The following is a 115,343-nucleotide window of genomic DNA, read 5'->3' as shown; positions in this document are numbered from 1 at the left end:
TGATGACACCTACGTGGCACCGCCGCCGATCCGTTCCGGGTCCCATGCACCGGCACCCGTCGTCGAGGGCACGACCATCACCGCGTCGAAGGTGGTCATTCCGCCGTCGCCCACCTGGCGGATCGCGCCCGTACCAGCACCGCGGCGCACCCTGCCCGCGCACTGGACCACCGAGGCCCGCGACGAGGATTCGACCGAGGGTGTCGACTCCGACTCCGAAACCACTACCCGCCGCCCCCGCCCGGCCCAGCGGACCACGACGACGGAACCGCCCGTCACCACCGAGGACTGGGAGCCGACCACGGCTCCCACCACTCGCCCGGCCCGAACCACGCGCCCGCTGCCGACCTACGAACCGGAAACGGCCGATCAGGAAACGGCCGATCCGGAGACGAGCACCTACACCCGGCCGACCACCCGGCCCGCCTACACCGAACTTCCGGAACCGACTCCGCGCGCACCGCAGCTGGTCCCGACGCCGTCTCCTGAAGGCGAATACTGACCCGGTCGATACGGGCTGCGCACGCGTGCCGCCGATCCACGAGACAACGCTCGAGAGCATCCGCGGACGACCGGGCGTCATAGCCGCACCTCCGAGCCGGCCCGTTGAACAGCGAACGGCCCCAGCGGTGACGCTGGGGCCGTTCTACAGCACCGCTACCTACAGCTCCGGCAGCTCATAGTTGCCCACCTGCGACGCGAGCACGTTCAGGTGCTCGAGCCCGCCGCCGAGCGTGCGCTCGATGGCAGTAAGACGGGCGACGTAGTGGCCCACCGGATATTCGGCCGTGACGCCGATACCGCCGTGCATCTGGATCGCCTCCTGGCCGACGTGGCGCGCCGAGCGGCCCACCTGTAGTCGGGCCCGCGACACCGTCACCGCGTCGTCCTTGCCGTCGGCCAGCGACGCCGTGGCATACAGGCTCATGCTGCGCGCCAGCTCCAGCGACACATACATGTTGGCGGCACGCTGGGTCAGCGTCTGGAACTTCGACAGGGTGACCCCGAACTGCTTGCGCGTCTTCAGGTATTCGGTGGTCAATCGCAGCGCTTCCTCCATGGCGCCGATGGATTCGGCACACAGGCCCGCGTGCGCCTGCGCGAGCACCGAGCGCACCGCCTCGGAGGAATCAGCGTTGTCGCCGAGCAGCTCGGCCGGCGCGGAATCGAGTTCGAGCTGAGCACCGCGCTGTCCGTCGACCGTCGCGTAGGAGGTGCGGTTCACGCCCTTCGCATCGGCCGCGACCAGGAACAACCCGACACCACCGTCCGGCAGCGTCGCGCTGACCACGAACTCGTCCGCGCAATCACCGTGTGCGACAGGGTTCTTCACACCCGCGAGCACATACGTCTCGCCCTGCGGCACCGCGCGCGTGGTGATCTCGGCCGACGGCCAGCGGATACCCGGTTCGGCGTGTGCGAAGGCGAGCAGCTTGTTGCCCGCGGCCAGCTCGGGCAGGATCCGCTGACGCTGATCGGCCGTGCCTGCTGCGGCTACCAGCCCGCCGGGCACGAGCACCGCGTCCAGAATCGGTTCCGGCGCCAGCCTGCGCCCGACCTCTTCGAGCACCAGCATGGTTTCCACCGGGCCTGCGCCCATGCCGCCGTCTTCCTCGGTGAAGCTCAGCCCGAGTACCCCGAGTTCGGCCAGCTGACGCCACACCTCGCGGCTCCAGCCGAGCTCGGTCTCGGTGACCTTCAGCCGGGTTTCGGCATCGTAGGTGCGGGCCAGCAGTTCGCGGACGGTGTCACGCAGCATGACCTGTTCATCGGTGAGATCGAAATCCATGGTGTCGCCTCACAATCCGAGGATCGTGGAGGCGATGATGGTGCGCTGCACCTCGCTCGAACCTCCATAGATGGTTGTCTTGCGATAGTTCAGGTAGCTGGGGCCACTGCGCTGCGCCCAGCCGGGCGAGGCGATATCGTCCGCACCGACGGGCAGAGCGTCGGGGCCTGCGATATCGAGCAACAGTTCGGTGGCCGCCTGCTGCAGTTCCGAACCACGCAGTTTCAGCACCGAGGATGCGGGGTTGGGCTTGCCGTCCGAGGAGTTGGAGATCACGCGCAGCTGCGTCAGCTCCAGCGCCAGCAGTTCGTTCTCCAGTTCGGCCACCCGCGCGGCGAACAGCGGATCGTCGAGCAGGGTTCCCGAACCGGACCGCGTGGCGGCCGCGTATTCCTTGGCCACACCGATCTTGACCTTGGTCCTACCCACGCCGGTGATGCCGGTGCGCTCGTTGCCGAGCAGGAACTTCGCGTAGGTCCAGCCCATGTTCTCCTCACCGACCAGCTGATCGGCGGGGACGCGGACGTTCTCGAAGAACACCTCGTTCACCTCGTAGCCGCCATCGATCAGCTTGATCGGGCGGATGGTGACACCGGGCGACTTCACATCGAAGAGCAGGAACGAGATACCGGCCTGCTTCTTCGGTGCGTTCGGGTCGGTACGGACCAGACAGAAGATCCAGTCGGCGTACTGGGCCAGCGTGGTCCAGATCTTCTGGCCGTTGACGATGTAGGAATCGCCGTCGCGCACCGCGGTGGTGCGCAGCGAGGCCAGGTCCGAGCCCGCGTCGGGTTCGGAGAAGCCCTGGCACCACCAGATGTCGAGCGCGGCGGTCGGCGGCAGGAAGCGCTGCTTGAGCTCTTCGGAACCGAAGTGGGCGATCACCGGTCCGACCATCTGGGCGTTGAACGTCAGCGGCTCCGGCACACAGGCCAGCTGCATCTCGTCCTGCCAGATGTGGCGCTGCATCGGCGTCCAGTCCTTGCCGCCCCAGGCCACCGGCCAGTTGGGTACGGCGAGGCCGTTGTCGTTGAGGGCCTTGTGCGCGGTGACGATGTCCTCGCGTGACAGCTCGTGGCCGTATTTGACCCGGTCACGGATGTCGGCGGGGATCTCGTTTCGATAGAACTTGCGCAGTTCGTCGCGGAAGGCGACGTCGTCGGGGGAAAGGGCTAGTTTCATACGCATCTCCCTGCGTGTCTCGTATCTCCCAGACCAAACTACCCCCCGGTAATCCTGCATTGTCGAGTGGATCACATCCGCGCGACACGCACCCCCACGTCCCGATGCCCTGATCTGCGCGAGCGGCGGAGCAACCCCGGCAGATCGGTCGGAGCCCTGGTACGTTGCTGCACGGGGCGCGGGTCGCCCCATGGTCGTGATCGAGGGAGTTGAGTCAGTGAACGGCAGAACCATCGCACGCGTGACCGCGGCCGCGGCTTCCCTGGGAGTCGGCGCCGTGTTGACGCTCACCGCGACGGCCACCGCCGATCCGGCGCCGACTCCGGTCGAGAAGGGCCTGACCGCACTCGCCGACCGCGCCGAAGGCGACAAGGCCGTCACGGCAGGCGTCGGTGCACTGCGTGAGTACAGCAACCTGGTCGACGTGGCGAAGCTGCGCGATATCAACGGCGCCTTCGCACCCTTCGCCTACCCGGCGCCCACCTTCGGCTGCGGCGTCAACGGCCTGGTCACCACGATCATCGGCGCAGGCACCGCGAACGGCCCCAGCGCCAATATCGGCGTCAACAGCGCGCCGGGCACCCTCATGTTCCACGCCACCCCCGCCCATTCCGGCGTCCCGTTGTCCTCGGGCCTGGTGGTGGCCTGGGTGAACATCAACAACGGCGCCAGCGGTATCGACATGCTCGACGAGCGCACCGAACTCGGCACGCCCGCGCTGGCCAAGACCGTGAACAGCGGGCCGGGCACGGTGTTGGCGTCGATGTGGGGCACCATCGACTACCCCGGTGCACGCTGTGTCATGATGCCGACCGTCGGCACGTTCTCTGTGGCCGAGCAGCCGGTCCAGTTGCCGCCGCCTGCGCAGAGCCCGGCTCCGGCACCTACCCCGGCTCCCGGACCCGCCGAGTCCGGTGATGGTGGCTCCGGCCAGGCGGTCGCGCCACCCGCGCCCGAGGCCGCACCGGCTCCGGCGCAGGCACCTGCCGCGACCACCGCTCCCGCGAAGCCACAGGTGCCTGCGGGTACCCAGGTTCAGGGCGGTCACTGAGCGGGTCTCGCCTCGGATCGCACTGCCGCGGGAATTCACCGACTCACGCGCGGCGCGACCTTGTCGAAGAACGCTCGGATATCGGCGACATGGGCGCCCGGCTGTTCCATGGCCACAAAATGATTGCCCGTGTTCCCCTCCGGCCAGTGCACGATGTCGTTGTCTTTGTCCGCCAGCCGCCGCATCAGCGCCGAACCGCCGCCGTAGGTCCCGGTGGGCACCAGTCGCTGACCCTTCGGCCAGGCGAAGCCTTCCTCACCGAGCCCGTTGTACATCGGCCACGACGAGGTTCCTGCGGTGTCGGTGAACCAGTACAGCGCGATATTGGTCAACAGGTGGTCGCGGTCGACGGAGTACTCGGGCAACGGCGCGAATTCGTGGAACTTGTGCACGAGCCAGGCCAGTAGGCCGACCGGCGAATCTGTCCAGGCGTGGGCGAAGGTCTGCGGGGCCGCATGCAGTAGCGCGTGGTGGTCGACTCCGGTCATCCACTGCTGCATCATGTCCCATTCGGCGCGTTCGTCCTCGGTCATCGTCGGGACATCCGCTGCGGTCGGCATGCCGATGCCGCCGTCGATGTGGACGCCGATCACCCGATCCGGCGCCGCGATCGCTATCTCCGGCGCGATGTAGGCACCGAGGTCACCGCCCTGGACGCCGTAACGCTCGTAGCCGAGGCGCTCCATCAGCGTCACCCACATGCCGGCCACCCGCGCTGTCGTCATCCCGGTCTCGGTGGGCGCGGCAGAGAAGGTGAAGCCTGGCACCGACGGCACCACGACATGGAAGGGTTGCGCGCCCTCGAATCCGTGCGCTCGCGGGTCGGTGAGCGGGCCGATCGTCTTGCTGAACTCGACGAAGGAGTTCGGCCAGCCGTGGGTCAGGATCAGCGGGATCGCATCCGGATCAGCCGAGCGGACATGTACGAAATGCATGTCCAGACCATCGATTTCGGTGAGAAACTGCGGGAAATCGTTCAACGCCGCTTCCTGGGCGCGCCAGTCGAATTCGGTGCGCCAGTACTCGGCCAGCTCCTTCAGATGGTCCAGCGGCACACCGCGCTCCCAACCCTGCCCCGGTAGCTGATGCGCGGTCCACCGAGTGCGGGCCAGCCGCTCGTGCAGGTCGTCGATATCGGCCTGCGGGATGTCGATCCGGAAGGGGCGAATCGGGAAAGTCATCAGTGTCTCCTGTCGGGTCGGTGTCGATCCGAGAATTACGCTAGAAGGCAAATAGGACCAATCAGGTCCTACTTCTCGGGAATCCTGAAGATATGAACGACACTCCGGAACGGCTGCTGCGGCTGCTGTCGCTGCTACAGACACCACGGGAATGGCCGGGCAGCGAACTGGCCGAACGGCTCGGCGTCACCGGCCGCACGGTGCGCCGCGATATCGAGCGGCTGCGCGAGCTCGGATATCCCGTCGAGGCGAGCATGGGCGCGGCCGGTGGTTATCGGCTGGTCGCCGGTGCCGCCATGCCGCCGCTACTGGTCGACGACGAGGAGGCGGTCGCGCTGGCGGTCGGACTGCGGGCTGCCGCCGGTTCGGCCATCACCGGGATCGAGGAGGCGTCGGTGCGCGCGCTGGCCAAACTCGAACAGGTGCTGCCGGCGAAACTGCGGCGCCGGGTTCGGGTGCTCGGAACTGCGCTGGTGCCGCCGTCGGGCGAGGATCCCGGCGTGGACGCCGAGATACTTACGGCGCTGGCCGTCGCGGTGACCAATACCGAGCGGGTGCGCTTCGGCTACCGCGACGGTTCCGGAGCGGTGACCACACGTCATGCCGAGCCGGCGGGGCTCGTCCCGTCCCGGCGACGCTGGTACCTCGTCGGCTACGACCTCGATCGCGAAGGCTGGCGGATGTTCCGGGTGGACCGAGTCGATGGCGCCCGGCCGACCGGCGCCCGCTTCGCCCCACGAGCCCTGCCCGCCGACGATCCGGCCGCCTACGTCGCGGGGCGCCGCACCGATTGGGGCACGCCGACACTGCGGGTCCGCGTCACCATCGACGCACCTTTATCGCGGGTCGCGGGCCGACTCGGCGACGCCCCCGGCGACATCACCGCCGTCGATACCACCAGCTGCGCCATGGACTGCGACCGCGACGACTCCCCCGAATGGCTGGCTCAGCGCCTGCTCGCCCTCGGCGCGGAGTTCCGGGTGCACGAACCGACGGAACTCAGGGACCATGTCCGAGGCATCGCGGAACGAGCGAAGCGAGCGCTGCGGTAACGCGGACGACGCATTCGCTGACGCGGACTCGGCCGCAGGTCAGGTGCACCGCGGCCCAGCCGCACTGTGATGAATTCCATATCCGAGAGGCCGAACTACGCACCAGTACCAGAACGTGAGTCCCCAACTGCCGCAAGATTTCTGCGACCATGCCGTGATGGGTTATTTCGACGGCGCGCGCGGCCGGATGCACTATCGGCGGTGGCCGGACGAGGATCGGGTGGCGGTGCTGGTGCTACTACCCGGTATCGGTCAGCACAGCGGGCATTACCACCGCTTCGCGCGGGTCCTGCGCGGTGCGCGCATCGAGATGTGGGCATTGGATACCGCCGGACACGGGCTCAGCGAGGGGGATCCCGATCAGCCGGGAACCCTGCGGGAACTGGTGGACGACGCGGTAGCGCTGCTCGAGCTGGTCCGGGCGCAAGTCCCCGAGACGCCGCTGATTCTGATGGGTCATTCGCTCGGCGCGGTCACCACGCTCGGCGCGCTCGGCGCCGCCGTGCCACCCGCGGCCGAGGACATCGACCCCGATACCGACCGCGGCACCGACACCGTCGCCGCCGACTACCCGCTGGTCCCGTCGATCCCACCGGACGCATTGGCAGCTCTGGTGCTGTCCGGAGTCCCGCGCCGCGCCCTCGGCGGTGGTTCGGCGGATGCCGCCGGAACGCCGCTGCCCGCACAGCTTCCGGTGCTCGCGGTGCACGGCGCCGACGATCGCCGGGCTCCGGTCGAAGCGATGCGGGTATGGACTGGGCGCCATAAATGGGTAGATTTGCGGGAGTACGCCGACGCCGGGCACGATCTGCTGCACGAGCCGGTGCACGCGCGGGTCGGTGCCGACATCGCGGAGTGGACGCTGGGAGTCGTCAAGGGGTTGGCACGGCGCTCGTGACCGACAGCTGCGCAGGCAGCCGATGGGAAGAAGGGGGACGAGGTGCAGCGCAACGCTATCGCCGCACTCGGTACCGCGGTCGACAACGGTGATCTGTGGATCGACGGAGTCCTGGTGGCCGAGGGTGCGCACGAACAGTGCGCCTCGAGGTACGAACAGCTCGCCGATCAGGTCGACATCCAGATCCAGCAGCTCACCGCGGCCGCCACGCTGCCGGGTTTCGGTGGGTTCGCCTCCGGCGAGGCGCTGCGCCGCGGTTTCGAAGGTAAGGCCACCGACGCGATCACGCAGCTGCGTGATTACTCGGCCGCCGCCCGAAGCCTGGCCCAGACCTTCCGCGCCGCCGCCGCGGCCTACCGCGACACCGACGACGCCGTCGCCGCCGCGACCCGCAAGGTGGCCGCCGATGCGTGATATGCCGCGCGCCGCCGAACGCGGTGCCCACCAGCGCGTCGACCCCGACTACGCGACGACGGTGGAGATCTTCGACAACCTGACCCATCACCAGATCCACACCGCCATACAGCAGCTGGCGCCCGCCACCCTGCTCGCCGGCCAACAGGCCTGGCAGAACACGGCCACCGGGCTCACCGACGCGGTCGACCAGGCGCACACCGAGATTCGCTCGGCCATCGCCGACGGCTGGCGTGGCGGCGCCGCCCAGCAAGCCGCCGCGGCCGTCAGCGACTTCGAACTATTGGGCAGGCAGCTCGCCGATGTGATGGCGGTGGTCGGAGAGCGGCTCGGCCAGGCAGGCGACGCCGCCGAGGCATTGCGTGGCGCGGTGCCCGGTCCGTCCGACGAAGAACCCGATCTGGCGGCCGCGCTGCTGGATCCGGCGCGTGCCAGCGACAATGTCGCCGCGGCCAAGAACATCGAGAACTCGCGCCAGGACGTGGTCCGGGTGATGGAGAGCATCTACACCACCGCATTCATCCCTACCGGCACCGCGGTGCCCGCGTTTCCGGAGGCACCAGCGGGCGCGGGGGTCGATGCTCCTGCGGCAGCCGCGGCACCCGGCCCGGTGTCGATCGTGGTTCCGGATACGGGTGAGGGCAGGCCGGTGTCACAGCCCTCGGCGGTGACCATCGTTGCGGCCGCAGACCAGGAGCCGGGCACACCGGATCAGCCGGTGGCCCCTGTGGAGGAGGAGTCCACGGAGCCGGGCGCTCAGGCTCCGGTGACGATCCCTGCGGCGGCCGCACCGGTCGTCATCGCTGGTACGGAGACGGCTCCGCAGACTCCCACCACGACCCCGGCATCGGCAACCACCGCACCGGCAAGTGCCGCACCGGTGATTGCGACCGACCGCCCGGCAGCAATGCCGACCACCGCACCGGCCGCCACCATGAACTCCACCGCGTCCGTCGCGGGAGTCTCTTCGGTTCCCTCGAACGCCAGCACTTCCGACGACCAGCGCAAACGTGATGAGAAGCGCCAGGATTCGGCCGGGTCCGGTGGCGACGCGATCGCCGGGATGAGCGCGGGCGCCATGGGTGGTCTCATGGGTGGCGCGCTGGCCGCTGCCGACACCACCCGCCCCGGACCTGCCCCCGTCGCCCCGAAACCCGCACCGGCGAACACCGACGAATTCGACGACGAGGACGACGACCTGCACTACGTCGACGACGAACTGACCTTCCTCGAACCAGCCGGTGCGGGTGGCGAGCTGATCGGCTCGCTCGACCCCACCACCCCGCCGGTCCTCGGTGAGTGGACCGAGCACGAGTGAACTGGAGCATGACCCCGGACCAGTTCGCCATGGCCTGGTCCCGGACCGACGGGGATCGCATCCCCTATCCGCTGGCCGTACGATTGTCGGCGCGCGATACCGCCGAACGCGCCGCGCAACTGCCCGCCCTCACCGAATGGTGTGACAGCACCCTCGACGCCGATCTGGAAGCCGCGTTGCGCGTGCTGGCCCGCCCTGACGTCTGCGTCGAGGTATTCGGTGAACGTACCGGCGACGACGGCGCGACCAAGCCCGTGCGCGTCCTCGGCGCCGCCAGCGGCAACGTCGCGGTGGTTGCGTCGCAGCGCCCCGGATCCGAATCCGATCGTGGCGCCGAACTGACCGTGATCGCCGGTGGCGCCAAATCGCTGCCGGGGCGAGTGGTGTCGATGCTGCCCGGCTGCCCCGCAGGCACCGGTCCACGACTCAATGCCCCACTGTCGCGGGTGGTCGAGGACAGCCGGAATCTGGTGACGATGCCGGTCGCCGGTCCGACCGAACCGACACGCATCCGCAAGCTGCTGCGGCAGCGCCGCGACGGTATCGGCCAGATCGTGGTGTCGGTGCGCCGCGACGACGAACTCGATCCGTTCGGTGTGCTGTGCTGGGTGGACCTCGCCGATGACGGACGCTATCTGGTGCGCACCGGCAACAGCGTCGACATCGTCGCGGTGGACGCCGAGCAGTTCACCGGCCACCTGCGCCCGATGGTCACCGCCGCCCAGCGTCGCACCGCCCTCGCCGACCAGTGGTGAGCCTCTCGCGAGCCAGTGGTGAGCGAGGCCTAGGCGTCGGCGCGCAGTAAGTCGGTCACTTCATGGTCGGCGAGCTGATGGAAATCGCGGTAGGCATTGCCGACGCCGCCGAGGCTGGGTGGGACCAGCGGGCACACCACCTCATCGGCTTCGAGCGCGATCCGGTCCATGGCCTCGGCCGAGGCCACCGGGACAGCGACGATGATCTGTTTCGGCATCCGCAGCCGCGCCACCCGGCAGGCCACCAGCACTGTCGCTCCGGTCGCCATGCCGTCGTCGACGATGACGACGGTGCGCCCACCCAGCGCGATCGGCTCGGTATCGCCACGCCACGCCACGCGACGGCGCTCGAGCTCGGCGCGTTCGACGGCCTCGATATCGGCGAGGCGCTCGCGCGGGAGCCCGGTGTGGGCCAGCACGTCGGCGTTGATCACCCGGCCGCCGTCTTCACCGATCGCGCCGACCGCGAGTTCCGGTTGCCACGGCACGCCGAGCTTGCGGACCAGCAGGATGTCGAGGTCGCCGCCGATCACCTCGCGCACAGCCGCCGCGACCGGAACCCCGCCGCGCGGCAGACCGAGCACCAGTGGATTCGACGCGTGCAGGTAGGACAATCTCTTACCCAGCGCGCGGCCGGCTGCTGCCCGATCGCTGTAGACCATTACCTCGAACGCTACTCCGCCACGCGCTCGACTACATCGAATCGTCGCAGGTCCAGGCTGGGATTGGCCAGGCGAACCTCGGCCACTCGCGCCAGATCCACCGTCGCGACGCGCACACCCGGTTCATCGCCGAGTTCGGCAAGCACGACGCCCGCCGGGTCGATGATCATCGATGCGCCCGCACCGCGGCGCGCGCTCTGATCGGCGGCGGCAACGTAGACGGTGTTCTCGATGGCGCGGGCGCGCAGCAGCGTCGTCCACTGCTCGACCTTGCCCTGCCCGGGAATCCACTGCGCCGGCAGCAGCAGCACCTGGGCTCCCGCGGCCGCGACTCGACGGCAGCCCTCGGGGAAGCGCAGATCGAAACAGGTCTGCATGCCGAAGGTGACCTCGCCCACGGTGAACACGGCCGGTTCGGCCACCACACCGGCCCGCACGACTTCGGATTCGCGATGGCCGAACGCGTCGTAGAGATGCACCTTGCGGTACCGGGTGAGCAGTGCGCCGTCGGGGCCGAGCGCGACGAGCGTGTTGTGGATCCGGTCCTCACCCGGCGCGGTCGCCTCCACCACTCCGGCCACCAGATGCACCCCGTAGTCGGCGGCGATCGCGGCGAGGCCGGTGACGAACGGGCCGGTCAGCGCCTCGGCGACGGCCACGACGCGGTGATCGAGCCTGCCGACCGCGAACATCGAATACTCCGGCGCGACCACCACCGCGGCGCCGGCGTCCGCGGCCGCGCGCACATGTTCACGCAGCGCGGCGAGGTTCTCCGACGGCTCGGTCGACGGCGCGAACTGGACCACCGCAAGATCGACTCGCCCGGGCCCGTGCACCGCCGTCGCGGGCGTGTTCTGCGGTTGCATAGGTCTCACCGTATTGGCCCGGTGGCCGGGACAGCCACCGCGAGGCAGTAAACTGCTGCTCAATGAGCACTAATCAGGTCGACAGCGTTCCCGGCGACGACGAAACCGCCGCTGTGGGTGGCGATACCAGCACTGTCGACCCCACCTTCGCCGATCTCGGCATCGATGACCGCATTCTGCGGGCCATCGCCGATGTCGGCTACGAATCGCCGTCGCCGATCCAGGCGGCGACGATCCCACCGCTGCTCTCCGGCGCCGATGTGGTCGGCCTCGCGCAGACCGGTACCGGTAAGACCGCCGCGTTCGCCATCCCGATCCTGATGGGGCTCGAGGCCACCGGTAAGGCGCCGCGTGCGCTGGTGCTCGCCCCGACCCGAGAGCTGGCGATCCAGGTGGCCGAGGCGTTCGGCCGCTACGCCACCCATATCCCCGGCCTGCATGTGCTGCCGATCTACGGTGGCCAGAGCTATGGAGTGCAGCTGTCCGGGCTGCGCCGCGGCGCGCATGTCGTGGTCGGCACGCCCGGGCGCGTGATCGATCATCTGGAAAAGGGCACGCTCGACCTGTCGCAGCTGCAGTACCTGGTACTCGACGAAGCCGACGAGATGCTCAAGATGGGGTTCCAGGAGGATGTCGAACGCATCCTCGCCGACACCCCGTCCGATAAGCAGGTCGCACTGTTCTCCGCGACCATGCCCCCGGCGATCCGCAAGATCTCCAAGCAGTACCTGAACAATCCGGTCGAGATCACCGTCAAGGCCAAGACCTCGACCAACGTCAACATCACCCAGCGCTGGGTGCAGGTGTCGCATCAGCGCAAGCTCGACGCGCTGACCCGCATCCTCGAGGTCGAATCGTTCGAAGCGATGATCATCTTCGTGCGCACCAAGCAGGCCACCGAGGAGCTGGCCGAGAAGCTGCGCGCCCGCGGTTTCTCCGCCGCCGCCATCAACGGCGATATCGCCCAGGCCCAGCGTGAGCGCACCATCGGTCAGCTCAAGGCGGGCACCCTCGACATCCTCGTCGCCACCGACGTCGCCGCCCGTGGTCTCGACGTCGAACGCATCTCGCACGTGGTCAACTACGACATCCCGCACGACACCGAGTCCTATGTGCATCGCATCGGCCGCACCGGCCGCGCGGGCCGTTCCGGTGAGGCGCTGCTGTTCGTCGCACCGCGCGAACGGCATCTGCTCAAGGCGATCGAACGCGCCACCCGGCATCCGCTGACCGAGATGCAGCTGCCCAGCGTCGACGATGTCAACGCCCAGCGCGTCTCGAAGTTCGGTGACGCCATCACCGAGAACCTCAATTCGGCGAACGTCGCGCTGTTCCGCAAGCTGATCGAGGAGTACGAGCGCGAGCACAACATCTCGCTGGTCGATATCGCGGCCGCGCTGGCCGTCGGCTCCCATGACGGCGACAACTTCTTCATGGAGCCCGAACCCGAGCCGGTCGAACGGCCACAGCGCGAGCGGGCGCCGCGCCGCTTCGACGACGAGCGCCCCGGTGGATCCGGCGGACGGCATCGGGCCACCGGCGACGAGCTGGCCACCTACCGGATCAGCGTCGGTAAACGGCATCGGGTGGTGCCGGGTGCGATCGTCGGTGCGATCGCCAATGAGGGCGGGCTGCGGCGCAGCGACTTCGGCCATATCAGCATCCGGCCCGACCACAGCCTGGTGGAGCTGCCCGCGAATCTGCCGCAGCAGACCATGGAAGCGTTGCGGAACACCAGAATCAGCGGTGTGCTCATCCAGCTGCAGCTCGATCAGGGTCCGCCCGGAGGGCGCTCCTTCACCCGCGGCCCGCGCCGCGATCGCGAACCCGGCAAACGCTACGAGCGGCGCAAGCCCCGTTCCTGACGCCACGCCGGGCCGGGCAGGCTTCATCGCAGCGGGATCCGCTGGCTAAGGTGTTGCCGTCCGGTGCGCAAGGAAGCGCTGACCGGTGTCCCGTCCGGGCACAGGAGGGCCGCGTTTGTTCGTGTTCGGTGATCGTGTCGTCAGCACCGCCGCAGACCTCGCCCGCGCCGCGCGGTGCGAATTCGCGATGCTGCACGCCCTCGATACCGAGATGGGCGCGGTGCCCGCCGAGGCCGTCGGCGGTGGCGATGTTCCGGCCGGACGGCGTGGACAGGCGGACCTGGATGCCGAACGGGCCGCACTACTGGCGCGGTTACGCGAACGCCACGGCGACGGCGTCGTCGAGATCGGCGCGTTCGGTGACTGTACCGACCTCGATGGCGTCAGCGGATCCCGCGGCGTCGTCATCTCACAGCTGAGCGCCGCGCACTCTGAAACCATTGCCGCACTGCATGATCGAGCGCCAGTGATAGCAGGGGCGGTGTTCTTCGACGGCGAATTCGCCTGCCGCGCCGACTTCCTGGTACGCGCCGAGCACCGGGTCCGCTACCGCGTGCACGCAATCGCCGCCGACGACTTCTCCATCACCGGCGCCCTGGAACTCGCGGGCTGTGCTGCGGCGATCGAGGCCACCGGCGTGCCCGCCGACCCGTTGATCGCGCAGTCACACGACGGCGCCATCCGGACGTTGCCGCTGGCCGAGCTGCTTCCGGTGTACCGCGCGCGGCGGGCCCGGGTGCGGCGCATCGTGGAGGAGAAACTCGGCGAGCTGCTGCCCGCACAATGGGGCGATCCGCGCTATCTGGCCTGCGGGCACTGCCCGGTCTGCGTAGCGGCGCTCACCGCATCCCGCGATCTGCTGCTGGTGGCGGGTATGCGTGCCACAGCCAGGGCTCGCCTGCGCGAGGCAGGCATCGGCACCATCGACCGGCTGGCCGCGACACAGGATGTGCCGCCGACGGTGCCCGAGGTACCGCCGCGCACCCTGCTCCGGCTACGCAGACAAGCCGAGATCCAGCTGCGCCGCGACGATTCCGGACGCCCCGCGCACACCCTCGTCGACCCCCTCGCGCTCGGTGCACTGCCACCCGCATCCCCCGGCGACCTCGGCCTCACCATCGACACGGTGGCGCCGGACCAGGTGCGGATCGAGATCGGCGGCTCCGGTGTCGTACAGCTGTCGTTGCTCGTGCCGTCGGCGTGTGAGGGCGCCTGCGGCCGGGTCCGCGCCGAACAGCGCGGCGCGCTCGACGAGGTGCTCGGCTTCATCTCCGAGCGCAGGCAGGCGCATCCAGGCCTGCACGTATTCCACTACACCGCTGCCGTGCGCTCGGCCCTGCTGTGTGCGGGCGGCCGCTTCGGAGCGGGCGAGGACCTGATCGACGAACTGCTGCGCGGCGGCGTGCTCGTCGACCTGTATCCGATCGTGCGCAGCGCGTTACTGATCGGCGCGGACTCCTACCGGCCGGCGCGGTTGCGGTCGCTGCTGTCCGGTGCGGAACTCGCCTCCGGTGCCGACCACGACTGTGTCACCGTGCTGGGGTTGCGGGACTGGCTGCTGGACCGGGCCGCGGAACAGCGCATCGACACGGCAGTTCCGCTCGAGCGCGACCGGCGCACCGTTGCCGGTCCGGTCGATCCGCACCTAGCACCGCCTGTTCGTCCGACTCCGATCGAAGCAGCACTTGCCGAATTCGCAGCGCCCGCCGATCAGCCCGGCGTCGAGGCGACTGCCCGGCACGTGGCGGCGCTCATGGCGGCGGCGCTTGGATACCGCCGGCGCGAACGACAGCCGCTGTGGTGGGCGCACTCCGATCGGCTCAGCCATCCGGTGGACGAGTGGCCGGAGGCGCCGGGAGTGCTGGTGGCGGACTGGGGCACCGTCGATACGAAATGGCATATCGGCCCACGCGGTGACACCGTGCGGCGATTCCTCACGCTGACCGGCCGGATGGGCGCCGGGAGCGCGCCGGCACCGGGTGCGGCCGTCTACACCTTCTACGACCGTCCGGTCCCCACGGGCATGGTGGGGGCACGGGCGACCGGGACCGCCACGGTGCTCGGCTGTTCGGTCGACGCGGAATTCGACGACACCGTCCGGCTCGAGGAACGGCTGCCCGCAGGCTGCGCACCGTTCGACGATCTGCCTGCCGCGATCGCCCCTGGCCTGCCCGGTCAGGACGACAACGTGGACGCCGCGGTCGAGCACAGCGCGCAACTGCTGCTGATGACGCTGCCGCAGATCCCCGCGGGCGCGGTCTTCGATATCCTCGCTCGCCGCCCCCCACGGCTGCGGCCCGCGGGTGGACCGCTGCCTCGGGTACACGGTGACCATGCCGCCGCGATCACCGCGGCCGTGCGCTCGCTGGACGACTCCTACGTCGCGGTGCAGGGGCCGCCGGGCACGGGGAAGACCGCGACGATCGCGCGGGTCGTCGAGCGCATGGTCACCCGGTACCGCTGGCGGGTCGGTGTGGTCGCGCCGACGCCTGCGATCGTGGAGAACCTGCTGGACGCGGTGGTCGAGGTCGGGGTGCTACCGGAGTTGGTGGCCAAGAAGGACGTCACGATCCCGGCGCCGGAGTGGGTCGTCATCGACGCCGAGCGCTATCGGCGGTTCCTGGACAACGCGATCAACGGCTGTGTGGTGGGTGGCGCCCCGGCCGATTTCGCCGATCCGGCGCTGGTCCCCTACCAGGGATTGGATCTGCTGGTGATCGCGGACGCCGGACGATTCCCGCTGGCCGATGCCGTCGCCGCGGCGGTGAGCGCCCGCAATCTGCTGCTGATCGGCGATCCGGCCCCGGCTCCCGCGGCGACCACAAGTGTGCCGTGCACGCCACAAGAACGCCTCGGCGCCGCACATCCCGAACCCGTCGGTGACTCGGCACTCGGCTGGCTGACCGACGGCGAGGACACCCTGCCCGCCGAGCGCGGGTACTTCCTCGACCGCACCTGGCGGATGCATCCGCAAGTGGCCGAACCGATTTCGCGGCTCTATTACGACGGCAGACTGCGCGCAAGCGACACGGTCACCCTGGCGCGCCGCCTCGCCGGTACCGAACCAGGAATCGGCACCGTCCTGGTGGATCATCACGGCAATTCGACCGAATCCGTCGCCGAGGCACGGGAAGTGGTGCGCCGGGTGCGTGCGCTGCTCGGCCTGCCGTGGACGATCGGCGCGACGACGCGGCGGCTGCATCCGCACGACATCTTCGTGGTGACGCCCTACCGCGCCCAGGTGGCCAGGATCTCGACGCTGTTGGCCCGCGCGAAGATCGACGACGTGCTGGTGGGCACGCCCGAGCTGTTCCGCGGCCGGGAGGCGGCGGTCGTCATCGTGTCCATGGCGACCTCCAGCCCGGCCGACGCACCGCACGGCCTGCCGTTGCTGATGTCGCGCACGCTCGTGCAGGGCGCGTTGTGCCGGGCGCTGTGGCAGGCGATCATCATCCGCTCGCCGCTGCTGACCGAGTATCTTCCCGGCTCGCCGGAGGAACTGACCGAGCTGTCCCGGTTCCTACGGTTGGGCTGACACGCCCGGTTTCGCGGCGGGCAATTCTCGGATCGATACCGGTTGGGAGTACCCGTATATTCAATGCGGCGGCCGCAGATTCCCGGTCAACTGCCGATTATGGAAATGGCGTAACGCGCCAATCAATATCCAAACCAGTCGGTTTTATATCCGAATCGTTCGAATTGCTTACTACTACAGCTGGTAATTTTCGCCGCGATTCCCCGGCATCAGCCGAAGCATTTTCCTTCGCCGCGATAGGTCGGCACAGTGGTGCGCACACCCTCACCGTCGACCACCTGGACCCGATCGAACCGCTCGCACAACTCGCCCGCTTTGGCGTGCCGGAACCACACCCGGTCGCCGATGCGAAGGTGGGCGGCACCGGTCAGCGGGGTCTGCACCTCGCCCGCACCCTCGGTGCCGATCATCCGTAAACCGAGTGGCCACACCGGCTTCGGCACCCGCGACGCCCCCGCAGGGCCGGAGGCGATATAGCCGCCACCGAACAGCGTCGCGATGCCCATGGCCGGTGTACGCACGACGGATAGCGCGAAGAACAGCGACGGCTGGATGCTGAATGCGCGATAGTCGTCGAACAGGGTCGGCGCGTACAGACCGGACCCGGCGGTCACCTCGGTGACGGCCGCGTCACCTGTACTGACCTCGATCGATCCCGTGCCACCGCTATTGACGATCTGCAACGGGCCGACCACTGACCGCACCGCCTCGACCACCGCGCCCCGGCGCCTGCCGATCTCTGCCGCCGACGCCTTCTTCACCAGCCGCACTGCGATATTACTGTCGGGCAGGCCGGCGATCTGCGCCTCGTAGGTCATCACTCCGACCACCTCGAAGCCGCGTCGCTGCGCCGTCTCGGCCAGCCGCGCCGCCTCTTCCGGCGTCCGCACCGGTGAACGACGCACACCCAGATGCAGCGGTCCGATCCGCAGCGAAGCATCGACATCCAGGCAGACCCGCGGCTGCACGGATTCCGTCCCGATCGCGGCACGGATGAAGTCCAGCTGGGCGATATCGTCGATCATCAGCGTGATCGAATCGCGAAGAACCGGGTCGGCGCCGAGCTCGGCCAGGGCAGATCGGTCGGTCACCGGATAACCGAGCAGCACATCGCGGGCGCCGAGCCGGACCAGCCAGATGGCTTCGGCCAGCGAATACGACATGATGCCCGCGAATCCGCCGTCAGCGGTCAGGCCGGTGCCGAGCACCTCTTCCAGCACGGCTCGGCACCGCACGGATTTACTGGCGACGCGAATGGGGACCCCACCGGCGCGGCGCACCAGATCCGCGGCATTGGCGCGTAGTGCGGTCAGGTCGAGGGCGGCGAGGGGCGGCTCGAGGTCGGCGGTGGCGGCGTGCAGCCCCGCGATCGGCGACGTTTCGGTCACCCCATCCACTCAACCATGCAACTGGTCAGGCGTCCAGTACTGCGCGGATACTGCTTCCGCGGACGCGACTACCCCTCAGGCGTCCGCAGCACGGGTGGCCAAGCTCGACACCACATCGTCGAGGACGACCAGGATCGTCTCGTCGTCCCGGTCGGCCAGCCAGCGCAGCACCGCGCCCTGCATCACCGAGACCACATAGGCCGCGATGGCCTCGACCGGCTCCAGCCACTGCGCATCCGCGAGCCGGGCACACAACTCCAGAAAGACGCCCACCTCGGCATCCATGTCCTGGAACAGCGCGGAACCAGGCGCAGCCGGCGCGGTGTCCGCATCACCGTCCCAGTGCTCACGCAACTGCTGGACGGCTTCCTCATAGGCCTGTAGCTGCTTGGCCGGGGTGGCCTTCACCAGCGGCCAGTACGCGCTGAACCCGGCGTGCAGCAGCACCCGCAGGGCGCGCACACCGGTCATATCGAGCGAGGCAGCCGCATTCTCGACTGCCTCGCAGACGGTCGGCCGCAATCGGGCCTCTACCAATTCTCCACGTGCGATCAACGACGACTCCCTCGGCGACAGATCTCGCGCACCTCGTTGGCGCGATTCGCTGAGACTGGCGGACACTTGTCGGGAAAGTGCAGCCCATCCAGTCAGCGTTCATCAATGGTAGAAGGTTTTCAGGGTTTAAGAACTAGTTCGGTGGGTAAATTCAGACTAAAAGATTGTTTTGTTACCTAACCGGAACGATGCCGGACCCCTCGGCGCTGCGCCGGAATCGCTTCCGCGAACATCACTCTCGACCCTCCCCGTCGTCGGCACAAAGCATCGATCAGCGTACGACACGATCGACGCCGTTATCTCACCACTGTGTCTGATCACACAGTTGGACCTCGCAAAACGGACACCTGCTCGCCGCCGCGAGGTTCCCCGGACCACGCCACAGCGTCCCGCAGGACCGTTAGCCTGAGAAAGTGACTCTCTCGCCCCTGGCCGGCCACCTCCGCATCACCGGCACCTTCAACTTCCGCGACCTCGGCGGTCTTGCCACCGCGAGCGGCGCCACCGTTCGCCCCGGTGTGCTGCTGCGATCGGCCCAGCTCAGCGGGCTGGACGAGGCCGGACACGCCGTACTGCGCGAGCTCAGCGTGAGCGCGGTGCACGATCTGCGCGGACAGCCGGAGATCGCCGTCCAAGGCGCCGACCAGTTGCCCGACGGCATCCGGCTGACCGTCACCCCGTTCGACTCCGATATGGGCGAGGCACCGCCGCACGACCCGGCCACCGGCGCCGCGCTGGCGCATATGCTCGAGGTCTACCGGCTCTTCCCGGCCCGCGCGGAGGCACATGCGGCCATCGTCGCGATCGCCGAATCGATTGTGCGCGACGACGGCGCGGTGCTCGTGCACTGCGCGGCGGGCAAGGACCGCACCGGCTGGGCAGTCGCGACACTGCTGCTCGCGGTCGAGGTCGGCGAGGAAGCAGTGCTGACCGAATACCTGCTCAGCAACTCCGCCGTGCCGATGCTGCGCGCGATGCTGACCGAAAAGCTCGGACCCGACCACGTCTTCTCCGATGATCTGCTCGGCGTCCGCGAGGAATACCTGCGCAGCGCACTCGACGCGGCCCGCGAACTACACGGGGATGTCGAACGCTATCTGAGCGCCGTCGGGCTCACCGCCGACCTGCGCGCACGCCTGCGCGAACGCATGGTCGGCTGATCGCATCCGCTACGCGCTGCGCCGGACCAAACCATCGGCACCGATGGTGACCTGGTCACCGGTGTGGAACCAGGTACCGGTGAAGCGGTCCGCGGTGGTCTTCGGGTCGTTCCAGTAGCGGCGGGCGACATTCGGTCCACGGCACAGCAATTCGCCGTGACCACTGTCCGCACGCGGACCCCACAGGGCCAATTCGGTACCACCGAAGGGGAATCCGAGCACCTTGCCATCGGGATCGGCCGGCGAATCCTCGACGGCGAGTCCGATACCGCTGGTTTCGGTGGCACCCCAGACCGCCCACTGCCTGGCATCGGGAAAGACCTCGCGCAGGTCGGCCGCACCGGCTCCGGCGGCGACGCGTTCGGCGTGGTGACCGGCAGTGCTGATGCGCGCCACGCCCTCGGTACGCAACCCGTCCGCACGTTCGGCGGCCAGCTCCGGCAGCAGCGCACCGAGAATGCGCGGGGTCGCCGCGATCATGTCGATCCGTTCGGCGGCAAGGGTTTCGGCATGTCTGCCCGGGTCCGGCGCGAGCACCACCGTGCCGCCGACCGCGAAGGTCGGCAGCAGCTGGTCGACGCAGCCGCTGGCGTGGGCCAGCGGCAGCAGCACCAGGTTGCGCATGCCGTCGGTGGGCAGGTCGAGCGCGGCGACCACCGAACGTATTGCCGACAACAGGTTTTCGTTGGTGAGCTCGACACCCTTGGGCAGCGTCGGGGTGGAGGCGCCGCTGGTGTAACACAGCAGCGCGAGGTCGTCGAGTGCCGCGCCGTCGTCGATGAATGCCGCGCCGTCGGGGAGCTCGACGTCGGCGACACCGCCCGCCCTTGTCGATCCGCAACCGCGACTGCCCGCGCCGAGTACGAAATCGGCACCGCTGTCGGCGATCACCCGCTCGGCGACCGCGGCGGGCAGCCCATCGTGCACCAGCACCGGAACCGCGCCGCTGAGCAGCGCGCCGAGAAAGGCCTGCACCCAGCGCACGCCGGCAGGCAGGTGGACCGCGACCCGATCGCCGTAGCCGATCCCGTGCTCCTGCAGTCCGCCCGCGATTCGCGACGCCGAATGCCACAGATCGCGGTAGGTGAGCCGTGGCCCGCCGATCTCGACCACGGCCTCACGGGTGGCGAAGGCGTGCACTTGCAGATCGAGCAGTTCGGTGAGGGCGGGAGTGAGGTTGCCGTATCGCAGGACGCCGTCGGCGCCGCGTGCCAATGGGTCGCCGGCCCGCTCTCCGGCCGGGTACTCGACCAGCAGTCCGGCCGGATCCTCGACGCCGTCGCTCACGCCCGGACCGATGAGCCTCGTTGTGCCGTCTCTCATCGGACCTCCGCGTGCTTCGAACCGTCAGGCACTGTGACTATATGACGCAGATCACAAATTCGCGGTCGTAGTCGGCGAATGTTTCCGTGTCGTCATGCGCGAGGCGCGGCGACGCGGGCGGAATCAGCGTCCGGTGTAGGTCGCGTTGCCCGGCCCGAGCTCCAGGAAGCTGCGCACGGCACCGCGCAGGTCCTCGGTCGCGAACAGCTCGCCCGACACCTGCGGGGTCACCGAATCCGCGTGTGCCACACCGCCGGAACGCCAGGCCTCGACAATCTTCTTGGTCGCGGCGTGTGCGCGCGTCGGGCCCTGGGCCAGCCGGTGCACCAGCGTGGTGGCGGCGGAGTCGAGATCCTCGTGCACTGCGTTCACCACGCCCCACTGGGCCATCGTCGCCGCGTCGTACAGATCGCCGGTCATGACGAGCTCACGGGCGCGGCCGGAGCCCGCACGCTCGGCCAGTCGCTGCGGGCCACCCATCGACGGCGTCAGGCCGACCACGATCTCCACCAGGCCGAACTTGGCCTTCGGCGCGGCAAGGATCAGATCGCAGGCCAGCGCGATCTCGAACGCCGCGGTGAGAGTCAAGCCGTGCGCGGCGAAGACCACCGGGCACGGCAGCGCCTCGAGCGGGTGGCAGATGCGGGCGAACAGATCGCGCCAGAGTTCGGCACCCTGCTCGGCGGTGAGGCCCTCGAAGGTGTGCACGTCGACGCCACCGGAGACGACCTTGCCTTCCGCACGCAGCAGCAGTGCGCGTGGCGGCCGCGCGGTCAACTCGGCGATATCGGCGACGAGTGCGTCGAACATGGCTTGGTCGAACAGATTCAGCGGCGGACTCGCCAGGGTCAGCGTGGCGACCTCGGCGCCGTCACCGACGATCTCGCGTTCCAGTCTGGTGGGGGTGGTGTCACTCATCCGGTCAGCGTAAGGGCATGGGTACGCCTCGGATCTGCGAGACTGTCGGTGTGACCAAGGCGGAATCGGAGGCAGGCACCTACGTCGAGCCGGGCGAGTTCAAGCGCGACACCAACTACATCACCACCCGGATCACCGCGGACGGCACCGACGGCTACCCGGTCGTGGCGGATCGGTACCGGCTCGTCGCCGCGCGGGCCTGCCCGTGGGCCAATCGCACGCTGATCGTGCGACGCTTGCTCGGGCTGGAGCAGGTCATCTCACTCGGGCTGTGCGGACCCACCCACGACAAATTGAGCTGGACCTTCGACCTCGATCCGGGTGAGGTCGATCCGGTGCTCGGCATCCACCACCTGCGCGATGCCTATCTGGCCCGCTTCCCCGACTATCCGCGCGGCATCACCGTGCCCGCCGTCGTCGATGTGCCGACCGGCCAGGTGGTGACCAACGACTACGCCCAGATCACCCTCGATTTCTCCACCGAATGGACCGAATTCCATCGGCCTGGCGCACCGCGGCTGTACCCGCAGGACCTGCGCGCCGAGATCGACCAGGTGAACCGCCGGGTGTTCACCGAGGTCAACAATGGTGTGTACCGCTGCGGTTTCGCCGGAGCCCAGGACGCCTACGACGCCGCCTACAACCGGCTGTTCACCGCCCTCGATTGGCTCTCCGAGCGCCTGACCGGGCAGCGCTTCCTGGTGGGCGACACCATTACCGAGGCCGATGTCCGGCTGTTCACGACCCTGGTCCGGTTCGACCCGGTCTACCACGGCCATTTCAAATGCAACCGCAGCAAGCTCACCGAGATGCCGGTGCTGTGGGCCTACGCCCGCGACCTCTACCAGACGCCGGGATTCGGCGACACGGTCGATTTCGCGCAGATCAAGACCCACTACTACGCGGTCCACACCGACATCAATCCCACCCGGATCGTGCCCAAGGGGCCCGACCTCACGGATTGGCTGACCCCGCACGGGCGCGAGACGCTCGGCGGCAGGCCCTTCGGCGACGGCACTCCACCTCCACCACCCCCGCTGGGTGAGCGGGTGCCGGCGTTGCGCGGTCCGCAGTAGGGCGTCGGGATCGTCGGTAGGGCGGAGCCGGTGCTTCGGCCAACCGTGAGGTTGTGCACGTCGTGGGGTCGGAACCGAACACAGGGGGTAGTCCGTTGTCAGAGGGAGCTGACGGCGCAGGTGCCCTACAGTTGCGCAGCAGAGGCCGACAAGGAGGATGAGGCCGTGTTCACCAAGGCGTTCGAGAAAGCGGTGGTCGAGCTACTCGACACCGGATCCCGCCTGCAGGCGCCCGCGGTCGCCAAGTACGTCGGCAGGGTGCGGCGCGCGCATCCGGAGGAGAATCCGGCGCAGATCATCGAGCGGCTGGAGAAGCAGTATCTGCTCGCGGTGACCGGCAGCGGTAGTGCGGTCGGCGCCACGGCCGCCGTACCGGGCGTCGGCACGGTCGCCGCACTGGCCGCGGTCAGCGCCGAGACCACCTTCTTCATGGAGGCCTCCGCGGTGTTCACCCTCGCCGTCGCCGCCGTGCACGGGGTGCGGCCGCAGGACAGGGAGCAGCGGCGCGCGCTGGTGCTCGCGGTCGTGCTCGGCGATACCGGCATGGAGATCGTGCAGAAGAGCATCGGGCATTCGGCGAAGAATTGGGGCACCGCGTTCGCGACCCGCATCCCCGGATTGTCGGGCATGAACGACTCGCTGCTGAAGCGCTTCATCGTCCGGTTCATCACCAAACGCGCCGCGCTGATGGCGGGCAAGGTGCTGCCCGCCGGTATCGGTGCGGTGATCGGCGGCGCGGGTAACCGGACCCTCGGCAAGGCCACGATCAACAACGCGCGCAGGGCATTCGGGCCCGCACCGGCACGCTTTCCTGCCGATCAGTCGCTGATCATCGATGCCGATCCGCTGACCGCGCTGGAAGCGGCGCCCGCGCCATCCGCTGTCCCGCAGCCCCCGGCCGCGTCCCGGTGAGCGCCACGCGACCGCAGGCATTCGCCGTTCGCGGATTGAGTAAGCGCTACGACCTGACCGAGGTCGTGCACGATGTCAGCTTCTCCGTCGCACCCGGCACCGTCGCAGCCCTGGTCGGCCCGGAGAACGCAGGCAAGACCACGGTGATCGGCGTCCTGCTCGGCCTGCTCGAACCCACCGCGGGGTCCGTTGAGGTCGGCGGCTACGAGGTCGGCACCCGCCACGACGAAGCCCCCGCGGTGGGTGGTGTGCTCGATCCGCGTGGGCTGCACCCCGGCCGCAGCATCCGCGACCATCTCCGGATCTACGCCGCCGCCGCGGGACTGCCGGACCGCCGGGTCCGCGAGGTCCTGGAGCTGACCGGCCTCACCGATTTCGCGCGCACCAAGCCCGACGGGCTGAGCCCGGGCAGGCAGTTGCGTGCCGCGGTGGCCACGGCGATGCTGTCCGATCCGCAGCTGCTGATCCTCGACGATCCCACCCTCGACCTCGACAGTGTCGAGCACACCTGGCTGTCGAATTTCCTGCGCGGCCACACCGGCCGGGGTGGAACGGCGCTGGTCAGCGCCCGCAGCCTGGCCGCGGTGCTGCCGTTCTCCGACAGCCTGATCGTGCTCAGCGAAGGCGCGGTGGCCTATCAGGGCAGCCCGTCACGGTTGCGGCGCAACAATCCCGATCGGCTGGTCGTGGCGTCGTCGTCGGCGATCGCACTGGCCACGGCGCTGGCGGTGGCCGGATACACCGACGCTGTCATCCGGCAGGACGGCAGGCTCGCGGTCGCGGAGGCGAGCCAAGCTCAGATCGCGGCGGTGGCCGCGGCGGCCGCGGTCCGCATCGACAGCATCGTCGGCGACCCCATCCACCCCGACCGGGTACTGGCCTCGCTCACTGCCGCGGCCCGCAACCGGCCGGTGATCTACGGCACCGCCGCACCGCAGCACCCCGCTCGACCACCGCAACCGACACCGATGCCGTACGGGATTCCACGATGATCGACGTTCTGTCCGCGGACCTCGTCCCGGCGATCAACTCCGAGCTACGCAAGACCACAACCCTGCGCTGGCCTCGACTGCTCGCCGCGCTGGTGGTGGCCATCGCCGTGGTCACCAGCTCGGTCACCGCCATCCTGTCCGGCCCGGCCGACCCCGAAGGTGAACCGGCCACCGGGGCCGCCACGATCGGGCTGTACCTGGCGTTGATCGCGGTGGTCCTGGCCGCCGCAGGGTACGGCGCGGCGAGCGCGGGCGGCGAATTCCGGCACGACACCATGGCGATCACCGCGATGTTCACGCCCGACCGTGATCGGCTGGTGGGCGCGAAGCTACTGGTCACCGCGGCTTTCGCACTGGTTGCGGCGATCGCGGTCGAGGTCGTCGCCATGGCCTGCCTGTTCGCATTCGGGCGCGGGAAGTTCGAGATCACCGCTCAGCTGTTCGCGGTTCTCGGCGGTGGGCTGATCGCCACGGTGTGCTGGTCGTTGATCGGCGCAGGAGCCGGGCTGCTGTTGCGTTCGCCCGGTACAGGTGTCGCGGCGGTGCTCGGCTGGGTCGTGGTGATCGAGCCGTTGATCTGGCTGGTGGCCACCGGGATCGGCATCGCCGGTGCGGCGACGCTGCTGCCGGGGTCCTCGACGATCAGCACCGTCTTCGTCGGCTCGTTCGCCGATGCCGATCTGCTGGCTCCGACGCCTGCCGCGGTTGTGGTGTTGCTGCTGTGGACCATCGGGGTCGGTGGCGCGGGCTGGTGGTCGGTGCGCTCGCGCGATCTGTAGAGCACTGTAAGCAGGATCGTCGGCCTGCTCGCGGCCACTCGGCGGGGAACAACTGGTTGTCGGTGGGCGTAGATATGGTCGATGGCAGATGGTGAGGGGTGGTTGACGGGGGGCTGGTTGTGAATGGATCGGCGCGGGTGAGCACGAAGGTAGCCGGGGGGTTCGAGGTCGGGACGCAGGCGCCCGGCTGGATTCGGCGGCTGTGGGGGGAGAGCGCGCGGCATCGTCGTACCGTTGCCGGGATCGCGGCTGCGGTGCTGGCAGGTGCGGCCGCTGAAATCGTGGCGCCGCTGCTGACCAAGCGTGCCGTCGACGCGGCGGGGATCGGCGATACCGGAGTGATCGGTACCGTTGCCGCGCTGCTGGTGCTGCTGGCCGTCGGGCGGTTCGTCGCGTCATTCGGGCGGCGGCTGCTGGCCGGGCGGCTCTCGCTGGACGTTCAGCATTCCCTTCGCGTGGATCTGCTCGGCTCGCTGCAACGGCTCGACGGCGCGGGGCAGGACGCCATCCGTACCGGGCAGGTGGTCTCGCGTTCGATCACCGACCTGCAACTGGTGCAGGGATTGCTGGCGATGGCGCCGCTGTCGGGGATGTCGCTGCTGCAATTCGTACTGGCCGCTGCGGTGATGATGTGGCTGTCGCCGCTGCTGGCCACGGTCGCGCTGCTGGTGGTGCCCGCCATCGCGGTGGTGGTGTACCGGATACGGCCTCGGCTGTACGCGGCCACCTGGTCGGCGCAGCAGCGCGCCGCCGACCTCGCCCAGCATGTCGAGGAAACGGTCACCGGCGTCCGCGTGGTCAAGGGATTCGGCCAGGAAGCGCGGATGGTCGACCTGCTCGAACGCCACGGCCGCACCCTGTTCGCCGAACGCATGCGCGCCGCGATGATCAACTCCCGCTTCGCACCGACCCTGGCGGCCATCCCGCAGGTGGGGTTGGTGGCCGTGGTCGCGCTCGGCGGCGTGCTCGCCATGCACGGCAACATCGGGCTCGGCACCTTCCTCGCCTTCACCGCCTACGTCGCCACCATGACCACCACCGCACGAACCATGGCCTCGGTGGTGATCATGGCCCAGCTCACCAGGGCTGCCGCCGAACGGGTGTACCAGGTGATCGATGCCGCGCCTACGGTCGCCGATCCGGAACATCCGGCGGAACTGCCGGACGGGCCCCTCGGTGTCGATATCGACGCGCTCACCTTCGGGTTCGATCCCGACCGGCCGGTGCTGCGCGGTCTCGATCTCACAGTTCACCCAGGTGAGACGGTGGCGATCATCGGACCCGCGGGTTCAGGGAAGACCACCCTGTCGCTGCTGCTCCCCCGGTTCTACGCGCCGGATTCGGGCGGGATCCGGCTGTTCGGGACGGCACCGGAGGACGGCGCAGACATCGCCCACCTCAGGGCCACCGACCTGCGGTCCGCCATCGGTGTGGTCTTCGACGATCCGTTCTTGTTCTCCGACACCATCGCCGCGAATATCGCGCTCGGCAGCCCCGAGGCGACCGATGCCGAGATCCGGCGGGCGGCGAAGCAGGCCGCGGCCGACGACTTCATCGGCGACCTGCCCGACGGGTACGACACCGTGGTCGGTGAGCGCGGGCTGACGCTGTCCGGTGGCCAGCGTCAGCGCATTGCCTTGGCTCGCGCGCTGCTGGCCCGGCCGCGCATTCTGGTTCTCGACGACGCCACATCCGCCGTCGACGCCGTCACCGAGGCCGCGATCTTCGACGCCCTACCCGATGTGGGCGAACGGACCACAATCATCCTGGCCCACCGCGAATCCACCCTCGCCCACGCCGACCGGGTCATCCGGCTGCCCGCGCCCGCCCACGCCCAGCCGGCCTTTGCGCCACCGGTCCCTGAGCTCCCGCGAAGAACACCGAGGGGCTCAGGCCGAGCCGCGGCCGCCGACCTGAGCGAGACGCCGGAACTGCGGCGCACCATCGAGCGGCTCCCACCGGCCACCGAAGAGCCCGGCCTCGACGACGCGCGGCTGCGCAAGCCCGACCCCGGCTTCCGGTTGATCCGGTTGCTGTGGCCGGTGCGCGCCTTGGTTGCGACGGTCGTGGTGCTGCTAGCGCTCGAGGCCCTGATCGGCATCGGGTTCCCGCCGATCGTGCGCTACGCGATCGATGCCGGGGTCGGCGATGCGGAGTCGAGCGCACTGCTGCGAGCCGCCGTGCTCGGCACGGTGCTGGTGCTCGCGGGGTGGATCGTCGCCGCCGCGGCCACCACGCTCACTGCCCGCACCGGCGAGCGCGTGCTCTACGGGCTCCGGGTCCGTAGCTACGCGCATCTACAGCGGCTCGGCCTCGACTACTTCGAGCGGGAACTGTCCGGTCGGATCATGACCCGGATGACCACCGACGTGGACGCGCTGTCCACCTTCTTGCAGACAGGAGTCTCGACCGCGCTGGTCAGCGCGTTGTCGCTGGTGGCGATCGCGGTGGCACTGCTGGTCATCGACACCACGCTGGCGCTGGTCGTGCTGCTCGGGGTGCTGCCGCCACTGGTGATCGCGACGGTGATCTTCCGGCGCGTGTCCTCTGCCGCCTACACGATCTCGCGCGAACACGTCTCCACCGTCAACGCCGACTTCCAGGAGAACATCAGCGGCCTGCGCGCGGTGCAGGCATACCGGCACGAGCCGCTCGCGGCCCGCCGCTTCGCCGAATACTCCGAGCGCTACCGGCACAGCCGGATGCGGGCCCAGCGCGCGATCGCGCTGTATTTCGCGTTCATCTCGGCCTGGTCGGACCTGGCGCTGGCCATGGTCGTCTACGTCGGGGCTCGCGAGATCGCGGGTGGCACCACCAGCGCGGGCACCCTGGTCGCGTTCGTGCTCTACCTGGAACTGTTGTTCGGCCCGGTGCAGCACCTGTCCCAGGTCTTCGACGGCTACCAGCAGGCCAAGGTCGGACTGCGCCGGATCGGCGCACTGCTGCGCACCGAGTCCTCGATCGCCGCCGACCCGTCCGACGCCGTCGCCATTACCGGCCGGCTCGACGGCGCCGTCGCTCTCGACCGGGTGCACTTCGCCTATCCGGGCACCGAGCAGCCCGCCCTCGACGGCGTCGCATTGGACATCCCGGCCGGCACAACGCTGGCGTTGGTCGGTGCGACGGGTGCGGGCAAATCGACCATCGTCAAGCTGCTCGCGCGGCTCTACGACCTGCCGCCCGACGGCGCGGGCGCGGTCCGGGTCGACGAGGTGGACATCCGTGACTACCGCCTCGGCGACTACCGTGCCCGGCTCGGCATCGTCCCGCAAGAAGCTCACCTGTTCACCGGCGACGTCGCCAGCAACATTGCATTCGGGAAACCATCGGCAACCGCACAACAGATCGCGGCGGCCGCCGATGCGGTCGGCGCGGGGTCGATGATCGCCGGACTACCCCACGGCATGGGTCAGCCGGTGGGTGAACGCGGCCGCGGGTTGTCGGCCGGGCAGCGTCAGCTGATCGCCCTCGCCAGGGCCGAACTGGTCGATCCCGACCTGCTGCTGCTGGACGAGGCGACGGCGACCCTCGACCCGGACACCGAGGAATCGGTACTGGTAGCGACGAAATCGCTGGCGCGCAATCGGACCACGGTTGTGGTGGCGCACCGGCTGGCGACAGCGGCGCGCGCCGACCGGATCGCCGTCGTCGACCACGGCCGGATCGTGGAAATCGGCACCCACGGCGAGCTGGTTGCCGCGGGCGGCGCGTATGCCCGGCTCTGGGCAGCGGCCGGAGAACGGGAGGGAATATTCTCAGCGGGGGACGGGTCGTCACCATGGAGGAGCGGCCTGTCCACCGGTCGGTAGCACCACCAATTCGGGGCTGGGCCTATCCTCGACAGAGGGCGCATCGGCGCATATCCGCCGATACCCCGTGCCGGGCACGTCACAAACGTCGCAGCGCGAAGAACGAAATGAGGCGAACACCTGCTGTGAGCAGCTCAACTTCCCAGTTCGGACAGAACCAGTGGTTAGTCGACGAGATGTATCAAAAGTTCAAGAAGGATCCATCATCGGTCGATGAAAGTTGGCACGAGTTCCTCGCCGATTACACCCCAGACGCCTCCGGTGAGTCCGTAGCCGGTCAGCCGACGCCCGCGCAGGCACCCGCCCCGGCACCCGCGCAGGCTGCGACGACCGCGCCGGTGAACTCCGCCCAGGCGCCCGCGCCCAAGGCCGCCGCGCCCGCTCCGGCCCCGGCGCCGAAGCCCGCCGCCACGGCTCCGGCCGCCGCCGCGCCCGCCAAGCCCGCGCAGGCCACGCAGCAGGCTCGCGCCCCGAAGACCACCCCGGCGCCCACCTCCAACGCCGCGCCGACCTCGGGTGGGCCCAAGCCGGCCGCCGCCGAGGCCGACCAGGCGAAGGTGCTGCGCGGTGCGGCCGCCGCGGTGGCCAAGAACATGTCCGCCTCGCTCACCATCCCCACCGCGACAAGCGTTCGTGCCATCCCGGCCAAGCTGATGATCGACAATCGCCTGGTCATCAACAACCATCTGGCCCGCACCCGCGGCGGCAAGATCTCCTTCACCCACCTGCTCGGCTACGCGATCGTGCAGGCGATCAAGGCCTTCCCGAACATGAACCGGCATTTCGCCGAGATCGACGGGAAGCCCAACTCGATCACTCCCGCGCACACCAACCTCGGCCTGGCGATCGACCTGCCAGGCAAGGACGGCAACCGTGCGCTGGCCGTGGCCGCCATCAAGGGCACCGAGGAGATGACCTTCGGGCAGTTCCACACCGCCTACGAGGACGTCGTGCGCCGTGCCCGTGAGGGCAAGCTGACCACCGCGGACTTCAGCGGCGTCACCATCTCGCTCACCAACCCCGGCACCATCGGCACCGTGCACTCGGTGCCGCGGCTGATGTCGGGCCAGGGCGCCATCGTCGGCGCGGGCGCGATGGAGTTCCCGGCCGAGTTCCAGGGCATGAGCGATGAACGCATCGCCGATATCGGCGTCGGCAAGCTGATGACGCTGACCTCGACCTACGACCACCGCATCATCCAGGGCGCGGAGTCCGGCGACTTCCTGCGCACCATCCACCAGCTGCTGATCTCCGACGAGTTCTACGACGAGATCTTCCACGGCCTCGGCGTGCCGTACGAGCCGATCCGCTGGCGCAAGGATGTCAGGGAGCGCGGCGTCGACAAGAGTTCGCGCGTGCTCGAGCTGATCGCCGCCTACCGCAACCGTGGCCACCTGATGGCCGACACCGATCCGCTGCGGCTGGTCAAGGACAAGTTCCGTAGCCATCCCGACCTCGACGTCACCCAGCACGGGCTGACGCTGTGGGACCTCGACCGCGAGTTCAACGTCGGCGGCTTCCACGGCCAGGAGCGGATGAAGCTGCGCGAAGTGCTGTCGGTGCTGCGCGATTCCTACTGCCGCCACGTCGGTGTCGAGTACACCCACATCCTGGAGACCGACCAGCTCAAGTGGATCCAGGAGCGCGTCGAGCAGAAGCACGTCAAGCCGACCGTCGCCCAGCAGAAGTACATCCTGAACCGGCTGAATGCGGCCGAGGCGTTCGAGACCTTCTTGCAGACCAAGTACGTCGGGCAGAAGCGGTTCTCGCTGGAAGGCGCCGAGGCCGTCATCCCGATGATGGACGCGACGATCGACCAGGGCGCCGAGCATTCGCTCGACGAGGTCGTCATCGGTATGCCGCACCGTGGCCGGTTGAATGTGCTGGCCAACATCGTCGGCAAGCCGTACTCGAAGATCTTCACCGAGTTCGAGGGCAACATGAACCCGGCCGCCACCCACGGCTCCGGCGACGTGAAGTACCACCTCGGCGCGCGCGGCACCTACCTGCAGATGTTCGGCGACAACGAGATCGAGGTCTCGCTCACCGCGAACCCCTCGCACCTCGAGGCAGTCGACCCGGTGCTCGAGGGTCTGGTCCGCGCCAAGCAGGACCTGCTGGACAAGGGCGACGGCCCCGAGGGCTTCTCGGTCATGCCGCTGATGCTGCACGGTGACGCCGCGTTCGCCGGTCAGGGCGTGGTCGCCGAAACGCTGAACCTGTCGGGTCTGCGTGGTTACCGCGTAGGTGGAACCATCCACATCGTGGTGAACAACCAGATCGGCTTCACCACCGCCCCGGAGAACAGCCGCTCCACCGAATACTCCACCGACATCGCGAAGTTCATCGGTGCGCCGATCTTCCACGTCAACGGTGACGATCCAGAGGCCTGTGACTGGGTCGCGCGCCTGGCGGTCGACTTCCGGCAGAAGTTCCGCAAGGACGTGGTCATCGACCTGATCTGCTACCGCCGCCGTGGCCACAACGAGGGCGACGACCCGTCGATGACCCAGCCGTACATGTACGACGTCATCGACACCAAGCGCTCGGTGCGCAAGAGCTACACCGAGAGCCTGATCGGCCGTGGCGATATCTCCATGAAAGAGGCCGAGGACGCGCTGCGCGACTACCAGGGCCAGCTGGAGCGTGTGTTCAACGAGGTCCGCGAGCTGGAGAAGTACTCGCCGGAGCCCAGTGAATCGGTCGAGGACGATCAGAAGGTGCCCGCGACGGTGCAGACCGCCGTGGACAAGTCGGTCCTGCAGCGCATCGGCGACGCGTTCCTCAACGTGCCCGAAGGCTTCAACGTGCATCCGCGCGTCAAGCCGGTGCTGGAGAAGCGGCGCGATATGGCCTACGAAGGCAAGGTCGACTGGGCCTTCGCCGAGCTGCTCGCCTTCGGCACGCTGATCGATGAGGGCCGCGCGGTGCGGTTGACCGGCCAGGACTCCCGTCGTGGCACGTTCACCCAGCGCCATTCGGTGATCATCGACCGCAAGACGGCCGAGGAATACACCCCGCTGCACAACATCGGCTCGGCCAACCCGGGCTGGTTCGCGGTGCACGATTCGGCGCTGAGCGAATTCGCCGCCGTCGGCTTCGAATACGGCTACTCGCTGGGCAACCCGGACGCGCTGGTGTTGTGGGAGGCGCAGTTCGGTGACTTCGTCAACGGCGCGCAGTCCATCATCGACGAGTTCATCTCCTCCGGTGAGGCCAAGTGGGGCCAGCTCTCGGAGGTTGTGCTGCTGCTGCCGCACGGTCACGAGGGTCAGGGACCGGACCACACTTCCGGCCGCATCGAGCGCTTCCTGCAGCTGTGCGCGGAGGGTTCGATGACGGTGGCGGTGCCGTCCACCCCGGCGAACTACTTCCACCTGCTGCGTCGCCATCAGCTCGACGGCATCCGCCGTCCGCTGATCGTCTTCACCCCGAAGTCGATGCTGCGCAACAAGGCCGTGGTCAGCGATCTGAAGGATTTCACCGAGAGCAAGTTCCACTCGGTGTTCGACGAGCCCACCTACGAGCAGGGCATCGGCGATCGCGGCAAGGTCAAGCGGGTGCTGCTGACCAGCGGCAAGCTCTACTACGAGCTGGCCGCGGCCAAGGCCAAGCAGAAGCGCGAGGACGTCGCGATCGTGCGGATCGAGCAGCTGTACCCGATGCCGAAGTTCCGTCTGAACGAGGCACTGGCCGGCTACGCGAACGCCACCGACATCGCCTGGGTCCAGGAGGAACCGGCCAACCAGGGCGCCTGGCCGTTCTATGGCCTGAACCTGCCCGAGCTGCTGCCCGAGCGCTTCGGCAGGCTGCGCCGGATCTCGCGGCGTGCCATGTCGGCGCCGTCCTCGGGTTCGAGCAAGGTGCACGCGGTCGAGCAGGCCGAGATCATCGACGAGGCCTTCGAACCGACCGACTGATTACTGATCGGTGACCGACGCCGGGTCCTGATTCGCTCTCTGGCAGAGTGATTCGGGCCCGGCGTCGGGCTTTTCAGGCGGAGGTACAACCGGAGAACCGCCGGAGCAGCCACACTGTGCTCGTCGATGGTCACGATGGACGAGGCTCGGTTGAGCGCTCGAAACGCACAGGACCTCACATTTATTACCGAGTTGTCACCCGAGACCGGGCTACGACCCACCCGTCGACCAGATCGCCGTCCTAGCCGGCACGCTCCGGTGAATCGGCGCCATTATGTCCGCCGAGCTTCCGGTTCCTGTTGGGCGTCGGGGCGCCCGCGATGAACTCGGTGATGATCGCGGCGGAGGTCTCGGGTTGCTCGAAATGCGGTAGATGCCCGACACCGTCCAGGAAGCGAATATCGGCATGGGAGAAAACGTCGGCGAGGTGATCGCGGCTCGGTGGCGGGGTGATTCGGTCGTCGGTACCCCAGAGGATCTGCAGCGGAATGCCTCGGGAATCGAGGTCTCGGTACAGGTCGCCGGCGTCGTGGATCGGGATGTTGCGCAGCGCCGACAGCAGCGCCCGCTTGAATCCGCGGTACCGAAGCTCCGGAAGGAACCGGGACGCCACTCGCTCGACGACGCGGCTGTGCGTCGAATAGCCCGGAATACGCGCGGTCAGGGCGCGGTCTCCGACGATCCGGAAGAACGGTCCACCGATCACAGGTAGTAGCGCGATCCGCAGGCCGAGATTGATCGGCACACCGAACCCGTCCGGGGCGATCAGGCATACGCGCGAGACCCGCTGCGGATTGCGCACGGCGAACTCCGCGGCGATGGGGCCGCCGAACGCCAGCGCGACGATGGTGATCGGACGGTCGACCTCGAGCCGGTCGAGCAATTCCAGAATCTGAGCTTCGAACAGTTCGTAGTTGTAGTCGGTATGCGGCCGATCACTGAATCCCATGCCGTACCGGTCGTATCGGATCGCCCGAGCACCGGCGTCCGCGATCCGGTCGAACAGGCCGTCCCAGATCCATTGCGACAGCGTCGCTCCCGAGAAGTACAGCACGGGTTCGCCCTTGGCCGGGCCCGCGACCTCGTAGTGAGTGATGCCGTGGCTCGAATGCAGGAACGACCCGGGCGCATCCTGCCGTGCCTGCGGCCCCATCGGGACCGGCTCGTCGGTCAGATATTTCATCACCAGGGGAACAATTCCCGCGCTCAACAGGGCAATTCGCATACGACGTGACATCGGGGCGCTTCCTTTGCTCATGGCCGGCGTCAGCACAGCCCACGGCAGGGACCGCGCGACCAATTTCTTGCACACTCGTTCTATTAACGATGGCGCTAAGCTAGCACACGCGTTCAAGGAATGGAAGGTCCGAGATGGCACGTCCGGTGGATCATGAACGACGGGCCCGGCTGCTCGAGGCGGCGGGCGACTACGTCATCGAGTACGGCCTGTCCGACCTGTCGCTACGACCGCTGGCCCGTGAACTGGGAGTGACCACCACAACTCTGGTGCATCACTTCGGTAGCCGAGATCAACTGCTCGCGGCGATCATCGGCCAGGTCCGCGGCCGCATGCTGCACGCCGTCGACATCCAGGGCGCAGCCGCGACCGACCCCTACACGCTGGTCTCCCGCGCGTGGAAGTGGCTGACCGACCCGCAGCACGCGCCCCTGTACCGGTTGCTGTTCGAAATCTACGGAAACGCTCTGCAACAACCCCAGACCTATGCCCCATTCCTTGCGCACATCGTCGACGATTGGCTCCGCATCCTGACTGCCGCATTCGAAGCCGGTGGCGACGACCACGTCGCGGCAACGACCAAAGCCACTCTGGCGATCGCCACCTCCCGCGGTTTGCTGCTCGATCTGCTGACCACCGGAGACTCCGACCGAATCACTGCGGCATTCGGCGCCTTCGAGACAAACCTCAGCCGGATCAATGGCGCTGAGGCTCGCCCAATGGAGTAAAAGCGCCCCATTCCGTGTTGTGACACTCACTGCTACAGCGATGACAGCGTGGTGGACCGCGGTCCCCGCAGGGAAGGGAATGACGCCGGTGAGCCTTCGCCAGTTCGAGTACGCCCTTGCCGTTGCCGAGGCGGGTTCGGTGACGGCGGCGGCGGAGCGGCTGCACGTCGCCCAGCCGTCGGTGTCGCAGCAGATCCGCGGCCTGGAACGGGAACTGGGCGTGCAACTGTTCGCCCGCACGCCTGCCGGTCTGGTGCCCACCGCGGTCGGCCGGGCGTTCCTGCGGGACGCCGAGGCCGCCGTGAGCGCGGCGCGCCGGGCCCGGGCGACGGCAAGGGCCGGTGGCGATGAGCTGGTGGGTGAGCTGGTGGTCGCGGCGCAGATGGGCCTGGGTACTCGGCAGCTACCGGGGGCGCTGAGCGCGCTGCGCCACCGCTTCCCGCTGCTGGAAGTCACCATCTTCGAAGAGCCGAACCCCACCGAACTGGAGCGGCTGGCGCGGCGGGGCGCATTGGATCTCGCCCTGATGGCCGGTCCATGTGGCGACGACGGACCCTACGACGGCCACCATCTCGGCGACGAGGAGTTCGTGGTCGTGCTCGGCGCCGGGCACCGGCTGCTCGCCGCGGACCGGGTCGAGCTGGGTGAACTGGCGCGGGAGCCGTGGGTGCGGTTCGACCACGACAGCGCGCTCGACGGCGTGCTGCGCGATGTGCTGGGGGACAACCGGCTCGCCCCTACCACGGTCGCCCGCGTATCCCAGACGGCGACGGCTGTGCGCTGGGCCGCCCACGGGCTGGGGGTGACGCTCGTCCCGGCGTCCGCGGTGCCCCATGGTCACGAGCACCTCGTACGCCCGGTGTTCCCGGTCGTATCCCAGCCCGTCATCGCCGCGGTCCGGCCCGGCGCGGGCCCGGCGGAGACGGTCCTGCTCGAACTCCTGCGGCAAGAGACCTGGCTCGAGTCCGCCTCCTTCGTCCCGGTGTCCTGACGATCCGGCAAGTCGGCTCAGAGCTGGGTGGCACCCCCGTCCGCGACGAACTCGGCGCCGGTGGTGAAGGTGGCATCGAAGGCGAGGAATGCGGCCGCCCTGGCGATCTCGTCGGGGGTGCCGAGACGCCGCATGGGATTGCCCGCGATCTGTTGCGCCTTGAACTGTTCGGCTTCCTCCTCGGTCATCCCGTTCCCGAGAATCCCCGTGTCGACAGGACCGGGGCTGATCGCATTGACCCGGATTCCGCGCGGAAGCAGCTCACCGGCGAGGCTGCGGGCCATCGAGCGCAGCGCCGCTTTACCTGCTGAATAGACACTGGTTGTCGGTATACCGACAACGTTTGCGGTCGACGTGGTGAGGACGACCCCGGCGCCCGGGCTCAGCAGTGGGGCGAGTTTCTGGACGGTGAAGTAGGCGCCCTTGACGTTGATGTCGAACATCTCGTCGTAGAACTGCTCGGTCGTCGATTCGAGGGGCATGGTGCGTGCGATGCCTGCGTTGACGAACAGCGCCTCCAACGTCGCGAACTCGCCCGTCACACGCTCGGCCAGAGCCTCGAGGTCCGATAGTGCGGCCACATCGCCGCGGACGGCGACCACGTTCTCACCGAGGCGCGCACGCGCGGTATCGAGTGCGGTCTGCGATCGACCGGTGATCATCACCCGCGCTCCCCCATCGACCAGTAGTTTCGCCATCGCGAACCCGATACCGTTGCTGCCTCCGGTGATCACGACATTCTTTTCGCTGTACTTGCCCATGCCAGGGTTCTCTTCTTTCTCACGAACTCGGTGATGTATCGGATTCAATTTCGACACGATTTATTCCTGAAATGGCGTTCCGGAATTGCAACGGCGTCAGCCGCGGTGGAATTCGCCACCGTCCACGACGAGACCGCTCCCGGTCAGCCAGCTCGCCCGGTCGGACACGAGGAACAGCACCGCGTCGGCGATATCGTCGGGCCGGCCCTCGCGCCCGAGCGGCACGCTGCCGTCGGCCGCGATCGGCGCCGCGGCGACGTCCCGGTCCACCGCATCGAGCTGTGCCCACTGCTCCCGCGTTGCTTCGCCACCGGGGGTGGCGGTTCTGCCGGGAGATACGGTGTTGACCCGGATCCCGAACGGGGCCAGCTCCGCGGCCAGCCCTCGGCTGTAGTTCTCCAGCGCCGCCTTCGCCGCCGTGTAGTGCAGGAACGGCGCTACCGGGGTGGGGACCGCGGCCGAGGAGACGTGCACGATCATTCCCGAACGCCGTTCCCGCATACCCGGTGTCAGCAGCGAGTCCAGCCGGACCGCCGCCAGGAGATTCAGCTCCAGCGCGTCCTGCCACTCCTCGTCGGGGATCGCCGAGCTGCCGCGGTGCGGTCGCGCGCCACCCGCGTTGTGGACCAGGATGTCGACGCCGCCGAGCATCTTCTGCGCGGCCGTGGCGAGCGCCTGGGCTCCGGCCCGTGTCCGCACATCGGCCGCCACGAACGCGGCTCCCTCCGGCACGGTGCCGGTCGCCGACCTGGCGGTCGTGAGCACCTCCGCTCCCGCATCCAGGAGTTGGCGGACGACAGCCGCCCCGATTCCGCGAGAACCACCCGTGACCAGGGCCCGTTTTCCCGCGAGTTCTCGCGTACCCGATCCGTTCTCGATCGTGGCCATGCCACCGTTCCTCTCGCTCGCGTATTCGACCGCTCGACGGAAAATACCGATGTGCACAGAGCGCGATTCTTTCGGAGAAATCGCAGTCGCCACCTCGTCGAGCTATTTCACGGTATGTCCGGAAAAGAATGTGACGCAAAGACGAAATTGCAGCAGGCGGTATAGGTAATTCCTATGGCCGTCCGCTTGCACCGATGAGCGCACCGCACCGGTACGACAGTGAGCACCGATGCCGTCGCCACCGACCGGGCGAGATCCGGGGAGCGCTAGCAAGTTTCGACGCCCCCGGCAGAACCATCGCCCAACCAATTGGGGGCAGCGCGAACCCTTTCGCGCAGGTGGCGCGCGGACGTACGGTCGTCACGCTGCCGGCAGGCAGAGCTGTGTCCGGTGACGTTAGGGCTAGCACGTGAGCGAGAACGCCGAGTTCGATGACAGCGCCGCGCCGCGGGCGCTGGTCGATCAGCTGCTGCGGCATTTCAGTGTGATCACCTCGGCCGAGCTCGGGCCCGATGACGACTATTTCGAGCTCGGGCTGGTGAATTCGCTGCGGGCGCTGGAGATCGTCGCATATCTGGAGCGCACATTCGGGTTCGAGGTCGATATCGAGGATCTGGATCTGGACAACTTCCGGACGGTCAATCGTGCGGCCGCGTTCGTCGACCGCAAGCGTGGCGCCCTGACCCGCGCGGACGGCGTCGGGTGAGTGATCTGGACGCGCTCTTGCGCGCCGCGCAGACCGAGGCCGCCGAATGGGATCGGTTGGGGTTGCCGCGTGAGGTGGTCGCCGCGGCGGCCGCTGCCGGGCTTTTCGGGGTGGATCGGCCGGAGAAGTTCGGCGGTGGCGGTGCCGATGCGCATGAGGTGGGACGGATCGCCGCGCAGGTGGGTGCGGTCTGCACTTCGCTGCGTTCGCTCTACACCGTGCAGGGGCTGGTGGCTGCTGCCGTGGACCGTTGGGGCACTGCTGAGCAGCGGGAACGGTGGTTGCCCGAGTTCACTTCGGGTGCGCTTGTCGCGGGATTGGCGGCGACGGAGGCCGGTGCGGGCAGCGATCTTTCAGCCGTGAGCACGAGCATCATCGCCGACGGCGCCGGCTACCGGTTGTCCGGTCGAAAGCTGTGGGTGAGCTTCGGCGCGCTGGCCGACGTCCTCCTGGTCGTCGGCCGAGCACCGGCGGGCATGATCGCCGCACTGGTACCGACGGCGCAGCCCGCCATCACGGTCGAACCGGTCACCGATCAGCTCGGTATGCGCGGTGCGCGGCTGGCCCACATCACCTTCGATGCGGTGGCGGTGCCCACCGATGACGTGCTGGCTCGCCCGGGGTTCGGCCTGTCGCATGTGGTCGGCACAGCGCTCGATCACGGCCGGTTCACCATCGCGTGGGGGTCCCTCGGGATGGCGCGGGCCTGCCTGGACGACGCCGGCGCACATGCCCGCACCCGCGTACAGGGCGATACCCGGCTCGCCGATCACCAGATGGTGCGTGCCTCGCTCGGCCGCAGCTGGGTGCAGGTGCAGGGCGCGCAGGCGTTGTGTGCGCGGGCCGCCGAACAGCGGGCCGACCGCGACCCGGACGCGCTCACCGTCACCATCGCCGCCAAGTACGCGGCGGCCGAGGCCGCGGCGACCGTCAGTGAGCGGGCGGTGCAGATTCTCGGCGCTGCCGGCTGCGCACCGGACAGCCGGGTCGGCCGGTTCTTCCGTGACGCGAAGGTCATGCAGATCATCGAAGGGGCACGTGAGGTGGCCGAACAGGACATCGGCGAATGGGTTCTGCGCGAGCGGCCGGAGGAGAGCCGATGACCGTCACGATGGGCCCGGTGGCGCTGTCGTTTCCCGAAACGTCGCTCGCCGTCACCGAATTGGCCGAACTCGCCGAGCTGACACCCGCACGCCGGGCGCACGCGCTCGCACTCGGCATCGACCGAGTGCGCTGCGCCGACAGTGACGACGAATCCGAACATGCCGCCCGCGCCGCCGAGACTGCCCTCGAGCGCGCCGGGCTGGCCGCGTCGGAGCTGGATGCGCTGCTGCTGGTCGGTGGCCGGGCGCCGAAGTATCTTTTGGCCTCGGACGCCACTCGGTTGCAGCATCGACTCGGCGCGAGCAATGCGTTCGTCGTGGGTGTCGGCGAACTGGGCTGCGTGTCGATTTCCGCGGCGTTCACGATGGCGTCGGCGCTGTTGCGTGGTGATGACCGTTGCCGCACCGTGCTGGTCGTCGCGGGTGCGCGCACTCCTACGCGGGCCCGGTATCGCGCGCCGATGACCGTGCTCGGTGATGGTGGCGGCGCGGTCCTGCTCGGCAAGGATGGCGCGGGCCGCTACGAACTCGTCGACCATCTGGTGCGCAGCGACGGCCGCTACGCCGATCTGTTCCGCATCGACTATCGCGGTGGACCCGACCGCGAGTGGGTGGAGGAATGCGCCGACGAGGCGACCTACAGCTTCCGGCTCGCCGTGGAGAGCCGCAAACGTCTCGCGCAGATGTCGGGGGAAATCCTGAACAGCAATGGTTTACGGCTCGACGAGCTCGACGCCGTGCTGATGCAGAACCTTTCGGTCGGCGCCTTCACCTTCTGGGAGGAAGCGCTCGAGGTGCGCATCGATCGCGCCTGCCATCGCAACCTCGCCGACTACGGCCATCTCGGTTCGCTGGACATGCTGGTGAATCTGGAATCCGCAGCGACGACCCTCGCGCCGGGCGATCACGCACTGCTGCTGAACAGCAGTCCGGTCGCGGCGTGGAGCACCAGTCTGCTGCGACGACTGCCCGAGCGGCCGGAGGTGGCCGGGTCATGACACCGATCGTGAAATGCCTGGTCTGGGATCTGGACGATACGGTCTGGGACGGGGTCGTGCTGGAGAACGATGCCGGTTCGCCGCGTCCGTGGGTGCGGGATGTGCTGCGACTGCTGGACGAACGCGGCATCGTGCACGCGATCGCCAGCCGTGGAATTCCCGAGGCGGCCACCACGCATCTGGACGAACACGGGCTGACCGACATGTTCTGTGCCGCGCAGATCGGCTGGGGCGCCAAATCGGCGGCGGTGCGCCGGATCGCCGAAACACTCAATATCGGCCTGGACGCGATCGCGTTCGTGGACAACGATCCTGTCGAGCGAGCCGAAGTGGCGGCGACGCTGCCCGAGGTGCGCTGCTACGACGCCGCCGATATCGAGCGCCTGCCGGACCTGCCCGAGTTCACCCCCGCGGTGATCACCGACGACGCCAGGCTGCGCCGCCTTCGCTATCGCGCCGAACAGGACCGCCGCAGCAGTGAGGCCGCCTTCACCGGCTCGGACACCGAATTCCTCACCTCGCTCGATCTGGTGATGACGGTGCGTCGCGCCACCGACGCCGACCTGACGCGCGCCCATGAACTCACCGTGCGCACCAACCAGCTCAACACCACCGGTCGCACCTTCGATATCGATGAGCTGCGCGAGCTGTCGAAGTCGCCATCGCATGAGGTGCTGGTGGCTTCGCTGCGCGACCGCTTCGGCGATTACGGCGCGATCGGGCTGGCTGTCACCGAGTCCCGCGGCGACGATGCGGTGGTTCTGCTGCTGCTCATGTCGTGCCGGGTGATGTCGCGCGGGGTGGGTGGGGCGCTGCTCGCGCATCTGATCGAGCGGGCCTGCGCGCGCGGGCAGCGGTGTGTCGCCGAGTTCGTGCCGACCGAGGCGAATCGGGTCATGTTGGTGACCTTGCGTTTCGCCGGGTTCGCGGTGCTGGAGTCGGCCCCGGAGCGGGTCCTGCTCGCACATGACGGTGCGAGTCCGGTGCCGAATACCGATCATGTGCTGCTGCGGGCGCCGGACGCGCCGGTGCCGCCGGGTGATCTGCTGACCGGGTTGTTGCGTCAGATCGGACTGGTGCCGGACCGGACTGCGGTCGTGGTCGGTGATCGGTCACTGACCTATCGCGAATTAGACAGTGCAACAGAGGCTCTCGCTGCTCGGATCGTGTCGGCCGGAGTCCGGCCCGGCCAGGTGGTGCTGTGCTACTTCCGGCAGAACCTGGACACCGTGATCGCCATGCTCGCTACGTTGCGGGCGGGTGCGGCGTGGTGCGTCATCGAGCCCGGTTATCCACGAGGGGCGTTGCGCGAGCTGTTCCGCGATATCGACTTGGGTGCCATCGTTTTCGACCCTGATGCGTCGGACACCAGCGTCGCGGAGGTCGAGGCGCTGGCTCCGGGGACGATGCTGCTACCGGTGGACGGCAGCACCCGCCGGACAGAGCATGCAGCGGGCGCCGGGCATCCCGACACTGCCCTAGCCGCGGATGAGACCGGACGCGCGCGGCACGTCCGGATCGAAGCAAACGCCACCCGAACCGAGGCCGCCCATGCCACGAACCCAGACGATGCCGGCCGGATGCCGAAGCCGGCGGACCCGAACCGGGCGACCGTACTGGATTCGACAGCCGCTCGCGCCCCGGCGACGGCATGTTTCGCCGATAGCCTTCCGGGTCGGACCGATCTGCCGCCAACTGCCCCGGCATATGTCCTGACCACGTCCGGGTCGACGGGTACTCCCAAGGCCGTTGTCGTGAGCCGCGCGAATGTGGCCGCGATGATCTCCGCCCGCGACTACCCGTATCGCGACGGCGAGTTGGTCTCGCTGTCGACCTGGCGGTTGACCGCCGATGGGTCACTGCTGTTCTCGCTGTGGACTTTCCTCCGGGGCGGCACAGTCGTGTTCCCGACCCATCGTGAGCTGCCCGACGCGGCTGCGGTCGCGGAGACCGTGCGGCGGCTACGTGTCACCCACCTGGCGTCGACGCCGTCGTTCTATCGCTTGTTGCTCGCTCAGATGTCCGATGAAGCCACGGGACCGCGTGTGGTGGCACTCGCGGGTGAAGCGCTGACGCCGGCGCTGGCGGCACAGCACCGCGAGGTACTGCCCGAAGCCGTGCTGATCAACGAGTACGGCCCCACCGAAGCCACGGTGACCTGCGTGTGGCACACAATCGCAGGCACGCCGGACCGCGTACCGATCGGCACTCCGATGCCGGGGTCGACGGCCCATGTGCTCGGCCACGACCTGATCCACGCCGAGGGCTCCGACGGCGAGCTCTATCTGGGCGGGGACCAGGTGACCGACGGTTACGCTGCCCGCCCGGGGCTGACCGCCACTCGGTTCGTCGCCGACCCCTATGGCCTCGAACCCGGTGCCCGCATGTACCGGACCGGCGATCTTGCTCGGCGAGATGAGGACGGCACCGTCGAATACCTCGGCCGCGGTGACGGCCAGGTGAAGGTTCGCGGCGCACGGGTCGAACGTCACGGCGTGGAGACGGTGCTGGAAACCCACCCGCGCGTCCGGCATGCGGTGGTGCTCGATGTAGGTGATGCCGACGAGGTCAGCGAACTCGTCGCATTCATCGTCGCCGAGAACGCGGCCACCGTACCGACACGGCGCGAGCTGACCGAGTTCTGCGCCGAACACCTCGAACACCTGGCGGTCCCGACCCGCTTCCTGCCCATCGACACCATCCCCATCGCGGCCGCGGGCAAAATGGACGAAGCCGCACTGCGCGCGCTCGCCTATGCACCCAGCCCCGCCGCGCCCGCACGCGACCGCAGCGGCTGGACGGACCTGCAGCGCGAACTCGCCGACCTGTGGGCCGACGTCCTGGAGCACGACGAATTCGACCGCGACGACTCCTTTTTCGAGCTGGGCGGCAACTCTCATCGCGTCGTGTTCCTGCATCTGGGCATCGAGCGACGCTGGCCGGGCGCGGTGCGGGTCGGCATGCTCTTCGACCTGTTCACCATCACCGCGCAGGCCGAAGCCGTTGCCGCCGCCCTCGCAAGCGTTTCGGGTGACACACCTGATGGGAGCAGCGATCCGACCGATCCGGGCCCCGCATCTGACGCAATCGGCCTGATCAGCGACCGCGTCGAGCCGAGCTCCGCGGACATTGTCACCGCCGAACATCCGCACCGGTCGTCCCCTTCTACCGCCCCCGTGGCCTTCGAACTGTGATCGCACAGGAGGAACCGATGCCGGACGCCGCGACCGCACCCACCCCTCGTGATACCGATATCGCCATCGTCGGAATCGCCGCCCGATTCCCCGATGCCGCTGACCTCCAAGCCTTCCGCGCAAACCTCGCCGCGGGCCGGGATTCGGTAGGTCCGATGCCGCCGGCGCGGATCGCGGCGACCGGGATCGATCCGTCGGTCACCTACCTCCCGATGGGGCATCTCGATGACATCGAGCAGTTCGATCACCGCTTCTTCAACCTGTCCCGGCGTGAGGCTTCGGTCATCGATCCGCAGCAGCGGATCGCGTTGCTGCTCGCCCATCAGGCGATCGAAGATGCCGGATACGCGACCGGAACCCTCGCCGCCTGCGATACCGCGGTGATCCTGAGCGCGACCCAATCGAGCTACCACGCGGCCGCGGTCGATCCGGGCCCATTGAGTCTGCTCGGTAACGCGGGTTTCGCGGGCGCGGCGCGAATCGCGCATCTGCTCGGTCTCACCGGGCCCTGCTACAGCGTGGACAGTGGTTGCAACAGTGCGCTGGTCGCGGTGCATCGCGCATGTCGCGAATTGTCCAGTGGTGATGCCGAATACGCGGTGGCGGGCGGTGTATCGGTGCGGGTGCACGGAACACCGGACTGGGGTGGCGGGAACTTCACCGAGATCGCGTCACCGACCGGCCGGGCCAGGGCGTTCGACGCCGACGCCGACGGGACGGTCGGCGGTGAGGGCGGCGCGGTGCTGGTGCTCACCACCCTCGCCCGCGCCAGGGCGGACCGGGCGGCGGTCTACGCGGTGATCCGGGGCAGCGCGACCCTGCACAACGGGCACGCAGCCGCGACCATCTCCACCCCGAGTGCGGCAGCACAGGCCAAGGTCATCGCCAAGGCGTGGGCCGATGCCGGTCTGAATCCCGCCGCTGCCGGCTATCTGGAGACGCACGGTTCGGGCACACGGCTCGGTGATGCGGTCGAATTAGAGGGAATCGCACAGGCTTTCGGCAATCCCGCACCGCTCCCCATCGGCTCGGTGAAGACGAACATCGGCCACCTCGATCACGCCTCCGGGATCGCGGGCCTGGTCAAAGCCGTGCTGAGTGTCGCGAACGCACAGCTGTATCCGTCGCTGCATTTCACTCGCGCGACCGGCGGCATGGATCTCGCGGCGGCCGGTATCGAGGTGCTGACCGGGGGGCGGGCTTGGGCCGGAACCGGCGAGCGTATCGCGGGTGTCAGTGCGTTCAGCCTGGGCGGCAGCATCGCGCACTGCGTCATCTCGCAGGCGCCGGCTGTGCTGAGCGCCGAATCGCAACAGCAGGTGCTCGCCCGCGATCTTCGGACCGCCACCTGCTCGGACTCCGGCTCCCCCGAACATGCACCCCGGCTGGTGAGTGTGTCCGCGCGCAGCGCCGAGGCACTGCGGAGGTTGTGCGCGGAACTGGCGGCGACACTGAATGATCCGGCCGCACCCTTGCTCGATGACATCGCCCGCACCCTGACGCTGGGTCGCACGCATTTCGAACACCGCGTCGCCGTGACAGCCACGAGTACTTCGGAATTGGCGCGAGCATTGTCATCGGTGGCCGTGGCCGATGAACCGGCAGGCCCCGCGCCGAAGGTGGTGCTGTTGCTCTCCCCCGACGCAGCCCCCGAGTTCGACGAGACTGCCACGCTCCCGCAGCAGCTGCCCGCGACCGGCCGAACTGCCGCTGTGCTGGCCGGTCAGCTCGCCGCACATGCCCGCCTGCGTGACTGCGGTATCGAATTCGCCGCGATCCTCAGCGCCGGTTCGTCGCGCTACCTCTCCCGCTACCTCCTGGGATCGAACGAGCCTGTCACCGCCGAAGAGCTGTCAGCCCCGCCGACCGTCGACGCCGAACGTCTCGCACTGGCCGCCCGAACGCTGCTGGCCGATGGCCCGGTGGTCTTCGTCGAGCCGAGCGCGGACGGGCAGCTCGGCACGCTGCTCACCGATCTGGTGCCCGAGGCCGATATCTGCACCGGCACCGGACTGCTCGATGTACTCGGTGGCCTCTATCAGCGCGGCGTAGCCCTTGACTGGCACGCGATCGCGCCCGGTGACGCGCGCCGGGTCCGGTTGCCCGGTCATCCCATGCTGAACACGCGATGCTGGGTGGAGCTGCCTTCGCCTACACCCGTCACGCAGCTACCGACGCCCACACCGACGACCGGTCCCGACCCCACCGACCCCGTGCAGTGGTTGCGATCGACACTGCGCGAGCTGCTGCACAGTGACGACGACATCGACGCCGACGCCGATTACTTCGAGATCGGCGGCAATTCGATCATTGCCGTCCAGCTCGTGGACCGGGTCGAGGAGAGCTACGGATTCCGGCCGAAGCTGCTGGATGTCTACGAGCATCCGACGCTTATCGAATTCGCCCGGCTGCTGTCAGGCCCCCACGAACCCGCGGAGGAACCGGCGACTGCCCGGGAACCAGTGCCCGCGTTGGTCGCACACGATGATCCGGTGATGTCGTCGGGGCAGGAACGCATGTGGTTCCACCACCAACTCGACCCCATGACCACGCTGTACAACTACCCGGTGGTCCAGCTGCTGCGCGGACCCATCGATATCGACGCCCTGCACGGCACGTTCGAGGATCTGGCCGACCGGCACGAAACTCTGCGCTACAACTTCGCCGAGCAGGACGGCGAGCCGGTCCTGCGGATCCGGCCACGGCTCGGCGAGTTCTTCCGGCGCGTAGATCTGTCCGGTGACCCCGATGCCACCGTGACAGCGCGTGAACTGGTGCGCGAGCACGCTCGAGCACGCTTCGACTTGGGCACGGATCCGTTGGTACGGGTGCTGGTGGTGACCTTGGGACCGGATCTGCATGTGTTGCAGCTGACCTGCCATCACGCCGTCACCGACGGTGCGACACCGATGATTCTGAGCCGCGAGCTGCCCGAACTGTATACAGCGCGCCGCGAAAGCCGTCCGCATCAGCTCGCGCCGCTGCCGATCCGCTACCGCGACTACGCGGCCTGGCATCGCAGGCTCATGGCCGGGTCGGCGCTGGACCACGAATTGGCGTACTGGAGCGAGCTGCTCGCCGATGCACCGGTACTGAACCTGCCCACCGATTTCCCGCGCCCGGCGCGCAAAACCTTCGTCGGTGACCTGTATCCGTTCGTGATGCCCGGCGCCCTGTTGACGCGGCTGCGCGCGCTCGGTCAGCGGCATTCGGTGTCGCTGTTCGTGGTGCTGCTGACCGGGTTGTATCTGACGCTGGCCCGGCACAGCGGGCAGCGCGACATCGTCATCGGTACGCCGACCACAGGGCGCGGCCGCCGCGAATTCGAGGATTTGATCGGCTATTTCAACAGCACCGTCGCCTTGCGCGCCGACTTCGCCGCCGATCAGCAGCTGGCGCAGCTGCTGGAGCGGGTCAGGTCGGTGGTGCTCGGGGCGCTGGAACATCAGGAGATCCCGTTCGACCGGGTCGTCAACGCCCTGGTGGAGCGGCGGGACCTCTCACGCACCCCGCTGTTCGACGTGCTCTACATCCATCAGGCGACCCCACGGATCGGCCGCGTCGACGAGGCCGCAACCGAGGCGTTCGATATCGAACATTCGGCCGGTAACGAGTTCGGCGGCCTGCCGACGGGCACTGCGAAATTCGATCTGACGCTGGTCACCTACGAATACACCGACGCCGTGGACCAGGACATGGGCGCATGCCTGGAGTTCAGCACAGAGCTCTTCACCCGGCAGACGATGGCGCGGGTCGCGCAGGATCTGCTCGGCATTCTCGCGACCATGGCCGATGCCGGTCCATCACCTTCGGTGGCCGAGCTGGTGGCCGGGTCGGAAACGTCCGCCACGCTGGTGCCTACGGATCGGCCGCGTTCCGGTAGCCGGTCCTACACGCTCGAAGTCATTTCCGATTCGGTCGTTGGCGAATCCACCGGCCTCGACGTCAGGGCCGATGCCGAGACGACCTCCGACGCGGTGGTCGACACCCACGCCGATGTGCTCGCCGCGTGGGCGGTGCTGCTGGCCTGGTACACGGGCGACGACCGGATCCATCTCGGCTTGTCCTATGTAGCCGTTGACGCCCCGCATTCCACCGTCGTCGAACTTGCTGATGACACCACCTGGGCCGACCTGCGCGACCGGACTCGTCGGGTTCTGGACACGATGGACCGGCCCGAGCGCACCGGGGGTGCGATGACGGCATCCGCACCGCACGCGACATCATCGGCGCAGGCACCACCTGCGGACCCGGTGCTGTATCTCGGCTCGGCGACAGACCCGGCCAACCAGCAGGCACCCGCCACCACCGAACTCGGGGTGTCATGGACCGCTACCGGCCCGGACTCCCTGACGCTGCACCTGCACTATGCCACCGAACTGTTCGACCCCGACTCGGCCCGCATGATGCTCGGCGAGCTGCGCCGCCTGTTCACAGCGCTGCCCGGGCAGCCGTCGGTGCCGGTGCACGAGGCCGCCGCCGGAGCCATCGACGACGAACTGGAGATGATCCGATGAGCAGCGAACGGCAGGTCGGCGTCATCGGCGCGGGCACCATGGGCACGGGAATCGCGCAGTGCCTCGCCCAGGCCGGTGTGCCGGTGGTGCTGGTGGAAACCGATCCCGCAGCTACCGCCCGCGCCCGCCGGGAGTTGCGCTCGGCGCTTCGATTGAGTGTGCTGCTCGGTCGCGGTTCCGGCGGTGCGAACCTCGACGAGATCGCCGCCCGTATTCGGTGGGCCGAGCGGCTGGACGCACTGCGCGAGTGCACCTTCGTCATCGAATCGGTCACCGAACATATCGAACTCAAGGCCGAGATCTTCGCCGAACTCGACCGGCAATGCCCCGCCGACACCGTGTTCGCCTCCGGTACCTCCGCCATCCCCATTGTGGGCTTGGCCGCCAATACCACCCGGCCGGACCGGATTCTGGGCCTGCACTTCATGAATCCGGCGCCGTTGACCGAGGTGGTCGAGGTCATCTCCACCACCGAGACCGCCCCCGAGAGCCTGAACCGGACGCTCTCGCTGCTCGACGCGCTCGGCAAGAAGGGCATCGTGGTCGGCGACGGGCCCGGATTCGTCATCAACCGGGTGCTGATGTTGTGTATCGCGGAGGCGGGTGCCGTGCTCGAGACCGGTACCGATCCCGAGACGGTCGATGCCTTGTTCGAGGGTTGCCTCGGCCACCGGATGGGCCCGCTGCGCACCGCCGACCTCATCGGCCTGGACAACGTGCTCGACACCCTGAAGGTCCTGCGCACCACCACCGGCGACGAGCGCTACCGCATCCCGTCCGCACTGATCCAGCTGGTCGGCGCGGGGCACCACGGGCGCAAGACCGGAAAGGGATTCCATGAATACCCGTGAAGCGGTGCTGGATTCGGATCTGCTGCCCGAATCGAGCGGTCTCGGCCGGCTGGCGCGCCGCAGCGGCGGTGGTGAGGCCGCGGTGGTGCTCGCCGCGCTGGCCGTGCACGCGCAGCGGCGCACCGGGACGGATACCTGCTCGGTCGGGCTGCGGGTGGGGATGGCGATCCTGGCGATCGAGGTCGACGTTTCGCCGCATGCGGATTTCGAGGTCGTCGCCAAACGGGTGGGCGCTCAGTTGCGGCGGGCACGCAGGGAGCGCACCGCAGCTGCGCACCATCAGCAGCCGATGCTCGTCGCGGTACAACACGATAGTGGTTGGCGGGTCGAACTCCCAGAAGCAGAGCAGCCTGGGTTCGTTCGGTTGTTCACCGAACTGGCGGCACGGCCCACCCAACCGGTCGGCCGTGCCGACGCCATCGGCCCGGACGAGTACGACCTGCTGATTCACCGATTCAACGCCACCGCATACGAACTAGACGCGACAGCGACGATCACCAGCGGATTCGAGGCGGCGGCGCGACGCACTCCCGATGCGACCGCCCTGGTCTACGGCGAGAAATCACTCACCTACGCCGAGCTGGACGCGCGGGCCGACCACCTCGCCCGCGTCCTGATCGGTCATGGGGTTCGGCGTGAGAGCGTGGTCGGGCTGGCGATGTCGCGTTCGGTGGACGCTATCGTCGCCGTCTACGCGGTGTTGAAGGCAGGCGGTGCGTATCTGCCGCTGGACCACAGCCATCCTGCCGAACGCACCGCACGGATACTGGCTGTGGCGCGGCCGCTGTGTGTCCTGACCACCCGCACAGACGGATTCACGGACGCGGACACGCCCGTGGTGCACGTCGACGACCTCGACCCGGCCGATGGTTCACCATTGACGCCGGCGGAGTACGACGGCCCGTCGCGTCCGGACAACCTCGCCTACCTGTTGTTCACCTCGGGCTCGACCGGCACCCCGAAAGCTGTCGGCGTCACGCACGCGGCGCTGATCAACCATCTCGCCTGGATGACCGATCACCACGGCCTCGACCACACCGACGCGGTGCTGCAGAAGACGCCGACCACCTTCGACGTGTCGATCTGGGAACTGTTGTGGCCATTGCAGATCGGTGCCAGGCTCGTCATCGCTCCGCCGGTCGCGAACACCGACCCGGAGCTGGTGACGCGCCTGATCATCGAGCACAGCGTGACGACGGTCCAGTTCGTGCCGTCCCTGCTGAGCAGCCACCTCAATGCCGCCGAACTACCGGCGGGGTTGCGGCGGGTGCTGATGATCGGTGAGACGCTCACCCCGCAACTGGCACACCGCTTCGCCGCCGCGTGTCCTGCGCGGCTGCACAACCTCTACGGGCCGACCGAGGCAACCGGTGCCGTCACCGGTCATCGGGTGCCGGCCGGTCTGCCCGCTCGGATCCCGATCGGGACGCCGGGCTGGAACACGCGCGCCTACGTGCTCGACGCGTGTCTGCGGCCGGTTCCGCGCGGCGTCGCGGGCGAGCTGTATCTGGCCGGGCCCCAGCTGGCGCGCGGGTATCACGACGATCCCGCGCGGACCGCGGCCCAGTTCGTCACCGATCCCTTCGACCGGGGCGCCCGGATGTACCGCACCGGCGACGTCGTGCGGTGGGATCCGGTCGATGATGTGCTCGACTATGTCGGCCGCGCCGATTTCCAGATCAAACGCCACGGTGTGCGTATCGAACCCGGCGAAATCGAGGCCGTCCTGTCCGGGTGCGCGCCGGTGGCGCAGTCCGTTGTCGTGCAGCGCGACGACGGCAGGCTTGCGGCTTACGTCGTCCCGGTGACCGGGCGCGAATGCACCGAAACGAGCCTGCGCGAGCAGCTTTCCCGTCAGCTGCCGACCTCGATGCTGCCCGACGACATCCTGGTGTTCGACACCCTGCCGACGACCTCGGCCGGCAAAGTGGACCGTGCCGCGCTGCCCGCGCCCGCCGCGCCGCCGACCCCGTACCGAGCGCCGTCGGGAGCGGTCGAGCAGACGATCGCCGAGGTCTACGCCGAGGTTCTCGGCCGCGACCGGGTCGGCGCCGAGGAATCGTTCTTCGCGCTCGGCGGTGACAGCGTCATGTCGATTCTGCTGGTGTCGCGGGCCAAGGCGCGCGGGGTGTGGTTCAGCGCGCAGCAGGTTTTCGAGCAGCGCACCGTCGCCGGACTGGCTCGCGTCGCGACAACCGGCGCCGAGGCGCCCGTCGCACCGGCCGAGCTGCCTGGCGGCGGTGTCGGTGAGCTCCCGGTGACACCGGCGATCGGATTCGGTGTACGACTGGCCGAATCCGGGGCAGGCGGCTTCGACCACTTCGCGCAGCCGATGGTGCTGACGCTGCCCGTCGGCATCGACCGGACCGGCCTGCACGCGGTGCTCGGCGCTGTGCTCGAACGACACGACATGTTGCGTGCGCGGCTGTATCGCGATGCCAGCGGCGCATGGCGGCTGTTCGCCGATCCCGCGAGTTCCGTCGACGTCGATTCGTTGCTCGAGCGCATCGAGTTTCCCGCGACCGCCGATGAGCACGAGCTGGACGGCCGCACCGCGGATGCCCTCGGCTCGGCGCTGAACGGGCTGGCACCGGCCGACGGCGTCGTGGTGCGCTGCGTCTGGCTCGAGCCCGATCGCCCCGATCAGCGTGCGGGGCGCCTCGCGCTGGCGGTCCACCACATCGCCGTGGACGGCGTGTCCTGGCGCATCCTGATCCCGGATTTCCTCTCCGCCTGGGCCCAGTACGCCGATGGCCGACGCCCCGTACTGCCCACCGCGGGAACCTCCATGCGCCGGTGGGCGCACACCCTGCGCGAGGAGGCCTACCGAGCCTCGCGTATCGCCGAATTGCCGCGCTGGCTCGAGGTGATCGACGGCCCCGATCCGCTGCTCGGCGACCGCCCGCTGGATCCGATGGTGGATGTCGCCGCGACCGCCCGGCGGGTGCGGATCGAATCCGATCCGGAGACCACCTCGGCGGTGCTGTCGACGCTGCCCGAGCGCTATCACACCAGCGCCAATGTCGTATTGCTGACGGCACTCGCGCTGGCCGTGGCCCGGTGGCGCGAGCAACGCGGACGGCCGTCGCCATCGACGCTGGTTCGGCTGGAATCGCATGGCCGGGAAGCCGATCTGGCGCCAGGCGCGGATGTTTCGCATACTGTCGGCTGGTTCACCTCGATCTTCCCGTGCCGCTTCGACCTATCCGGGATCGACATCGCGGCCGCCTTCTCCGGCGGCGATCAGCTCGATGCCGCGCTGAAAACCGTGAAGGAACAGCTGGTTTCGTTGCCGGGCTCGGGAATCGGCTACGGCCTGCTTCGCTATTTGAACAGCGAGACCGCGCGCTCGCTGCCCGCCGAACCCGGGCAGATCGCCTTTACCTACCTGGGCGCGGTGAGCACGACGGCCGGCTCGGATATGGCGTGGCTGCCTGCGATCGATCCCACCGCGACACCGCATCCCGGCGATCCGGACCTGCCCGCCGCAGCGGCGTTGTCGATCGACGCGATGGTGATCGACAGCCGGCTCAGCACCGGGTTCTCCGCTCCGGGCGCGCTGCTCGGTGAACCGGAGGTCCGTGCGCTGACCGAGCTGTGGACCGAGGCGCTCGAAGCAATGGCCACGCAGAGCAGAGACCGTAGTGCCGGTGGCCGAACGCCTTCGGACTTCTCGCTGGTGACGGCGTCACAGCACGATATCGACAGGTGGGAGTCGACATATCCCGGCCTGGTGGATATCTGGTCGCTCACTCCGATCCAGGAGAAGTTCGCCAGGCACGCGCTCGAGCATGCCGACGATATCGACGTCCACACCACGCAGTTGCGTTTGGCGGGCACCGGAACGCTGGACGCGGCCCGGCTGCGCGCCGCCGCACGAGCTGTCGTGGACCGGCATCCCGGGTTGCGGGCCGCGTTCGAGACCGGCAGCTCCGGTGAGCTGTGCCAGCTGGTCACCGTGCCGCTCGGTATCGACTGGCGTGAATTGGACCGGCGCGGCGACCAATCCGACGTCGATGCCGTCCTGCACGACGAGCTGATCCGGCCGTTCGACCTGACCGCCGCACCGCTGATCCGCTTCCTGCTGGTGCGGCTGGCCAACGGCTGGCGGTTCGTGGTGACCAGCCACCGGTTGCTCGTCGACGGCTGGTCCGTCCCGGTGCTGATCGGCGATCTCTGGTCCGCCTACACCGGCGTCGCGGCCCGACCTGCGGTCGGCTCCTACCGGACATTCCTGGAGTGGCGGGCGAGACAGGACCGCGACGCGGCCGCGACGGCCTGGCGCGATGCGCTCGCGGGTGCCGACGCGGCCACCCTCGTCGCCACACCCGGCGCCGTACCCGCTGATCCGGCGATGCCGCCCGCCGACCATCACCTCAGCCTGTCCGAGCAGGACACCCGTGGCCTGTCCCGGTTGGCGACCGATGCCGGAGTCACCGTCAACACGGTCCTGCAGTGCGCGTGGGCGCTGGTGCTCGGACGCCTGACCGGACGGCGCGATGTGGTGTTCGGAACCGTGGTGTCGGGGCGGCCCGCGGAGGTGCCCGGTATCGAATCGATGGTCGGCTCGTTCATCAATACGGTGCCGGTGCGGGTCCGCTGGGAAGCAGGCACACCGGTGCGCACGCTGCTCGCCGGACATCAGGATGCACAGGCCGCACTGGTCAACCACCAGTATCTCGGACTGGCCGATATCGAGGAATCGACGGGTGTGGCGGTGCGCGGACTGTTCGACACACTGCTGGTATTCGAGTCCTATCCGGCGGATTTCGAGAACGTGCTTGCGGCAGCGGTATTCGACGATATGGCGGTCACCGGATTCGAATCCAGGGAAATCACGCTGTTCCCGCTGACCGTCACCGCATGGCCGGGCGCGCGGCTGCATTTGCAGATCGATCGGCATCGGGATCTGGTGGACGACAACCTGATCCAGCAGGTCATCACCGAGTTGCACAGTGTGCTCGGCACGCTCGCGCGCGGCGAAACCTTCGAGCAGTAAGGGCATCATCGTGGATTCCGCACGCCGATGGCCGCTCACCGTGGCCCAGCAGGAGATCTGGGCCGGTAGCGTGCGCGACGAGACCGGGCGCCGCTTCCTGATCGGCGGGTACGTCCACCTGCACGGGGCCATCGACGCCGAGGTCTTCGAACGGGCGTTGCGCAGTGCCGTCGCTGGAAGCGAGACACTGCGCGCCGGCCTCGACCTTTCCGGTTCCCGCCCCTGTCAGGTGGTGCACGACTGCCCCGAATGGACTCTGCATCGCAGAGATTTCACCGCCGAAGCCGATCCGCTGGGCGCGGTGCGGGCGTTCATCGACGTCGAGTTCCAGCGCCCGTACGACCTGAGCAGCCCGCCCCTGTTCGACCACTACCTGCTCGACCTCGGCGCCGCAGGCTCCGTGTGGTTCCTGCGAGCCCACCACCTGATCTTCGACGGTGGAGCCTCGTTGGCGTTGATCCGGAGAGTGGCGCGCACCTATGGCGAGCTGCTCGACGGGAATCCCGCACCGACGGCAGTGTTCGACACCATGTCCGCGCTGGTCGACGGTGATCAGCGCTACCGAGCCTCGCGCCGGTTCGCCGACGACCGCGCCTTCTGGGCCGACCGGCTGGCCGGTGCCGGTGACGCCCCGACCTTCGCCCAGGCGCCGATCCCACCGCATCGGCCCGCGCCCATCCGGCACACCGGTGACCTGACCGCCGAACGCTGGCAGGCCTTCCGCGACGGCGCCGACCGTTTCGGCGTCGGCTGGCCCGCCATGCTCGCCGCGACCACCGCCGCCCTGCTGCACGCCGACACCGGGGCGCGGTCGGTGGTACTCGGACTGACGGTCCCGGCGAAACGGTCGTGGCAGGCCCTCGGCATGACCTCCAATATCGTCCCGCTGCGGCTCCCGATCGACCCGGCGGCCCCGCTGCGCGCACTCGCCGAGTCGGCACAGGCCGAGTTCCGGACGGTCTTGCGCCACCAGCACTATCGGCGATTCGACATGCTCGCCGACGGGCTGGTCGCGGGCGGTGAACGCCGCATGGCGGGCCCGACGCTCAACATCATGCCGATGCCGCGCGATGTCTCCTTCGGTGCAGTCGCGGCCTCCTTGCACGAGATCGCGCCCGGTCATACCGATGGTTTCAGCATCGGCGTCTATGACAACGGCAGCCCTACCCTGCGCATTGATTTCGACACCAGCTCGGATCGGTGGGCGCCACGGGAGTTGGCGGCGCACCACGCGCGGTACCTTGCTGCCCTCGACGCCATCGCTGCCGCGTCTCCAGGGCTGCCACTCGCCCAGCTCAGGTACGCGGCCGACTCGATCCCACCGCATAGCCCCGCTGTCGCTGTCACCGACGACACCGACACTGGGAATCCGGGCCGCGTTCCTTGCGCGCACAGCGAGGACGCCGCCTCGGCGTGCGCGAGCGCCATATCCGGTAACACCCTGGCCGACTGGTTCCAGCGACGAGCGGAGGCCGCTGACGATGCCGTCGCGGTGGTGCACAGTGGTCGGCAACTCACCTATGCCGAGCTCGACCGGCGCGCCGGGGAACTGGCACGCCAGATCGTCGAACATGGTGTCGGGGCCGGTGATTTCGTCGCCGTTGCGGTGCCCCGATCCGCGGAACTGATCGTCGCCATTGTCGCGGTGATGAAGTCCGGCGCCGCGTATGTCCCGCTCGAGCCGGAGCAGCCGGCCGAGCGGACGAACGCGATCCTCGCCGATGCCGAGCCCGCGTTACTGATCACGACACCGGACACCTCGATCCGTCCCGGTCGGCTCCCGGTGCTGCTGATCGGGGCGGGAACGGAGGCCGACCCCGCCGAGGCGACCGAGGCCCGGTGCGACAAACTGGTCCACGACGCGACCGGTCCGGATGTTTCCGGCGGCCCCGCGGCTGTTTCGGCAGAGTCCGGCGAGCCGAGTTCGGGCCCACGGGCAGCAGTGCCGATCCACCGTCCGATCCGGCCCGAGGATCCCGCCTACGTCATCTACACCTCCGGCTCCACCGGCGCGCCGAAAGGTGTTGTCGTCACCCATGCCAACGTGGTGCGGCTGTTCACGGCGACGCAGGGGTGGTTCGAATTCGGCGAAGACGATGTGTGGACGCTGTTCCATTCGATCGCATTCGACTTCTCGGTGTGGGAGATGTGGGGTGCGCTGCTCTACGGCGGGCGGCTTGTGGTCGTGGATGCCGATACCGCGCGGGCGCCCGACGATTTCGTCGAGCTGCTGATTCGCGAGCGGGTCACGGTGCTGAATCAGACTCCGTCGGCGTTCGGATTGCTCGCCGCCGCCGCCGCGGGCCGCACCGAAACGAAGCTCGCCGTGCGGGTGCTGATCTTCAGCGGTGAGGCGCTTGCGCCGTCGTTGCTCGGTGATTGGGCGTCGCGTCATCCGCAGCAGCGGTTGGTCAATATGTACGGCGCCACTGAGACGACGGTGCTGACGACCGCGTACTTCCTCGACGCCGCGCCGGACGGCGGTGCCCGGGGTGGCGAAGCGCCGGACCGCGACGCGCTCGGCGGAATCATCGGCGAGCCGATCGCTGATCTGCGCTGCTATGTGCTCGACGCGGCGCTGCGCCCGGCCGCCGACGAGATACCGGGTGAGCTGTACGTCTCCGGTTCAGGTGTCGCGTCGGGATATCTGCGTCGCCGAGAACTCACGGCTGCTCGGTTCGTGGCCGATCCGTTCGGGCCGGCGGGCGCGGTGATGTACCGCAGCGGCGATCTGGCCCGGCGCACCGAGGCCGGTTTGGAGTATCTGGGTCGCATCGATCGGCAAGTCAAGATCCGGGGCTACCGGATCGAACCGGGTGAGGTCGAAGCCGCGCTGGTCCGGCAACCAGGCGTGTCGGCGGCGGCGGTAGTGCCCGAGGAGCTGGCGGGCATCGGCGTGCGGCTGGTCGGCTACGTCGTCACCAGCGACGTCGACACCGCACGGATCCGGACAGGCTTGGCGGAACTGTTGCCGCAACAGGCCGTTCCCGCCCTGCTGGTCCCGGTCCGAGCGCTTCCACTGACCGGCAACGGCAAGGTCGACCAGCGTGCGCTGCGGGCCACCCGGACCAGGCTCGATGCCGCGGGCACGGTCGAACCGCCGCGCACCGAACGGGAAGAAGCGATGCTCGAGGTATTCGTCACGACAGTGGGGCACACCGGGTTCGGCGTCACGGACGAGTTCTTCGCGCTCGGCGGCGACAGCATCCTCGCCATCCGAGTCGCCGAGCTGGCGCGCGCACATGGGTTGACGATCAGCACGAAGGACGTCTTCACCCACCAGACCGTGCGGGCGTTGGCCTCCGTCGCGCAGACGGCTACCGCACCGGTGGTCGCACCGCCCTCGGCACCGATGGAGATCCCGGACGATGCCCGTGACCGGCTGGTGCGGCGGTTCGGTCCGATCACCGACCTGCTGCCGGTCACGCCGTTGCAGGCCGGTCTGCTGTTCCATTCGACGCTCGACGATTCGTCCGAAGACCCCTATGTCGTACAACTGCATCTCACGATGCGTGGCGACCTGCGCCCGGACCGGCTCCGAGAAGCGACCCGCGCCGTCATCCATCGCCATCCACATCTCGCCGGTGCGTTCGTCGTCGACGAGCAACCACTGTTCGTGGTCCCCGAGTTGCGGGAACCCCGGTGGTACAGTATCGATCTCGCCGCGTCAGCCCCAGAGATCCGTGCACACGAAATCGAGGCGATCGCCGAGCGGGACCGACGCGGCATCGATCTCGGCGTCCCACCGTTGCTGGCGTTTTCCCTGGTAGAGATGGGCGAGCAGCAGTGGCGACTTATCCTCACCGTGCACCACGCCCTGGCCGACGGCTGGTCGCTGGGACTGCTGCTGCGTGAGTTGTTCCTCGCGTATCAGAACGTGGAACTGCCAGCACCGCAACCCTATCGACGATTCCTCGACCAGCTCGCCGCCCGACCGACTGCACCGGCACGCCAGGCATGGCGGCGAGTACTGGACGGCGCCGAGCCCTGCCTGGTCGGTCGCGAATCGGCACAGCATGGTGAGGCCGTCGCCCATACCGTCCGCATTCCCGATGACATCACCGCCGCACTCACCTCCCGCGCCGCCGCGCGCGGGTTGACGACGAACTCCGTCATCCAGGCGATCTGGGCCCTGCAACTCGCCGCACTCACCGGCAACACCGACATCGTCTTCGGTATCGCCGTTTCCGGCCGCTCCCACGGTGTCGGCACCAGCGAGACGATCGGCATGCTGCTCAACACCGTCCCGGTCCGAATCCGGCTGAACCCGGCCGAGACTCTGTACGACCTGGCAGCCCGAATCCAAGCCCAGCGCACCGAACTGCTCGACCACGACCACCTCGGACTCACCGACATTCTCGCCACTCGCGGCGCGGGCGCCCTGTTCGACGCCGCCGTGGCGTTCGAGAATCATCCGATCGATACCGCGCCGATGCTCGGCGCCGATCTCACCGTCACCGCAGTCGACAGCCGCGATCACACGCACTATCCGCTGGCCTTGACCATCTACCCGGTCGGCGGCCTCGTGCTGCGGCTCACCCTGCGGCCCGAGCTGCTCATCGCGGAGACTACGGCCGAGGAGATCACGGCCGCAATCCTGGCCACCTGCACCGGCCTCGCGCAGCAGCCGGACCGGATCGTCGCGCACATCCCGGCGGCCTCGCGCGAACTGGTGGCGCGCACGCAGGACTTCGGGCGCGGGCCGGTGGTCCCGGTCGACGATCGATCCATCGGCGCGGTCTTCGCGGCGGTGGCGGCGGCATATCCGGACCGCCCCGCCCTGTGGTGGGCCGGGACCGACATCACCTATCGCGACCTGTCCGCCCGCACGAACCGGCTGGCCCGCCGGCTGAGGCAGCACCATGGTGTGCGGCTGGGCACGGCTGTCGGTCTGCGGTTGCCGCGTTCACCCGAGCTGGTGGTGGCCATGCTCGCCCTCGCGGAACTGGGCGCGATCTGTGTGCCGCTGCACGCCGAGGACCCGCCGGAACGGGTGGCCCACATCGTCGAGCGCACCGGCGTCACGGTGCTGCTCGACGACCTGGACGAGCTGCGGGCGATGGCACGCGACGCCGCCGGCTACTCCTCCGACCGGCCGGGCCGACCGGTACCCGCCGACGCGACCGCATGGCTGATGTTCACCTCCGGGTCCACCGGCACACCGAAGGGCACCCGCATCACCCACCGCGGCATCGTCGCGCGCTGCCTCGATGCCACCGCGAGCGGCCCGGAACACGAACGGATCCTGCTGCATTCGCCCTACACCTGGGATTCGGTGGTGACCGAAGTGTGGCGGCCGCTGCTCACCGGGCACTGTGTCGCGGTGGCACCGGCCGGCCCGATGGCTGCACCCGATTTCCGGGAAGTGCTGGCGGCGAGCGGTGTGACGTCGCTGTTCCTGTCGGCCGGGCTGCTCGGCGCACTGGCCGATCAACTGGCCGATCGCTTCGCCGGGCTGCGCATGCTGGCCGCGGCCGGTGATGTGCTGTCCCCGGCGGGGGTTCGCGCGGCCCGCGCTGTCGATGCGGAACTACCGGTCTCCAACTTCTACGGACCCGTGGAGGCCACCACCTTCGCCACCTCCTACCCCATCGCGCCGGGACCACTCGGCGACGAACCGCTACCGATCGGCACTCCGGTCGACAACACCGAGGTCTGGGTACTCGACGGGATGCTGCGTCCGACGCCGCCGGGCGTGACCGGCGAGATCTACCTCTCCGGTGCGGGTCTCGCCGACGGCTATCACGACCTACGCGAGATCACGGCTGTACGGTTCGTCGCGAACGCATTCGGCGCCAAGGGTTCCCGGATGTATCGCACCGGCGACCATGGCAGTTGGGGTGCCGACGGGGTGTTGCGATTCGCCGGACGTGGTGACCGGCAGGTGAAGGTCAACGGCATCCGCGTGGAACCCGGCGAGATCGAGGCCGCGTTGCAGCAGGTACCCGGTGTCACGGCCGCGGTGGTGATCGCGCATCGCACGGGTACCGGAACCACGCTGATCGGGTACGTGGTGGCGGACTCCGAGATCGATCCGGTGGCGGTGCGGGCGCGACTTGCCATGAGCCTGCCGGGCTATCTGGTGCCCGCCACGGTGATCCGGTTACCGTCGCTGCCGCTCACCGTCAACGGCAAGGTGGACCGGGCCGCACTGCCGATACCCTCGGCGACCGCTGAGCGCACGGCACACACACCGCGCCAGCACCTACTGGCCCGCCACTTCGCCACAACCCTCGGCATGCCCGAGATCGGCATCGAGGACGACTTCTTCGGCATCGGCGGCAATTCGCTGGCCGCGATCCGGTTGGTCGGTGCGGTGAGCCGCGAACTCGGCGTCACGGTGACCTTGCGCGATCTGTTCGAGGCGCCCACCGTCGCGGCACTCGATCAGCGTCTGGCCGGGCGCGCACGGACCGAGCAGACGCACCAACCGATCGGGACCGAGCCGCGCCCCACCGTCATCCCGCTCAGCCCGGCCCAACAGCGGTTCTGGACCATCAACTATTTGGCCGAGGGCCGCGCCGACTACCTCATGGCCGCCGCCCTCGACCTGCGCGGCGACCTCGACGCCGACGCGGTGCGCACGGCGGTCGGCGATGTGGTGTGCCGCCATGAGGTGCTGCGCACCGTCCTGCCGTACGGCCCGTCCGGGCCGGTGCAGCAGATTCAGGAATTTCGTTCCGACGCGGTCGATTTCCGCGTCACCGAGGTCGCCGATGAAGCGGCATTGGACCGCGAATTGGCCGCCGAGTCCGGTACCGGGTTCCGGCTGATGAGCCAGGCGCCGTGGCGGGCACGTCTGTACCGGCTCGGCGCCGAGCGGCATGTGATGCTCGTCGTCCTGCACCACAGCGCGGGCGACGGCGAATCCCTGGTCACGCTGTTCCGCGATATCGAGTTCGCCTACCGGGCACGCTCCGGCGGTCACGAACCGGCCTGGCCCGGTCCCGCGGTGCAATACGCCGACTACACCCTGTGGCTGCGCGAACGAGTCGGTACCGAGGCCGATCCGGACAGTCTGATGAGCGCACAGGGCCGATACTGGCGCGCCCGCCTCGCCGAACTACCCACCCGCCCGCCGCTTGCGGTGGATCGGCCGCGGATCGCCGGGCAGCAGAGCCGCGCGGCGGTCACGACGATGGATCTGACAGCGCAACAGCATGCGCGACTGGCCGCGACTGCGGCGCCAGCACGTCCATGGCCCTGCACACCGCTTTCGTCTGCGCGCTCACCGGCCTCGGCGCGGGCACCGACCTGGTGATCGGCACGGCACTCAGCGCGCGCGACACCGCCGAACTGGACACCCTCATGGGCTGCGCCGTGGACACCGTCCTCATCCGTACCGACACCACAGCGGCCCCGACCTACCGCGACCTGATCCGCCAGGTCCGCGACCGTGTCCTGGAAGCCGCCGGCAACAAGGAGTACCCCTTCGACCAACTGATGGCCGAACTCAATCCGGCCGTCTCGCCGACCCACCAGGCCATCCCACAGATCGCCACCACCTACATCCGGGAGGTCCTGCCCACCCACGCTTTCGACGGCATCGACCTCACCCTGCGCCCCGTCATCCCCCACCACACCGAGTTCGAGCTGCTGCTGAGTGTGCGCGAAGTACTGACCGCCGACGGCACCCCCGCAGGAATCCGCGGACACCTCGTCTACGCCGCCGACCTCTGGGAACCGGAAACAATGACCACCCTCGCCGACCACATCCACACCGCCATAGCGACACTCACCACCGACGTCGACCACCCCGTCGGCACCGAACTCGCCTCCCGCCACTGAAGGCGCCGAAAGGCACACCAGCGAGAGGCCCACTCGTCGTTTGCCTCAGCCATGTGACGCTCGACGTGCGCGAGTACCGGGGGGCGGGGTCAGGTGCGTAGGGCGGCGGCGAGGGCGGGGTTGACGGCCATGGAGAGTGCCAGCAGCGACTCGACCAGCAGGTCGATCAGCTCGTCGCGGGTGATCGTCTCGTTGCGCAGCCACGACAGGGTCGATTCCTCGGTGAATGCGATCCAGCCACGGACGGCCAGCACCAGGCGAGGGTGGTCGCGTTCTTCGGGCGGCATGGGGACCTGGGTGAGGATGATGTCGACGATCGCGTTGCGCGTCTGTTCGACCAGGGCGACGAGGTCGGGGCTGGAACTGGCGGGACCACGCAGCAGCGCCAGGTACGAGGTGCGGTTCTCGCTGACGTACTCGATGTAGCGACTCACCGAATCGCGCAGCATCTCGAACAGGCCCAGCTCCGGGTCCGGGGCGACACGCATCAGCAATTCGGCATTGGCGTGGCGCACGACCTCGAGCTGGAAGTCCTGCTTGGTGGGGAAATAGTGGAACAGCAGCCCCCGCGAGATACCGGCCTGAGCAGCGATTTCGCTGACCGAGATGTCCTCGATGGACCGCTCGCCCAGCATCTTGACGCCGAGATTGATCAGCTGTGTGCGCCGCTGCTCCGGACTCAACCGGACACGCTTGGCGGTTTCTCCCGGACTCGTGCTCACGTGACCATCCTACTGAACGTGGGTCAATACTGTTGACTGCGACTCAATAAGGCTCTAGTCTGAGTATATGAGTCGCAAGGTTACAGACAAAGCTGTCGCTAACCAGCCCACCCGCCATCTGCGGACGATCATCATCGGCAGCGGATTCGCCGGCCTCGGCCTGGCCATCCGGCTGAGTCAGCAGGGCCGCGAGGATTTCCTCGTCCTGGAACGCGGCGGCGATGTCGGCGGCACCTGGCGCGACAACACCTACCCGGGCGCCGCATGCGATGTGCCCTCGCACCTGTACTCGTACTCCTTCGCGCTCAACCCGAACTGGTCGCGCTCGTTCTCGCGCCAGGGCGAGATCCAGGGCTACATCCAGGGCGTCGCCAAGAAGTACAACGTGCTCGACAAGCACATCTTCGACTGCGATGTCACCGGCGCCCGCTGGAACAACGACACCGCGCAGTGGGAGATCACCTCTTCCAAGGGCAACTTCACCGCCGACACCGTCGTCTCCGCGGTGGGTGCCCTGTGTGAGCCGAACCTGCCCGACATCAAGGGCATCAGCAGCTTCGAAGGCGAGATCTTCCACTCCGCCCGCTGGAACCACGACGCCGATCTGGCAGGCAAGCGCGTAGCCGTCATCGGCACCGGCGCCTCCGCGATCCAGATCGTGCCCGCCATCGCGCCGCAGGTCGCCCACCTCGACGTCTACCAGCGCACCGCGCCATGGCTGCTGCCCCGCATGGACCGCCCGTACCTGAAGGCCGAGCAGCTGGCGTTCAAGTACATCCCCGGCGTGCAGCGACTGTCCCGCGCCGCGATCTACGCCGCGCGTGAGACCCAGGTCGTCGGCCTTGCCAAGTTCCCGGCGCTGATGCAGGGCTTCGAGGTGCTGGCCAAGGCCAAGCTGCGCTACGAGATCCGCGATCCCGAACTGCGCGCCAAGGTCACCCCGAACTTCCGCATCGGCTGCAAGCGCATGCTGATCTCCAACGAGTACTACCCGGCGCTGGACCGCGACAATGTCGACGTGGTCACCGACGGCATCGCCGAGGTGCGTGCGAACTCGATCGTCACCAAGGACGGCACCGAGCGTGAGATCGACGCGCTGATCGTGGCCACCGGCTTCCACGTGACCGACTCGCCGACCTACGAGACCATCACCGGCAAGGACGGCCGGACCCTCACCGAGGTCTTCGACGACATCGGCCAGCAGGGCTACAAGGGTTCCTCGATCGCGAACTTCCCGAATATGTTCTTCCTGCTCGGCCCGAACGTCGGGCTCGGCCACACCTCGATGGTGTACATGATCGAATCGCAGATCAACTACATCGCCGACGCGCTGGCCACCATCGACAAGCAGGATCTGCGCACCGTCGAGGTGCGCCGCGAGGTCCAGGACACCTACAACGCCGAGCTGCAGAAGAAGCTGGCCAAGAGCGTCTGGCTCAACGGCGGCTGCGCCAGCTGGTACCTGGACAAGCACGGCAACAACACCACGCTGTGGCCCGATTTCACCTTCGAATTCCGTAGGCTGACCAAGGAATTCGACGTCGCGGCCTACAACACGACAACCGATGACAACTCTTCTCGCCCCGACCTGAAAGTGGTGGCAGCCCAGTGAGCAAGGACGCTTACTTCCGTAACAAAGTGTGTGTGGTCACCGGTGCCGGTTCCGGTATCGGGCGTGCGCTCGCCATCGACCTGGCTCGCCGTGGCGCCAAGCTGGCGCTGTCGGATATCGACACCGACGGGCTCGCCGAGACCACCCGTCTGGTCGAGCAGCTTGGTGCGCAGGTGAAGTCGGATCGGCTGAATGTGGCCGAGCGCGAAGCGGTGCTGCACTACGCCGACGCCGTGAAGGAGCACTTCGGCGTCGTGCACCAGGTGTACAACAATGCCGGTATCGCCCACCACGGCGACGTCGTCAAGACCGAGTTCAAAGATTTCGATCGGGTCATGGACGTCGACTTCTGGGGCGTCGTCAACGGTACGAAGGCGTTCCTGCCGTATCTGATCGAGTCCGGCGAGGGTCACGTGGTGAACGTGTCCAGCCTCTTCGGCCTCATCTCGGTCCCCGGCCAGAGTGCCTACAACGCGGCCAAGTTCGCGGTACGCGGCTTCACCGAGGCGCTGCGCCAGGAGATGATCGTGGCCAAGACGCCGGTCGAGGTGACCTGCGTGCACCCGGGCGGCATCAAGACCGCCGTGGCGCGCAACGCCACCTACGCCGACGGCATCGACGGCAAGAACGCCAGCACGATGTTCGACAAGTACCTGGCCATCCACTCCCCCGAAATGGCCGCCAAGACCATCACCGAGGGTGTGCGCCGCAAGCACGGCCGGGTGCTGATCGGCTGGGAGGCCAAGTTCCTGGATCTGTTCGTGCGGGTCACCGCCTCGGGCTACCAGCGCATCTCGGCCACCGTCGAGCGCCGCTTCCTGCCCTGAGCCGGGACCGCTGATGCGTGATATCGCCATTCCGCTGCCGTTGGCACGCACGATCCTGAGCCCGGTCTACCGGGTCACGCTCAACGATCGGCTGCCCTGGCGGCTGCAACGACTGCTACTGGACGCGGGCTCGCGCTTACAGCCCGCACCGGCGGGCACCGAGGTGCGCCGGATCCAGCTCGCCGGGCGTCCCGCGGACCGCTTCACCGCGGGCACCCCAGGTGCGGGCGCTGTGCTCTACCTGCACGGCGGCGGCTATGCGGTCGGTTCGCTGTCCACCCACCGGTCCCTGACCGCGCGGCTGGCACACGAAACCGGTTGCACGGTCTACTCGCTGGACTACCGGCTGGCACCGGAACACCCGTTCCCGGCCGGCCTGGACGACGCCGAGGCAGCGTTCCTCGAACTCGTCGACAAGCACGGCTACGCGCCCGGTCAGATCGCCATCTCCGGCGATTCGGCCGGCGGCGGCCTGGCCCTGGCCACCGCACAACGGCTGATCGCGCGCCACGGCTACACCCCTGCCGCGCTCGGCCTCATCGCGCCGTGGACCGATCCGAACCAGATCCCGGAGCGGTACCGCGATCTGGTGATCAGCAAGCCGTGGTCGCGCGCCTGCGCCACGGCCTATCTCGGCAGCGGCGACAACAACGATCCCGGCTACGCGCCACTGCTGGGTGAACTGCGCGGGCTGCCACCGACCTACGTGCAGGTCGACGTCAGCGAACTGCTGCATACGCAGTGCGTGGATCTGGCGGCCGCGCTCCGGGACGCCGGAGTCACCGTCACATTCACCGAGAGCCGGGGCCTGTGGCACGTCGCGCAACTGCAGGCCGCGCTCGTCGGCCCCGCCGCCGCGGTACTGAGCGAGATGGCCGAATTTTTGGCCGAAGCCATACGCCCAGCGCATATCCGCGACTTAGGATGATCCCGATCAGGTCCGTATCCGCTCGTCATCGAGCGGATACGGACCTATTTGCGGTGGTCGACGTCACGGCCGCGGCGAAGGTGCCGTAAATTACTCATGAGTACGAACCCACGTGGAAGGGCCATGATGCGAGAGTTCGAAGCCGAGGCTTCCTACACCATCCCGGAAGACGCCAACAATTCCGACAACGTGTTCCGCCATGCCGAACAGTCGCCGAACGCGGTGCTGTTCAATGTGCCGGACGGCAGCGGCGCCCTGCGGGATGTGACCGCGGCGGAATTCGCGAAGACCGTGACCGGTGTGGCCAAGGGCATCATCGCCACGGGCATCGATTTCGGTGACCGCGTCGCCATCATGGCCCCCACCCGGTACGAGTGGGCGGTCCTCGACTTCGCCATCTGGGCAGCGGGCGGATGCACCGTCGCCATCTACGACAGCTCGGCCGCCGAGCAGGCCAAGTGGATCCTGCAGGATTCGGCCACCAAGCTGCTCGTGGTCGACAGCGATAAGCACCGCGCCACCATCGACGAGATCGAGGCAGGCGCGCTGCCCGAGCTGAAGGAGACCCTTCAGTTCGACAAGGGCGCGGTCGACGAGCTGATCGCCCGCGGTGCCGACCTCGACGACCAGCTGGTGCACGAGCGCCGGGCCAAGGTCGGCGCTTCCTCGCCGGCCACCCTCATCTACACCTCGGGCACCACGGGCCGCCCCAAGGGCGTCATGCTCACCCACGCCAACCTCTGGGCGGAATCCAAGTCCGACCGGATCGCGCTCGGCAAGTACGTGGCCGAGGGCAAGAAGACCCTGATGTTCCTGCCGCTGGCGCATGTGTTCGCCCGCGCCGTGGCACTGGCCGCCTTCGACGCCAAGGTGATCGTCGCGCACACCTCCGACTGGTCCACCCTGGTCGACCAGTTCGGCGCCTTCAAGCCGCACTTCATCCTCTCGGTGCCGCGGGTATTCGAGAAGGTGTTCAACAGCGCCAAGCAGAAGGCACACGACGGCGGTAAGGGCAAGATCTTCGATCTGGCTGCCGAGACCGCCATCGCCTACAGCGAGGGTCTGGACAAGGGCAGCGTCGACCTGGTCACCAAGGTCAAGCATTTCGTCTTCGACAAGCTGGTCTACAGCAAGCTGCGCGTCGCCCTCGGCGGGCAGTGCCAGGCAGCGGTCTCCGGCGGTGGCCCGCTGGGCGCACGCCTCGGCCACTTCTTCCGCGGTGTCGGCGTCACCATCTACGAGGGCTACGGCCTGACCGAGACCACCGCCGCCATCACGGTGAACACCCCCGAGCACATTCGGGTCGGCTCCGTCGGCCGCCCGATCGAGGGCCACGCCGCCAAGATCGCCGAGGACGGCGAGCTGCTGCTCAAGGGTTCGGTCGTCTTCGACGGCTACTGGGGCAACGCCGAGGCCACCGAGGACGCGTTCGAGGATGGCTGGTTCAAGACCGGCGACCTCGGCGCCATCGACGCCGACGGCTTCGTCACCATCACCGGCCGCAAGAAGGAAATCATCGTCACCGCGGGCGGCAAGAACGTCTCCCCCGCGCTGCTCGAGGATTCGCTGCGCGCGCACCCGCTGATCAGCCAGGTCATGGTGGTCGGTGACGGCCAGCCGTTCGTCGGCGCGCTGATCACCCTCGACCCCGAGGCGCTGCCGGGCTGGAAGGAGCGCAACGGCGTCTCCGCCGACACCCCGATCGAGAAGCTGATCGAGAACCCGGCCCTGGTCGCCGAGATCGATGCCGCGGTCGCCGACACCAACAAGAAGGTCTCCAAGGCCGAGGCGATCAAGAAGACCCGCATCCTGACCGTCGACTGGACCCAGGAGACCGGCGAGCTCACCCCGAAGATGTCGCTCAAGCGCGCCGTCGTGATGAAGCAGTACGCCTCCGAGGTCGAGAAGATCTACAGCTGATCTTCCCCTGACGCGCGAAGGCGCCGACAGCGTTCGCTGTCGGCGCCTTCGTCGTCCCGGATCGAATCCGGCTCAGGGGGTGAGGGATTCGGCCTTGGCCCGTTCGGTGGGCGGCTTCGGCGGGGCGGTCTGGGACGGGCGCAGGAACAGCGCCGAGGCCAGCACGCCGATCAGCAGGATCGCGGCGGGCAGGTAGGTCGAGTCCGCAAGCGCCGAACTGAAGGCGTCCTTGACCGGCTCCGGGATCGGGCCGGTCGTGCCTTCACCGGCAGGAGCGTCACCCAGGTTGTTGGCCGCCATCCGCGCCGCGATCAGCGCACTGATCGCCGCACTACCGAGCACCGCACCCACCTGACGCGTGGTGTTGTAGACACCCGCGCCCGCGCCCGCCTGCTGGATGGGCAGATTGTGGGTCGCGGTGGTCGCCAGCGGCGCCCAGATGAACGCGTTGGCGAAACCGGCCACCCCGGCCGCCACCAGGAACCAGATGATGTCCGAATCCGGGACCATCAGCTGGGCGAACCAGGCCACCGACACCGCGAACAACGCGAAACCGACCGTCGGCACCACCCGTGGATGCAGCCTTCCCGCGAACTTGCCGACAAACGGCGCGCACACACCGGTGATGATCGCCATCGGCGCCAGCACCAGCGCCGATCGCGTCGGCGACATCTCCCGCACGGCTTGCAGATAGAAATAGATCGGAACCATCAACGCGGTCGTCGCGGCACCCATCGCCGCGATCGCGAGGGTCGACAATCCGAAGTTGCGGTCGCGGAACAGGCTCAGCGGCACCAGCGGCTCGCCGGTATTGCGCGCCTGGTTCAGGATGAACACACCGAGCACCACCACGCCCGCACCGATCAGCAACCAGATCCGGGCCGACCAGTCGTAGGTGTTGCCTTCCTGGATACCGAACACCAGCAACGACATACCGATCGCGCTGAGCACCACACCGGGGATGTCGAACTTGTGTGAATGAGTCTCCAGATCGGGCACCAGCCGCCATGCCAGCGCGAACGCGATGATGCCGACCGGCACGTTGACGAAGAAGATCCACTCCCAGCCGAGGTTGTCGACCAGCACACCGCCGAGGATCGGGCCGACCAGTGTGGCCAGGCCTGCCACACCACCCCACAGGCCCATGGCCGCGCCGCGCTTGTCCGGCGGGAAAGTGCGGGTGATGACGGCCATGGTCTGCGGCGTCATCAGTGCCGCGCCGAGACCCTGCACCGCGCGGGCGGCGATCAGCATCTCGATGGTGCCTGACAGACCGCACCAGAGCGACGCGAGCGTGAAGACGGCAAGACCGATCAGGTAGATCTTCTTCGGTCCGAAACGATCGCCGAGGCGCCCGGTCACCAGCAGCGGCACCGCGTAGGTCAGCAGGTAGGCGCTGGTCACCCAGATGACCTGGGAAATATCGGCGTGCAGACTCTCCAGGATGGCCGGATTGGCGACCGCGACGATCGTGACATCCAGCAGGATCATGAAGAACCCGACGACCAGCGCCGAGAGCGCTAGCCACGGATTACGTGGAGTGGACATCGGTTTCGTTTCCTAACTCGGGTGGATGACGAGCGACGTCGTTGTCGGGTCTGTCGTGTCCGATGGATGGTTCAGGAGGCTGCGGCTTCCCCGGCAGCGTCGTCCGGCGCCGACGACTGCGGATGCCATGGCGAGGCATCGCAGGGTTCCACGCGTTCGCCGGTTACGGGATCGAAGTCCTCCCAGATCAGTTCGCCACTATCGAGTTCGGCGACCATGTGCTCGACCCACTCGATCTCGGTACGCACGATGACGCGCAGGTAGGGCAGCACGATCCAGTACCGACGGGGCACCTGCTTGCGTTCGGCCACCGCGATCATGGCGTCGATCTCGGCTGATTGCCCGGCGAGGTGCTCGATTCGTTCCCGCAGCAGCGACAGCACTTCGGGTTTGGGCAGGTTGTGCGCCTCGCCAAGGGCCAGCGGGAAGATCGGGTACTCCGGGAGCGGCTTGCGCAACAGCTCGGCGATCCGGTTCCGCAGGGTGCTGCGACCTTCGGTGGTGATCCGGTAGGTCGTGCGTTCCGGCCGGTTCCCGGCACGGTCGATCCCCTCGGCGGTCACCAGGTCCGTATCGGCGAGGCGGGCGATCACGTGGTACAGCGAGCCCGGCCGCACCTTGACCAGTTTGTCCTGGTGCCTCAGGACTAGGAGCTGATACATCTCGTAGGGGTGCATGGGCCGCTCTTCGAGCAGGGCGAGCACGGCGATCGCCAGCGGCGTCACCGTCGCACCCGTGCGCTGCCCCATGTTGTCCCCTTTCCGGGCCGATGCCCACCACTTCGCAGGATCTCGGCGGGCGATCATGCACCTTATCCGGGCGCTGCGACATATCCCGCGTCAAATATTCCAACTGGAATATACGGCGCGGAAGTGTGGGGTGGCAAGAGGCAAAGGGTGGTGATGGAGGTCATCCAGATGCGCCGTGCCGACTCAGCCCGTGCGGCCGTGATCCCCGAATGTCATCGGACGACGCCGGGGCCACCCGTCCCCGGCCACGAAGGGCGCCGGTAGGTCGCGGCGGCCGCGACATCCCTGCGTCAGGTAGTTCGCTACGCGCAGGCCGTCACGTCAGAGTCCTCGCGCGTCGAGCCAGTCGCGCGCCACGTCGGCCGGGTCGGCATCGGCATCACGAACTTTCACGACCATGGCGACCAGCTCGTCGGTGGTCAGCTCACCGGCGACGTAGTTGAGCTTCTCCCACTGCCGATCGTCGAGCGCGCCCTTGCGGACCAGCGAGACGGGATTCTCGGCACGCAGCGCGTTGTCCTCGTCGGATAGCACGCGCAAGCCCTCGGTCGCGGCGGACGCGAGTTCCGGCGGGCCTGCCAGCAGACCGACCTGGATCTGGCCGTCCAGCAGGGCTTTTCGCAGCTCGTCGGGGTTCGCGAAGGTGCGGGTGGCGGCGAATTCGCAGCCGTCGATCCGTAACGCGGCGGGTGGCAGAGTGAGCAGGCCGGGCACCGGGGCCACGCCCGCGGTCGACGACGGGCACTGCGGCGTCAGGTCCGCGACCGATTCGAGCGGTGCGGCCATACCGACCACGACTCGCGGCCGCAGATCGGTGCCGTCGGCGGCATCGGTAACGACCACACCCTGCGGCAGCGAGTGGTTCAGCTCGGTGGTGACCTCTTTGCCGGTCCACGCGACAGCGTCACCGGCCAGATCCGCCAGCAGCGCTCCGTTGTGCTCGCCGACCAGCGTCACCGTGCCTGCGTCGAGCGCCGCCAGCCGGTCGGCCCTCGTGCCGAGATCGCGCTCGATGGCGACGGTGGCACCGGTGCGGGCCAGCGCCTGGGCGTAGATCTCGGCCAGCAGCACCGACTCCGCGCTGTCACCGGAACCGACCACCAGCGGCTCGGGCACGGAGTCATCACCACAGGACACGGCCACTGTCGCCACCGCGACGACCAGAACCCGGGCCAGCACCCGCAGCGGCGCGGCAAGCACCATCGGCGCGACACCAACTTTCCGAAGCCGAGGACTAGCCCACACGGATATGGTCGAGCGGGCACATATGGTCAGTGGAGAATGTACCGGTGGCCGCCGGGCACCGGGATCGCGCGGTCCGGGTGCGGCTGTCGCCATTGCACGTGATCGCCCACGAACCCGCCGAGCCGGTGCGCTAGCTGGACGTCGTCCCGGTCACCGCGACCGAGGCGGCATGGGTGCGGGTCCGTGGTGCGCAGGCATTGCGGGATGCGTGGGTCGAGGCGGGGATTGATGTACGCGATCCGAATCGTGGGGCGGCGTCGCTGTGATGGAGAACTCCCTCGCTGTGATGCGGTTTCGTTGGGCAGTCACACATCGATCGTCGCCATACCCAGGGTGATCGGTGGAGGGCCTGTTCGCCAAGCAGAAGCGTAGGAAGTGATAGTTGCGATGGTGGCCAAGTATCAAGCGTTTCATTTCTCCCAGGCCAACCCCAAGGGGGTTGGACAAGGCAATGTCGCCGCTTTGTTGCGGGCTGTCGCTGACACTGTGGAAGAACTAGGCGAAGTGTCAGTGACCGATCTGATTCTCCATTCCGAGACGACGGCCGATGGCGACTGGCCGTCGATCACGGTCTACTACCAGGATCAGGCACCTGCGTAGCCCGACGTGATGCACGGACATCGGAAGGCGCATCCACCACCGCAGTAGGTCGTGGGGCGGTTCGACTGTTAGAACGTCACCATCGCCAGGCGTAGGGCTCGGAACTGAGCGACAAGTACAAGACGGGGCGCCCTTTCATTCGGAAGGGGCGCCCCGTTGGTGTTCGTGGTGCCTTACCCGACGCCCTCGGCGCGCGCGGCGGCCGCCGTTCACTGCGAATCCGATGTGTCCTCCACTGGTGGCTGTGCCCGCCTACGCGGCACCCCGATGGCCCAGCGCTTGTCTCGGTGTTCGGGCAGCGCGACCGCCAGGGCCAGCACGGCCAGTGGCAGGCCGATTGCGATGACAAATCCCAGCGTGATCACTGTTGACGCTTCGTCTCTGCGGTGACTGCCGACCACCGCGGACAATGCTGTGTGCTGGTGATGAGGTCGGCGGCTTCGGTGACCACCCACCATGGGGAACCAGGTTCGAGGGTGTCGAGATGGGGGATCATTACTGCGTCGGCGACGTGTTCGAAGGCGTGCTGCACGGCGATGAGCGCGGCCAGTACGGCGGCCGTGTCGGTGTGCACGGTGTAGACGATTTTCAGCCGGTGTTTTCGCGTCAGCGCCTCATAGACAGCCGGATCGTGTCCGCCGTGCAGCAGGGCGATCGCTCGTATCGGTGTGTGAGGTTCCGTCAAAGCGCTCGTCCTTCCACGTATCGACCTTCCGTGGCCGGGAGGAATGGCGTCACGCCGGTGGTCACCGTTGGACCTCGATGTACTGTGCCGCGAGCCGGAACCGGGGGCATTTGTGTTCGGCGTGGTCGGCCATTAGATGGATGGCGTGCGACCGCCCGCGGATGGGGTCGCTGCTCTTGCAGGCTGCCGGGTGATCGAGAAGACGGAGGCCGGCGGCTACGCGCGCTAGGAGGTCCCGGTTACGGGTATGCCAGAGCCGTATGGTCGGCGCCATCGACTGGTTGCGCGTGAGTCTGGTGGGGAGTTTCCTCAGCCCACGAAGTGTCGGAGGGCTGTCCGCGACCGCGGCGGCAATGGCCGGTGTCGAATTCGCGGTCGGCTTGCGCGCGCTCGCTTCGGCTACGGGTGCGGGTGCGGGTACGGGCATAAGGTTGGCTCCGGGTTCTGTTGGGGCGAATGTCAATCGGGTGTCTCTACAAGGCGGCGATGTGCTTTCAGCATTGGGGTTTTGTCGCATTCGAAGAACCCACCGAACCTGTACTGGGCCCGTACGCTGGCGGTACTACCGCTGAGGGGAGGAAGTCCGAGAGATGGCGATCGTCACGTGGACCGGACTCGAGGTCGCCGCACTGCGTGCAGCATTGCGGGACACCCAGGTTCAGTTCGCCGACCGGGTCGGTTGTTCGCTCGAGGCGGTTGGTAAATGGGAGCGCCGAGGTGCAGACATCATCCTGGGTGCCAAGTACTCCGAGTGCATGGACACCACCCACCGGATGCTCGATGACGCGCAGCGGGCACGCTTCGATGCCGGACTAGAGGACAGGGGCAGGGCCGCCGCAGCAGCGCTGCGACCTGCCAGAACCGCGGCCACCTACCCGGCGCCACGGCCTCGTGCAGCGGCGTTCCGCCCAGTCGACGACGCAACCACGGGCAGGTCGAGCAACGACTCATGCGATGACGGCATGTTTCATTTCCGGCGAGTACTGCTGGGATGCATTCCCGATTCGCCCCCTCGTGAACAGCTGGAACTGGGCGCTGCGGTAGATCGCGCATGGGACTTGTTCTTCTCGGCTCGATTCTACGAATTGAAACGAGAGCTTCCTGCTGCTTTGGCGAGCGCGTACAGCGCAGCAGGTTCGGCCGTTGGTGAGCCACTGCGGCGGATCAATATCGCGCTGGCGAAGCTATTACACGCCTGTTCGAATTTTCTCGGCTACGTGGCGCACGAAGACCTGGCTGCCCTGGCACTCCTGCGCGCAGAGACACTGGCAGCGGAGAGCGGAGACGAGTTGACAGTAGCTGCTATCAAAGGCTCGCAGTCGTGGCTGTTTGCGAAAAACGGCATGTATGACGATGCAGCCGCGTATGCCGACCGAACAGCTACCCATATTGAACGTCGGTTGTCTACAGCCACCCCGCGCCGTATCGCTATCTGGGGCGAACTTCTGTGCTATGCAGCATTTGCGGCCTCCGGCGCCGGGGACCATCGCGAGGCGCGAAGGTATCTTCGCCTATGCGAATCAGCCGGGACCCAAGTGGAAGGCGACTACGCCAGCAGGCCCGAGCCATCGAATGTGTTCGGTTACACCTCGGCCGCCAGCTTCGGTGTCGTCAACGAAATTGGTGCGAGTCGCCCGCGTGAGGCTCTGAAGCTTGCCGCCGTTATCAGCGACAGTGGTAACGGAATTCCGCCCACGCTACGCAGCCGATGGCTCATCAACGTCGCGTAGGCCCAGATCCATGACCGAGACGATCCGGGAGCTGTCGATACCCTTCATCGGGCGTGGTCGATGGCACCGGAGTTCATCGGTCACATACCCCTGGCGCACACACTGACCAACGAGCTACTCACCCGTCGAGGTGGGCACAGGTTGGATGGGCTTGTCGGCGTCGCCGAGAATCTGGGCATATCGGTCCGACCCGTAGGGACATGACCTTGATAGTCGATCCTGCTGCATTTACCGTCTTGTGCTACGGCGATTCCAACACCTTCGGTCAACCCTCCGATGGGCGTGGTCGGTTGCCGGCCGACGTGCGGTGGACCGGCCGCCTACAGCAACTTCTCGGCGCCGGATACGCAGTTATCGAGGAAGGTCTCGGCGGTCGTACCACCGACTTGAACGACCCTGATCGTGATGACCGCAACGGCCGTACGTACTTTCGGCCGTGCCTGCGCAGCCACTCACCCTTGGACCTGGTAGTCATCATGCTCGGGAACAATGATCTCAAAACCAAGTTCGGTCGAGAAACAAACGCCATCGCTGGCGCGCTCGAAGGCTATATCGACGACGTCGAGCGCACTGCCTGGACCCGCACCGGCGAAGCACCCGCGGTATTGCTGGTCAGTCCGATCCACCTCGACGCCGACCAGCCTGCATTCGCCGAGCAGAGCTCCGAATACGACGCCGACTCCGTACGCAAATCCCACGAACTCGGCGCTGCAATACGCCTCGTTGCCGATAAACGAAAGACCGTGTTCGTAGACGCGGCTACCGTCGCGTTTCCGGGAGTTGACGGAATACACCTGAGCCACGACTCACACGAACCGCTTTCTCAGCTGATCGCCCGCGAGATCCGGTCGATCTTGTGATCGCGGCCTAGGGTGCAGTCATCTCGTCCACCCGCCGCACTGCCGGCGGCGGCTCACAACCAATGGTTGCGGTGGAACACCACATACAGGCCGGTACATATGGTGAGGATGATGACCCAGATCGCCGGGTAGCCCCAGCTGGTCTTCAATTCCGGCATGTGCTCGAAATTCATGCCGTAGATGCCCGCGATCATGGTGGGTACCGCGGCGATGGCGACCCATGCGGAAATCTTGCGCATATCGGTGTTCTGCTGCACCGCGATCTTGGCCAGCGCGGCGTTGATCAACGCGCCGAGTGATTCGTCGAAATCGACGATGCGATCGGAGACGGTGGTGTGGTGGTCGGCGACATCGCGGAAATAGCGCCGGACCTCCTTCGGCAACGGCAGATTCGTGTTCTGGCTCAGCACCTGTAGCGGGATCGCCAGCGGACCGACCGCCCGGCGCAACTCCACCACCTCACGCTTGAGCTGATAGATGGATTCGACGGCGACCTTGCTGCGCGGAGTGAAGACCTCCTCTTCCATCTCGTCGATATCGTCCTCGATCGACTGCACCACCTCGAGATAGTTGTCGACCACATAGTCGGCGATGGCGTGCAGCACCGCGCCGGGGCCGAGCCGCAGCCGCTCCGGATCGCCCTCGAGATCCTTACGGACCGCGGCCAGCCCGGAATGTTCGCCGTGGCGGACCGCAACCACGAAGTCATGGCCGGTGAAGATCATCAACTCGCCGGTCTCGACGATCTCGCTGACGGAGTTCAGTTCGTGTTCGTGATAGGCGACCGGGCGCATCACCAGCACCAGGGTGTCGTCGTAGCGTTCCAGCTTCGGTCGCTGATGGGCGTGCACGGCGTCTTCGACGGCAAGGGCGTGTAGTCCGAAGGTCTGCGCGATATCGGTCATCTGGGCGTCATCGGGATCGTGCAGGCCCAACCAGACGAAGCCCTCGCCCCTGTCCCGCACCTCCTGCAGCGCCGCTTGGTGGGTGAAATGCCCGGGCAGGCGCGCGCCGTCGATGTAGACCGCGCAGTCGACGATCGCCCGTGCGGTCGGCACGGGAATCCGCGGCAGCGGGGTCGGGGACTTCGCCGGCCCACGAAAGTACGGCAGCGGGGGAATCGATGGCACCGGTTGATGCTACTTCCGCGCCGAGCAGGCGGCGGGCATCCGCGAGGGCGGGCAGGCGCATGCGCTCGGCGGATCGGCCGCTGGTCGGGCATGGGGACAGCCCGCCGAACACGCACTGACACACTGGAGGGCGTGCGCATCGACCTGCATACCCATTCGACCGCGTCCGACGGCACCGATACCCCGGCCGAGCTGGTGCGGAACGCGGCGGCGGCCGGACTGGACGTCGTCGCGATCACCGATCACGACACCACCGCGGGCTGGGCCGATGCCGTGGCGGCGCGACCCGAGGGCCTGACTCTGATCCGCGGCATGGAGATGTCGTGCATCGGTCTCGGTGAGGACGGCTGGCCGGTGCCGGTGCATCTGCTCGCCTACCTGTTCGACCCGTCGGACCGTAGTTTCGCCGACGAGCGCGAACGGTTGCGGGCCGAGCGCGTGGAGCGGTTGCGCGCGATGGCCGAGCGGATGGCGGCCGACGGCCTGCCCGTCGACCCCGATGAGGTGCTCGCCTCGGCAGGCCCGTCGGCGGGACGACCCCACCTGGCCAGGGCGCTGGTAGCGGCCGGAGTGGTGCCCACCGTCGACGCCGCCTTCACCGATCTACTGGCCCCACACGGCCGCTACTACGCCGAGAAGGCCGACACCCCGTTGCGCCGGGCGGTGGAGATGATCGCCGCCGCGGGCGGGGTCAGCGTGCTCGCGCACACCAGGGCGCGTAAGCGGGGCAGGCTGCTGTCCATCGACAACATTCGCGAACTCGCCGAGCTGGGGCTGGGTGGGCTCGAGGTCGATCACCCCGACCACAGCGAGGCCGACCGCGAGCTGTTGAACGGGCTCGCCGCCGAACTGGGTCTGCTCACCACGGGTTCCTCGGACTATCACGGCAGCAACAAGACCATCCGGCTCGGCGAGTTCACCACCGATCCCGCCCAACTCGAGGTGCTGGTCGGGAAGGCGACCGGGGTGCCGGTGATCGGCTCGTGAGACTCGCGCGCGGGGTCAGTGGCATGGTCGCCGCCGGAACGGTCGTACTGGCACTCGTGGTGGTTGCCACGGCGATCATCGGTGCCCAGCGTGGTTTTCCCGGACCCGGCGGTGAGTCGGTGACCTGGCATGTGACCTCGGCGGCGATCGTGCTTGCGGCACAGGTGTATTCGGATCGGCATAAGGGTTTGGCCGCGTTTTCCGGATCGCTGGTCGTTTTCCTCACGGCCGGTGCGCTGCTGTGGACGCAGTGGTGGAGCTGATCTTCCGGAATCGGTTGCGGCCGGGTGAATTGTGGCCGAACATTTGACCTTGTGGCGGAATGGGAGACCGACGTTCTGGTTCTCGGCGGTGGCCCCGCCGGAACATGGGCGGCCATCTCCGCCGCGGCGGCGGGTGCCCGCGTGGTCCTCGCGGATAAGGCGCGCTGCGGCGCTGCCGGTCCGACCGCTGTCGGCTCCACCTCGCTGTGGAATGTCGCGCCCGGCCCTTCGCGAGCCGAGGCCGTGCGCCGCGCCCTCGGTCACGGCGGCTGGCTCGGTGATCCGGAAGCCACCCATCGGGTGCTTGCCGAGACCCACGACCGGATCACGCAGCTCGCGGGCTGGGGACACCGGTTCTCCGGCGGGCCGCATTCGACGCGAATATGGCTCGACGGCGCCACCTATCTGCGGCGGATGCGCCGCGCCGCGCTGGAAGCCGGTGTCCGCGTGCTCGACCACCATCCGGCGATGCGTCTGCTCGCCGACCGGGAGGGCATCGTGTCCGGCGCCGCAGGAGTGCAGCGGCACAACAAGTTTCGGCCCTGGACGGTGCGCGCGGCGGCCGTCGTGGTTGCCACCGGCGGATGCGCTTTCCTGTCCGGGCGGGCCGGTACCGACGTCGACACGGGCGACGGGCTGCTCTTCTCGGTCGAGGCGGGCGCCGAGTTGTCGGGCATGGAGTTCTCCAGTGCGTACGGCCTCGCACCAGCCGCCGCTGTGAGCACCACAGACTGTGCGCTGACATTCGCCGCGCTGCACGACGAGACCGGCGCCGCCCTCGAAGGACACCGCGCCGCCGCCTTCGCCGCGCTCGCCGACGGCCGCCGGGTCTACGGGATTCCCTCGGCGCTCTCGCCGCGGCAGCATCGTCAGCTGCGCCGCGACGGTTCATTCGACCGAGACAAAGGGATCGCGCTACGCGCGGTCCTCGAGGGCACCGTGCGCGGCACCGGTGGCCTGCACCTGACCGGAGGCGATTGCGCGACCACCATTCCCGGCCTGTACGCCGCCGGCGATGTCACCACCCGCGAAGCCGTCACCGGCGCGGTGAGCGGATTCGGCGGCGCCTGGGCCATCGCCTCCGGTACCTGGTCCGGGGCGAGCGCCGCCCGATTCGCCCGCGCCCGGCCGATTCCCGATCGCCTCGCGCTCTCGCCCGCGGGCGAGACACCCGGCGCCGGACTCGCGCCGGTCGCCCGGATCGACCCGCGCGCGGTCATCGGCCTGGTGCAGGAACACACCTTGCCGCTGCGTCGCAGCTACTGGCGCAGTGCCGGCAGCCTGCGCCACAGCATCGGCGAATTGGATGGCATGTGGCCGGGCGCGCTGTTCGATCTCGGCGGAGCTGGCGCCGAAGGGCTGCGTGCCAGGGAAGCCGCGGCACTGCTCGCGGTCGCCCGGTGGACTGAATACAGCGCACTGGCTCGGACTGAGAGTCGTGGCATCCACCGGCGCACCGATCACCCCGAGGTCGACGCCGGGTGGCGGGTGCGGCTGCGCTCGGGCGGGCTCGATAGCGTCTGGGTGCGCAAGACGGCGCGCACTCCGATCGAGCCACAGATCTCACGGGGCGCCCGCCTCCGCTATAGGACAGCTCACGGCCACGGTCCGGCCGAAGGCGAGTTTCCGCTTACGTCGGGGTAATTCCAGCGGCCTACGCTCGGATGATGGTGCACGACCACGACTCCGCCTACCGGTTTGGCATGTGGTCGGGCGGGCTGGCAGAATGTTGCGGATCCCCGACCTACGCCACCGCCGGGTACGGGAATCACGGTGATCACCGCCTCACGACGCACCGTCGTGACCCGAGGATCGACCCGCATGATCTGTCCGGACCCACCCGTCCGGCTTCCGCTCAACGGATCAGTGCCGCGCCACGTCGACAGGGCTGTCGAGAAGTCGAAACGTACCGGTCAGCGCACACGATGAGCCATACGTTGCACCTAGTACCAAAAAACCCGACGGTAACCGTCCCCCGATTGTGACCGATCCCAGCAGGAGTGAAATCGTGTCATCTGTGACTGACGCACCGAACGCCACTGCCAGCAAGAATGACGCCGCCGACCTCGCGGCGATCACCCACGAGGAGATCTTCGCGGGCCACCTCGGCGGCAAGCTCTCGGTAGAGCTGAGTGCGCCACTGGAAACCCAGCGTGACCTGTCGATCGCTTACACCCCCGGCGTCGCGCAGGTCAGCCGCGCCATCGCCGAGGACGAGTCGCTGGCCAAGCGCTACACCTGGACAGACCGGCTGGTCGTCGTCGTCAGCGACGGCACCGCGGTGCTCGGTCTCGGTGATATCGGCCCGCGCGCTTCGCTGCCGGTGATGGAGGGCAAGGCCGCGCTGTTCAAGAAGTTCGCCGGGCTGGACTCGATTCCGATCGTGCTGGACACCAAGGACGTCGACGAGATCGTCGAGACCCTGATCCGGCTGCGCCCGAGCTTTGGTGCGGTGAACCTGGAGGACATCTCCGCACCCCGCTGCTTCGAGATCGAAAAGCGCGTCATCGAGGCGCTCGACTGCCCGGTCATGCACGATGACCAGCACGGCACCGCGATCGTGGTGCTGGCCGCGCTCAACGGCGCCGCCAAGGTGCAGGGCCGCAGCACCGCCGGTCTGAAGGTCGTGGTCTCCGGTGCCGGCGCCGCGGGTGTCGCGTGCACCAACATCCTGCTCGCCGCGGGCGTCGCCGACGTCACCGTGCTCGACTCCAAGGGCATTGTCAGCCGCGATCGCAGCGACCTCAACGAGGTCAAGGCCGATCTGGCCCAGCGCACCAACCCGCGCGGCCTGACCGGCACCGCCGCCGACGCGCTGGCCGGTGCCGACGTGTTCCTCGGCCTGTCCGCGGGCAGGATCGCCGAAGAGCTCATCGCCTCGATGGCACCGGAGTCGATCGTGTTCGCCATGTCCAACCCGGATCCCGAGATCCATCCCGAGGTCGCCGCCAAGTACGCCTCGATCGTGGCCACCGGGCGCAGTGACTTCCCGAACCAGATCAACAATGTGCTCGCGTTCCCCGGCGTCTTCAAGGGCGCCCTCGACGCGGGTGCTCGCCGGATCACCGAGGGCATGAAGATCGCCGCCGCCGACGCCATCCTCGGCGTCGTCGCCGATGAGCTGGCCGTCGACAAGATCGTGCCGAGCCCGCTCGACCCGCGCGTGGCCCCGGCCGTCGCCGAGGCCGTCGCGGCAGCCGCGCGCGCCGAGGGCGTCGCGTAAGCACCACCCCCACTGCAGCACGAAGGCGCCCTTCCACTCGGAAGGGCGCCTTCGTCATTGACGGACGGGCAACGCGACAACGTTCGGGTTGGTATCATTTTGGTATGACCACGATCAGTGTGCGGCTACCCGACGAGATTCACCAGAGACTCACTGCCGCCGCGGAGGCAGACCACATCTCGCTCAATTCGGCGCTCGTCCAAGCAGCGCAGGCGTGGGTCGACGCACAGGCACAGCGGGCACGCAGCCGGGTTCTGTTGCAGGAGATCATGGCAGAGGACGCGGAATTGCTGGCCATGCTGGGGGACGAGTGACACCGAACGTTCTCATCATGATCAATTCGGTGGTAGTCGGTGGCTCGCCGGAGATTCGCGACGCAGGACTGTTGGCTGCTGCGGCGACACGATCGGAAGCGGTGCTCGGTGGCCGGGAGGTCTATCCGACGATCGACGAAAAGGCGGCCGCCGTGCTGCATTCGGTGGTGCGGACACGCCCATTCGGACGCGGCAACAAGGCGACTGGCTGGATTGCTTGTCGAATGATGCTGCGCTGCCAAGGCAAACGGCCCGGTTTGCCGGCAGCCGCGGCATTCGACCTCATCGACGAGCTGACGAGCGTCGACATGACGGTCGCGGAACTGGTCGCCGCGATGAAGATCGAGCCGCAGTGACCATCCCTACAACGACGCCGCCCCACGATTCGGGTCGCGCACATCAATCCCCGCCTCGACCCACGCATCCCGCAACGCCTGCGCACCACGCACGCGCACCCATGCCGCCTCGGTCGCGGTGACCGGGACGACGTCCAGATAACGCACCGCTTCGGCGGGTTCGGGCAGGATCACATCGGGAATATCGCTGGGGCCGAGCAGGACCGCGGTGAAGGGGGCGTTGTGCCACATCGGCTCGCCCAGATCCAGCAGAGCGTCCGCTTGCAGCACAACGCCTTCCACGGCAGGTGCGGCCGCAAGTACACCGAGCGCGCGGGCCAGGCCCGAGGCCGCGCCGACGCCCGCGTGCATGGTGAGGATCAGTTCCGCACGCGGGCCTTTCACCGGGTCGGCCAGCACCTCCGACGGATCGCCCATCGGATGACGGGAACCGCCGAGGGTCGCATAGTGCACCAGATCGTCACCGGGGACGATCCGCAGGATCTCGATGGGCTCGAGGCCGAGGAAGGTCACCGAGGCGGCATCGACCGCGGACGCGTCGACGCCGAAATGTTCGAGTACGCCCGCGCGCACCGTGTTCACAACGTCCATGCCCTCAGATCGCCAGCCGTGCCAGCATGTCCCTGGCCTGCTCGGCCGTCTTGGGATCGCACAGCACGTCGTAGCGACCGGCGACCAGTTGCATGGTCGAGGCGAAATCGCGCTGCCCCTTGGTCGCCGCATACGGGATCGAGGTGGAGATGACGCCGAAGATGATGCCGCCGACCAGACCGACCAGCAGCGGGCCGAGCGCACCACCGGTGGTGAACAGGCTCAGCAGCAGGCCGAGGAACAGGCCGAGCCACGCGCCCGAGACCACGCCGCCGCCGATCACCTTGCCCCAGTTCAACCGGTAGAGGACCCGTTCGACCTGCATGAGGTCGACGCCGACGATGGTCATGTCCTGCACCGGGAATTGGCTATCGGCCAGATAGTCGACGGCCCGCTGTGCCTCGGCGTAGGTCGGATACGACCCGACCGGCCAGCCCGACGGCGGCGTCGGCAGGCCCTGCCTGCCGCGATTCGCGTTCCCCAAGGGATTCGTCATAGCTCCATTCTGCTATTCCATCCGGCCCCGCGCCGTGCTATATACCGCGCGTCACTTTTCCGGTGGGGTGAAATGGGTGCTGCGCGACATGCCCGCGGCCCGGCCCTTATCGGCGATGACCTGCGCCATCTTGGCGCTGGCCTCATCGATCATCTCGTCACCGAGCATGACCGCACCGCGCGCGCCGCCCGCGCTGGAAGTGTGGAAGGCGTAGGCCTCGAGGATCAATTCGGCACGGTCGTAGTCGGCCTGACGCGGGCTGAAGATCTCATTGCAGGCGTCGATCTGGTCCGGATGCAGCACCCATTTGCCGTCGAAGCCGAGGGCGGCGGTCCGGCCTGCGGCGCGGCGGAACCCATCGACATCCCGGACCTGCAGGTACGGACCGTCGATGGCCTGCAACCCGTGTGCGCGAGCGGTGAGCAGGATCGTCATCAGGATGTGGTGGTAGGCATCGCCGGTGTCATAGCCCTCCGGCTGCTCACCGACCACGAGGGTGCGCATATTGATGCTGGCCATGAAGTCGGCCGGGCCGAAGACAAGGGCCTGCACCCGTGGGCTCGCGGTGGCGATCTCATCGATATTGCGCAGGCCGAGCGCGTTCTCCAGCTGCGGTTCGATCCCGATGCGGCCCGGTTCCAGGCCGTTGGTCTGTTCGAGCTGGCTCAGCAGCAGATCCAGCGCACGCACCTGACCGGCGTCGGTGACCTTCGGCAGCAGGATCGCATCGATCGCGGTGCCCGCCCCGTCGACCACGCTGATCACGTCCTGATAGGTCCACTGCGTGGTCCAGTCGTTGACCCGCACCACCCGCAGCTGCGAACCCCAGCCGGAATCGTTGAGCGCGGCAATGATGTTCGCGCGGGCGGCGGCTTTGGCGGGCGGGGCGACGGCGTCCTCCAGGTCGAGGAACACTTCGTCGACGGGCAGGCCCTTGGCCTTGTCGATCATCTTCGGGTTGCTGCCCGGCACAGCCAGAACGGAACGGCGCGGCTTCATCAACACTCCTGTCGTCGGCCAACTTCGGCCCGCAAAGCTCTAACCTGGCATTCATGGCAGCTACCAGGGTGTACGTCGCCAGGCTGGCCGGCCTGGCGGTGTTGGGACCGGACGGCGAGTCTATCGGCCGAATCCGCGACGTGGTCGTGGCAGTACGCTACGACCGGCAACAGCCCCGGGTACACGGCCTTGTCATCGAATTGCCGACCCGACGGCGGATCTTCGTGCCGATGCTTCGGGTGACCTCGATCGAACCGGGCAACGTCACGCTTAATACCGGCACCGTCAGCCTGCGCCGCTTCGCCCAGCGCCCCGGCGAACTCCTGGCACTGGCGCAGATCGTGGATTCGGCGGTGCGGGTGCAGGATCCGGATTTGCCCGATCTGGCCGGGGTGGACGTGTTCGTGGTCGATCTCGGGCTGGAACAGACCAGGACCAGGGATTGGCGGGTATCGCGGGTGGCGGTGCGCGGACACCGGCGGCTCGGGCGCAGGCGCACGGTGCACGTGGTGGACTGGATGCAGGTCAGCGGGCTGACGCCGTATGAGATCGGCAGGCCGGGGCAGGACGTCACCACACTGCTGGAGCAGTTCGAGGGCCTGCGCGCCGCCGATGTCGCGCATCTGCTGCGGGAACTGCCGGAGAAGCGGCGCATCGAGGTCGCGGTGGCACTGGACGACGAACGCCTCGCCGACGTCGTCCAGGAGCTGCCCGACGACGATCAGGTCGATCTGCTCGGCCATCTCGAGGTGCGAAGAGCCGCCGATGTCCTGGAGGCCATGGACCCCGACGACGCGGCCGACCTGCTCGGTGAGCTGCCGGAGAACGAGGCCGAGTCACTGCTGGCGCTGATGGACCCCGAGGAATCCGAGCCGGTCCGCAGGCTGCTCGAACACTCCCCCGACACCGCAGGCGGTCTGATGACACCGCGCCCGGTGGTGCTGACCCCGGCAACGACGGTGGCCGAGGCGCTGGCCCGGGTCCGCAACCCGGACCTGACCCCGGCGCTGGCATCGATGGTGTTCGTGGTTCGCCCACCGACAGCCACCCCGACCGGCCGCTACCTCGGCTGCGTCCACCTGCAACAGCTGTTGCGCGAACCGCCCGCCCACCTGGTCGGCGGCCTCCTCGACGCCGATCTGTCGACGCTGCGGCCGGAGGCACCGCTGGCCACCGTCACCCGCTATTTCGCCACCTACAACCTGGTCTGCGGACCGGTGGTGGACGCGGAGAACCACCTGCTCGGCGCGGTCAGCGTCGACGATGTCCTCGACCATCTGCTGCCGGAGGACTGGCGCGAGGACGAGGAGCTACACGAAGGGGTGCACGGCCGTGACTGACAAGACTCCCGCGGGGCGGGCGCTGAGTTCGGCCAGACAGCGGCTCGAGACTCCAGTCGAGTCGCGGTTCCGCTTCGACTGGGATGCCGAGGCGCTGGCCCGCAGCAGTGAGCGGGTCGCGCGTTTCCTTGGCACCGGGCGTTATCTGGCGATCCAGACGGTGATCGTCATCGTCTGGATCCTGCTGAACGTGTTCGCGGTCGCGCTGCGCTGGGACCCCTATCCCTTCATCTTGCTGAACCTGGCCTTCTCCACCCAGGCCGCCTACGCCGCCCCGTTGATCCTGCTGGCGCAGAACCGGCAGGACAACCGAGACCGGGTCTCGCTCGAAGAAGACCGGATGCGGGCGGCGCAGACGAAGGCCGATACCGAATTCCTGGCCCGCGAACTTGCCGCCCTGCGCATCGCCGTCGGCGAGGTCGCCACCCGTGACTACCTGCGCCGTGAGCTCGACGAGATGCGTGAGGTGCTCGACCGGATCGCCGAGGCGACGCTGCCGGAGCACGAACCTCGCCCAGACAAGGCCGGAAAGGCCACACGCAAGAAAAGCTCCGGCAGAAAGCAGGCTCAAGCCCCGGTTTCACCACCCGTCTCCGATGATTGACCGGAAATACCGAACAGTCTCCTGACTGATGGGTAACCTGGATCACGTTGTCCAGAGCGCGCCGACCCGGATGTCCGGGACGGTTGCTTCCCGCGACGTAGAGGATTGGTGCGGCCGAATGCGAATACCTGCCCCGATAACCGTCTCGGCGCTCGTCCTCGCCGGCTTGGTCGCTACCGGATCCGCTACCCACACCACCACCTCCACCACCCCGCCCGAAGCACCGGAAGCCCTGCTCGCGGCCTCCTCGCGCAGTACCGGCTCGGTAGGCGACGACAAGGACGCGAAGCTGTCCCAGACGATCGGCCTGCTGCCCGTGGCTCCCGAGCCGCCGCGCAAGCTGCGCGCCATGACGCCGCCCGCCGACGGCGTGCCCCCGTTCGGCGGCACAGTCCCGTTGCAGAGCATCTCGCTCCCCCTCGGTGGCGGCACTCTCGGCATCCCCGAGGTCGTGCTCGCCGCCTACCGCAATGCCGAACTGGCGTTGGAGTCGTCCATGCCCGGCTGCGGCGTGTCGTGGAATCTGCTCGCCGGGATCGGCCGGATCGAATCGGGTCACGCGGGCAGCGGCCGCACCGATGCCGCGGGCACCTCGGTGACCCCGATCTTCGGACCGGCACTGGACGGCACCCTGCCCGGCAACGAGATCATCCGGGCCACCGACGGCGGTTATGTCCGTGCCATCGGCCCGATGCAGTTTCTGCCCGGCACGTGGAGTCTCTACAGCGCCGACGGCAACGGTGACGGAGTCTCCGACCCGCACAACGTCTTCGACGCCACCCTCGCCGCGGGCAAATACCTGTGCTCGGGCGGGCTGAACCTGCGTGACCCGGCCCAGGAACTGCGCGCGGTGCTGCGCTACAACAACTCGATGTCCTACGCCGCCAATGTGCTGAGCTGGTCGGCGGCCTACCGCACCGGCGGCACCCCGGCCCCGGTCACCATCTCCCCCGACCTGATCCCGCCGGGCAGCGCCCCGATCGAGATGGGCCCGGATATGGCCGCCGTGGACACCACGACCGCGACGACGACCACCGAAACCCCGCCGCCCGGTACCCCACCGCCCACCACCACTCCGGGCGAGCCGATGATCATCATCCCGGGCCTGCCGCCGATCCCGTGCGGCATCTTCTGCCCGCCGCCCCCGCCGCCCGCTCCCGGCCAGGTGGTGCCGGCGCCGATGCCGAAGCCCGGCGCACCCGCCGATCCGGCGCAGCCCGCTCCGCCCGCCGATCCCGCGCAACCCGGTCAGCCCGCACCGCAGGCCGAGCAGGCGCCCGGCGACCCTGCCCGGCCCGCGCCGGCCGATCCGAACGCGCAGCCCCCTGCCGAACCGTCGAAGACTCCGGAGCCCGGACCCCCACCCGCACCCGCACCCACCGCAGCGCCGACACCGCAGCCCGCGGTGACCCTGCCGTTCGGCATCGTCGTCCCACTTCCCGCGCCCCCGCAGTGATTTCAAACGGAAACCCACATCACGAAGCAGTAACAAAAAGGTCTCGGATGCTGTAGCCTTCCTTCGTAGGTCACGAAGGGCTCACGACTGAGACAACGGCTCGTAACGGAGCCGGTGCCTCCACCGCGAGCTCGACTCACTGAGTCGATGGAGGGTCACAGCACCGTGGGGCGTCACCGCAAACAATCGCCGCCTACCGTTCGGCGTAGCTCCGTACTCGCATTGACCGGGCTCGTTCCCGCCGGACTCGTCGCCGTCAACACCGCATCGGCCGTCGGCACCGATCCCACCGCGGCGTCGGTCCAGCTGCATCTGACCAGCGACGAGGGCGAGGATCACGACACCAGCTTCGCCGCGTCCGCCCAGACCGTCGTCGACCTCGACAGCCTCACCCATGCGATGGCCAAGCAATCGCGAGCGGTCCCGCCGACGGTGAAAACCGTTGCGCTGCCCGAGGATCGGGTGCCGTCGGATCTGCCCGCCGCACAGATGGGCATTCCCGGTATCGCGCACGCCGCCTACGTCGCCGCCGAAGAGGCCCTTGCCGTCGAGAACCCCACCTGCCACATGCCGTGGACGGTGCTCGCAGGCATCGGCCGGGTCGAGTCGACCCATATCTACAATGGCAAGGCCGACGCCGACGGCAACGCCCTCGACCCGGTCTACGGCCCGGTGCTCGACGGCACTCTCGCGGGCAACAACGTCATCCACGACTCCGACAGCGGCGGACTCGACGGGCTCTCCGGCTACGACCGCGCCGTCGGCCCCATGCAGTTCCTGCCCGAAACCTGGACCCACTACGCCGCCGACGGCAACGGCGACGGCATCGCCGACCCGCAGAACTACTACGACGCCACCCTCACGGCGGGCAAGTACCTCTGCGACGGCGGCCTGGACATGCGCGATCTGGCCCAGCAGTCCAGGGCGATCCTGCGCTACAACAACTCCATGGCCTACGTCGCCAACGTCATGGCATGGGCCAATTCCTACGGCACCGGCATCGCACCGCAGCCCGCACAGCTGCCCCGTATCTGAGACGCCTAAAATCGGCGATATGCCAGTGGTAACGGAAGCGGACGTGCGGGGCGCCCTCGCAAAGGTCGACGACCCGGAGATTCGCAAACCGATCACCGAACTGGGCATGGTGAAAAGCGTCGATATCGGCGCCGATAGCGATGTCCATATCGAGGTCTACCTGACGACGGCGGGCTGTCCGCTGCGCACCGAGATCACCCAGCGGGTCACCAAGGCCGTCGCCGATGTCCCCGGCGTCGGCGCGGTCACCGTCGACCTGGACGTGATGAACGACGAGCAGCGCACCGAACTGCGCAAGCAGTTGCGCGGCGACTCCGCCGAACCGGTCATCCCCTTCGCCCAGCCCGGTTCGCTGACCCGGGTGTACGCGGTGGCCTCCGGTAAGGGCGGTGTCGGAAAGTCCAGCGTCACCGTCAATCTCGCCGCTGCGATGGCGGCGCGTGGTTTGTCGGTCGGTGTGCTCGACGCCGATATCTACGGCCACTCCATCCCGCGCATGCTCGGCACCGACGCCCGCCCGACCCAGGTCGAGCGGATGATCATGCCGCCCGTCGCGCACGACGTGAAGATGATCTCCATCGCCCAGTTCACCCAGGGCAACACCCCCGTGGTGTGGCGTGGTCCGATGCTGCACCGCGCTCTTCAGCAGTTCCTGGCCGACGTGTTCTGGGGCGATCTCGATGTGCTGCTGCTCGACCTGCCGCCCGGCACCGGTGACGTCGCCATCTCCATCGCCCAGCTGATCCCGAACGCGGAGATCCTGGTCGTCACCACCCCGCAGCCCGCGGCCGCCGAGGTCGCCGAACGTGCGGGCGCCATCGCGCTGCAAACCCGCCAGCGGATCGCGGGCGTGGTGGAGAACATGTCCTGGCTAGATCTGCCCGACGGCACCCGCATGGACCTCTACGGTTCCGGCGGCGGCCAAGCGGTGGCCGATCGGCTCACCCGCGCGGTCGGCGCCGACGTGCCGCTGCTGGGTCAGATCCCGATCGAGCAGTCACTGCGCGAAGCAGGCGACGGGGGCACGCCCATCGTGCTGAGCGATCCGGAGAACCCGGCCGCGGTCGCCCTGCTCGATGTCGCCGACAAGCTGGCGGTCCGCCGCCGCGGATTGGCCGGCATGTCGCTCGGCATCGACACCACCCGGCACTGATCCGCCTCCCCGCGTTTTCTGGCCAGATTCAGGTGCATCGCCAGCCGCGTTGGCGGCCGGCGGTGACTCAGGAATTTGGTTAGCTCGTACCCGGCGAGTTACCCATGTCGGCACGAGATCAGTCGTCTCGGTGGGAGTCGATAACGCCCGGACGCCGGCAAGGTCGGTCGCAACCATAAGCTGATGTGGTGCTGACGCTGCTTTTGTATGTGCTGATCGTCGGGTTGGTGGCCGCAGTGCTGTTCCTGCTGGCCGGCGCGGTCTTCGGGCGGTCGGAGGAGCTGGGGCCGCTGCCGGAGGGCACCACCGCGACGGTGCTGCCGGTCGACGGGATCTCCGGCGCCGATGTGCGCTCGCTGCGCTTCCAGCAGGTGGTGCGCGGCTACAAGGCCGGTGAGGTCGATTGGGCCCTGGCTCGGCTGGCCGCACGTATCGACGAGCTACAGGGCCAGCTGACCCAGGCCAAGGCCGCCCAGGCACCTGCGACCACACCGCCGCAGCCGCAGCCACCGGTGGGCCCGGATCCGCGATGAACCCCGCCGAGCCGATCCGCTGCCCGTGGTCGCTGCAGTCGCAGCTCTATCGCGACTATCACGACACCGAATGGGGCCGCCCGCTGCACGGTGACGACGCCATGTTCGAGCGGCTATGCCTCGAGGCGTTCCAATCCGGCCTGGCCTGGATCACGATCTTGCGCAAACGACCGGCGTTCCGGGCGGCCTTCGCCGGGTTCGTCATCGACAAGGTGGCCGAGTTCGACGATACCGACCGGACGCGCCTGCTGGCCGACCCCGGCATCGTGCGCAACCGCGCCAAGATCGATGCCGCCATCGCCAACGCCAAGGTGGCGCGCGAGCTCGATACCAGCCTCGACGAGTTGATCTGGTCGTTCGCCCCACCCATGCGCCCGCGCCCACGCACCATCGCCGACGTACCCGCCACCACGCTCGAATCCATCGCTCTGGCAAAGGAATTGAAGCGGCGCGGGTTCAGATTCGTCGGGCCGACCACGGCGTATGCGCTGATGCAGGCGACCGGCCTCGTCGACGATCACCTGGCCGATTGCTGGGTCGGCAATGGCTCGCCCTAGACCTACTGAGCGGTCACATTTCGAACTCAGGTATCCGTCCACTCCGGCGATAAGGAAGAATAGACCGAGTGCAGCTCGCCACATGCCGGCGAGCTGCCCAGTTGGCGACAACTGGAGTTGCAAGCAAGTGCGCAGCACACCGCGCAGATCTGGAGGGAGCAGAGGATGGCGGCCATGAAGCCCCGCACCGGGGACGGTCCCCTCGAGGCAACCAAGGAAGGGCGTGGGATCGTCATGCGGGTTCCACTCGAGGGTGGCGGGCGTCTGGTCGTTGAGCTCACGCCGGATGAAGCCGCAGCGCTCGGCGACGAACTGAAGAGTGTCACCAGCTAGTCACCCGACTGTGCACTCGGCACTGACGACGGTGACGGGTGCGCTGGCCTGTCCGGAATGCCAGGCCGGACTTCTCGCCTCGAATCGTTCGCTGCGCTGTGCCCGCGGGCACAGTTTCGATATCGCCAAGCAGGGCTACATCACCCTGCTGACCGGTGCGTCGACCAAGATGACCGGCGATACGGCGGCCATGCTCGACGCCAGGGCAGCGTTCCAAGGCGGCGGTCACTTCGCGCCGATCGCCGAGGCCACCGTGGCGGCCGTCGCCGGGGACGGGCTATCCGGAGATCCCGGTGCGCCCGTGCCCCCGTCCGGACTGATCCTCGAGATCGGCGCGGGCACCGGCTACTACCTGGGCCGGGTACTGGACGCACTGCCACACGCCCGTGGCATCGCACTGGACGTGGCGAAGCCGGCGGGCCGACGCGGCGCGCGAGCCCATCCACGGGCCGCGGCCGTGGTCGCCGATGCGTGGCGCGGACTCCCGCTGCGCGACAACACCGTCGACGCCGCGCTGTCGGTGTTCGCGCCGAGGAATCCGGGCGAGGTCGCCAGGGCGCTGACCACACACGGCCGGTTCGTCGTCGTCACCCCGACCGGCCGGCATCTCGCCGAACTCATCGAACCGCTCGGGATGGTGAGCGTCGACCCGGACAAGCAGGATCGGCTGACCGCCACCATGTCCGGGCATTTCGAGCTGTGCGAGCGCGGCACGGTCGACTATCCGATGAAGCTGTCGCGCACCGATATCGCACACGTCGTCGCCATGGGGCCGTCGGCCCATCATGCGAGCACCGCCGCGGCCGAGATCGCGGCGCTACCGGAAACCATGGAAGTCACCGCCTCGGTGGTGGTGTCCACCTATCGGCTCGCCGGCGCCTGATCGGTCAGGGTTTGCGGACGTGGTCGTAGACCTCGAGGGTCTGCTCGGCGATCCGCGACCAGTCGAATTTCGCCACCGCCCTGGCTCGTCCCGCGGCACCGTACTCCGCGGCGAGCACCGGATCGGCGGCCAGCTCGTTCACCGTTGCCGCTAGGCCGCGTTCGTATGTGCTTGGCTCGGCCGGGTCGTAATGGACCAATCGCCCGGTGCTTCCTTCGGCCACCACCTCGGGAATGCCACCCACATCGGAGGCGACCACCGCGGTACCGCAGGCCATCGCCTCCAGATTCACGATGCCGAGCGGTTCGTACACCGACGGGCATACGAAAACGGTGGCGGCGGCGAGCACCTGCCGGACCTGTTCGGTGGGCAACATGTCCCGCACCCAGAACACATTGCCCCGCCGACGACTCAATTCGTCCACGGCCGCGGCCACCTCGGCTGCCAGTTCCGGTGTGTCGGCCGCGCCCGCGCACAGCACCACCTGGATCTCGGGATCGATATCACGTGCCGCGGCGAGCAGATGCCCGACACCCTTCTGCCGCGTGATCCGTCCGACGAACGCCGCGATCGGCCGATCCCGGCGCACCCCGAGCGTGTCGAGCAGGGATTCGGCGCTGTCGTCGGCGACGCCGGGGTGCCAGACCGCGGCGTCGATGCCGTTGTGCACCACATGCACCCGGGCCGGGTCGACCGCCGGATAGGCATCGAGCACATCGCGGCGCATCCCCGCACTGACGGCGATGATCGCGTCGGCGTGTTCGACGGCATTGCGTTCCGACCAGGACGAGAGCCGGTACCCACCGCCGAGTTGCTCGGCCTTCCACGGGCGTCGCGGTTCCAGCGAATGCGCGGTCAGCACATGCGGAATGCCGTAGAGGGTGGCAGACAGGTGCCCGGCCAGGCCCGTGTACCAGGTGTGCGAATGCACTACGTCGACCTCGCCGGTGGCATCGGCCATCCGCAGCTGGGCCGACATCATCTGGATCGCGGCATTGGCCGCGTACAGGTGCGGGTCGGGTTGATGCACCACCGCGTCGTCGCGGGGCACGCCCATACAGTGCACGGTGACCTCGGCCAGCCTGCGCAGCTCGGACACCAGTTCGGTGACGTGCACCCCGGCCCCGCCGTACACCTCCGGTGGGTATTCGCGGGTCAGCATGGCGACCCGCAGCCGATCCGCCGGCTCCGTCATCGCCGCCGCGTGCGCGAAACTCACGGATTCAACGTAGACGCTCGACCCGGCCCGAGCCACTCGCACGCCGCACCACCTCCGGCCGCGCGGTTCGGTAGTTTGAGTGTGTGAGGAGCCAGCCGCACGTACTCGGAATCGTGCTCGCCGGTGGCGAGGGCAAGCGACTCTTTCCACTCACGGCCGACCGAGCCAAGCCGGCGGTCCCCTTCGGGGGTGCCTACCGCCTCATCGACTTCGTCCTCAGCAACCTCGTCAACGCCGGATTCCTGCGACTGTGCGTGCTCACCCAGTACAAATCGCATTCGCTGGACCGGCATATCTCGCAGACCTGGCGGCTGTCGGGTTTCGGCGGCGAGTACATCACGCCGGTCCCGGCGCAGCAGCGGCTCGGCCCGCGCTGGTACACCGGTAGCGCCGACGCGATCATGCAATCGCTGAACCTGATCTACGACGAGGACCCCGACTACATCGTGGTGTTCGGCGCCGACCACGTCTATCGGATGGACCCCGAGCAGATGGTGGCCCATCACATCGACTCCGGCGCCGGGGTGACCGTGGCAGGCATCCGGGTGCCGCGCAGCCAGGCCAGTGCGTTCGGCTGCATCGATTCCGACGAGTCCGGGCGGATCACCCAGTTCCTGGAGAAACCCGCGCATCCGCCCGGTACGCCCGACGACCCGAACGTCACCTTCGCGTCCATGGGCAACTACGTGTTCACCACCAGGGTGCTGGTCGATTCGATCCGGGCCGACGCCGACAACTCCGATTCCGACCACGATATGGGCGGCGACATCATCCCGACGCTGGTCGCCGCCGGTCAGGCCGCGGTCTACGACTTCGCCGACAACGACGTCCCCGGCGCCACCGACCGCGATCGCGGTTACTGGCGCGATGTCGGCACCATCGACGCGTTCTACGACGCGCATATGGATCTGGTGTCGGTGCATCCGGTGTTCAACCTCTACAACAAGCACTGGCCGATCCGCGGCGCCGCGGAGAACCTGCCGCCTGCCAAGTTCGCGCAGGGCGGGCTGGCACAGGAATCGATCGTCGGTGCGGGCAGCATCCTGTCCGCTGCCACGGTGCGCAATTCGGTGCTCAGCGCCAATGTCATGGTCGACGACGGCGCCACCGTCGAGGGCAGTGTGCTCATGCCAGGGGTTCGGATCGGCAAGGGCGCGGTGGTCCGGCGCGCCATCTTGGACAAGAACGTGGTTGTGTCCGAGGGCGAGATCATCGGCGTCGATCTCGACCGTGACCGAGAGCGGTTCGCCATCAGCAACGGCGGTGTCGTCACCGTCGGCAAGGGCACCTGGGTCTGACGACGCAGGCGCCCCTGGCCGGAAGGGCCAGGGGACGCCCGGGGTGGTTCAGCGCAGGTCGCGCCCACGCCAGCCGACCAGGCCGACGGCCAGCAGCACCGCAGCCACACCCGTCACCACCAGCACCGGCGTCGCGGTGAACTCCGATCCCGGCACCTTCGGCGCGTGGCTGAACGGTTCGAGATTGCGCAGCCACTGCGGCGAACCGGACACCGAGCCGAGCAGGAACACCGCGATCGCCGCCGTCAGCACGCCCCACGCCAGCGGCGTCCAGCGCGGTGCGAGCCCGAACAGGGCGACGGTGATCGCGACGAACAACCAGATGGCGGGCAGTTGCACCAGCGCGGCGGCCAGCACACCGGGGAGTTTGCCGCCGATATCGTCGGCCGCGATGCCGTACACCAGCCCGCCGAGGAGTCCGGCGGTCAGCATCGCGACCACGGGGCCGCCGAGCGCGAACAGCAGATGTGTCAGCGCCCAGCGGGTGCGTCCGATGGCGCCGGTGACGACCGTTTCGGCATGGCCGCTGTTCTCCTCACCGAACATGCGCAGCGTCGCCGAGATGGCATACGCCGAACCGGCGACCCCGAGCATGGTGAACGCATAGGTGATCATCGAGTCCTCGAGCGAGTCCGACCCACCCATTCGGGTGATCAGCTCACGGATGGTCTCGCTGGAGCCGAGTTCGTCGCCGATACCGTGCACCACACTGCCGATCAGCAGCGCATACACGCCGAGACCGATGGTCCAGGCCAGCAGCGTGCCCCGCTGCAAACGCCACGCCAGGCCCATCGGGCCGGACAATCCCGCATTCGCGGCGGGCGGTCCCAGGCGTTCGGCGAGCAGACCCGCGCCGACGTCACGCCGCATCAGCAACAGATAAGCCACGCCGACGCACACCAGCACGGCGGCCAGGTGCAGCAGCAGCACCCACCAGCGGTCACCGGCGAACGAGCGCACCTGTAGCGACCAGCCTTGCGGCGAGAGCCAGGTCAGTGGACTCGCCGGACCGGCACCGGCCTGGGCGTCGCCCACCGCGCGCAACGAGAATGTCAGCCCCAGCACTCCGAAGGCGATACCGCGCGCCACCCTGGCACTGGTACTGAGCTGCGCCGCCACCGCGGCCACCGCCGCGAACACCATGCCCGAGCCGGCCAGCGCCAGCCCGAATGCCAGCGATCCGTCGACCGGCACGTCGGCCGCCGCCAGACTGGCCGCGCCGATCAGCCCGGTCGCCAGCGCGCCGCCGAGTCCGAGCACCAGCGCCGCGGTCAGTCCCGCGAAGCGCCCCACCGAGGTGGAGGCCACCAGCTCGGAGCGTCCGGTTTCCTCCTCGGCCCTGGTGTGCCGGATGACGGTGAGGATGGTCGCGACGGCGACCAGGGTGAAGAACATCCCCGCTTTCCAGACACCGACCGCACCGATGCTGGTGTTGTAGATGGGCCCGTACATGGCCAATTGCGAGGGGCTGGCCAGGATGGAATCGGCGAACGAGGCGCGGTCGGCCTCGGTCGGATAGACGGCGTCGATGCCCGCGACGTAGGCGCTACCCAGCGGCACCGACAGCAGCAAGACCCAGGCAGGCAACACGATCCGGTCGCGGCGCAGTGCGAGCCGCAACATGCGGCCGGTGCCGGCGAAGCCGGAGGCGGCGGCATAACGCCTGGCTGCCCGGTGGGCGGCCGGGGCAGGGAACGCGGCGGTGGTCATTTCTCGACCTTCAGCAATGCGGATTCGTCCGTGCCGGACTCGGCGTGTTCGCCGTTGACCGAATAGTGGCGCATGAACAGCTCTTCCAGCGTCGGCGGCTGGCTCACCAGACTGCGTACCCCGGTATCACCGAGAATCCGGATCAGCTCACCGAGGTGCTCACTGTCGACCTGGCAGTGCAGCGTGTGGTCATCCAGACTCACATCGGCCACCCCCGGAAGGGCGCCGAGATCACCTGGGTCACCGGTCAATTCGGCGGTGATCGAGGTGTGACTCAGATGCCGCATCGAGGCCAGCGTTCCGGTCTCCACAGTGCGCCCCGACCGAATGATGGTCACGCGCTCGCACAGCACCTCCACCTCCGACAGGATGTGGCTCGACAACAGCACAGTTGCGCCCCGTTCGGCCGCCTCCGCGACGCATTCCCGGAAGACCTGTTCCATCAACGGATCCAGGCCCGAGGTCGGCTCGTCGAGCAGCAGCAGCTCGGCATTCGACGAAAACGCCGACACCAACGCGACTTTCTGCCGGTTGCCCTTCGAATAGGTGCGGGCTTTCTTGCGTGGATCGAGTTCGAACCGCTCGATCAGCTCGGCACGGCGGGCAGTGTCGATGCCGCCACGCATCCGGGCGAGCAGATCGATGGTCTCGCCGCCCGACAGCGATGGCCACAGCGTGACATCGCCTGGCACATAGGCGATCTCGCGATGCAATGCGACCGCGTCGACCCACGGATCGCGGCGTAGCAGCCGCACCTCGCCCGAGGTGCGGGCCAGTACGCCGAGCAGGATACGGATGGTGGTGGATTTACCTGCGCCATTGGGGCCGAGGAAGCCGTGCACCTCGCCCTGGTTCACTTCGAGGTCGAGCCCGTCGAGTGCGCGGACCCGGCCGAAGTGTTTGTGCAGATCCCGGACGTGGATGACCGATGTCATGGGAACTCCTGGTGAGAGTTTCAGGTATCTGGAGTCGTGTGATCGAGGAGGGCGTCGAGCATCATCGAGTCGGCAAGCAGGCCGTTGGTGAAGAGCTCGACGCCGGGGAGAAGCATCTGGTCGGCGTATGCGCGCAATGCCTTGCCGTAATCGATGGGGCCGTCGTGGGTTTCGGCGTAGAGCTGGAGAAACAGCACCATTCCGCCACCGTTGTTCAGCGCCAGATATCGGGCGGTCGCCTTCAGATCACGCGGCGCGCGGATCGTGCCTGCTGCGATGCCCGCGGTCAGATAATTCTCGACATCGGACACCATATGCTCGAACAGCGCGCTCGCGAGTCCGCCACCTGCCTGAAAACTGCGCACGATATAGGCCACCACGGGTGCGAAACTTTCGATTTCGGCGAGCTGGCCGAGAAAACTCGACGGTGAGGGACGCTCGACCGAATCCATTTTCGATTTCCGGATGACGGCGCGTACGTAGTCGTCACATTCCTCGCGCAGCCCGTCTTTCGATCCGAAATGGTGATTGACGAGTCCGGGCGAGACGCCGGCGGCGGCGGCGATGGCACGCACTCCGACACCGAATCCCTGTTCGCCGAAGACGGCGATGGCGGCGTCGCGAATACGCGCGCGAGTGCTCAGATCCGAGGCGGATCCTTCCGGTACGGCTGATGGGTTAAACACATGTTCAATATACTAAACACTCGTTCAATCCGCCGTCAATGGGTGGGCACGGCGCGAGCGAAAAGGTGCGTGCCGGGCCCGGACCTCAGCCTCGGGAGGCGCAGAGCAATCCGTCACCGACCGGGATCAGCACACTGGTCAGGTCAGGGTCTTCGGCGATGGCCCTGGTAGCCGCACGCACCGCCTGAGTGGCCGCATCGCGTTGCGCCGGATCGGGCACCCGCCCACCGAGCAGTGCGTTGTGCAGCAGGATCGCGCCGCCGTCGCGCAGCAGCCGCACACCTTCGGCGACATATTGCGGATGCTCGACCGGCGCGGCATCGATGAACACCAGGTCGTAGGCGCCGTCGGCCAGTCGCGGCAGCACATCGAGGGCGCGGCCGTTGATCAGCCTGGTGCGCGCGAGCGGGATATCGGCGGCACGGAAGGCGTCCTTGGCCGCTCGTTGGTGCTCCGGCTCGGAATCGATGGTGGTCAGCGTGCCGTCCTCGCGCATGCCGTCCAGCAGCCACAGCCCGCTGATACCCGCGCCGGTGCCCACCTCGACGACGGCCCGCGCGTCGAGCATCTGCGCGTACATGCTCAGCAGGGCCCCGACCGACGGTGCCACCGGCGCGACGCCCAATTCGGTGGCCCGTTCGCGGGCGCTGACGAGGATCTCGTCCTCCACGACGGATTCCTCCACGTAGGCGAGATTTCGCTCCAGGTTCGATGCCACGCCCATGAGGCTATGCCAAACCGTGACCAGCGGCCCGAAACATTCTCAGGTGTCCCTCAGGATCTCCATACACAGGCCATATCGCGACACGAAAGAGTAGGCACAACGCAAGACCAGCCGACCGGCCGGCGAAATGAGCCAGAGCACCGGGGTCGGGAACAACCGAACACCTTCCAACGGTTGTACCCGACAGCGACGATCCGTGAATCCGGATCGCGGCCCGAACTCCTTCGCCACGGTCCCGAGTAGGAGGTATTTCCCATCCACATGGTCGATGCGGCGCGCGAGTACGCCACCCTGCCCGAGCTGCCGACTCAGCACGAGGTCACCGCACTGGAACTGGCCGAGGTGGCCGAAGACGAACTGACCGGCACCGCGGCCTTCGATGCCACCGGTGACCGTTCGGTCATGCCGTCCTGGGACGAACTGGTCCGTGAGCACGCCGACCGGGTCTACCGGCTCGCCTATCGCCTCTCCGGCGATGCGCAAGATGCCGAGGATCTGACCCAGGAGACGTTCATCCGGGTCTTCCGCTCACTGTCGAACTACCAGCCCGGCACCTTCGAGGGCTGGCTACATCGCATCACCACCAACCTCTTCCTCGACATGGTCCGCCGCCGCAGCCGCATCCGGATGGAAGCGCTGCCCGAGGACTACGACCGGGTGCCCGCCCAGGGACCGGGCCCGGAGCAGGTCTTCCACGACGCACGCCTGGATCCCGACCTGCAATCGGCGCTGGACGCGCTGGCACCGGAGTTCCGCGCTGCGGTGGTTCTGTGTGACATCGAGGGGCTGTCCTACGAGGAGATCGGCGCGACGCTCGGGGTGAAACTCGGCACCGTCCGCAGCCGGATCCATCGCGGCCGTCAGGCACTGCGCGAGCACCTTGCGCATAATGGAACTCAGGAGCGCCTCGCCGACTCGGCGAGCAGGTCCTGATTCAGCAAGAAACGGGTGATCTCCGGCCGTAGTGCCGCACCCGGCCGTGACTATGTCGGTTGGAAGGGTGAGCACCGAATGAGTGGCGACTCCAGTACGTCAGGTCGTTCACCGCGTTTCCGCTCCACCGAGCATCTGGCGAGCGAGGCCGTCGCCGCCTATGTGGACGGCGAACTCCGGATGAACGCCTATCTGCGTGCCGCCCAGCACCTTTCTGTCTGCCCCGAGTGCGCGGCCGAGGTCGAGGCCCAGCAGCAGGCGCGCATCGCTTTGCGCCGGGCAGGCCAGGTATCGATTCCGCACGGGCTGCACGACAGCCTGACCCGCATTCCGCTGGGCGAGCTGCCCGGCACCGATCGTTCCGCCGCCCCACATTCCCGTGACGAGGCCGTTTCCGGTTTCCTCGGTGGGTCTTTCAGCGCGAGCTTCGACAGTAGGCGGTGGACAACGTGGTGGCGCAAGTAGAGTTTGGCGCGTGACCACCGAATCGACGAACACCGGATCGGCCGACACCTCGGATTCGGCGGCCAACAGGGGGAACCTGCGGCCGCCCGATGCGCCCGTACTCGGGCCGCGCCCGGTGTACCGGCCGCACGTGGATACCCATACCGCTCGCGCCTTCCGTCGCCCGTCCGGCCAGGACGGATCCTTCGCGCCCCGCTCGGCCGGCGCCGCCGCCCAGAACAGCGACAAGGTGCAGAACCGGCCGCCGGACGCCGTGCTGGCCGAGGCCTTCGCCCGCCCCGCGGGATCGGATGAACTGCTCCAGCGTGACCCCGACGCCGTCACCGCCGACACCGAGATCGCAGGCCCGCCCGATCCGTGGCGCGATCCGGAATCCGGCGCCCGCCTCGGTGCGCCCGCCCTGCCCTCCCCCGCGCCCCAGACGCTCGGCGCCGCTACCAAACTGTCCGCGCGTGAGGTGCTGTTCGGCTCCCGCGTCGCGCCACGCGCGCTCGTTCTGCTCGCGGTGATCGCGCTGGCCATCGGCCTGATCGGCGGGCTCGTCGGCCGGTTGACCGCGGAGACCGCCTCCACCCTCACCTCACGCAAGGTCGCCCTCGAGCAGACCGGCGATCCCGAGCAGCCGCACGGCCAGATCGCTCAGGTCGCCGATGCCGTGCTGCCCTCGGTGGTGTCGATCCGCACGACCGTCGGCGACAACGGCGCCACCGGCTCGGGCGTGGTCATCGACGGCGACGGCTACATCGCCACCAACAACCACGTCATCTCCATGGCCGCACAGGACAATTCCGGCCGCGCCAAGATCCAGGTGATGTTCTCCGACGGCACCCGGGTGCCCGCGAATATCGTCGGCCGCGACACCAAAACCGACCTCGCGGTGCTCAAGGTCGATGTGAAAAATCTCACTGTCGCTCAGCTCGGCAAGTCCGAGGACGTTCAGGTGGGCGATGCGGTGCTGGCCATCGGTTCCCCGCTCGGACTGAGCAAAACGGTGACCTCCGGCATCGTCAGCGCGCTGCACCGCCCGGTGAAACTCGAGGGCGAGGGCAGCGACACCAAGGCCGTCATCGACGCCGTGCAGACCGACGCCTCGATCAACCCCGGTAACTCCGGCGGCGCCCTTGTGGACATGGAAGGCCGGGTCGTCGGCATCAACACCGCGATCCGCAGCGAGACCGGCGGATCGGTGGGCCTCGGCTTCGCCATCCCGGTCAACGTGGTCACCGACGTCGCGCAGACGCTGATCCGCGACGGTGTGAAGCACCATCCGGTGATCGGCCTGAGCGCCCGCACCAAGTCCGTGGCCAACGAGGCCATGAGCGGCGCCGAGGTGGCCGACGTGGCGCCGGGCGGGCCCGGCGCCGACGCGGGCATCGTCGAGGGCGACGTCATCGTCAAGGTCGGCGATCGTGAGGTCACCGGGCCGGAAGAGCTGGTCGTCGCAGTTCAGGCGAACAACATCGGCGATACGGTGACGGTGCGGTTGATCCGGGAAGGCCGGCAGGTGGACGTTCCGGTCACGCTGGAATCCGACTGATCCGACTCCCCCCGGGCGCGGTAGCCTGGTCTGGTGTTCAGCAACATCGGGTGGAGCGAGATGGTGATCCTGCTCGTGGCCGCCCTCGTCATCCTCGGCCCGGAGCGCCTGCCCGGTGCCGTGCGCTGGACCACCCGCAGCCTGCGCCAGGTGCGCGATTACGCCAGTGGCGCGAGCGCGCAGTTGAAACAGGAGCTGGGCCCCGAATTCGAGGATCTGCGTAAGCCGCTCGCCGACCTGAACGAGCTGCGCGGAATGACCCCGAAGTCCATGGTCACCAAACACCTTCTCAACGGCGACGATTCGCTGTTCAAGGACATCGACAAGGCCATGCCGGATAAGCAGGATCTCTACGGAACCAGTAGTGGCATGCCTGGTTACCCAGCGCCGAAGCTGGAGAAACCGTTGGAGCGCAACGAACGTCCGCCGATCGACTCCGACGCCACCTGATCTGTCAAGCGTTCTAGACACCGTGTCGGCTAACGCTGTCTAAACTTCGCACATGTCGGCCGATGACGTGGCGCGGGTGTTCGCGATCGAAGACAAGGTCGAGCGCCTCAAGGCAGCCACTGACGGTGTCGCGGCGGCGCAGCAGACCATCAACGAACTCACGCGGATTCGTCGTGCGGTGATTCGTGAGTTACATGCCGAGGGCTGGACGTTCGCCAGAATCGGTGCGGCAGCCGGTCTTTCCCGTGCGCGCATCCATCAGGTGAGCACGCAGGGCCCGGCCCCGGAGGGATTGTTCTTCGGACACGGTGCGCTCACTGTGCTCACCCCTCGGGTCCGCAGTGGACGGCTTGTCGGGGCACCCGATCCCGCCGCTGCCCCGCGCCTGGCCGAGCTGCTGCGCGAACTGGGGTTCTCGGTGACCGTCGAGCATTTCCTGCCCGGCCATCCGATCGACCTGCACCGCGACGGGCTGATCGTGCTCGGCGGCCCGGAACTGTCGCCGAGTCTGCGTCAGCTCATCGCCGCCGATCCGAGGCTGCGGCGCACAGTGGCCAGAGCCGGTGACGGCCGCCGAGGTATCGAGGACCGCGCGGCCAGGCGGGTGTACCGGCCCGCGGGACCAGAACCACACGACATCGCCTACCTCGCCCGACTGCCGCGTCCCGATGGCCGCGGCTCGATACTGGTGATCGACGGGCTGCACCCGCCGGGGTCGCTCGGCGCGGTCCGGCTGTTGGCCACTCGCCTTGCCGGTCTGCACGAGCGCGCGGGCACTCGGCGGTTCTCGGTACTGATCGCGGTGCGGTTCGAGCGCAGCACCGGTGAACCCGTCGAGGCGGAACTGCTGACGCCGGTGTATCGCCATGAGGCCGCCGACGCGCGACCGGTGGCGCTGCGGCAGCGCCGCTGAGAGCCTAATTTCTACGAGAGCCCCGGACCCGCGACGCGAGCGCCTGCGATCCCACGCGATCCCCCATCCGCGCAGCGGTATGTCGCACCCCTACCAACCTGGGCTCCGGCCCGCCGGTAGCCCAGCGGCGCGTGATGATCGCACCAGCACCCTCCGGGTTTCGGCGCCCTTTCCCCATGCTTAGATAGCCGAGAAATAACCGCCCGAGGGCGTGGTCGCTGCACAACCTCGGGTTTCCGGCAATCACATGACGCGGAGGCACAGGTGAATGTGATGACGATCCTCGCGGTGGCACTGATCGCAGTCGGATTGCTGGTGACCGTCGCTGTGTTCATCCGCAAGCCCGCCGATCACCGCCGCGCACACGTCACGGTGGCCGAGCTACAGGCCAGGCTCGCCGATGAGACCGAGCCGGAGGGCGAGCACGCGGCCGACGAGGCGGAGCCGACTGCCAGCACAGCGGAGCCGACTGTAGCCGAGACCGAGCCGACCACCGAGCCTGAACCCTCGGCCGAGCCGAATCCGCCTACCGCCACCGAAGCCCGCGAGGACAAGCCCGAGGCGGGCTGAACAACCTCAGGCCGCGACGCTCTCCGGCCGCACCGTGTTCATCGGCGGCCGGTCGGTGAGGCAGACGTCGGTGCTGTGCGCGGTGAAGGCGTCTCCGATCAGCGGGAACTGCGTCAGGGCAGCGCCGGAATCGCGGACACCACTACGGCCGAGCACGGTGCCGAGGATCTGGCGGCTCATCACGCCGAGATCGGCCAGCGGGCGGTTGCGGTGGGTGCGCACACCGAGGTTGACCTGGCCGATGGCGTCGAGGCCGAGACGGTCGTAGGTGTCGAGCAGCAGCCCGATCTCCACGCCGTAGCCGGGGGCGAAGGGGACCGAGGTCAGCAGTTCCCTGGTACCCGCGTATTCACCGCCGAGGGGTTGCAGTACTTCGGACAGGTCCGGGCGTAGCGCTGCCAGCAGCGGGCGGGCGACCAGTTCGGTGACGCGGCCGCCGCCGTGCGCGTCCACCGCACCGCCGTGGCGCAGCGGCCTGCGGTAGTAGGCCTTCACCAGGTGCAGATCGTCCACAGTCAACAGCGGGCCGAGCAGTTTGGGCACGAAAGCCGGATCGGGGTCGATCAGATCGGAATCGACGAAGGCCACCAGGTCGCCGCTGGTTACCGCCAGGGAACGCCACAGCACCTCGCCCTTGCCCGGCACCGGATCGAGCTCGGGAACGGCTTGCTCCCGGCTGACCACGCGGGCACCGGCGGCACGGGCGCGCTGGGCGGTGGCATCGGTGGATCCCGAATCGAGGACAACCAGTTCGTCGACCAGGCTGCCGAGCAGGGGCCGGATGCTCGCCACTACGTCGGCGACGGTGTTTTCCTCGTTCAGCGCCGGCAGCACCACCGACACGGTGCGTCCGGCCTTGGCGGCGATCAGTTCCTCCACCGGCCAGGCCGGGGTATCCCAGGTATTGGTCATCGCCCAGCCGGGCTCACGGTGCTGGATGTTCATACCAGTCCTCGCAGGGTTCGTGCGGGGGGCCGGATGCCCTGTATCGCGGCGATCATGTCCACCACGCGCCGGGTCGCGGCGACTTCGTGGACGCGGAAGACCCGAGCGCCCGCCGCCGCCGACCATGCCGTTGCTGCCAATGTGCCCTCCAGCCGCTCGGTGAGACCGACACCCAAAGTCTCTCCGATGAAATCCTTATTGCTGAGCGCCATCAAGACCGGCCATCCGGTTTTTACGAGAACGTCGACTCCGCGCAATAGTTCGAGCCCGTGGTAGGTGTTCTTGCCGAAATCATGGGTCGGGTCGATGAGGATCGAGTCGCGCCGCACCCCTGCGGTCAACGCCGACTCCGCGGCCCGCAGCACCGTATCGGTGACCTCGGCAACCACGTCGGTGTAGCGGACCCGATGCGGACGAGTGCGTGGAATCGCCCCGCCGGTGTGGCTGCACACGATGCCCGCGCCCAGCTCGGCGGCGACGGCGACGAGGTCGGGATCGGCACCGGCCCACGTGTCGTTGATCAGGTCCGCTCCCTCGCCGACGGCCGTCCGCGCCACCTCGGCGCGCCAGGTGTCGACGCTGATCAGCAGATCCGGGTATGCCGCGCGGATGGCGGCGACGAACGGGACGACCCTGCGGGTCTCCTCGACGGCGTCGACCACCTCACCGGGACCGGCCTTCACCCCGCCGATATCGACCAGATCGGCGCCCTCGTCGACCGCGCGGGCGACGGCGGCCATGGCGGCGGCATCGCTGAAGGTGGCGCCCCGGTCGTAGAACGAATCCGGGGTGCGGTTCACAATCGCCATGACCAGCGCCCGATCCGTCGCCACCGGGCGTCCGCACAGGGTCGGCGACGGCGCGTCGGGGCGGAACATGGCTCCGACTGTACCGACTCGTGTATTGGCCGGTTCCGGCCGTAGACCGCTGTCAGCCCCTGGGGGCGCGGCCCGCCGCGACATCGGCGGCGTATGCCTCGTACGCGGGGACATAACCCGTCGCGCGACCGGCCAGCACATACAGCGCGGTGTCGTTGTCGGGTGTGTAGGCCTGTGTGCGCAGTTCGACTTTGCGGCTCTTGAACGTCGAGGTGGTCTCGAGTTCGTCGACCACCCTGATGAACAGCGGCACCGCATAGCCCGGCAGCTGCTGGTAGGCCAGCCGCGCCAGGGCCTGACCGTCGAATTCGGCACCGGGACGTACCGTCACCGCCGCCATCCCGGCCTTGCCGTCGGTTCCCGGGATGTCCACACCGAACACCACCGCCTGCGAGATCGCCTCCGACGCCGTCAGCGCCGCCTCGACCTCGGTGGTGGCCACGTTCTCACCCTTCCAGCGGAAGGTGTCGCCGAGCCGGTCGACGAAGGCGATATGGTTCCAGCCCTGGTCGCGCACCAGATCGCCGGTGTCGAACCAGACATCGCCGGGCCGGAAGCCGTCGCGCACCAGTTTCGCCTCGGAGGCCGCCTTGTCTGTGTAGCCGTCGAATGGTGCGCGACCGGTGACCTTCGCCAGCAGCAGGCCGACTCCGCCCGAACCCACCCGGCGCAATCGGCCGTCCGGGCCACGTTTGGCTTTTCCGGTGTCGTCGTCGTATTCGACGATGGCGTAGGGCAGCGGCCCGAATCCGGCCGTGCGGTCGACGCCGAACGCATTGACGAAGGCGATATTGGCTTCGCTGGCGCCGTAGAACTCCACGATCCGGCCGATACCGAACCGGCGCTTGAACTCATCCCACAGTTCCGGCCGCAACCCGTTGCCGACGGCCAGCCGGACCCGATGTTGCCGGTCGACCGGCTTGGCCGGCTGATTGAGCAGATACCGGCACAGTTCGCCGATGTAGATGAACGCGGTCGCCCGTTCCCGGATCACCTCATCCCAGAACCGCGACGCCGAGAACTGCCGCCCCAGCGCGAATGTCGCTCCGGCGGACAGCACCGACGACAGCGCGACGGTGAGCGCGTTGTTGTGATAGAGCGGCAGACAGCAGTACATGGTGTCGTTGCCGCGCAACCGGATACCGAGCCCGCCGAGCCCGGACATGCTCTTGGTCCAGCGCAGATGCGTCATGACGCTGGCCTTGGGCAGCCCGGTGGTCCCGGAGGTGAAGATCAGGAATGCCCGCTCGCGCGCGGTCACCTCGGCGCACATCGGCGGATCGGCCGGATCTGCGTGCTCGGCCTCGCCGTGCAGATCCCCGGCGTACAAGACGTGTTCCGGCGCCTCGGCCAGCGAGTCGAGCGCCTCCTGGCATTCCTCGCCGACCACGTTCACCACGCTGCCGAGCAGTCCGAAGCTGTGCGCGAGCACCTGGTCGCGCTGATGGTGGTTGAGCAGGCCGACGGTGGCGCCGAGTTTGACCGTGGCCAGCACGGTGAACAGGGTTTCCGGCCGATTGGTCATCAGCACGCCAACCACGTGACCGCGGCGAACCCCGTGCGCGGTGAGCACGCTCGCATAACGGTTCACCAGGGAATTGGCCTCGCCGTAGCTGTATTCGGCGCCCTCGAACCGCAGGAACGGCCGCTGCGGGTGTTTGTGCGCCGCACGCTGGAAGAACAGCCCGACCGACGCCTTGTCGCCAGGACGCACCAGCATGCCGAGCACATTGCGCAACATGCCCGGGGCGTCCACGGCCATGCCGGGCAGGCTCTTGGCAAGGTCGAATACGCTGACCGTCGCGTCGTTACTCACGTGCTCAGTGCTCCTCGATCGGATTCTGCTGTGCCGCAGCATGTTCGACCGACACTGCGGTCTCCGGCACAAAACCGGCGAGCGCGGCGAACGCCGACGGAATATCCGTGACGACCGTGACACGATCCAATGCGGGCTGCGGCACGAAACCGCGTGCGTGCAGCTCGTCCACCCAGGCGAACAACCCGCTGTAGTGGCCGTCCGGATCGAGGACGACGACCGGTTTGTCGTGCACGCCCAGATACGCACCGGTCCACGTCTCGAAGAACTCCTCGAGCGTGCCGATGCCGCCGGGCAGGGTGAGGAATGCGTCGGCGCGGTCTTCCATGACCTGCTTACGTTCGCGCATCGTGTCGGTGACGACGAGCTCGTCGGCGTCCACATCGGCCACCTCGCGGTGCACCAGATGTTTCGGTATGACGCCGATGGTGTTCGCCCCACCGGCGCGCGTCGCGGTCGCCACCGCACCCATCATCGAGACGTGACCACCGCCGGACACCAATTGCCAGCCGCGCCGGGCGATCTCGGTCCCCACCCGAGCCGCCAAGGCCAGCTGCGCCTGATCGAGGGTGCTGGCCGAACAGTAGACGCAGACGGCGAAGGCGGAATCGGGCTCACTCACCATTTGTCCTCCGTACCCATGGTTTCCAGGTTCTCGCGTTCGCTGGTGGCCTGCTCCAGAATGCGCACCACGTCCTCGACGCTGTCGGTGACGTGCAGCAATTCCACATCGCCCGGCGAGATCTTGCCCGCCGCAAGCAGCGAATCCCGGATCCAGTCCACCAGACCACCCCAGAATCTGGTGCCGAACAAGATGATCGGGAACCGCGTGATCTTGCGGGTCTGCACCAGCGTCAGCGCCTCGAACAGTTCGTCCATGGTGCCGAAGCCGCCGGGCAGGCAGATGAAGGCCTGCGAGTACTTGACGAACATGGTCTTGCGGACGAAGAAGTATCGGAAGTTGATGCCGAGATCGACCCATTCGTTGAGGCCCTGCTCGAACGGCAGCTCGATACCGAGCCCGATCGAATAGCCGCCTGCCTCGCAGGCGCCGCGATTGGCGGCCTCCATGGCGCCCGGTCCGCCACCGGTGATCACCGCGAATCCGGCGTGCGCCAGCGCGGAGCCGATGGCGCGGGCCGCCTCGTACTCGGGATGATCGACCGGCGTGCGCGCGGAACCGAACACCGTCACCGCGCGCGGCACCTCCGCCAGCGCACCGAATCCCTCCACGAATTCGGCCTGGATCCGCAACACCCGCCACGGGTCGGTGTGCACCCAGTCGCTGTCACCGCGGCGATCCAGCAGATTCCGGTCGGCGGTCCCGGTGCCGGGTTTGCGATCCCGGCGGAACATGATCGGCCCGCGGAATCTGGCTGTCGACTTCGGCTTGTTGTTGACTGGCTCGACGGCGTCGGTGGACATGCGAGCAAACCTACCGGGCCGCGAGCTGCGATCGCGGCCGGACCGGTTTTCCCGGCACCCGCCATCCGATGGTTGCCCGCGGTTCACTCGCAGACCATCGGGGACAGCATCTTTCAGCCGGCAGCGCCCGTCAGATAACTCCGCAGCATCGCGCTGACCTGCGTGATCTGCGCCAGCGGTACCCGCTCATCGCGTTTGTGCGCCAGGTTCGGGTCGCCGGGCCCGAAGTTCACTGCGGGTACGCCGCGGGCGGCGAAACGGGAGACGTCGGTCCAGCCGTATTTGGCGCGCACCCCGGCCGCGCCGTGGGCGTGCACCGCGGTGATCAGGTTCGCGGCCGCGGGAGCGGTGAGGCCGGGCAGCGCGCCGGGCGCCGCGTCGGTGACCTGGAAGTCGAGGTCGAGGCCTGCGAAGACCTCGCGGACGTGGTCGGTGGCCTGAGCGACGCTGCGATCGGGGGCGAAGCGGAAGTTGACGTCGACCTCGGCGGCGTCGGGCACCACATTGCCTGCCACCCCACCGGCGACCCGGACCGCGGACAGCCCCTCCCGATAGACGCAGCCGTCGATATCGACCTCACGTGCCCGATACTCCGACAGTCGTTGCAGTACCGGAGCCAGCCGGTGAATGGCGTTGTCGCCCAGCCAGGCTCGTGCCGAATGCGCCCTGGTCCCCGAGGTGCTGAGCCGCACACGCAGTGTGCCCTGACAGCCGGCCTCGATCCAGCCGCCGGACGGCTCGCCGAGGATCGCCAGATCGCCGTCGAGCCATTCCGGTCGTTCGCGTTCGATGCGGGCCAGGCCGTTGAACTCCGCGGCGATCTCCTCGCAGTCGTAGAAGATCAGCGTCAGATCGTGGGCGGGCTCGGCAATGGTCGCGGCCAGATGCAGGAACACCGCGTCACCGGACTTCATGTCGACGGTGCCGCAGCCGTACATCACCGGCTCACCGTCCTCGGTGTCCATCCGACTGGGCACGTTATCGGCGATCGGCACGGTATCCAGATGCCCGGCCAGTATCACCCGCGTGGGCAACCCGCGATCGGTGCGCGCCAGCACCACGTTGCCGTCGCGCACGATCTCGAAACCGCTGGTCTGCGCCCGCAGCGCGGCCTCAACCGCATCGGTGACGGCCAGTTCGTCCCTGGACACGCTCGGGATATCGACGAGGGCGGCGGTGAGGGCAATCGGGTCGGCACGCAGATCGAGGGTCACCGGCTCAGCGTAGTCAGCGGTCACTCCGTGCAGTCGGTGGCAACGCCGTGATCTGCGCGGCTGCCGATGACGTGGCTGCACCACCGGCCCCGTCCGGTCGGTAGGCTCTGCTGACGTGAGCATTCAGGGAGCAACTGCAGTCGGTATCGCCAATGTGACCGCGGACGGCACCGTCCTCGACACCTGGTACCCGAACCCCCAGCTGGGTGAATTCGCCGAGACCGCGACCAAGCGGCTCGACGAGGCTCCCGCGGAGTTCGCCGCGCTGATCGGTCCCGACGAGGCGCGCGGTGTCGAGGTGATCGCGGTGCAGACCACGATCGCCGACCTGTCCGCCGCGCCCGTGGACGCCCACGACGTCTACCTGCGGCTGCATCTGCTCTCGCACCGCCTCGTCCGCCCGCACGAGGTGAGCCTGGACGGCCAGTTCGGCCTGCTCAGCAATGTGGTGTGGACCAACCACGGCCCCGCCGCGGTGGAGGGTTTCGAAAACACTCGCGCCAAGCTGCGCGCCCGCGGCCCGGTGACCGTCTACAGCATCGACAAGTTCCCCCGCATGGTCGACTATGTGGTGCCCTCCGGTGTGCGCATCGGTGACGCCGACCGCGTCCGCCTCGGCGCGCACCTGGCCTCGGGCACCACCGTCATGCACGAGGGCTTCGTCAATTTCAACGCGGGCACCCTCGGCGCGTCCATGGTCGAAGGCCGGATCTCCGCCGGCGTCGTCGTCGGTGACGGCTCCGACATCGGCGGCGGCGCCTCCACCATGGGCACCCTCTCCGGCGGCGGCACCACCGTCATCTCCATCGGCGAACGCTCGCTGCTCGGCGCCAACGCAGGCCTCGGCATCCCCCTCGGCGACGACTGCGTCCTCGAAGCAGGCCTTTACCTCACCGCGGGCACCAAGGTAACCACCCCGGACGGAACCACCGTCAAGGCCGCCCAGCTCAGCGGCCAGAACAACCTCCTGTTCCGCCGCAACTCCCTCACCGGCGCCGTCGAGGTCGTCCACCGCAAGGGCACCGGCATCGAACTCAATGCGGATCTGCACGCCAACGACTGATCGGCTCGGTGCGGCCACGCCGTTCCCGCGGCAGTCGACGGGCTGAGCCGACACCGGCGTGGTGATCGCCGTGGCGCCGCGCAGATCCTCGGCGATACGGGCTGGTGATCGGTTCAACCGCACCGCACATGCCCAGCGCAGCAGGCGATCTGCGTGGGTCGCGGCGCCGGAAACGATTGAACACCCAGGTCGGGTCGGTTAAGTTGCCCACATGCACGCACTCCGGCCCGGTGCCGACTTCGCCGGGTATCGGATCGAGCGGGTGCTCGGTGTGGGTGGGATGGGGAGTGTGTACGCGGCTCGGCATCCGCGGCTGCCTCGGCTGGTGGCGCTGAAGCTGCTGCATTCCTCGTTCGCCGAGGATCCCGTGTTCCGGGGGCGGTTCGAGCGGGAGGCCGAGCTCGCGGGGCGGCTGGATCATCCGAATATCGTCACGATCCATGATCGCGGCCGGGAAGGGTCGCAGCTGTGGATCAGCATGCAGTACGTCGAGGGCACCGATGCCGAGGCGGCCGTGCGCAACAGGCAGATGCCGCCGTTGCGTGCGTTGTCCGTGGCCGCGGCCACCGCCGACGCACTCGACTACGCCCACAGTGCGGGCATGCTGCACCGCGATGTGAAACCCGCCAACATCCTGATCCGCACCGATCCGGCGGCGAATACTCCGGAACGGGTGCTGCTCACCGACTTCGGCATCGCGAAGGCGCGTGATGAGGCCACCGCGCTGACGCAAGCCGGGACTCTGCTGGCCACGCTGCGCTATGCCTCGCCGGAGCAGTTGGAAGGTAAACCGCTGGATCCGCGCTCGGACCAGTATTCGCTGGGCTGCACGCTGTTTCACCTGATCGCCGGGCAGGCACCGTATCCGGCGGAAAGCGCGGCAGCGTTGATCAGCGCGCATCTGGTGCAACCGGTGCCGCGGATCAGCGCGGTGCGACCCGACCTGCCGCCCGCGCTCGACGATGTTTTCGCGCGCGCTCTGGCAAAGGACCCGCAGCAGCGTTATGGCAGCTGCGCGGAGATGGTCGAGGCAGCGCGCCGGGCGTTCACCGATCCCCCACCTGCACCACCGCCGGCGGCGCCGCCGCGGCGCCGGGCATGGTGGCCGGTCGCGGTCGCGGGGACCGTGGCGCTCGCGGCCGCCGTGACGGGCACAGCCGTCGTCCTCGCTCGGTCCGACGACGGCGTGCAGACCCAGCAGACGACAACCGCTGCCCCGCCGACGGTCGGTGTGCCGCCGACGAACACCACCTCGGCGGCCCCCGACCCCTGGGCGGCCGGCCGCGACACCATCGCCCTGTTCCCCGACCTGCTGCCCACGCGTCCCGACAGCACCGGATTCCGCGGCCTGGAATGTAGTTTCGCCACCAAGAACCCGAATGCGGTGTGGACATACGGTTTCAACTGCTTGGACGCCGACAAAGTGGAGCTGCAGGTCCTCACCCACGACGACGCCGCAACCGTCGACTCGTATATCGCCACCCGGCCCGCCGGCGCCACCGAGCAGGTGCGTTCCCGCTATGGGCAGTCGTTGATCGTGCGAAAGTTCAATGGATCAACAGGTCCGTGGGTACTGGTCCAGTTCGCCGATGAACCTCGCGCCCGCATCACCTTTCAGGTCTTCTGGAAAGACCACACACACCAGGAGGTGATCGACGAATGGGTACGCACCGCACCGTTCTGACCCGGCTCGCCGTGGCAGGCGCGCTCGCGATGATGACGGCCTGCTCGACGGTGGAAGGTACACCGATTGCCGCCGAGATCGACGTGCGCACACTGGACGTCGGCGATTATCCGATCGAACCGCTCGATGTCGACAGTGTGCACGTTCCCTCCGACGGCCCCATCTTGGAGGGCCTGCGGATGGGTGCCGCGATCGCGGTACCGCACGAGATCGACGACGACCTCGTGCACAGCTGGGGCACCGATGTGATCGATAGCCCGAAGAAGGCCGCCGACGTCTCGTCCATCTCGAACGTCAACCTGCCGACCCTGGAGCGGCACGGCTTCCTGGTGGCTTTCGATATCGCCGAGGGCGATGAGCCGTTCCCCACCGATGTCCGCCCGACCGAGACCGACGCGACCGTCACCCGGATCGTGCTGATGCGCTTCCCCGATGCCGCCCGGGCGAGCACCGCTGCCCGCGAGCTGGAGAGCACCGACTTCGCGGCGAACCCAGACAACCGGCCGGTGACGGTGCCGGGATACTCAGGGGCACACGCGCATTGGCGTCCAGGAATCAAGACGGTCAGCGCTCTGCTCGCCCATGACGAGATCGTCATCAGCGTGTTCCTACAGCATCCGACGCCGGATCTGGACGCGATGACCACCCGCCTGCGCGAGGTATTCGACGCACAGCTCCCCCTGCTCGACGACTTCGAACCCGCCCGACCCGACGAGTTCGCCGACCTGCCCCGAGATCCCGACGGGATGCTGAGCCGCGCCCTGACCCCAGGCCCGCGCGATCAGCGGGTGCCGATCTCCTCCCGCGACTACGCCGCCTGGAGCGGACGCGCCGTCATCCATTTCCAGCCGACCGACGAACCAGACATGCGCGCGGCCTGGGACGGCGGCGGCGTCGACGCGGTAGCCCAGTCCGGCACCACCACGGTCTTCCGTTTCCGTGACAACTCAGCGGCCACCGCCTTCGGCACCGCCTGGTCCGACAGCCAGACCCCGTACACCCAGCCCATCGACCCACCAGCCGACGTCCCCGACGCCCGCTGCGCCGAACGCTCCGCCACCACCGACAAACCCGCGACATCCCGCTGCTACATCACCTACCGCCGCTACGCCGCCTTCGTCACCGGCGACGACCCCACCGACGTCCGCCAACAGGCCGCAGCCCAGTACGCGCTGCTGGTCAACACGCAGTAGGCGAGCTACACCGCCGGCTCGGACCACGCCGGACATCGTGGCACTGCCCGGGATCGCTCAGGCGAGGAGCTTCTTCTGCACCTTCCCCATGGCGTTTCTGGGCAGCGATTCGACTATCCGCACCTCGCGCGGGCGCTTGTGCGCCGATAGTTGCTTCGCCACGTGGTCGATCAGTTCCGATTCGGCAGGCGCCGCCCCGGCGCGCACCACCACGAACGCGACGATGCGCTGGCCGAGGTCGGGATCGGGGAGGCCGACGACGGCTGCTTCGGCGATAGCGGGGTGGCCGAGGAGGGTGGTTTCCACTTCGCCCGCGCCGATACGGAAGCCGCCGGATTTGATGAGGTCGACCGATTCGCGGCCGACGATGCGGTGGAAGCCGTCGGCGTCGATGACGGCGACATCGCCGGTGCGGAGCCAGCCGTCGTCGGTCCAGCATTCGGCCGTTGCCTCGGGGCGGTTCAGATAGCCGCCGAAGAGCATGGGTCCGCGGACCTGGAGTCCGCCGATGCTTTCACCGTCGTGCGGGACGGGTGCGCCGGATTCGTCGCGCAGACGGGTTTCCACTCCGCGCACGGGTATGCCGACCCAGCCGGGGCGGCGTTCGCCATCGGCACGGGTGGACAGGGTGATCATGGTTTCGCTCATGCCGTAACGCTCGACCGGTGCGTGGCCGGTGAGTTCGGCGAGGCGCTCGAACACCGGGACGGGCAGTGGCGCGCTGCCGGAGACGAGCAGGCGGGCGTCGGCCAATTGCTTGGCGGCGTCGGGGTCCTCGGCGATACGCGACCACACCGTCGGCACACCGAAGTACAGCGTACCGGGGGCGGCGGCGTAGGCCTCGGGTGTCGGCTTGCCGGTGTGGATCAGCGGGCTGCCGACCCGCAATGCGCCGAGCACGCCGAGGATCAGGCCGTGCACGTGGAACAGCGGAAGCCCGTGCACCAGAACGTCGGCCGCGGTCCACGACCACGCGTCGGCGAGCGCGTCCAGTCCGGCGGCGATAGCGCCGCGACTGAGTACCACGCCCTTCGGCAGGCCGGTGGTGCCCGAGGTGTAGAGCACGAATGCCGTTGTCTCCGGACCGGGTTCGGGATACGAATGCCACGACCTGGCGTGCATCCGGACCGGGACGACCGGGAGTTCGGTGCCTTCCGGCGCCTCACCCAGCCAGGCCTGCGCACCGGAATCGGCCAGGATATGGGCGGATTCGACGGGCCCGGCGTCCGGCGGAACCGGCACTACCGTCACACCGGCGATCAGGCAGCCGATGACAGCGAGGACCGTGGTCGCGGTCGGCTTCGCCAGCACCGCTACCCGATCCGCGCGGGCGATCCGCTCGGCCACCGACGTGGCGGCACCGAGCAGATCACTGCGCGACAAGGTCACACCGTCGATGGTGACGGCATCGGGGATATCTGCGCCCGCGGCGACGGCGAGCGGATCCAGTGAGCGCAGCAGCAGCGGCGGACCGTACGACATCCGCCCACGCTACCGTGGCGCGAGCGACGGCCCGGAGGAGGCAGCGGGGCGTCATCACGCAGGGCGCGGGGAGCGCCGCCACTCGGACAGCGCGCGATCGGCAGCGCACCGTTGACACTCCCGATGACGCGGTGAGAAAGTAGTTGCATAACCTTCTCAGCGGCGAGATGGGGTCGACGATGACCAGTACTTCGCGCGCGACCACCCGGTCACGCACCGGCGAATTCGATATCCGACGGCATATCGACGGATCCGCCGCATTATTCGGCGCGGCCGCCAACGTCATCATGCAACTGAGCCACCCGGCCGTCGGTTACGGCGTACTGGAGAGCCCGGTGGACAGCGGCAAGATCATGCTGCATC

The 115,343-nt window shown here is 68.1% G+C and carries 92 protein-coding genes and 2 pseudogenes (2 of these 94 only partly in view); 60 read left to right on the top strand and 34 right to left on the bottom strand.

Going from position 1 to position 115,343, the window contains the following annotated elements; all coding sequences use genetic code 11:
* On the top strand, window positions 1–502 hold the 3' portion of the coding sequence (locus tag ACFXNW_RS16680; protein WP_379418550.1) for a hypothetical protein. Its footprint begins 95 nt before the window's first position; only the last 502 of its 597 coding nucleotides appear in the window; its start codon lies off the left edge, out of view; its stop codon occupies window positions 500–502.
* A 159-nt stretch (window positions 503–661) separates the two neighbouring features.
* On the opposite strand, the gene ACFXNW_RS16675 is transcribed toward ACFXNW_RS16680, so the two are convergent.
* Window positions 662–1,789 (bottom strand): acyl-CoA dehydrogenase family protein, encoded by a 1,128-nt coding sequence (locus ACFXNW_RS16675; RefSeq protein ID WP_379418549.1) that lies wholly within the window; start codon window positions 1,787–1,789, stop codon window positions 662–664.
* Between the two features lie 9 nt (window positions 1,790–1,798).
* Window positions 1,799–2,971, bottom strand: coding sequence for an acyl-CoA dehydrogenase family protein (locus tag ACFXNW_RS16670; protein ID WP_379418548.1), 1,173 nt, complete (start codon window positions 2,969–2,971; stop codon window positions 1,799–1,801).
* Between the two features lie 217 nt (window positions 2,972–3,188).
* Between ACFXNW_RS16670 and ACFXNW_RS16665 the strand changes: the two genes are divergently transcribed.
* Window positions 3,189–4,022, top strand: coding sequence for a hypothetical protein (locus ACFXNW_RS16665; RefSeq protein WP_379418547.1), 834 nt, complete (start codon window positions 3,189–3,191; stop codon window positions 4,020–4,022).
* 35 nt (window positions 4,023–4,057) lie between these two features.
* On the opposite strand, the gene ACFXNW_RS16660 is transcribed toward ACFXNW_RS16665, so the two are convergent.
* Window positions 4,058–5,203, bottom strand: coding sequence for an epoxide hydrolase family protein (locus ACFXNW_RS16660; RefSeq protein ID WP_379418546.1), 1,146 nt, complete (start codon window positions 5,201–5,203; stop codon window positions 4,058–4,060).
* 92 nt (window positions 5,204–5,295) lie between these two features.
* Between ACFXNW_RS16660 and ACFXNW_RS16655 the strand changes: the two genes are divergently transcribed.
* From ACFXNW_RS16655 to ACFXNW_RS16635, 5 genes are all read left to right on the top strand, one after another.
* The gene (locus tag ACFXNW_RS16655) at window positions 5,296–6,255 is read left to right on the top strand and encodes a helix-turn-helix transcriptional regulator (RefSeq protein ID WP_379418545.1); all 960 of its coding nucleotides are present in this window, start codon (window positions 5,296–5,298) and stop codon (window positions 6,253–6,255) included.
* A gap of 157 nt (window positions 6,256–6,412) precedes the next feature.
* Window positions 6,413–7,153: an alpha/beta hydrolase gene (locus ACFXNW_RS16650; RefSeq protein WP_379418544.1), complete on the top strand. Its 741-nt coding sequence runs from the start codon at window positions 6,413–6,415 to the stop codon at window positions 7,151–7,153.
* A gap of 42 nt (window positions 7,154–7,195) precedes the next feature.
* Window positions 7,196–7,567 (top strand): hypothetical protein, encoded by a 372-nt coding sequence (locus ACFXNW_RS16645; RefSeq protein WP_379418543.1) that lies wholly within the window; start codon window positions 7,196–7,198, stop codon window positions 7,565–7,567.
* Complete coding sequence (locus ACFXNW_RS16640; RefSeq protein WP_379418542.1) at window positions 7,560–8,885, top strand: hypothetical protein; 1,326 nt, start codon at window positions 7,560–7,562, stop codon at window positions 8,883–8,885. The genes ACFXNW_RS16645 and ACFXNW_RS16640 overlap by 8 nt, the downstream gene beginning before the upstream one ends.
* A gap of 8 nt (window positions 8,886–8,893) precedes the next feature.
* Entirely contained in the window at window positions 8,894–9,640 is a 747-nt protein-coding gene (locus ACFXNW_RS16635; protein WP_379418541.1) for an ESX secretion-associated protein EspG, read from the top strand.
* Window positions 9,641–9,669: 29 nt separating this feature from the next.
* Here ACFXNW_RS16635 and ACFXNW_RS16630 read toward each other — a convergent pair whose 3' ends face one another.
* Together ACFXNW_RS16630 and ACFXNW_RS16625 are read right to left on the bottom strand one after the other, a co-directional pair.
* Window positions 9,670–10,302 (bottom strand): phosphoribosyltransferase, encoded by a 633-nt coding sequence (locus tag ACFXNW_RS16630; protein ID WP_379418540.1) that lies wholly within the window; start codon window positions 10,300–10,302, stop codon window positions 9,670–9,672.
* An 11-nt stretch (window positions 10,303–10,313) separates the two neighbouring features.
* Complete coding sequence (locus ACFXNW_RS16625) at window positions 10,314–11,168, bottom strand: carbon-nitrogen hydrolase family protein (protein ID WP_379418539.1); 855 nt, start codon at window positions 11,166–11,168, stop codon at window positions 10,314–10,316.
* 62 nt (window positions 11,169–11,230) lie between these two features.
* Between ACFXNW_RS16625 and ACFXNW_RS16620 the strand changes: the two genes are divergently transcribed.
* Together ACFXNW_RS16620 and ACFXNW_RS16615 are read left to right on the top strand one after the other, a co-directional pair.
* Window positions 11,231–13,033: a DEAD/DEAH box helicase gene (locus ACFXNW_RS16620; protein ID WP_379418538.1), complete on the top strand. Its 1,803-nt coding sequence runs from the start codon at window positions 11,231–11,233 to the stop codon at window positions 13,031–13,033.
* Window positions 13,034–13,154: 121 nt separating this feature from the next.
* Window positions 13,155–16,568: an AAA domain-containing protein gene (locus ACFXNW_RS16615; protein WP_379418672.1), complete on the top strand. Its 3,414-nt coding sequence runs from the start codon at window positions 13,155–13,157 to the stop codon at window positions 16,566–16,568.
* A gap of 209 nt (window positions 16,569–16,777) precedes the next feature.
* Here the strand turns inward: ACFXNW_RS16615 and ACFXNW_RS16610 are convergent, their stop codons facing one another.
* Both ACFXNW_RS16610 and ACFXNW_RS16605 read right to left on the bottom strand, forming a co-directional pair.
* Window positions 16,778–17,965 carry an amino acid deaminase/aldolase gene (locus ACFXNW_RS16610; RefSeq protein WP_379418537.1) on the bottom strand — a complete coding sequence of 396 codons (1,188 nt, stop codon included), beginning with the start codon at window positions 17,963–17,965 and terminating at the stop codon, window positions 16,778–16,780.
* 66 nt (window positions 17,966–18,031) lie between these two features.
* A complete protein-coding gene (locus ACFXNW_RS16605) occupies window positions 18,032–18,511 on the bottom strand; it encodes a TetR family transcriptional regulator (RefSeq protein ID WP_379418536.1) in 480 nt (159 codons plus the stop codon).
* 413 nt (window positions 18,512–18,924) lie between these two features.
* On the opposite strand from ACFXNW_RS16605, the gene ACFXNW_RS16600 reads away from it, so the two are divergent.
* On the top strand, window positions 18,925–19,671 hold the full coding sequence (locus ACFXNW_RS16600; RefSeq protein WP_379418535.1) for a tyrosine-protein phosphatase: 747 nt from the start codon (window positions 18,925–18,927) through the stop codon (window positions 19,669–19,671).
* Between the two features lie 9 nt (window positions 19,672–19,680).
* Here the strand turns inward: ACFXNW_RS16600 and ACFXNW_RS16595 are convergent, their stop codons facing one another.
* Both ACFXNW_RS16595 and ACFXNW_RS16590 read right to left on the bottom strand, forming a co-directional pair.
* The gene (locus ACFXNW_RS16595; protein WP_379418534.1) at window positions 19,681–20,994 is read right to left on the bottom strand and encodes a class I adenylate-forming enzyme family protein; all 1,314 of its coding nucleotides are present in this window, start codon (window positions 20,992–20,994) and stop codon (window positions 19,681–19,683) included.
* Between the two features lie 123 nt (window positions 20,995–21,117).
* Window positions 21,118–21,912 carry an enoyl-CoA hydratase/isomerase family protein gene (locus ACFXNW_RS16590; protein ID WP_379418533.1) on the bottom strand — a complete coding sequence of 265 codons (795 nt, stop codon included), beginning with the start codon at window positions 21,910–21,912 and terminating at the stop codon, window positions 21,118–21,120.
* 17 nt (window positions 21,913–21,929) lie between these two features.
* Here ACFXNW_RS16590 and ACFXNW_RS16585 point away from each other — a divergent pair, with 17 nt between their 5' ends.
* From ACFXNW_RS16585 to ACFXNW_RS16560, 6 genes are all read left to right on the top strand, one after another.
* Window positions 21,930–22,988 carry a glutathione S-transferase family protein gene (locus tag ACFXNW_RS16585; RefSeq protein WP_379418532.1) on the top strand — a complete coding sequence of 353 codons (1,059 nt, stop codon included), beginning with the start codon at window positions 21,930–21,932 and terminating at the stop codon, window positions 22,986–22,988.
* A gap of 165 nt (window positions 22,989–23,153) precedes the next feature.
* Window positions 23,154–23,900: a hypothetical protein gene (locus ACFXNW_RS16580; protein WP_379418671.1), complete on the top strand. Its 747-nt coding sequence runs from the start codon at window positions 23,154–23,156 to the stop codon at window positions 23,898–23,900.
* Entirely contained in the window at window positions 23,897–24,892 is a 996-nt protein-coding gene (locus ACFXNW_RS16575) for an ATP-binding cassette domain-containing protein (protein ID WP_379418531.1), read from the top strand. Before ACFXNW_RS16580 ends, ACFXNW_RS16575 begins: the two co-directional genes overlap by 4 nt.
* Entirely contained in the window at window positions 24,889–25,671 is a 783-nt protein-coding gene (locus tag ACFXNW_RS16570) for an ABC transporter permease (RefSeq protein WP_379418530.1), read from the top strand. The genes ACFXNW_RS16575 and ACFXNW_RS16570 overlap by 4 nt, the downstream gene beginning before the upstream one ends.
* 137 nt (window positions 25,672–25,808) lie before the next feature.
* Window positions 25,809–29,480, top strand: a complete 3,672-nt coding sequence (locus tag ACFXNW_RS16565; protein ID WP_379418529.1) for an ABC transporter ATP-binding protein — start codon at window positions 25,809–25,811, stop codon at window positions 29,478–29,480.
* Window positions 29,481–29,587: 107 nt separating this feature from the next.
* Complete coding sequence (locus tag ACFXNW_RS16560) at window positions 29,588–33,400, top strand: multifunctional oxoglutarate decarboxylase/oxoglutarate dehydrogenase thiamine pyrophosphate-binding subunit/dihydrolipoyllysine-residue succinyltransferase subunit (protein WP_379418528.1); 3,813 nt, start codon at window positions 29,588–29,590, stop codon at window positions 33,398–33,400.
* Window positions 33,401–33,641: 241 nt separating this feature from the next.
* Here the strand turns inward: ACFXNW_RS16560 and ACFXNW_RS16555 are convergent, their stop codons facing one another.
* Complete coding sequence (locus tag ACFXNW_RS16555; RefSeq protein WP_379418527.1) at window positions 33,642–34,637, bottom strand: alpha/beta fold hydrolase; 996 nt, start codon at window positions 34,635–34,637, stop codon at window positions 33,642–33,644.
* Between the two features lie 134 nt (window positions 34,638–34,771).
* On the opposite strand from ACFXNW_RS16555, the gene ACFXNW_RS16550 reads away from it, so the two are divergent.
* Together ACFXNW_RS16550 and ACFXNW_RS16545 are read left to right on the top strand one after the other, a co-directional pair.
* The gene (locus tag ACFXNW_RS16550) at window positions 34,772–35,365 is read left to right on the top strand and encodes a TetR/AcrR family transcriptional regulator (protein WP_379418526.1); all 594 of its coding nucleotides are present in this window, start codon (window positions 34,772–34,774) and stop codon (window positions 35,363–35,365) included.
* A gap of 79 nt (window positions 35,366–35,444) precedes the next feature.
* The gene (locus tag ACFXNW_RS16545; RefSeq protein WP_379418525.1) at window positions 35,445–36,356 is read left to right on the top strand and encodes a LysR family transcriptional regulator; all 912 of its coding nucleotides are present in this window, start codon (window positions 35,445–35,447) and stop codon (window positions 36,354–36,356) included.
* A gap of 17 nt (window positions 36,357–36,373) precedes the next feature.
* Here the strand turns inward: ACFXNW_RS16545 and ACFXNW_RS16540 are convergent, their stop codons facing one another.
* Both ACFXNW_RS16540 and ACFXNW_RS16535 read right to left on the bottom strand, forming a co-directional pair.
* Complete coding sequence (locus tag ACFXNW_RS16540) at window positions 36,374–37,117, bottom strand: SDR family oxidoreductase (protein ID WP_379418524.1); 744 nt, start codon at window positions 37,115–37,117, stop codon at window positions 36,374–36,376.
* Window positions 37,118–37,213: 96 nt separating this feature from the next.
* A complete protein-coding gene (locus ACFXNW_RS16535; protein WP_379418523.1) occupies window positions 37,214–38,005 on the bottom strand; it encodes an SDR family oxidoreductase in 792 nt (263 codons plus the stop codon).
* A gap of 409 nt (window positions 38,006–38,414) precedes the next feature.
* Here ACFXNW_RS16535 and ACFXNW_RS16530 point away from each other — a divergent pair, with 409 nt between their 5' ends.
* The 8 genes and pseudogenes from ACFXNW_RS16530 to ACFXNW_RS16495 all read left to right on the top strand — a co-directional run bounded on the left by ACFXNW_RS16530 (window position 38,415) and on the right by ACFXNW_RS16495 (window position 62,161).
* Complete coding sequence (locus ACFXNW_RS16530; protein ID WP_379418522.1) at window positions 38,415–38,711, top strand: acyl carrier protein; 297 nt, start codon at window positions 38,415–38,417, stop codon at window positions 38,709–38,711.
* A complete protein-coding gene (locus ACFXNW_RS16525) occupies window positions 38,708–39,814 on the top strand; it encodes an acyl-CoA dehydrogenase family protein (RefSeq protein ID WP_379418521.1) in 1,107 nt (368 codons plus the stop codon). The genes ACFXNW_RS16530 and ACFXNW_RS16525 overlap by 4 nt, the downstream gene beginning before the upstream one ends.
* Window positions 39,811–40,812 carry a 3-oxoacyl-ACP synthase gene (locus tag ACFXNW_RS16520; RefSeq protein WP_379418520.1) on the top strand — a complete coding sequence of 334 codons (1,002 nt, stop codon included), beginning with the start codon at window positions 39,811–39,813 and terminating at the stop codon, window positions 40,810–40,812. The genes ACFXNW_RS16525 and ACFXNW_RS16520 overlap by 4 nt, the downstream gene beginning before the upstream one ends.
* Window positions 40,809–44,006, top strand: a complete 3,198-nt coding sequence (locus ACFXNW_RS16515; RefSeq protein WP_379418519.1) for an HAD-IIIC family phosphatase — start codon at window positions 40,809–40,811, stop codon at window positions 44,004–44,006. Before ACFXNW_RS16520 ends, ACFXNW_RS16515 begins: the two co-directional genes overlap by 4 nt.
* Before the next feature lie 17 nt (window positions 44,007–44,023).
* Entirely contained in the window at window positions 44,024–48,523 is a 4,500-nt protein-coding gene (locus tag ACFXNW_RS16510) for a condensation domain-containing protein (RefSeq protein ID WP_379418518.1), read from the top strand.
* On the top strand, window positions 48,520–49,374 hold the full coding sequence (locus ACFXNW_RS16505) for a 3-hydroxyacyl-CoA dehydrogenase family protein (protein WP_379418517.1): 855 nt from the start codon (window positions 48,520–48,522) through the stop codon (window positions 49,372–49,374). The genes ACFXNW_RS16510 and ACFXNW_RS16505 overlap by 4 nt, the downstream gene beginning before the upstream one ends.
* Entirely contained in the window at window positions 49,361–54,373 is a 5,013-nt protein-coding gene (locus ACFXNW_RS16500; RefSeq protein WP_379418516.1) for an amino acid adenylation domain-containing protein, read from the top strand. Before ACFXNW_RS16505 ends, ACFXNW_RS16500 begins: the two co-directional genes overlap by 14 nt.
* Window positions 54,330–62,161: pseudogene (locus ACFXNW_RS16495) on the top strand (amino acid adenylation domain-containing protein). The gene ACFXNW_RS16500 and the pseudogene ACFXNW_RS16495 overlap by 44 nt, the downstream one beginning before the upstream one ends.
* A gap of 89 nt (window positions 62,162–62,250) precedes the next feature.
* Here ACFXNW_RS16495 and ACFXNW_RS16490 read toward each other — a convergent pair.
* A complete protein-coding gene (locus tag ACFXNW_RS16490; protein ID WP_379418515.1) occupies window positions 62,251–62,883 on the bottom strand; it encodes a TetR/AcrR family transcriptional regulator in 633 nt (210 codons plus the stop codon).
* 67 nt (window positions 62,884–62,950) lie between these two features.
* Between ACFXNW_RS16490 and ACFXNW_RS16485 the strand changes: the two genes are divergently transcribed.
* From ACFXNW_RS16485 to ACFXNW_RS16470, 4 genes are all read left to right on the top strand, one after another.
* Entirely contained in the window at window positions 62,951–64,495 is a 1,545-nt protein-coding gene (locus tag ACFXNW_RS16485) for a flavin-containing monooxygenase (protein WP_379418514.1), read from the top strand.
* A complete protein-coding gene (locus ACFXNW_RS16480; RefSeq protein WP_379418513.1) occupies window positions 64,492–65,322 on the top strand; it encodes an SDR family NAD(P)-dependent oxidoreductase in 831 nt (276 codons plus the stop codon). The genes ACFXNW_RS16485 and ACFXNW_RS16480 overlap by 4 nt, the downstream gene beginning before the upstream one ends.
* 13 nt (window positions 65,323–65,335) lie before the next feature.
* Window positions 65,336–66,250: an alpha/beta hydrolase gene (locus tag ACFXNW_RS16475; protein ID WP_379418512.1), complete on the top strand. Its 915-nt coding sequence runs from the start codon at window positions 65,336–65,338 to the stop codon at window positions 66,248–66,250.
* 126 nt (window positions 66,251–66,376) lie between these two features.
* Window positions 66,377–68,170, top strand: coding sequence for an AMP-dependent synthetase/ligase (locus ACFXNW_RS16470; RefSeq protein ID WP_379418670.1), 1,794 nt, complete (start codon window positions 66,377–66,379; stop codon window positions 68,168–68,170).
* 72 nt (window positions 68,171–68,242) lie between these two features.
* On the opposite strand, the gene ACFXNW_RS16465 is transcribed toward ACFXNW_RS16470, so the two are convergent.
* The 3 genes from ACFXNW_RS16465 to ACFXNW_RS16455 all read right to left on the bottom strand — a co-directional run bounded on the left by ACFXNW_RS16465 (window position 68,243) and on the right by ACFXNW_RS16455 (window position 71,670).
* Window positions 68,243–69,718, bottom strand: coding sequence for a DHA2 family efflux MFS transporter permease subunit (locus tag ACFXNW_RS16465; RefSeq protein ID WP_379418511.1), 1,476 nt, complete (start codon window positions 69,716–69,718; stop codon window positions 68,243–68,245).
* A 71-nt stretch (window positions 69,719–69,789) separates the two neighbouring features.
* On the bottom strand, window positions 69,790–70,467 hold the full coding sequence (locus ACFXNW_RS16460; RefSeq protein ID WP_379418510.1) for a PadR family transcriptional regulator: 678 nt from the start codon (window positions 70,465–70,467) through the stop codon (window positions 69,790–69,792).
* A 321-nt stretch (window positions 70,468–70,788) separates the two neighbouring features.
* Window positions 70,789–71,670, bottom strand: a complete 882-nt coding sequence (locus ACFXNW_RS16455; RefSeq protein WP_379418509.1) for a glycine betaine ABC transporter substrate-binding protein — start codon at window positions 71,668–71,670, stop codon at window positions 70,789–70,791.
* A 152-nt stretch (window positions 71,671–71,822) separates the two neighbouring features.
* Here ACFXNW_RS16455 and ACFXNW_RS16450 point away from each other — a divergent pair.
* Together ACFXNW_RS16450 and ACFXNW_RS16445 are read left to right on the top strand one after the other, a co-directional pair.
* Window positions 71,823–71,978: pseudogene (locus ACFXNW_RS16450) on the top strand (suppressor of fused domain protein); the annotation flags it as partial.
* Between the two features lie 121 nt (window positions 71,979–72,099).
* Window positions 72,100–72,312 (top strand): hypothetical protein, encoded by a 213-nt coding sequence (locus ACFXNW_RS16445; protein WP_379418508.1) that lies wholly within the window; start codon window positions 72,100–72,102, stop codon window positions 72,310–72,312.
* Window positions 72,313–72,521: 209 nt separating this feature from the next.
* On the opposite strand, the gene ACFXNW_RS16440 is transcribed toward ACFXNW_RS16445, so the two are convergent.
* Window positions 72,522–72,677 carry a hypothetical protein gene (locus ACFXNW_RS16440; protein ID WP_379418507.1) on the bottom strand — a complete coding sequence of 52 codons (156 nt, stop codon included), beginning with the start codon at window positions 72,675–72,677 and terminating at the stop codon, window positions 72,522–72,524.
* Window positions 72,674–72,997: a hypothetical protein gene (locus ACFXNW_RS16435; protein WP_379418506.1), complete on the bottom strand. Its 324-nt coding sequence runs from the start codon at window positions 72,995–72,997 to the stop codon at window positions 72,674–72,676. The genes ACFXNW_RS16440 and ACFXNW_RS16435 overlap by 4 nt, the downstream gene beginning before the upstream one ends.
* Window positions 72,998–73,587: 590 nt before the next feature.
* On the opposite strand from ACFXNW_RS16435, the gene ACFXNW_RS16430 reads away from it, so the two are divergent.
* Window positions 73,588–74,727 carry a helix-turn-helix domain-containing protein gene (locus ACFXNW_RS16430; RefSeq protein WP_379418505.1) on the top strand — a complete coding sequence of 380 codons (1,140 nt, stop codon included), beginning with the start codon at window positions 73,588–73,590 and terminating at the stop codon, window positions 74,725–74,727.
* A 200-nt stretch (window positions 74,728–74,927) separates the two neighbouring features.
* Window positions 74,928–75,587, top strand: a complete 660-nt coding sequence (locus ACFXNW_RS16425; RefSeq protein WP_379418504.1) for an SGNH/GDSL hydrolase family protein — start codon at window positions 74,928–74,930, stop codon at window positions 75,585–75,587.
* A 53-nt stretch (window positions 75,588–75,640) separates the two neighbouring features.
* Here the strand turns inward: ACFXNW_RS16425 and ACFXNW_RS16420 are convergent, their stop codons facing one another.
* On the bottom strand, window positions 75,641–76,717 hold the full coding sequence (locus ACFXNW_RS16420) for a magnesium and cobalt transport protein CorA (protein WP_379418503.1): 1,077 nt from the start codon (window positions 76,715–76,717) through the stop codon (window positions 75,641–75,643).
* A 132-nt stretch (window positions 76,718–76,849) separates the two neighbouring features.
* On the opposite strand from ACFXNW_RS16420, the gene ACFXNW_RS16415 reads away from it, so the two are divergent.
* The 6 genes from ACFXNW_RS16415 to ACFXNW_RS16390 all read left to right on the top strand — a co-directional run bounded on the left by ACFXNW_RS16415 (window position 76,850) and on the right by ACFXNW_RS16390 (window position 81,860).
* Window positions 76,850–77,704, top strand: coding sequence for a PHP domain-containing protein (locus ACFXNW_RS16415; RefSeq protein ID WP_379418502.1), 855 nt, complete (start codon window positions 76,850–76,852; stop codon window positions 77,702–77,704).
* Window positions 77,701–77,967, top strand: a complete 267-nt coding sequence (locus ACFXNW_RS16410; protein ID WP_379418501.1) for a hypothetical protein — start codon at window positions 77,701–77,703, stop codon at window positions 77,965–77,967. Before ACFXNW_RS16415 ends, ACFXNW_RS16410 begins: the two co-directional genes overlap by 4 nt.
* Before the next feature lie 51 nt (window positions 77,968–78,018).
* Window positions 78,019–79,611, top strand: coding sequence for an FAD-binding protein (locus ACFXNW_RS16405; RefSeq protein WP_379418500.1), 1,593 nt, complete (start codon window positions 78,019–78,021; stop codon window positions 79,609–79,611).
* A 364-nt stretch (window positions 79,612–79,975) separates the two neighbouring features.
* Complete coding sequence (locus ACFXNW_RS16400; protein ID WP_379418499.1) at window positions 79,976–81,190, top strand: NADP-dependent malic enzyme; 1,215 nt, start codon at window positions 79,976–79,978, stop codon at window positions 81,188–81,190.
* Between the two features lie 104 nt (window positions 81,191–81,294).
* On the top strand, window positions 81,295–81,504 hold the full coding sequence (locus ACFXNW_RS16395; protein ID WP_379418498.1) for a toxin-antitoxin system HicB family antitoxin: 210 nt from the start codon (window positions 81,295–81,297) through the stop codon (window positions 81,502–81,504).
* Window positions 81,405–81,860, top strand: coding sequence for a type II toxin-antitoxin system death-on-curing family toxin (locus ACFXNW_RS16390; protein WP_379418497.1), 456 nt, complete (start codon window positions 81,405–81,407; stop codon window positions 81,858–81,860). The genes ACFXNW_RS16395 and ACFXNW_RS16390 overlap by 100 nt, the downstream gene beginning before the upstream one ends.
* A 6-nt stretch (window positions 81,861–81,866) precedes the next feature.
* Here the strand turns inward: ACFXNW_RS16390 and ACFXNW_RS16385 are convergent, their stop codons facing one another.
* The 3 genes from ACFXNW_RS16385 to ACFXNW_RS16375 are packed head-to-tail and all read right to left on the bottom strand — an operon-like array spanning window position 81,867 to window position 83,946.
* Window positions 81,867–82,451, bottom strand: coding sequence for a suppressor of fused domain protein (locus ACFXNW_RS16385; RefSeq protein WP_379418496.1), 585 nt, complete (start codon window positions 82,449–82,451; stop codon window positions 81,867–81,869).
* 4 nt (window positions 82,452–82,455) lie between these two features.
* The gene (locus ACFXNW_RS16380; RefSeq protein ID WP_379418495.1) at window positions 82,456–82,947 is read right to left on the bottom strand and encodes a general stress protein; all 492 of its coding nucleotides are present in this window, start codon (window positions 82,945–82,947) and stop codon (window positions 82,456–82,458) included.
* A gap of 51 nt (window positions 82,948–82,998) precedes the next feature.
* A complete protein-coding gene (locus ACFXNW_RS16375; RefSeq protein WP_379418494.1) occupies window positions 82,999–83,946 on the bottom strand; it encodes an HpcH/HpaI aldolase/citrate lyase family protein in 948 nt (315 codons plus the stop codon).
* A 53-nt stretch (window positions 83,947–83,999) separates the two neighbouring features.
* Here ACFXNW_RS16375 and ACFXNW_RS16370 point away from each other — a divergent pair, with 53 nt between their 5' ends.
* The 9 genes from ACFXNW_RS16370 to ACFXNW_RS16330 all read left to right on the top strand — a co-directional run bounded on the left by ACFXNW_RS16370 (window position 84,000) and on the right by ACFXNW_RS16330 (window position 91,840).
* Entirely contained in the window at window positions 84,000–85,286 is a 1,287-nt protein-coding gene (locus ACFXNW_RS16370; protein WP_379418493.1) for a magnesium transporter MgtE N-terminal domain-containing protein, read from the top strand.
* Window positions 85,279–85,890 carry a DUF1003 domain-containing protein gene (locus tag ACFXNW_RS16365; RefSeq protein WP_379418492.1) on the top strand — a complete coding sequence of 204 codons (612 nt, stop codon included), beginning with the start codon at window positions 85,279–85,281 and terminating at the stop codon, window positions 85,888–85,890. Before ACFXNW_RS16370 ends, ACFXNW_RS16365 begins: the two co-directional genes overlap by 8 nt.
* 118 nt (window positions 85,891–86,008) lie before the next feature.
* Complete coding sequence (locus tag ACFXNW_RS16360) at window positions 86,009–87,346, top strand: lytic transglycosylase domain-containing protein (RefSeq protein ID WP_379418491.1); 1,338 nt, start codon at window positions 86,009–86,011, stop codon at window positions 87,344–87,346.
* A gap of 165 nt (window positions 87,347–87,511) precedes the next feature.
* A complete protein-coding gene (locus ACFXNW_RS16355; RefSeq protein WP_379418669.1) occupies window positions 87,512–88,381 on the top strand; it encodes a lytic transglycosylase domain-containing protein in 870 nt (289 codons plus the stop codon).
* A 19-nt stretch (window positions 88,382–88,400) separates the two neighbouring features.
* Window positions 88,401–89,534 carry an Mrp/NBP35 family ATP-binding protein gene (locus ACFXNW_RS16350; RefSeq protein WP_379418490.1) on the top strand — a complete coding sequence of 378 codons (1,134 nt, stop codon included), beginning with the start codon at window positions 88,401–88,403 and terminating at the stop codon, window positions 89,532–89,534.
* A gap of 188 nt (window positions 89,535–89,722) precedes the next feature.
* Entirely contained in the window at window positions 89,723–90,067 is a 345-nt protein-coding gene (locus ACFXNW_RS16345; RefSeq protein ID WP_379418489.1) for a DivIVA domain-containing protein, read from the top strand.
* Window positions 90,064–90,624 (top strand): DNA-3-methyladenine glycosylase I, encoded by a 561-nt coding sequence (locus ACFXNW_RS16340; RefSeq protein ID WP_379418488.1) that lies wholly within the window; start codon window positions 90,064–90,066, stop codon window positions 90,622–90,624. The genes ACFXNW_RS16345 and ACFXNW_RS16340 overlap by 4 nt, the downstream gene beginning before the upstream one ends.
* 165 nt (window positions 90,625–90,789) lie before the next feature.
* The gene (locus ACFXNW_RS16335) at window positions 90,790–90,957 is read left to right on the top strand and encodes a DUF3117 domain-containing protein (RefSeq protein ID WP_011211259.1); all 168 of its coding nucleotides are present in this window, start codon (window positions 90,790–90,792) and stop codon (window positions 90,955–90,957) included.
* 10 nt (window positions 90,958–90,967) lie between these two features.
* Window positions 90,968–91,840 carry a putative RNA methyltransferase gene (locus ACFXNW_RS16330; protein ID WP_379418487.1) on the top strand — a complete coding sequence of 291 codons (873 nt, stop codon included), beginning with the start codon at window positions 90,968–90,970 and terminating at the stop codon, window positions 91,838–91,840.
* 4 nt (window positions 91,841–91,844) lie between these two features.
* Here ACFXNW_RS16330 and glgA read toward each other — a convergent pair whose 3' ends face one another.
* The gene (gene glgA / locus ACFXNW_RS16325) at window positions 91,845–93,014 is read right to left on the bottom strand and encodes a glycogen synthase (RefSeq protein ID WP_379418668.1); all 1,170 of its coding nucleotides are present in this window, start codon (window positions 93,012–93,014) and stop codon (window positions 91,845–91,847) included.
* A gap of 128 nt (window positions 93,015–93,142) precedes the next feature.
* Here glgA and glgC point away from each other — a divergent pair, with 128 nt between their 5' ends.
* Window positions 93,143–94,357: a glucose-1-phosphate adenylyltransferase gene (gene glgC / locus ACFXNW_RS16320; RefSeq protein WP_379418486.1), complete on the top strand. Its 1,215-nt coding sequence runs from the start codon at window positions 93,143–93,145 to the stop codon at window positions 94,355–94,357.
* A 48-nt stretch (window positions 94,358–94,405) separates the two neighbouring features.
* Here glgC and ACFXNW_RS16315 read toward each other — a convergent pair whose 3' ends face one another.
* From ACFXNW_RS16315 to ACFXNW_RS16300, 4 genes are all read right to left on the bottom strand, one after another.
* On the bottom strand, window positions 94,406–96,067 hold the full coding sequence (locus ACFXNW_RS16315) for an ABC transporter permease (protein WP_379418485.1): 1,662 nt from the start codon (window positions 96,065–96,067) through the stop codon (window positions 94,406–94,408).
* On the bottom strand, window positions 96,064–97,002 hold the full coding sequence (locus tag ACFXNW_RS16310) for an ATP-binding cassette domain-containing protein (protein ID WP_379418484.1): 939 nt from the start codon (window positions 97,000–97,002) through the stop codon (window positions 96,064–96,066). The genes ACFXNW_RS16315 and ACFXNW_RS16310 overlap by 4 nt, the downstream gene beginning before the upstream one ends.
* Window positions 97,003–97,022: 20 nt before the next feature.
* Window positions 97,023–97,688, bottom strand: a complete 666-nt coding sequence (locus tag ACFXNW_RS16305; protein WP_379418483.1) for a TetR family transcriptional regulator — start codon at window positions 97,686–97,688, stop codon at window positions 97,023–97,025.
* A gap of 85 nt (window positions 97,689–97,773) precedes the next feature.
* Complete coding sequence (locus ACFXNW_RS16300; RefSeq protein WP_379418482.1) at window positions 97,774–98,412, bottom strand: O-methyltransferase; 639 nt, start codon at window positions 98,410–98,412, stop codon at window positions 97,774–97,776.
* Window positions 98,413–98,673: 261 nt separating this feature from the next.
* On the opposite strand from ACFXNW_RS16300, the gene sigE reads away from it, so the two are divergent.
* The 6 genes from sigE to ACFXNW_RS16270 all read left to right on the top strand — a co-directional run bounded on the left by sigE (window position 98,674) and on the right by ACFXNW_RS16270 (window position 103,280).
* Window positions 98,674–99,345, top strand: coding sequence for an RNA polymerase sigma factor SigE (sigE, locus tag ACFXNW_RS16295; protein ID WP_379418481.1), 672 nt, complete (start codon window positions 98,674–98,676; stop codon window positions 99,343–99,345).
* Between the two features lie 78 nt (window positions 99,346–99,423).
* Window positions 99,424–99,810 carry a hypothetical protein gene (locus ACFXNW_RS16290; RefSeq protein WP_379418480.1) on the top strand — a complete coding sequence of 129 codons (387 nt, stop codon included), beginning with the start codon at window positions 99,424–99,426 and terminating at the stop codon, window positions 99,808–99,810.
* Between the two features lie 10 nt (window positions 99,811–99,820).
* Window positions 99,821–101,347 (top strand): trypsin-like peptidase domain-containing protein, encoded by a 1,527-nt coding sequence (locus ACFXNW_RS16285; protein ID WP_379418479.1) that lies wholly within the window; start codon window positions 99,821–99,823, stop codon window positions 101,345–101,347.
* Window positions 101,348–101,380: 33 nt separating this feature from the next.
* Window positions 101,381–101,797: a Sec-independent protein translocase protein TatB gene (tatB, locus tag ACFXNW_RS16280; protein ID WP_379418478.1), complete on the top strand. Its 417-nt coding sequence runs from the start codon at window positions 101,381–101,383 to the stop codon at window positions 101,795–101,797.
* Between the two features lie 52 nt (window positions 101,798–101,849).
* Complete coding sequence (locus tag ACFXNW_RS16275) at window positions 101,850–102,710, top strand: hypothetical protein (RefSeq protein WP_379418477.1); 861 nt, start codon at window positions 101,850–101,852, stop codon at window positions 102,708–102,710.
* 273 nt (window positions 102,711–102,983) lie between these two features.
* Complete coding sequence (locus tag ACFXNW_RS16270) at window positions 102,984–103,280, top strand: hypothetical protein (protein ID WP_379418476.1); 297 nt, start codon at window positions 102,984–102,986, stop codon at window positions 103,278–103,280.
* Window positions 103,281–103,286: 6 nt separating this feature from the next.
* On the opposite strand, the gene ACFXNW_RS16265 is transcribed toward ACFXNW_RS16270, so the two are convergent.
* The 6 genes from ACFXNW_RS16265 to dapE all read right to left on the bottom strand — a co-directional run bounded on the left by ACFXNW_RS16265 (window position 103,287) and on the right by dapE (window position 109,558).
* Window positions 103,287–104,225, bottom strand: a complete 939-nt coding sequence (locus ACFXNW_RS16265; RefSeq protein WP_379418475.1) for a glucosyl-3-phosphoglycerate synthase — start codon at window positions 104,223–104,225, stop codon at window positions 103,287–103,289.
* Window positions 104,222–105,103 (bottom strand): dihydropteroate synthase, encoded by an 882-nt coding sequence (folP, locus tag ACFXNW_RS16260; RefSeq protein ID WP_379418474.1) that lies wholly within the window; start codon window positions 105,101–105,103, stop codon window positions 104,222–104,224. Before folP ends, ACFXNW_RS16265 begins: the two co-directional genes overlap by 4 nt.
* Before the next feature lie 52 nt (window positions 105,104–105,155).
* Window positions 105,156–106,961, bottom strand: a complete 1,806-nt coding sequence (locus tag ACFXNW_RS16255) for a long-chain-acyl-CoA synthetase (RefSeq protein ID WP_379418473.1) — start codon at window positions 106,959–106,961, stop codon at window positions 105,156–105,158.
* Complete coding sequence (locus ACFXNW_RS16250; RefSeq protein WP_379418472.1) at window positions 106,924–107,544, bottom strand: TIGR00730 family Rossman fold protein; 621 nt, start codon at window positions 107,542–107,544, stop codon at window positions 106,924–106,926. Before ACFXNW_RS16250 ends, ACFXNW_RS16255 begins: the two co-directional genes overlap by 38 nt.
* Window positions 107,538–108,344 (bottom strand): TIGR00730 family Rossman fold protein, encoded by an 807-nt coding sequence (locus tag ACFXNW_RS16245; RefSeq protein ID WP_379418471.1) that lies wholly within the window; start codon window positions 108,342–108,344, stop codon window positions 107,538–107,540. Before ACFXNW_RS16245 ends, ACFXNW_RS16250 begins: the two co-directional genes overlap by 7 nt.
* Before the next feature lie 113 nt (window positions 108,345–108,457).
* Window positions 108,458–109,558, bottom strand: coding sequence for a succinyl-diaminopimelate desuccinylase (gene dapE, locus ACFXNW_RS16240; protein ID WP_379418470.1), 1,101 nt, complete (start codon window positions 109,556–109,558; stop codon window positions 108,458–108,460).
* 115 nt (window positions 109,559–109,673) lie between these two features.
* On the opposite strand from dapE, the gene dapD reads away from it, so the two are divergent.
* The 3 genes from dapD (at window position 109,674) to ACFXNW_RS16225 (ending at window position 113,498) form a co-directional block, all read left to right on the top strand.
* Window positions 109,674–110,621, top strand: coding sequence for a 2,3,4,5-tetrahydropyridine-2,6-dicarboxylate N-succinyltransferase (gene dapD / locus ACFXNW_RS16235; RefSeq protein WP_379418469.1), 948 nt, complete (start codon window positions 109,674–109,676; stop codon window positions 110,619–110,621).
* A gap of 211 nt (window positions 110,622–110,832) precedes the next feature.
* Window positions 110,833–112,305 carry a serine/threonine-protein kinase gene (locus tag ACFXNW_RS16230; protein WP_379418468.1) on the top strand — a complete coding sequence of 491 codons (1,473 nt, stop codon included), beginning with the start codon at window positions 110,833–110,835 and terminating at the stop codon, window positions 112,303–112,305.
* On the top strand, window positions 112,281–113,498 hold the full coding sequence (locus ACFXNW_RS16225; protein ID WP_379418467.1) for a hypothetical protein: 1,218 nt from the start codon (window positions 112,281–112,283) through the stop codon (window positions 113,496–113,498). Before ACFXNW_RS16230 ends, ACFXNW_RS16225 begins: the two co-directional genes overlap by 25 nt.
* A 57-nt stretch (window positions 113,499–113,555) precedes the next feature.
* On the opposite strand, the gene ACFXNW_RS16220 is transcribed toward ACFXNW_RS16225, so the two are convergent.
* Window positions 113,556–114,980 (bottom strand): acyl-CoA synthetase, encoded by a 1,425-nt coding sequence (locus tag ACFXNW_RS16220; protein ID WP_379418466.1) that lies wholly within the window; start codon window positions 114,978–114,980, stop codon window positions 113,556–113,558.
* 179 nt (window positions 114,981–115,159) lie between these two features.
* On the opposite strand from ACFXNW_RS16220, the gene ACFXNW_RS16215 reads away from it, so the two are divergent.
* Window positions 115,160–115,343, top strand: the start of a protein-coding gene (locus tag ACFXNW_RS16215; RefSeq protein ID WP_379418465.1) for an oxygenase MpaB family protein. It continues 665 nt past the right edge of the window; only the first 184 of its 849 coding nucleotides appear in the window; it begins with the start codon at window positions 115,160–115,162; the stop codon falls past the right edge of the window.

Origin of the sequence: Nocardia sp. NPDC059180 (assembly GCF_042754945.1) — a bacterium.
Taxonomy (GTDB): domain Bacteria; phylum Actinomycetota; class Actinomycetes; order Mycobacteriales; family Mycobacteriaceae; genus Nocardia.
Note: the sequence above shows the minus strand (reverse complement) of the source record. Positions and strands in the feature narration are given on the sequence as shown.

Bases quoted from the DNA above. Each gene is read 5' to 3' on its own strand.
- ACFXNW_RS16675 (WP_379418549.1), bottom strand. From the start codon at position 1,789: ATGGATTTCGATCTCACCGATGAACAGGTCATGCTGCGTGACACCGTC.
- ACFXNW_RS16670 (WP_379418548.1), bottom strand. From the start codon at position 2,971: ATGAAACTAGCCCTTTCCCCCGACGACGTCGCCTTCCGCGACGAACTG.
- ACFXNW_RS16660 (WP_379418546.1), bottom strand. From the start codon at position 5,203: ATGACTTTCCCGATTCGCCCCTTCCGGATCGACATCCCGCAGGCCGAT.
- ACFXNW_RS16655 (WP_379418545.1), top strand. From the start codon at position 5,296: ATGAACGACACTCCGGAACGGCTGCTGCGGCTGCTGTCGCTGCTACAG.
- ACFXNW_RS16650 (WP_379418544.1), top strand. From the start codon at position 6,413: ATGGGTTATTTCGACGGCGCGCGCGGCCGGATGCACTATCGGCGGTGG.
- ACFXNW_RS16640 (WP_379418542.1), top strand. From the start codon at position 7,560: ATGCGTGATATGCCGCGCGCCGCCGAACGCGGTGCCCACCAGCGCGTC.
- ACFXNW_RS16635 (WP_379418541.1), top strand. From the start codon at position 8,894: ATGACCCCGGACCAGTTCGCCATGGCCTGGTCCCGGACCGACGGGGAT.
- ACFXNW_RS16630 (WP_379418540.1), bottom strand. From the start codon at position 10,302: ATGGTCTACAGCGATCGGGCAGCAGCCGGCCGCGCGCTGGGTAAGAGA.
- ACFXNW_RS16625 (WP_379418539.1), bottom strand. From the start codon at position 11,168: ATGCAACCGCAGAACACGCCCGCGACGGCGGTGCACGGGCCCGGGCGA.
- ACFXNW_RS16620 (WP_379418538.1), top strand. From the start codon at position 11,231: ATGAGCACTAATCAGGTCGACAGCGTTCCCGGCGACGACGAAACCGCC.
- ACFXNW_RS16595 (WP_379418534.1), bottom strand. From the start codon at position 20,994: ATGAGAGACGGCACAACGAGGCTCATCGGTCCGGGCGTGAGCGACGGC.
- ACFXNW_RS16590 (WP_379418533.1), bottom strand. From the start codon at position 21,912: ATGAGTGACACCACCCCCACCAGACTGGAACGCGAGATCGTCGGTGAC.
- ACFXNW_RS16585 (WP_379418532.1), top strand. From the start codon at position 21,930: ATGGGTACGCCTCGGATCTGCGAGACTGTCGGTGTGACCAAGGCGGAA.
- ACFXNW_RS16570 (WP_379418530.1), top strand. From the start codon at position 24,889: ATGATCGACGTTCTGTCCGCGGACCTCGTCCCGGCGATCAACTCCGAG.
- ACFXNW_RS16560 (WP_379418528.1), top strand. From the start codon at position 29,588: ATGAGGCGAACACCTGCTGTGAGCAGCTCAACTTCCCAGTTCGGACAG.
- ACFXNW_RS16555 (WP_379418527.1), bottom strand. From the start codon at position 34,637: ATGTCACGTCGTATGCGAATTGCCCTGTTGAGCGCGGGAATTGTTCCC.
- ACFXNW_RS16550 (WP_379418526.1), top strand. From the start codon at position 34,772: ATGGCACGTCCGGTGGATCATGAACGACGGGCCCGGCTGCTCGAGGCG.
- ACFXNW_RS16545 (WP_379418525.1), top strand. From the start codon at position 35,445: ATGACGCCGGTGAGCCTTCGCCAGTTCGAGTACGCCCTTGCCGTTGCC.
- ACFXNW_RS16540 (WP_379418524.1), bottom strand. From the start codon at position 37,117: ATGGGCAAGTACAGCGAAAAGAATGTCGTGATCACCGGAGGCAGCAAC.
- ACFXNW_RS16535 (WP_379418523.1), bottom strand. From the start codon at position 38,005: ATGGCCACGATCGAGAACGGATCGGGTACGCGAGAACTCGCGGGAAAA.
- ACFXNW_RS16520 (WP_379418520.1), top strand. From the start codon at position 39,811: ATGACCGTCACGATGGGCCCGGTGGCGCTGTCGTTTCCCGAAACGTCG.
- ACFXNW_RS16515 (WP_379418519.1), top strand. From the start codon at position 40,809: ATGACACCGATCGTGAAATGCCTGGTCTGGGATCTGGACGATACGGTC.
- ACFXNW_RS16510 (WP_379418518.1), top strand. From the start codon at position 44,024: ATGCCGGACGCCGCGACCGCACCCACCCCTCGTGATACCGATATCGCC.
- ACFXNW_RS16505 (WP_379418517.1), top strand. From the start codon at position 48,520: ATGAGCAGCGAACGGCAGGTCGGCGTCATCGGCGCGGGCACCATGGGC.
- ACFXNW_RS16500 (WP_379418516.1), top strand. From the start codon at position 49,361: ATGAATACCCGTGAAGCGGTGCTGGATTCGGATCTGCTGCCCGAATCG.
- ACFXNW_RS16485 (WP_379418514.1), top strand. From the start codon at position 62,951: ATGAGTCGCAAGGTTACAGACAAAGCTGTCGCTAACCAGCCCACCCGC.
- ACFXNW_RS16475 (WP_379418512.1), top strand. From the start codon at position 65,336: ATGCGTGATATCGCCATTCCGCTGCCGTTGGCACGCACGATCCTGAGC.
- ACFXNW_RS16470 (WP_379418670.1), top strand. From the start codon at position 66,377: ATGCGAGAGTTCGAAGCCGAGGCTTCCTACACCATCCCGGAAGACGCC.
- ACFXNW_RS16465 (WP_379418511.1), bottom strand. From the start codon at position 69,718: ATGTCCACTCCACGTAATCCGTGGCTAGCGCTCTCGGCGCTGGTCGTC.
- ACFXNW_RS16460 (WP_379418510.1), bottom strand. From the start codon at position 70,467: ATGGGGCAGCGCACGGGTGCGACGGTGACGCCGCTGGCGATCGCCGTG.
- ACFXNW_RS16455 (WP_379418509.1), bottom strand. From the start codon at position 71,670: ATGGTGCTTGCCGCGCCGCTGCGGGTGCTGGCCCGGGTTCTGGTCGTC.
- ACFXNW_RS16445 (WP_379418508.1), top strand. From the start codon at position 72,100: ATGGTGGCCAAGTATCAAGCGTTTCATTTCTCCCAGGCCAACCCCAAG.
- ACFXNW_RS16430 (WP_379418505.1), top strand. From the start codon at position 73,588: ATGGCGATCGTCACGTGGACCGGACTCGAGGTCGCCGCACTGCGTGCA.
- ACFXNW_RS16425 (WP_379418504.1), top strand. From the start codon at position 74,928: ATGACCTTGATAGTCGATCCTGCTGCATTTACCGTCTTGTGCTACGGC.
- ACFXNW_RS16395 (WP_379418498.1), top strand. From the start codon at position 81,295: ATGACCACGATCAGTGTGCGGCTACCCGACGAGATTCACCAGAGACTC.
- ACFXNW_RS16385 (WP_379418496.1), bottom strand. From the start codon at position 82,451: ATGGACGTTGTGAACACGGTGCGCGCGGGCGTACTCGAACATTTCGGC.
- ACFXNW_RS16380 (WP_379418495.1), bottom strand. From the start codon at position 82,947: ATGACGAATCCCTTGGGGAACGCGAATCGCGGCAGGCAGGGCCTGCCG.
- ACFXNW_RS16375 (WP_379418494.1), bottom strand. From the start codon at position 83,946: ATGAAGCCGCGCCGTTCCGTTCTGGCTGTGCCGGGCAGCAACCCGAAG.
- ACFXNW_RS16370 (WP_379418493.1), top strand. From the start codon at position 84,000: ATGGCAGCTACCAGGGTGTACGTCGCCAGGCTGGCCGGCCTGGCGGTG.
- ACFXNW_RS16360 (WP_379418491.1), top strand. From the start codon at position 86,009: ATGCGAATACCTGCCCCGATAACCGTCTCGGCGCTCGTCCTCGCCGGC.
- ACFXNW_RS16350 (WP_379418490.1), top strand. From the start codon at position 88,401: ATGCCAGTGGTAACGGAAGCGGACGTGCGGGGCGCCCTCGCAAAGGTC.
- ACFXNW_RS16340 (WP_379418488.1), top strand. From the start codon at position 90,064: ATGAACCCCGCCGAGCCGATCCGCTGCCCGTGGTCGCTGCAGTCGCAG.
- ACFXNW_RS16335 (WP_011211259.1), top strand. From the start codon at position 90,790: ATGGCGGCCATGAAGCCCCGCACCGGGGACGGTCCCCTCGAGGCAACC.
- ACFXNW_RS16315 (WP_379418485.1), bottom strand. From the start codon at position 96,067: ATGACCACCGCCGCGTTCCCTGCCCCGGCCGCCCACCGGGCAGCCAGG.
- ACFXNW_RS16310 (WP_379418484.1), bottom strand. From the start codon at position 97,002: ATGACATCGGTCATCCACGTCCGGGATCTGCACAAACACTTCGGCCGG.
- ACFXNW_RS16300 (WP_379418482.1), bottom strand. From the start codon at position 98,412: ATGGGCGTGGCATCGAACCTGGAGCGAAATCTCGCCTACGTGGAGGAA.
- sigE (WP_379418481.1), top strand. From the start codon at position 98,674: ATGGTCGATGCGGCGCGCGAGTACGCCACCCTGCCCGAGCTGCCGACT.
- ACFXNW_RS16290 (WP_379418480.1), top strand. From the start codon at position 99,424: ATGAGTGGCGACTCCAGTACGTCAGGTCGTTCACCGCGTTTCCGCTCC.
- ACFXNW_RS16275 (WP_379418477.1), top strand. From the start codon at position 101,850: ATGTCGGCCGATGACGTGGCGCGGGTGTTCGCGATCGAAGACAAGGTC.
- ACFXNW_RS16270 (WP_379418476.1), top strand. From the start codon at position 102,984: ATGACGATCCTCGCGGTGGCACTGATCGCAGTCGGATTGCTGGTGACC.
- ACFXNW_RS16265 (WP_379418475.1), bottom strand. From the start codon at position 104,225: ATGAACATCCAGCACCGTGAGCCCGGCTGGGCGATGACCAATACCTGG.
- folP (WP_379418474.1), bottom strand. From the start codon at position 105,103: ATGTTCCGCCCCGACGCGCCGTCGCCGACCCTGTGCGGACGCCCGGTG.
- ACFXNW_RS16255 (WP_379418473.1), bottom strand. From the start codon at position 106,961: ATGCTGCGGCACAGCAGAATCCGATCGAGGAGCACTGAGCACGTGAGT.
- ACFXNW_RS16250 (WP_379418472.1), bottom strand. From the start codon at position 107,544: ATGGTGAGTGAGCCCGATTCCGCCTTCGCCGTCTGCGTCTACTGTTCG.
- ACFXNW_RS16245 (WP_379418471.1), bottom strand. From the start codon at position 108,344: ATGTCCACCGACGCCGTCGAGCCAGTCAACAACAAGCCGAAGTCGACA.
- ACFXNW_RS16230 (WP_379418468.1), top strand. From the start codon at position 110,833: ATGCACGCACTCCGGCCCGGTGCCGACTTCGCCGGGTATCGGATCGAG.
- ACFXNW_RS16225 (WP_379418467.1), top strand. From the start codon at position 112,281: ATGGGTACGCACCGCACCGTTCTGACCCGGCTCGCCGTGGCAGGCGCG.
- ACFXNW_RS16220 (WP_379418466.1), bottom strand. From the start codon at position 114,980: ATGTCGTACGGTCCGCCGCTGCTGCTGCGCTCACTGGATCCGCTCGCC.